Source organism: Pseudomonas sp. PDNC002 (assembly GCF_016919445.1).
GTDB lineage: Bacteria > Pseudomonadota > Gammaproteobacteria > Pseudomonadales > Pseudomonadaceae > Pseudomonas.
This window is the reverse complement of sequence record NZ_CP070356.1, coordinates 5516328-5629645: the sequence shown is the minus strand read 5'-3', so window position 1 is coordinate 5629645 and position 113318 is coordinate 5516328. Positions and strand designations below refer to the sequence as shown.

Genomic DNA, 113318 nt, shown 5'->3' with positions numbered 1-113318 from the left:
CCCTGCATCGCTCATGGGAGCGGGCTCCGTCTGCGAAATCCGGCCCGGTGCTATCGGCAGAAACGACAACGCGCGGCCGGGGCCGCGCGTTGTCAGGCAAGGGTGACGCTTACTTGCCGGTCTTGATGGTGTTCCAGGTGCGGGTGCGCACGCGGTCGATCTTCATCGGCATGGATTCGAGGGCGAACAGCTTGGCCATCTTGTCCTGCGGCGGGTAGATCGCCGGGTCAGCCTTGATCGCCTTGTCCACCAGCGGGTCGGCAGCCAGGTTGCCGTTGGCGTAGTGCACGTAGTTGGTGACGTTGGCCATGACTTCCGGACGCAGCAGGTAGTTCATGAAGGCGTAGGCGGCTTTCTCATCCGGCGCGTCGTTCGGCATGGCGATCATGTCGAACCACAGCGGCGAGCCTTCCTTCGGGGTGGAGTAGTGGATTTCCACGCCGTTCTTGGCTTCCTTGGCGCGGGTGGCGGCCTGCAGGATGTCGCCGGAGAAACCGACGGCCACGCAGATCTCACCGTTGGCCAGGTCGCTGACGTACTTGGAGGAGTGGAAGTAGCGGATGTACGGACGCACCTTGAGCAGCGCTTCCTCGGCCTTCTTGTAGTCATCCAGCTTCTGGCTGTGATGCGGCAGGCCCAGGTAGTTCAGGGTGATCGGCAGCAGTTCCGGACCGTTGTCCAGCACCGCGACACCGCACTTGGCCAGCTTTTCCATGTACTCGGGCTTGAAGAAGATGTCCCAGGAATCGATCGGCGCGTTGTCGCCGAGGACTTCCTTGATCTTCGCCGGGTTGTAGCCGATGCCGGTGGTGCCCCACAGGTAGGGGAAGCCGTGCTCGTTGCCCGGGTCGTTCACTTCCAGCGCCTTCATCAGCACCGGGTTGAGGTTCTTCCAGTTCGGCAGCTGGCTCTTGTCCAGCTTCTTCAGCGCGCCGGCCTGGATCTGCTTGGCCATGAAGTGGTTCGACGGCACCACGATGTCGTAACCGGATTTGCCGGTCATCAGCTTGCCATCGAGGGTCTCGTTGCTGTCGTAGACGTCGTAGGTCGCCTGGATGCCGGTTTCCTTGGTGAAGGTCGGCACGGTGTCCGGGGCGATGTAGTCGGACCAGTTATAGATCTTCACGCTGTCGGCCTGGGCGGCGCCGGCGGCCATCGTGAGCGAGAGTGCGAGGGTGGAGAGCAACGGGGCGGAAATTTTCATTCTTGTGTTCCTGACAACGGTGCGGAAAACCCGGCCATCCCCTAGAGATGGGCGACGCTGTGTCGCGGGGCTGGGCAAGAATTAACCATTTTGCCGGAACATGGCGAGGGGCCACGGCTGCCTGCGGGTCCGCAGACAGCGCACATGACCTGGGCCGCACTCGATCGGAACGGCCGGTAGGAAACCGCCCCGGAGCGGGGCGGATGAAGCCTTACTGGACCAGTTCCTGGTCCTCGAACAGGCCGTCGAACAGCATGCTGGAGAGGTAGCGTTCGCCCGAATCCGGCAGCACGACCACGATGGTCTTGCCCTGCATGTTGGGCTCTTCGGCGAGCTTCACCGCGGCGGCCATGGCGGCGCCGCTGGAGATGCCGCAGAGGATGCCTTCTTCCTGCATCAGGCGCAGGGCCATGCTCTTGGCGTCCTCGTCGGCGATGGTGGCGACGCGGTCGACCAGGGACAGGTCGAGGTTCTTCGGCACGAAGCCGGCGCCGATGCCCTGGATCTTGTGCGGGCTGGGTTTGACTTCCTCGCCGGCCAGGGTCTGGCTGATCACCGGTGAGCTGACCGGCTCCACGGCGACCGAGAGGATCGGCTTGCCCTTGGTGTTCTTGATGTAGCGCGAAACGCCGGTGATGGTGCCGCCGGTGCCGACGCCGGCCACCAGCACGTCCACCGCGCCATCGGTGTCGTTCCAGATTTCCGGGCCGGTGGTCTTCTCGTGGATCGCCGGGTTGGCCGGATTGTCGAACTGCGCCGGCATGAAGTATTTCGCCGGGTCGCTGGCGAGGATTTCCTCAGCCTTGGCGATGGCGCCCTTCATGCCCTTGGCCGGCTCGGTCAGCACCAGCTCGGCACCCAGGGCCTTGAGCACCTTGCGGCGTTCCAGGCTCATCGAGGCGGGCATGGTCAGGATCATCTTGTAGCCGCGCGCGGCGGCGACGAAGGCCAGGCCGATGCCGGTGTTGCCGGAGGTCGGCTCGACGATGGTCATGCCCGACTTCAGGCGGCCGCTGGATTCGGCGTCCCAGATCATGTTGGCGCCGATCCGGCACTTGACCGAGTAACCCGGATTGCGGCCTTCAATCTTGGCCAGGATGGTGACGCCGCGCGGGGCGATGCGGTTGATCTGGACCAGCGGCGTATTGCCGATGGACTGCGCGTTGTCGGCGTAGATGCGGCTCATGATGCGTTCCTTAGGTTGGAGCTGTGCAGACCCAGCAGCCTATGCCCGGCGGGCGTTCGCGTCCAGTCGGGGCGCCCGGCTCAGTCGGGCTGCGCGTCGCTGAAGATGGCCTCGATGGGCAGGCCGAAGGCGCGGGCTATACGAAAGGCCAGCGGCAGGCTGGGGTCGAACTTGCCACTCTCGATGGCGATCACGCTCTGCCGCGAAACCCCCAGTCGCGTGGCGAGGTCCTGCTGGCTCCAGCCGTGCTCGGCGCGCAGTTCCTTGAGGCGATTGTGCATGACCTGTCCTCAGGCGAAGCGGCGTCGCAGTAGCCCCACGGCCACGCCGTAGGCCGCCCAGAACAGCGGGAAGGCAAGGATCACCGGGAAGCGCGGCCAGGCGGCGTATTGCTCCAGAAAGCCCCAGGCGCTGAACAGCCCGACCACCACGCCGCCGGCCAGCATCGCCGCGCGGGACAGGAGGAAACGCAGGAATTCGTCCGGCTCGCTGCGCAGGTAGCGGTCGAACACATAGAGCATCGCCAGCAGCGGCAATGCCGGAGAGGCGGCGGCCAGGACGCGCAGGGCATACGGCAGCTTCTGCAGGTCCAGACCCCAGCTGATCAGCGCCACCAGCGCGGAGTAAATGAACATGAGGGCGGCGCAGGACAGGGTGTAGCGGCGCAGGGCGGGATTCATCGCGGTCTCCTTTTGATGTAAAGCGAACTTAACATCGGGAATTCTGCGATGTAAAGTAAACTTGTCATCGGCAGGCCATTTGCGATCAGTCACCCCCTGACCCGCCATTCAATGACTGAATGCCGCGTCTGCGTTCACACTCGCCTTGGGTGCGCGGTATAGTCGCAGTTTGTCCGACCATTCGCCTGGCCCGGCAGAACGCCCGGCCCGCTATCGTTCGAGGATTCACCGATGAAGTTCGAAGGCACCCAGTCCTACGTCGCCACCGACGACCTCAAGCTGGCGGTCAATGCCGCCATCACCCTGCAGCGCCCGCTGCTGGTGAAAGGCGAGCCGGGCACCGGCAAGACCATGCTCGCCGAGCAGCTGGCGGAGTCCTTCGGCGCCAAGCTGATCACCTGGCACATCAAGTCCACCACCAAGGCCCACCAGGGCCTCTACGAGTACGACGCGGTCAGCCGCCTGCGCGACTCGCAGCTGGGCGTGGACAAGGTCCACGACGTGCGCAACTACATCAAGAAGGGCAAGCTCTGGGAGGCCTTCGAGGCCGAAGAGCGGGTGATCCTGCTGATCGACGAGATCGACAAGGCCGACATCGAGTTCCCCAACGACCTGTTGCAGGAACTCGACAAGATGGAGTTCTACGTTTACGAGACCAACGAGACCATCAAGGCCAAGCAGCGCCCGATCATCATCATCACCTCCAACAACGAGAAGGAGTTGCCGGACGCCTTCCTGCGCCGTTGCTTCTTCCACTACATCGCCTTCCCTGATCGCGAGACCCTGCAGAAGATCGTCGATGTGCACTACCCGAAGATCAGCGGCACGCTGGTCAGCGAGGCGCTGGACATCTTCTTCGACGTGCGCAAGGTTCCGGGCCTGAAGAAGAAGCCCTCCACCTCCGAACTGGTGGACTGGCTGAAACTGCTGATGGCCGACAACATCGGCGAAGCCGTGCTGCGCGAACGCGACCCCACCAAGGCCATCCCGCCGCTGGCTGGTGCCCTGGTGAAGAACGAGCAGGACGTACAGCTTCTCGAACGCCTCGCGTTCATGAGCCGCCGCGCCAGCCGCTGACGCTCTGGCTTTTCCCCCTCTCCCTCCGGGAGAGGGCAGGGGTGAGGGCATGGCTGCCGTGTCGTGCTTCCCCCTCACCCTAACCCTCTCCCAGGGGGGAGAGGGGACTGTCCGATTTTCTGTGAGGGCATTTCCATGCTGCTCAACCTGTTCAACGAAATGCGCGCGGCCAAGGTGCCGGTGTCGGTGCGCGAGCTGCTCGACCTGATCGATGCGCTCAAGCACCGCGTCGTGTTCGCCGACATGGACGAGTTCTACTACCTCGCCCGCACCATCATGGTGAAGGACGAGCGCCATTTCGATAAGTTCGACCGGGCCTTCGGCGCCTACTTCAAGGGCCTGGAAAAGCTCGACGACCACCTCAAGGCCCTGATCCCCGAGGAATGGCTGCGCAAGGAGTTCGAGCGCCTGCTGACCGACGAGGAGCGCGCGCAGATCCAGTCCCTCGGTGGCCTGGACAAGCTCATCGAGGAGTTCAAGAAGCGCCTCGAAGAGCAGAAGGAACGCCACGCTGGCGGCAACAAGTGGATCGGTACCGGCGGCACCAGCCCGTTCGGCTCCGGTGGCTTCAACCCCGAGGGCATCCGCGTCGGCGACGCCGGCAAGCGCCAGGGCAAGGCCGCCAAGGTCTGGGACCAGCGCGAGTACAAGAACCTCGACGACCAGGTCGAACTGGGCACGCGCAACATCAAGATCGCCCTGCGCCGCCTGCGCAAGTTCGCCCGCGAGGGCGCGGCGGAAGAGCTGGATATCGACGGCACCATCGACCACACCGCGAAGGACGCCGGCCTGCTCAATATCCAGATGCGTCCCGAGCGCCGCAACACCGTGAAGCTCCTGCTGCTGCTGGATATCGGCGGGTCGATGGACGCTCACGTGAAGGTCTGCGAGGAACTGTTCTCGGCCTGCAAGACCGAGTTCAAGCACCTCGAATACTTCTACTTCCACAACTTCATCTACGAGTCGGTGTGGAAGAACAACCTGCGTCGCTCCAGCGAACGCACCGCCACCTTCGACCTGCTGCACAAGTACGGGCCGGACTACAAGGTGGTATTCGTCGGCGACGCCGCCATGGCGCCCTACGAGATCACCCAGGCCGGCGGCAGCGTCGAGCACTGGAACGAGGAGGCCGGCTACGTGTGGATGCAGCGCTTCATGGAGAAGTACAAGAAGCTCATCTGGATCAACCCGTACCCGAAGGATACCTGGAACTACACCGCCTCCACCGGCCTCGTGCGCGAGCTGGTGAAGGAGCAGATGTTCCCGCTGACCCTGAGCGGCCTGGAAGAGGGCATGCGCTTCCTCTCTCGTGGTTGAGCTCTGCCGCGGTTGAGCACCGGGACGGTGCGCACGCACCGTTCCGATGTCCGCAAAGGTAACCCCGTGGCGGAGGCTCGAAACCTCCGCTTTGTGTCTGAGGCCCCGTAAGATGGGGATCGATCCGGCCATGCTGGGTGGCCGGCACGCAACTTGCCTGCTTCTGACCTGCGCCTGTCGCGGTAACACCTGGCGGCGCGCCGTAGCGTCTACGATGGGCATCGAATGAATCCTCTGACCTTCTCCCGCTCCACCTGGCTCAACTCCCTGCACATGACCTCGCTGACCGTCGCGTTGATGGAGTCGGAGGGGCATAGCCGCGAATCCATCCTCGAGGGCAGCGGGATCACCGGCGACGATCTGCTCGACCTGCGCCGGCTGGTCAGCCCCTGGCAGGAGCAGCAGGTCTTCACCAACGTCCAGACACTCGCCGGCGAGCCCGCGCTGGGCCTGCGCCTGGGCGTGCGCACGCGGATCACCGCCTATGGCCTGCTCGGTTACGCACTGATTTCCGCGCCGACCCTGGGCGAAGCGTTGCGCATCGGCCTGAGTTACCCGGTGCTGCTGGGCACCTACTTCCATCTCGCGCTGGAAGTGGAGGGTGACATGGCCTGGCTGGTCGCCACCGGCTACGGCGAGGAAGAGGACATGCGCCCGTTCAACACCGAGCTGTGCCTGGGCTCGCTGAAGGTGGCCTGCGCCGACCTGCTCGGCCAGCCGCTGCCGCTGGTGCGCGCGGAGTTCGACTACGAGGGCCCGGCTGATCGCTGCGCCGCCTACGCCACCCTGTTCGGTTGCCAGCTGGAGTTCGACCGCACGCGCAGCGCCATCGGCTTCCCCGCGAGCTGGCTCGATATGCGGTTGCCACTCGCCGACGCCGTGACCCATCGCGAGATGCTCGAACAGTGCCGCCGCCAGAATATCGACCTGGCTGCCCGCCGCGCCTGGCTGGACAAGGTCCGCGCGATCCTCGGCGAACGCCTGCAGGAGCCGCCGGGCCTGGAAGAACTGGCGCGGCGCCTGAACTGCTCCTCGCGCAGTCTGCGCCGCCACCTGCAACAACAGCAGACCAGCTACCAGCAACTGCTGGACGAACTGCGCTTCGCCCGCGCCAAGGAACTGCTGCAGGACGGCGACATGCCGATCTACCGCATCGCCGAGGAGCTCGGCTTCAGCGAAACCGCCAGCCTGCGCCACGCCTTCCAGCGCTGGAGCGGCCAGCCGCCGAGCCACTTCCGTGCATAAACGCCGCGCCTGAAATCCGTGCAAAGCTGCCGTAGATCAAGGAGCAGGCCAGTCCGACAGGCATAGCCTTCAGGAATCCCACAAGGAAATTCCCGAGGGCCTGACCATGGCCAAGAAATTCCCGCTCAATCCACCGCACCCCGAACGCATCTGCTGGGGCTGCGACCGCTATTGCCCGGCCACGAACTTGGCCTGCGGCAACGGCGCGGACCGCACCATGCACCCGGCCGAGATGCTCGGCGATGACTGGTATCAGTTCGGTGACTGGGGTATCGAGGCGCCGGAGAAAATCGCCGCGCAGCTGGAGCCTTCCAGCTAACACGTACCCGCGCCCTTGCGGCGCCGGCCATGAAAAAGCGCGCATTCCCTCCCCGGAATGCGCGCTTTTTCGTCATCAGCCCTTGGCGGGCGTGATGCCGTAGATCTTCTGGAAGCGGGCGATCAGGCCGACCGGCTTCTTCTCTTCCTTCTGCATCAGGTAGACCACGCGCTCGCCGTTGGGGCCGCTGGCGATTTCGGTGTGGCGGAAGATCGGTTCGCCCAGGCCGTTCATGTCGACCATGTCGCCGTAGCGCTGGGCCACGTAGATCACGCCTTCCTGGCGGATTTCGCCGTAGAAGCCGGCGGCCGGCGGCATGCTCTGCTTGTAGAACTGGTAGGAGGCGATCTTCTTCGCGTCCTTGTCCTTGTCCTCGGCGCGGACGGCCAGGACCACGTTCTGGCCGAACTTGTCCTTCTCACCCACTTCCTTGGTGTAGGTGGTCTTGCCGGTCACGATGTAGTCGCGGTAGACGGCGGCGTCATCGAACAGGTACAGGGTCTCGTCAGTACGCACCAGGTACCAGTCGTCGTTGTTGGGGGTGGCTTCCTTGCTGGCTACCGGAGCCTGGGCGGCGCAGCCGGCGAGGGCGGCGACGAGCAGGGCGAGAGATGCAGCTTTGTTGGCAGTCTTTTTATTGAACATCTTGGGGGCTTCCCTGGGTTGAAAGCCTGCGAGTTTCAACGGGGCACATAACGGATTGATGACGGGCAAATGACGAATTGTTTCCAAGCCGAAGCGCCCGGATCACGGGCGCTGCGGGCAATCTACCGGTGAATCAGGGGCGCGCTTCGAGTATCAGGTTGAAGGGCGTTTCGGCTGCGCGGCGGAAGCGGCTGAAACCGGCCTCCTCGAACACCTTGCGCAGGCGCGCCTCGCCGGCTTGGGCGCCGAGCCCAAGGCCCACCTCCTGCGACAGCGAGTTGGGTGTGCAGATGAAGGTGGAGGCGGCATAGAACAGCCGGCCGACCGGGTTCTGGTTGTCGTCCAGGAGGTCATTGGCGAAGGGTTCCACCAGCAGCACCGTGCCGTCCGCCTTGAGCGCCTGGCGCGCATGCTGCGCGGCTCCGACTGGGTCGCCCATGTCGTGCAGGCAGTCGAAGAAGCAGATCAAGTCATAGTCATTGCCGGGGTAGTCCTTGGCGCTGGCGCGCTGGAAGTAGGCGCGTCCAGCGACCTCGGCCTGGCTGGCGCGCTGGTTGGCTACTTCGATGGACGGCTGGTGGTAATCGAAGCCGACGAAGTTCGACGCGGGGAAGGATTGCGCCATGACGATGGTCGAGGCGCCGTGACCGCAACCAACGTCGGCGACCTGCGCGCCACGCTGGAGCTTGTCGACCACGTCGTCCAGGGCCGGCAGCCACTCGGCCACCAGGTGCGCGCGATAGCCGGGGCGGAAGAATTTCTCGGTGCCGGAGAACATGCAGGGGTGGTGATCACCCCAGGCCAGGGCGCCGTCTCCGCGCATGGCGGCGACCAGCTTGTCCTTGTCGTGGTACAGCGCCGCGACCACGGAGGCGCCGCCGGCGACATAGACCGGCGAGTCCTCGATGGCCAGCGCCATGGCCTGTTCCTCCGGCAGGCGGAAGTTGCCGTCCTGGTGTTCCATGTAGCCGGATGCCGCGTGGGCGCTGAGCCATTCGCGCAGCAGGCGGGCGTTGCAGCCGGTGCGCTCGGCCAGTTGCGCCGGACTGAGCCATTGGCCGTCGGCCATGGCTTTGTAGAGGCCGAGCTCTTCACCCAGGATGATGTTGGCGAGCATCGCCGCGCCACCCATGTCGGTGACCAGCTTGCCCATGAATTCGTTGAGTCTGGCTTCGTCCATTGCGCGATCTCCCGTGCGGGGCCGCCGGAGAGCGTCCCCGGTGGAGGCTGATGGAGGAAAGCGGCACGGGGAGAGGCCGGGTGCCGCAACGGGCGCGGGCCAACGGCAGGCACGGGGCGCTGCGGGCGCAACGCTGGCTCCCGGGCGGGACTGTCGCGCGCAGGACCGCGAGGAAGGACAGCGTCAGCTGCGTATCCCCGCGGGGGTGATCCTTGAGTCTACGACTGCGCGGTGGGGCCGGTGTCGGGACCGACTGGCGGTGCAGCGGGTTCCGGCGCCTGGGTATCCGGCTCGCTGCGCGGCGCCTGCGGCCGCTGGAGGATCAGGTTCTGCGGCACGGTGAGGTTGATGCCGGCTTCGCGCAGACCGCTGAAGATAGTGAACAGCAGGTCGCTCTTGGTCGAGTAGACCGCCCGCGGGCTGCTGACATTGCCGGAAGCGGCCAGGGTCAGGCCGGTGGCGCTGAGGTCCTTGAAGGTCACCGAAGGGGCGGGCGTCTCGACGATGTTCTCGTGCTCGGAGTAGGCCTTGAGCATCAGTTCGCGGACCTTCTGCACGTCGGTGTCCAGCGGCAGGGTCAGGTTGATGCCGACCACGCCCAGAGCGCTGCCCATGGTCACGTTGCGCACGTTCTGCGAGATGAACTGGGAGTTCGGCACGATGACCGTGGACTGGTCGGCCATCTGGATTTCCGTGGCGCGCACGTTGATCCGGCGGATGTCGCCTTCGACACCGCCGGTCAGGCTGACCCAGTCGCCCACCTTCACCGGGCGTTCGGTCAGCAGGATCAGGCCGGAAATGAAGTTCTGCACGATGGCCTGCAGGCCGAAACCGATACCCACCGACAGGGCGCTGACCACCCAGGTCAGGCTGGTGAGGTTGATGCGCAGCGCCGAGAGCACCAGCAGCACCAGGATGACCATGCCGATGTAGCCCACCAGTGTTACCAGCGAGGCACGCATGCCGGCATCCATGCTGGTTTCCGGCAGTAACTCCTCGGCCAGCCAGCGTTTGAGCAGACGCAGGGCGAAGAGTCCGGCGGCCAGGGTGCCCAAGGCCAGCAGGATATCTTGTGGGACGATGTTCAGCCGGCCGAGGGACTGCCCGCTTTCCACCAGGCGCACCAGCCCCTGAAGGAGTTCGCCGGGGCTGGTACCGGTCGTGGAGAAGGCGATCAACACCGTGGACAGCACCAGCAGCGTACGCCCGGCGCCGGTCAGCAGAGTGGCGAACTGCGCCTGGTGGCGCGGATCGATGCCCAGGTTCTCGGCCAGGCGAGCGCCGATCTTCTGCCTGGGTGACAACAGCGCTTCGCAGAGGTCGACGAACAGGGTGGTCAGCAGGTAGCCGGTGGCACCGACCACGCTGACCCAGAGCAGTTTGCCGGCGAGGAAATAGGCCAGCGAGAGGTAGCCGGTGACCAGTGCCAGGACGATCAGCAGCACCGTGAACATCATCGCCAGCACGATGATGCCGGCCAGCGCCGAGGTTTCGTGCTCCTCGGCCTCGCGGCGGGCGCTGCGGTAACGATAAAGCGCAATGGAGAAGAGCACGGCGGTGGCCAGCGCGGTGATGCCGTTCACCGCGACGGTCAGCGCCAGGCTGGCACCGCTCGCGCTGTTCAGACGCTCCTGGGTGCCCAGCACCAGCAGCAGCCAGGCCATCAGCCAGGGGAAGGGGGAGAGGGCGTCGGCCACCGGATCGGGGAGGTCCGGTAGGCGCCACGAAGGCCGTTGCACGGCGAGCAGCGCCCGACCCAGGCCGGCGGTGAAGGTGCAGAAGATCACCAGGATCAGTAGCTGGTCGCCCAGGTTGGACATGTTGCCATTCAGCTGTCCATGCCAGTCCAGCCCTTCGCGGATCAGCGCGGCGCCGCCGCCCAGGGTCAGGATGGTGGCGAGGCTGACCGCCACGGCCAGCGCGCTGCGGCGCAGGCGGCCCACCGGAATCCAGCGGATCATCGCCTTGGTCAGCAACTGTTCCAGCAGGCGCCGGCCGGGAATCCAGAACAATGCTGCGGCAATCAGACAGACGATGAAGGGCCAGCGGTGCTCGGGTTGCCAGGTCAGCGCGAAGGCGTCGCCCATCTGCCCGCGGATGGCCTGCAGACGCGCCAGGTCGTCGTCGGTGGGGCGGATCAGGCTCGACCAGAAGCGTGGACTCAGCGGCGGAGGGTAACGGGTGGCGATCTGCGAATTGAACTGGCTACGGCGCAGGTTGACGATCTGTGCGGCAAGATCCTGGGCGTTCTTGTCCAACTGATTGGCGCGGTCCTGCTGCTTCTGTTGCTGCTTCTGCTCGGCCAGCAGGTCGTTACGCTGGTTGGCCAGGCTTTCCGCCTCGTTGGGAGTGGCGGGGCCGAGGACCTTGAGCTGGTCGTTGGTGCGGGCCAACTGTGCGCTGATGTCGGTAGCGCTCTGTTCGGCGCGGGCCTGCACGGCCAGCGCGGCCTGGCGCAGGTTGGACAGCAGGCCGTCGTCGCTGTCGGCGGAGACTCGCTGGCGGATCAGTTCCAGCCGTGCACTCAGTTGATCGAGGCCGGCATCCTCGGGGAGGTCGGGCAGTTCGATGGTGTCGCCGGCCTGGACGTCGGTCGGCTCCTCTGCCAGCACGATGCCCGCTCCGGCGAGCGACAAGGTCAGCATCAGCAGCACGCGGCTGCAGGCGCGTACGAAGGTTTCCCGCATGTTCCCCCATCCTGTGGTCAAGACGCTTACCGGGGTTCGACCGGAGTGCGGCGTGGCAATTCCCTAGAGCATAGCGCCGCAGTGGCTGGTCTTTACCGGGTGAATCCGGATAATCAACACAAGCAGATGGTTAAGGGTCATAAATTCTGGCCATATCGATCCCCTTTTGGCCGCTCCCGCTGTTTTGCGAAGCGCAGGCGCTGGGCAGAATTCCGCCACTGGACAACAAGAATCCTTCAGAGGGTACTCCCATGCTTACCGTGTACAGCGATGATCACCGCCTGCATTTCGGCCAGTCCGAACTGGTCGACGGCAAACTCCAGCCCTGCTTCGAGATGCCCAGCCGCGCGGATACCGTGCTGGCCCGCGTGAAGTCGCAGAACCTGGGCGAAATCATCGAGCCCAAGGACTTCGGCATGGAGCCGATCCTGCGCGCGCACAACACCCGCTACGTCGAATTCCTCAAGGGCGCCTGGGCGCGCTGGGCGGCCGAAGGCCACACCGGCGACCTGGTCTCCACCACCTTCCCGGGGCGCCGCCTGCTCCGTGACGGTCCGATCCCGACTGCGCTGATGGGCGAAGTGGGGCACTACAGCTTCGACACCGAGGCGCCGATCACTGCCGGCACCTGGCAGGCCGTGTACAGCTCGGCCCAGGTCGCGCTGACCGCCCAGGACCACATGCGCCAGGGCGCCAGCACCGCTTTCGCGCTGTGCCGTCCGCCGGGTCACCACGCCGGTAGCGACTTCATGGGCGGCTACTGCTTCCTGAACAACGCCGCCATCGTCAGCCAGGCTTTCCTCGACCAGGGCGCCAAGCGCGTCGCCATCCTCGACGTGGACTACCACCACGGCAACGGCACCCAGGACATCTTCTACCGCCGCAACGACGTGCTGTTCGCCTCGATCCACGGCGACCCGCTGGTGGAGTACCCGTACTTCCTCGGTCACGCCAACGAGCACGGCGAGGGCGCCGGCGAAGGCTACAACCACAACTACCCGCTGCCCCACGGCACCGGCTGGGATGGCTGGTTCGCCGCGCTGGACGATGCGTGCCGCAAGATCGCCGACTACGCGCCGGACGCGGTGGTTGTCTCGCTGGGCGTGGATACGTATAAGGACGACCCGATTTCCGAGTTCAAGCTGGACAGCCCGGACTACCTGAAGATGGGCGAGCGCATCGCCGCACTGGGTATCCCGACCCTGTTCATCATGGAAGGGGGCTACGCGGTCGAGGCCATCGGCGTCAACGCGGTGAACGTGCTGCAGGGCTACGAAGGCGCTGCACGCTGATCGACGAAGTGGGGCGGACATTGATCCGCCCCACTGCATTTATTGGCTCGCGACCGGTTGTTTGTATGGTCAGAGTGCGAGCGCATCAACTGGGGAAGGACATGAACAAGAATACCGCGCTGCGCGGCCTGCTCGCCGCCGCCGCCCTCGTCACCGCCGGTGCTGCCAGCGCCGCGCCGGAAGTGCGCATCTACAACTGGTTCGACTACATCGGTCCGGACACCCTCAAGGGCTTCCAGAGCGAGACCGGCATCAAGCCGCAATACGACGTCTACGACAGCAACGAAGTGCTGGAAGCCAAGCTGCTTTCCGGCCACTCGGGCTATGACGTGGTCGTGCCCAGCGACAGCTTCCTGCCCAACTACCTCAAGGCCGGCGTGTTCCAGCCGCTGGACAAGAGCAAGCTGCCGAACTGGAAGAATCTCAATCCCGCACTGCTCAAGGTGCTGGAGAGCAAGGACCCGGGCAACCAATACGTGATGCCCTACATGTGGGGCACCAACGGCATTGCCTACAACGTCGACAAGGTCAAGGCCGTGCTCGGCGACAACGCGCCGGTGGACTCCTGGGACCTGGTGTTCAAGCCAGAGAACCTGGCCAAGCTGAAGTCCTGCGGCGTGGCCTTCCTCGACTCGCCCACCGAAGTCATTCCGCAGGTCCTGCATTACCTGGGCCTGTCGCCGAACAGCCACAACCCGGACGACTACAAGAAGGCCGAGGCGCTGCTGGCGCAACTGCGCCCGCACATCACCTACTTCAGCTCTTCGAAGTTCGTCACCGACCTCGCCAACGGCGATGTCTGCGTGGCTCTCGCCTGGTCCGGCGGCGCGATGCAGGCAGCCAACCGCGCGAAGGAAGCCAATAACGGCATCCACATCGAGTACCGCATTCCCAAGGAGGGCGCCGCAGCGTGGTTCGACGTGCTGGCGATTCCGAAGGACTCGAAGAACGTCGAGCAGGCCCACGCCTTCCTCAACTACCTGCTGCGCCCGGAAGTGGTCGCGCCGATCTCCGACTACGTCGCCTACGCCAACCCTAACCAGGCGGCGGACGGGCTGATCTCCAAGGAGCTGCACGACAACCCCAACGTCTACCCGCCGGCGGAGGTGCAGGCCAAGCTGTTCTCGGTGGAGATGCTGCCGCCCAAGCTGGAGCGCATCCGTACCCGCACCTGGACCCAGGTGAAATCCGGGAAATAATGTCGCCCACGGCGCTCTGAACAGCGGATTTCCGTTGGCGGCCGGGCGCCGCGAACTGGCATGATCGGCGGACTTCCTTGAGGAAGTCCGCCGATTTTCATTGGGCTTCCCGACTTTCTTTGACTGCCGAGCCTTGCCATGACCTGCCGGACCGCTGCCCACGCCTTCGCAAGGAGGCGCTCATGAATACCCAAGCCAACATCGTCGAGCGCAAGGGCGCCGACGCCTTCGCCATCCAGGTCATGACCGGCCTGTGCATCATCTGGGGCATCCAGGCGGTGATGGTGAAACTGGCCGCTCACGACATCGCACCGATCATGCAGGCCTTCGGCCGCAACCTGGTGGCTGCCGTGGTGGTGGGGCTGCTGATGTGCTGGCGCGGTGGCTGGGAAGGCTTCCTGCGCCACGGCACCGTCAAGGGCGGGCTGCTGGCCGGCGTGCTGTTCGCCGCCGAGTTCTTCTTCATCGCCCAGGGGCTGGTCTATACGTCGGCCTCGCACATGGCGGTGTTCATCTATACGGCGCCGATCTTCTCGGCGCTGGCGCTGCACTTCCTGCTGCCCAGCGAGCGGTTGCGTCCGTTGCAGTGGCTGGGGATCGGTGTGTGCTTCGCGGGTATCGCGATGTGCTTCGGTGGCGGGTTCGATCTGGCGAGCATGGACAGCCGCATGCTGCTGGGCGACGCCTTCGGCGTGCTGGCCGGCTTCGCCTGGGGCATGACCACGGTGGCGGTGCGCACTACGCGGCTGTCCGAGGCGAAGCCGATCCTGACGCTGTTCTACCAGTTGCTGATCGCTGCGCTGCTCCTGCCCTTCGCCGCGCTGGCGCTGGGCAAGACCCAGGATGTGAGCTTCACCGCCATCGGCGTGGGCAGCGTGCTGTTCCAGGGGCTGGTGGTGTCGTTCTTCAGCTACTTCACCTGGTTCTGGCTGCTGCGCCGCTACCTGGCGTCGAACCTGGCGGTGTTTTCCTTCATGACGCCGATGTTCGGCATCGCCTTCGGCGTGCTGATCCTCGGCGAGCCGCTGACGCTGAATTTCGTCGCGGGCGCAGCGCTGGTGCTGGCCGGTATCACGCTGGTGAGCAGCGAGCAGTGGATTCGCCGAATGCTTTCGCGCTGATGTGGGAAATGTCGCGCTCTTGATTCAGGTCAGGCGCTGCGGGGAGGGAAGACGATAGTCTTTGTTGCAAGGAGTGAGTGGCACGGGCGGAGAGTGGGACGCCGGGCTATTCTTCCTAGGGCGGCCCATGGTGGTAACGGGCCGCCCGACCTGAATTCGCACGAGGAGGTATCCATGAAAGTCTGGCTGCAAAGCATTGCGTGGAAACTCGGTGTCATGCTCGGCCTGATCGAGCCTCCACGTCTGCAACCCATCCCCATCCGCAGCGACGAACAGCGTCGCCTGATGGAGCAGCGCCGGCGCTACTGATCGCGCTCCCGCTCAGCTAAAAGAGAAACCCGCCAATTGGCGGGTTTTTTCTTGCCCGTCATTCGTGGGCCTTGAACCAGTCGTCGATCATTCCTTTCAGCCTTTCCCCGGAGAAGCTCGGGAAGTGCCCGCCATGCACGGTGCGCACTGGCAGCTCGCGCAGGCGTGAAAGGCTGGCCGCGTAGTCGTCCAGGTTGGAGTGGTAGGCGTCCTCGATCAGCGGGCCGTCGTAGATGATGTCGCCGGAGAACAGCGTCTGCGTTTTCTCTTCCCACAGGCTGATGCCGCCCGGCGAATGACCAGGAGTGTGCAGGACCTGCAGGGTGCGGTCGCCCAGGTCGAGCACGTCGCCTTCGTCGATGGTGCGAGTGGCCGGCGCGGCTTTCACCCGGTATTCGGCGTAGCACAGCGGGTAGTCCGGGTGGGCGTCGAACATCTCGTCGTCGACGAAGGCGGTGGCCAGGGTGCGCTCGCCGTCGGGGCTGGCGAGGATGTCGGCTTCGGCCGGGTGCACCAGGCGTTCGTCGAACTCGTGGTGTCCGGCGATGTGGTCGAAATGGGTATGGCTGGCGACGGCCAGCAGCGGGCGGTCGGTAAGCCAGGGCAGTTGTTCGCGCAGGCTGACCAGGCCGGAGCCGCTGTCTACCAGTACGTCGCGGTCGCGTCCCTGGATGTGCCACATGTTGCAGCGGTAGAAGGGGCGGACGTAGGGCTCGTGGATCAGGCTGACGCCGTCGTAGCAGTGACGGACCTCGAACCAGCGGTCGCGGGTGACGATCTTCATGGTTGCGCGCCTTGTGGTTGTGCGTAAGGGCGAGGGCAGCCGCGCAAGCCCCGATGCGGCGGTGATCGATCGCGGACGGAGTCCGCTCCTACGCGCATGGGATGCCGGGTGGCCCCACCCTAACCTCTCCCAGGGGGAGAGGGAACCGTTCGGAGCCTTGGGGGATTGGAGCGGCGTCACCGGTAGCTGCGCCGCCGCTCGGCTCTGGCGGATTCCCGCTCCCCCTGGGAGAGGGCAGGGTGGAGATGGGGTTGTCGTTGTGCTGCGTGGGCGTCCTTTCCCTCTCCCTAACCCTCTCCCTTAAGGGAGAGGGGACTGGGGCGGTGCATGTTGAAACCATCGCGTCAGTGACGTAGGGCGAATAACCGCTTGCGGTTATCCGCCAATTGCCGTGGTGCGATAGCTGGCGGCGGATAACGCTGGCGCGTTATGCGCCCTACGTGGGACTGTCGGTTTTGACAGGCTGGGCTCAAGGCGCGAAAGGCGCCGCCTCCATCACTTCCACGATCAGCGGGCGATCGCTCGGGGCGTTGCGCAGCAGTTCCTGCAGGTGCGCGTGGTCGCGGGCGCGCTCGGCGGCGCAGCCGAAGCCCTTGGCGATGGCGAGGAAGTCCGGGGTGTAGATGTCCACGCCCAGCGGGGTGATGTCGCGGCGTTCCATGTAGCGCTTGATCTCGCCGTAGCCGTGGTTGTTCCACAGCAGGACGATGATGCCCACCTTGGCTTCCACGGCGCTGGCCAGTTCGGTCATGGTGAACTGCAGGCCGCCGTCGCCCATCAGGCTGATCACCGGGCGGCCCGGTTCGCCGAGCTTGGCGCCGATGGCGGCCGGCAGGCCGTAGCCCAGGGTGCCGTAGCCGGTGGAGGCGTTGAACCAGCGGCGGCCGCCGTCCAGTTCCACCAGGTGGTTGCCGCTGTAGACGGTCTGCGTCGAGTCGCCGACGAAGCGCGCATCGGGCAGTACTTCGAGGATCTTGCCGAACAGCTCGCGGTAGTGCGCCCAGCCGCTGAAGTCCTCGGCCAGTTGTGCGCGTACCTTGGCCGCGCGCTGGGCGCCGGGGCTGTTGGCATCGGCCTGGCGGGCCGGCAGCAGGTCGAGCAGGGCGCGCATGGCGGTGCGGGCATCGCTGTGGATGGCGATGCTCGGCGCATAGTTGCGCATCAGCTGCTGCGGGTCGATGTCGACGCGGATCAGCTCGCCGCCGATCTTGAAGTTGCCGTCGAACACCACGTCGTAGTCGGTCTCGCCCAGCTCGGTGCCGATGGCCAGCACCACGTCGGCCTGCTCGGCCAGTTCACGCACCGGCACCAGCGACTGGTTGCTGCCGATCAGCAGCGGGTGGTCGGGCTGCAGCAGGCCCTTGGCGTTGATGGTCTGTGCGGTCGGAGCGTCGAGGGCGATAGCGAGTGCGCGGGCTTCGGCCTGGGCTTCGACGCAGCCGCCGCCGAGCAGCAGCAGCGGGTTCTTTGCCTTGGCCAGCTTGGCGGCGGCCTCGTGCAGCGGCGAGCGGGCCGGGGCAGGGCGGGCCAGCTGCACGCGCGGGCGTACCTGCATGTGGTCGGCCGGGGCGGTGATGATGTCCAGCGGCAGTTCGATGTGCACCGGGCGCGGGCGCTCGCTGTCGAACACGGCGAAGGCGCGGGCCAGAACGGCGGGGAGTTCCTCGACGCTCATCAGCGTATGGCTGAAGGCGCTGACGCCGGCGACCATGGCGCGCTGGTTCGGTAGTTCGTGCAGGTAGCCGTTGCCGTGGGCCAGGCGCGAGCGCTCGTTGACGCTGGAGATCACCAGCATGGGGATCGAATCGGCGTAGGCCTGGCCCATGGCGGTGAGGATGTTGGTCATGCCCGGGCCGGTGATGATGAAGCACACGCCCGGCTTGCCGGTGACGCGCGCGTAGCCGTCGGACATGAAGCCGGCGCCCTGTTCATGGCGCGGGGTGATGTGGCGGATGCCGCTATGGGGCAGGCCGCGGTACAGCTCGACGGTGTGCACGCCGGGGATGCCGAAGACGGTATCGACGCCCCAGGCTTCGAGTTGCTTGACGAGGAATTCGCCGCAGGTGGTCATGGCAGTTCCTTAATGTTCGTGGGTGAGGTCGTATCTAGTGTGAAGTCGTGGCCATCAAGCAAAGAGGGCGCGGAGATCATCTCGCCGCGCCCTCTTGCCTTGCGCAAGCGTTAAATCAGGCCGCGTCGGCGACCGCCGCCGGGCGGGGCGACAGCAGGCTGACGACGATGAAGCTGACCAGGCCGATGGACAGGCTGTAGTAGATCGGGGTGTTGGCGTCGAAGCCATCCTTGAGCATGAACACCAGCGCGGTGACGAAGCCCAGGGCCATGCTGGTGATCGCGCCGGCGGTGGTGGCGCGCTTCCAGTAGATGGCACCGATCAGCGGGATCAGCATGCCGCCCACCAGCAGGTTGTACGCCAGGGTCAGGGCGCTGAGCACATCGTTCACCACCAGGGCGATGGCCAGGACCACGACACCGGTGATCAGGGTGCAGATGCGGTTCAGGCTCAGGCGGGTCGAACGCTGGCCGGTAACGATCGGCAGCAGGTCTTCGGTGATGGTGGTGGAGGCGGCGAGCAGGCCGGCGCTGGCGGTGGACATCATGGCGGCCAGGGCGGCGGCGATCACCAGGCCACGGATGCCGTCCGGCAGGGCGGCGCTGACGATGGCGGCGAAGGCGTTGTTGACGTTGTCCAGGTCAGGCAGGAGCACCTTGGCGCACATGCCGATCAGCGCGCCGACCAGGCCGTAGATCACGCAGTAGACACCGGCGGCGGTGCCGGCGTACTTGGTGACCTTGTCGTCGCGGGCGGTGAACACGCGCTGCCAGATGTCCTGGCCGATCAGGATGCCGAAGAAGTAGATCAGGAAGTAGGTGATGATGGTGTCGTAGCCGATGGTGTGGAAGCTGAAGGCGGTTGCCGGCAGTTTCGCGACCAGCTCGTCCCAGCCGCCCACGCGGTACAGGCAGATCGGCAGCAGGATGAACATCAGGCCAACGGTCTTGATGATGAACTGCACGATATCGGTCAGGGTCAGGGACCACATGCCGCCGATGGTGGAGTAGATCACCACGACGCCGCCGCCCAGCAGCACGGACACCCAGAACGGCAGGCCGAACAGGACCTGCATCACGGTGCCGATGGCCAGGGTGGAGACCACGCCGATCATCAGCGCGTAGGCGAACATGATCACCGCGGAGGCCTGGCGAGCCATCGGGTTATAGCGACGCTCCAGGACCTGGGTAACGGTGAAGATGCGCAGCTTGAGCAGCGGCTTGGCCAGGAACAGGTTCAGCGCAATGATGCCGGCGCCGAGGGCGGCGCACAGCCAGAAGCCGGAAATGCCATGGACGTAGCCCAGGCGCACGGTGCCGACGGTGGAGGCGCCGCCCAGGACGGTCGCAGCCATGGTGCCCATGTAGAACGCCGGACCGAGGTTGCGGCCAGCCACGAGGTAATCTTCATGGGTCTTGGCGCGGCGCATGCCATACCAGCCCAACCACAACATGCCTGCGGCATATATCAGAACGACGATCAGATCCAGTGCCATGGTGTCGGCTCCTCACACTTGCATTGTCATTGTTGCCGCGCGCTTGTGGCGTACGGTGGTTCACCGGACCGGCGGCTGCCGGCCTGGTGGAGTCTCACGGGTCTTGCGGGTGCTCCTGGAGGAGCGATGAATCAGGCGGCGGGCTCGCTGATGCCGCGCACCGGGCGGTCATGGCTGCCGACCCAGCGCGGGCCTTTGGGGCCGTACACGCCGGCGGGTTCCGGGAAGGTCCGCAGCAGGGTGATGTAGAGCAGGGCGGCGACGCCGAGGGTGACCGGCAGGCTGATGTCGATACCACCAGCCAGGTTGCCCAGGGGACCTACGAACTGCCCCGGCAGGTTGACGAAGCACAGGCCGAGGGCCGCGCTCGGGATCCAGGCACCCATGCCGCGCCAGTTCCAGCCGTTGTTGAACCAGTAGGCGCCGCCTTCCTGGCCACGGGTGAACACCTGCAGGTCGTCGGCGTGGTAGAAGCCACGGCGGATCACCAGGCCGAGGATCATAATGACCATCCAGGGGCTGGTGCAGGTGATGATCAGCACTGCGAAGGTGGACACGCTCTGCACCAGGTTCGCGGCGAAGCGACCGATGAAGATGAAGGCGATGGACAGCAGGCCGATCAGCAGGGTGGCCTGCACGCGGTTGAGCAGGCGCGGGAACACGCTGGACATGTCCAGGCCGGTGCCGTACAGCGAAGTGGTGCCGGTGGACATGCCGCCGATCACCGCGATCAGGCATACCGGCAGGAAGAACCAGCTCGGCGAAACGGCCAGCAGGCCGCCGACGTAGTTGTTCTGCGCGATGTAGTCCGGAGCGTTGACGGCCACGATGGTGGCGGTGGCCAGGCCGAACAGGAACGGAATCAGGGTCGCCAGCTGGGCGCAGATCACGGCCAGCATGATGCGCTTCTGCGAAGTCTGGCGCGGGATGTAGCGCGCCCAGTCACCGAGGAAGGCGCCGAAGGACACCGGGTTGCTCATGGCCAGCAGGGCGGCGCCGATGAAGGCGGCCCAGAAACCTTCGCTGCCCATCTGCACGGTGCCGGCGTAGCTGGCGTCGAACGGGCCGGAGAAGGCGAACAGGCCGAGCAGGAACAGCAGGCTCGCGGCCCACACGGCGATCTTGTTGACCATCAGCATGAAGCGGAAGCCGTAGATGCAGACGATCAGCACCAGCACGGCGAACAGGCCGTAGGCCAGGCCCAGGGTCAGGTCGGTTTCCGGCAGGTCGAACAGGCGCTTGGCGCCGCCGATCAGCGCATCGCCCGAGCTCCACACGGAGAGGGAGAAGAACGCGACCGCGGTGAGCAGCGACAGGAACGAACCGACGATCCGCCCGTGCACGCCGAAGTGGGCGCCCGAGGAAACCGCGTTGTTGGTGCCATTGAGCGGGCCGAACAGGCCCATCGGTGCGAGGATGACCGAACCGACCAGCACGCCGAGGACGATGGCCCAGACGCCGGCCTGGAACGACAGGCCGAACAGTACCGGGAAGCTGCCCAGCACGGCGGTGGCGAAGGTATTGGCGCCACCGAAGATCATGCGGAACAGGTCGGTGGGCGTGGCGTTGCGTTCGTGATCCGGGATCTGTTCGACCCCGAATGTCTCAATCGTTGTGATTGCGTGTGCGTTGTTCTTGTTATCCATGACTTCCTCCCGGGTGAGCCCTGTCTTTATGGCGTCGGAGACGGTGACAGGTGCTCGTGTGTGGCCAGCCAGCGGCCCAGTTTCGGATCACGGCGGAAGACGATGGTCTCCCGTTCGTGGTTCAGGCTTTCCTCTCCCTGGATGCGCAGCCGCGTGGCGACGTCGTGGCAGAACACGGCCACGTCTTCGCCTTGCAGGCTCACAAAGGTGTTGCTCGAAAGGCAGTCAAGGACCTCGAAACCATCGTCACGCAGCCAGCCTTCCCACACGTCGCGATAGGCCGCGCGCGACAGCAGCGGCTGCGGCCAGGTGTGGAAAATGAAGGAGGCGTCCTCGCTGAAGGCGGCGAAGTAGGCTTCGGTGTCGGTGCGCGCGAAGGCTGCCACGAGATCTCGGGCAGCCTCCAGCACCTGTGCTACGCAGGCGTCGTTATTCATGTAGGTGCTCGTGCGCTCAGCGGCGCTCTACGCCCGGGAGGATGCAGAGCATTTCGTACAGCAGGTTGGCGCCGAGCAACGAGGTGTTGCCGGTGGTGTCGTAAGGCGGGGAGACCTCGACCAGGTCGCAGCCGATGATGTCCAGGCCGTGGCAGCCACGGACGATTTCCATCGCCTGGATGGTGGTCAGGCCGCCGATTTCCGGGGTGCCGGTACCTGGCGCCCAGGCCGGGTCGATACCGTCGATGTCGAAGGACAGGTAGACCGGGCCGCCGCCGACTTTCTCGCGAACTTCGGCCATCAGCGGTTCCAGCGACTTGTGCCAGCACTCTTCGGCCTGCACCACGCGGAAGCCCTGCTTGCGGCTCCAGTTGAAGTCTTCAGCGGTGTAGCCCTGCGCACGCAGGCCGATCTGCACCACGCGGTCGCAGTCCAGCAGGCCTTCTTCCACCGCGCGGCGGAAGGTGGTGCCGTGGGCGATCTTCTCGCCGAACATATGGTCGTTCACATCGGCATGGGCGTCGATGTGGACCAGGCCGACCTTGCCGTGCTTCTTATGGATGGCACGCAGGATCGGCAGGGTGATGGTGTGATCGCCGCCCAGGGTCAGCGGGAGGATGCCGTGGTCGAGGATCTTGTCGTACGCCTCTTCGATGATGCGTACGGCTTCCATCAGATTGAAGGTGTTGATCGCCACGTCACCGATGTCGGCGATGTTCAGCGAGTCGAACGGCGCGGCGCCGGTGGCCATGTTGTACGGACGGATCATCACCGACTCGGCGCGGATTTCGCGCGGCCCGAAACGAGTGCCGGAGCGCAGGGAGGTGCCGATGTCCAGGGGCACGCCGACGAAGGCGGCATCGAGCTGGTTGAGCTCTTCGGGGGACTGGATATGCGGCAGGCGCATCATGGTGGCGATGCCGCCGAAACGCGGCATTTCGTTACCGCCCAGGGGCTGGTGAAGTTTCTTGTCCATGGGTAGGGCCTCAGGCTGATCGCTGTCTTCGTGGAAACAGGCTTGTTGATACTGAGGCCGGATTCTCTCCACGCGGGGTAGTGGAAAAAATCGCTGGCTACAAATAATCACTTCAGAGTTTTCTAAACTTTCCCTGATCGCTAGACTGCGCCACCTTGCCGCAGCAGACGGCCCGCCAGGCTCATGGCCTGCGGCTCCCGAATAGATAGGTGGCTTGCTATCATCCGTTTCGCTGCTACATAAAGTCCTGAACTAGAGCGGTCTTGCCGCTGTTTTACGGAGTCGCCATGAGCGCCAGTGCATTGCCCGACGTCAAACTGCTGCGGATTTTCGCCTGCGTGGTTCGCAGTCAGGGGTTCGCCGCGGCGCAGCAGGAGCTGAACCTGTCCACCTCAGCCATCAGCACCTACATGAGCCAGCTGGAGAACCAGTTGGGCATCGTGCTCTGCCATCGTGGGCGGGGTGGTTTCGGGCTGACCAGCAAGGGCGAACTGTTCCACCAGGAAACCCTGCGCATCCTTGGCGAACTGGAAGGCTTCGAGCGCTATGCGGCAACGCTCAAGGGCGAGCTGCGCGGCACCCTGAACCTCGGCGTGCTGGATTCCACCGTGACCGACCCGGCGCTACCGCTGGCCGAAGTGATCGGCGCCTTCAGCGGCCTGCACCCCGCAGTGCACCTGCACCTGCAGGTGCAGAGCCCCTACGAATTGCAGCTGGCGGTGCTGGACAACCGCCTGGACCTGGCCATCGGTTCGTTCTTCAGCCGGATGAACGGGCTGGTCTATCAGCCGCTTTATAGAGAGCAGCACTGGCTGTACTGCAGCGACCGCCACCCGCTGTTCGACGGACGGCGCATCCCTGCCGAGCTGATCACCCAGCAGCGCATGGTCGGCCGCGGTTACTGGAGCCAGGCGGAACTGGCTCGGCATGGCTTCAAGCACAGCGCCGGCACGGTGGAGAGTATGGAGGCGCAGTTGATCCTGATTCTTTCCGGCGGCTATATCGGCTACCTGCCCGAGCACTACGCCCATCCGTGGGTGGAGCAGGGCCGCTTGCGTGCGCTGCTGCCGGCGACCTTTGGCTACCAGGCGCCGTTCTCCCTGATCCTGCGCCGAGGCCGTTCCCGCGAGCCGCTGATCCAGAACTTCCGCGACCTGCTGCGCACCCAGCCGAGCCAGTCATGAGTCGCGCCCGCTGCCCGCGTTGCGAGCGACCGCTGAAGCATTGCCTGTGTGGTTTGATTCCACATGTGGATAACCGGACCCGTGTGTTGATCCTGCAGCATCCGAGCGAAGTCGGTCATGCGCTGAATACCGCGCGGCTGGCTGTGCTCGGCCTGGCCAATGCTGAGCTGAAGGTGGGGGAGGATTTCAGCGGTCTCGAGCTGGCCGCCTGGGATGCCTGGCTGTTGTTCCCGGGAGAATCCGCCCTGGGATTGGTCGAGGTGGCCGCGCGGCCTGTGGATAAACCACGGCTGCTGGTGGTCCCCGATGGCACCTGGCGCAAGGCGCGCAAGCTGCTCCACCTCAACCCGAGTCTCGCCGCGTTGCCGCGCGTCGTGCTGCCGGAGGGGCTCACCTCGCGCTATCGCCTGCGCAAGGCGCCTGCCGAGGGAGCGTTGTCCACCATCGAAGCGGTGGTGCATGCGCTGGATGTGCTGGATGCGCCGCAGTCACACGCGGACCTGCTGCGTCCGTTCGATGCGTTGATCGAGGGGCAGATCGCGGCGATGGGGGAGGAGACTTTCCAGCGTAACCATGGGGCGCGTTCCTCATAACGGACGGCGTCATTGCGCGTTGGATTCGCCCTGGCAATCTGTGTGCCTGCGCCTTCCCCTAACCCTCTCCCAGAGGGAGAGGGGACCGTTCGGTGCAGGAAGTAAACATGGTGTCAGCCGGCACAGACTGCTCGCTCTCCCAGAGGGAGAGGGGCCGTTGGGTGTAGGAGAAAAGCATGGCGTCAGCCGGCACAGACTGCTCGCTCTCCCAGAGGGAGAGGGGCCGTTGGGTGCAGGAGGAAAGCATGGCGTCAGCCGGCACAGACTTTTCGCTCTCCCATAGGGAGAGGGGCCGTTGGGTGCAGGAGTAAAGCAAGGCGTCAGCCGGCACAGGCTGCTCGCTCTCCCAGAGGGAGAGGGGATCGTTGGGTGCAGGAGGAAAGCAAGGCGTCACTCGGCACAGACTGCCCCCTCTCCCTGAGGGAGAGGGCTGGGGTGAGGGGGGAGAGCAGGCACGGGCTCCCAGGTTAAGACAGTCGTCCCTACGGAGCCCGCCACCCGCCCAATGGCTGCGGTCGCCGTGCCCGCTCCGTTATACTGCGCTCCTCATTCCCCTTCGCGAGGTGTTCGTCCGATGCGCAATTGATGCCGCCGTGGTTTCACGGCCCGTTTCCGTCCCAGGCTGCGTTCCTGGGGGTTACCCGGCATCCGATGGATTTGCGTATGACGAACCCTGTCTCCCTGGCGCTGCAAGGCGTCTCGTTTCAATTGCCCACGGGCGATCCACTGTTTCTCGACCTCAACGAAACCTTCGACGAGCGCCGCACCGCGCTGGTCGGGCGTAATGGCGCGGGCAAGTCCGTGCTGGCGCGGATCATGGCCGGAGCCCTGGCACCCAGCGCTGGGCGATGCTTGGCATCCGGGCCTGTGCACTACCTGCCACAACGCATTGAACCGCAGGCGTTTCGCAGCGTGGCGGACCTGGCTGGCGTGCAGCCGCTGCTCGATGCGCTGGCGCGGGTCGAGGCGGGCGCGGTCGATCCTGCCGACTTCGAACTGCTGGACGGCCGCTGGGACATCCGCGCGCGGCTGGAGGCGGAGCTGTCCGCCTGCGGGTTGGAGTACCTCGCAGCCGACACACCCGCCGCGCGCCTGAGTGGCGGCGAGTCCACTCGGGTGGCGGCGTTGGGCGCGTGGCTCAGTGAGGCGGAATGGCTGATCCTCGACGAACCGAGCAACCACCTTGATCGGGCCGGCCGCGAAGCTCTGCGCGAGCAGATTCAGCGCTGGCGGGGCGGGATGATCCTGATCAGCCACGACCGCCTGCTGCTGGACGACATGCAGCGCATCGTCGAGCTGTCGTGCGCCGGGCTGCGCGGCTACTCCGGGGGCTATGCGCTCTACCGGGAAGCCCGCCAGCAGGAGCAGGACAACGCACTGCGCGAGCTGCAGCGGCGCAAGCAGGAACGTGATCGCCAGCAACGCGCCATGCAGGAGCAACGCGAGCGCCAGGAACATCGGCAGGCAAAGGGACGCAAGGACGCGCGGGAGGCCAACCAGGCGAAGATCCTCGTGGACCGGCAGAAGGAGCGCAGCCAGAGCAGCATCGCGCGCCTTGCCACCCAGCATGGCGAGCGTCGAGAACAGCTGGCGCAGGAGGTGCAGGCAGCCTTCGGGCAACTGCGCGAGGACCCAAGGGTGGTACTGAGCGCTCCGCCGTGCGAATTGCCGGAGGCCCGCAGCGTGGTGTTGCTGGAGGGACTGCGACTGCCCCATGGCACTGCGGCACCCCTCGACCTGCAGCTGAGCGGCCCACGCCGCCTGGCGATCACCGGGAAAAATGGCAGCGGCAAGTCGACTCTGCTCAAGGTGCTGGCCGGAGAGTGGCGACCTGCCGCCGGGACGTGCACGGTCAAGGTGCGCAGTGCCTACCTCGACCAGCATCTTGCCGGGCTGAGACCGGAGCGCTCCGCGCTGGAGCTGCTGCGCGAGCGCAATCCTGTCGAGGAGCAGTCCGTACTGCGCACGCGCCTGGCGCAGTTGGGTTTGCCAGCGGCGCGGGTCGAGCAGCCCAGTGGATCGCTCAGTGGTGGTGAGCGCCTGAAGGCAGCGCTGGCCTGCGAGATCTATGCACGGCAGCCGGCCCAACTCCTGCTGCTGGATGAACCGGACAATCACCTCGACCTGCCTTCCCGCGAAGCCTTGGTGATCTTGCTGCGGCAGTACCGGGGCGCACTGCTCGTGGTTTCCCACGACGATGCGTTTCTCGAACAGCTCGAGCTGGAGGCGCGCCTGGAGTGCACCGGGGACGGCTGGCGCTGGCACCGGGCGTGAGACTTTACCGGCCAGCGGGCGCTGGTTAGGATTGGCGCCCCTCTCTTTCCGGCTGCCTCTGCCGTGCTCCGCCCAGGCGTTGATTCGCGAAGCGGGCATTCATGCTGCCGACGCTACAACGGCCGCCACTCCGTGGCGTGCTATCCCTATCTGATCAGCTGAATCAGGATGATCTCATGCTCATTCGCCAACGTATCGCTGCGGACAACCCGCGGCTGCTCGACATCTGGCTGGGTGCCGTGCGCGCCACCCATCATTTCCTGGAAGCCTCCGACATCGACGGACTGCTGCCCCAGGTCCGCGATCTCTACCTGCCCGCCGTCGAGGTGTGGGTGGCGACGGATGCCGACGACCGCCCACTGGGCTTCATCGGCCTCAACGAAACCCATGTGGAAATGCTCTTCATTGAACCGGATCTCCGTGGTCGGGGCATCGGTCGCGCGCTGCTCGACTTCATGCGCGAGTCGCGCGACCCGCTGAGCGTCGACGTCAACGAGCAGAACCCGCAGGCGGTGGGGTTCTACCTGCACTATGGCTTCGTCCAGACCGGTCGCTCGCCCATCGATGGTGAAGGGCGGCCGTTCCCGCTGTTGCATATGAGCCTGCCGAAGCCGCAGGGCGTGTAACGCTCCGCGTTCTACGCCGATTGGCCTTTGTCCCAGAGCGCTCCGGATTCGGCCGAGGAGCTGGCGAAAGGGGCGGTGTATCGGCGTACAACCTCGAGCGGTTGTACGCCCTACGCCTGAACGCGCTCGGTCTCGCCGCTGCCGAAGCGGATGCTCCGTGCGCCGAGCTTGAGCAGGCTGTCGGCGAACAGGTCGCTGGCGGTGCTGCGGCAATCCCAGGCGGCTTCCCAGTCTTCCCGACGGCGCCAGTGCAGGCGGCCGACGAGACGTTGCGGCTCACCGTCGGCGTGCAGTTCGCTGGCGAGGTAGCCGGGGCGCAGGTAGAACAGCTCCTGCAGGTGCGCCAGGTAATCGCAGAGGCGGGCGGCGATGTGCGGGCGCTGCTGGGGTGTCACGTCGATCTCGATCTGCAGCACGAAGTGCGGATTGTCCACGCAGGCATGGGCGGTGATCGGGCTGGGTTGAGTCATGTTTCTGGGCTCCCTGTCTTGAACCGAATGCCAGGCGAGGGTAAAACCTCAACTTAAGTTGAGGTCAATAGCCCATGAAGAAAACATCTCCCTGCTCCATGCACCGCGACCTGAGTGTCGGTGAACTGGCCAAGCGCGCCGGCGTGGCCGTTTCCGCCCTGCATTTCTACGAAGCCAAGGGCCTGATCGCCAGTACGCGCAATGCCGGCAACCAGCGCCGTTACTCGCGCGACACGCTGCGCCGGGTAGCGGTGATCAAGGTCGCGCAAAGAGTTGGCATTCCCCTGGGCGAGATCGCCGAGGCGCTGGGGTCGTTGCCCACTGGCCACAATCCGACGGCGGCGGACTGGGCGCGGTTGTCGGCGCGCTGGCGGGAGGATCTGAACGAGCGGATCGAGAAGTTGCTGCTGCTGCGGGATCAGCTGGACGGCTGCATCGGCTGTGGGTGTTTGTCGATGGAGGCGTGCCCATTGCGAAATCCGGGGGACAAGTTGGCGGAGGAAGGGCCGGGGGCGCATTGGCGAGGGGACGCGGAAGGTGGCTGAAGAGCCCCTCACCCTAACCCTCTCCCGGATGGAGAGGGGACGGTACGGCATCAAGTGTGGACCATGGCATCAGCCGGCACGCGCGGCTCCCTCTCCCTCTGGGAGAGGGGTGGGGTGAGGGAGTGGCATTGCAGAGGAATACCTCGTTTCGTAGCGCGATCGCGTACCGGCGGCTCGTTGCAAGAACGGAGCGGCGTAAAGACATCGCGGACGGAGTCCGCTCCTACGCAAGTGCGGATACCAGCAGAGCGATCACTCCGCCTTCAAGCCGCCACGAACCGCCCCCTCTCCCTCTGGGAGAGGGCTTGGGTGAGGGCAAGCCCGAGCGAAGAACTCCCATCAGGAACTCACCGCTCCCGCAACGCCTCCCACCGAGCCTTCAACACCGGCTTCAAGATGTAATCCAGCACGCTCTTCTCACCGGTGATGATGTCCACCGTCGCCACCATGCCGGGGATGATCAGCAGGGGCTTGGCGTCGGTGCCCAGGTGGTTCTTGTCGGTGCGCACCTGGATCAGATAGAAGCTGTTGCCCTTGTCGTCGGTGATGGTGTCGGCGCTGATCAGTTCCAGCTTGGCCTTGAGCCCGCCGTAGATGGTGTAGTCGTAGGCGGTGAACTTCACCGTGGCCGGCTGGCCCGGGTGGAGGAAGGCAATGTCCTGCGGGCGCACGCGTGCCTCCACCAGCAGGTTGTCTTCCAGCGGGACGATTTCCACCATGTCGCTGCCCGGCTGCACCACACCGCCGATGGTATTGACCTTGAGCTGTTTGACGATGCCGCGCAGGGGCGCCACGACCAGGGTGCGGTTGACCTTGTCGTCGATGGCGCGGCTGGTGGCGGTGAGCTTGTTGAGGTCGGTGCGGACGTCGTTGAGCTCCTTCAGCGCGTCGCTGCGAAAGCCCAGTTTCGACTCCTCGACCTTGCGTTGGATCTCGTTCACCGCGGCCTCGGCGCGGGGAATGGCGAGATTGGTGGCGTTGAGGTCGCCGGCGATTTCCACGGCGCTGCGGCGCAGGCGCAGCAGTTCGACGGGCGAGACCGCGCCGGCCTTCACCAGCGGCTCGGACATGTTGATCTCCTGCTGGACCAGGCCGAGGCTGGAACGATACTGCTGGGTCTTGGCGCGGAACTCCTGCAGCTCTTGGGTCTTCTGCCGCAGTTGCTCCTGGAGAATGTTCAGCTCGCTGCTCTGCCGTTGCATGCGCGTCTGGTAGAGCGCCATCTGGTCTTCCACGACTTGCGGTGCAGCTTTCTTCAGGTCGTCGGTGAAGTCCGGGGTGCGCCCGTCCGCTTCCGCTCGCAGGCGTTCCACGCGCGCCTCCAGCGAGTTGCGGTCGGCCTCGGTCTCGCCCTTGTTGGAGGAGAAGCGGGTGTCATCCAGGCGCAGCAGAGGCTGGTTCTTCTCCACCACCTGGCCTTCGCGGACGAAGATTTCCGAAACGATGCCGCCCTCCAGGTTCTGGATGGTCTGCACCTTGGAGGAGGGGATGGCCTTGCCTTCGCCCTTGGTCACTTCCTCGATGTCGGCGAAGTAGGCCCAGGTGATGGCCACTACCAGCAGCGCCAGCGCGGCCCACAAGGTGATGCGCGTGGCATTGGGCGAGTCCTCCAGCAGGGTGCCCTGCACCTCGGGCATGAACTCGGTGTCGCGGGCGCCATTGCCGCCCATATAGCTGCGGATCGACTGGGAAAACTGCATGGCGATTACCCCGCTGCCGGGCCGACGTGGCCCTTGCGCAATGCTTCGATGACCGCGTCTTTCGGCCCGTCGGCGACGATCCGACCGCTGTCGAGCACCAGCAAGCGATCGACCAGGCTGAGCATCGAGGTGCGGTGGGTGACCAGCAGCAACGTCTTGTCGCGACAGGCTTCGTGCAGGCGCTTGCGGAGGATTTCCTCGCTGCTGTTGTCCATCGCGCTGGTGGGTTCGTCCAGCAGCAGGATCGGCGGGTCGAGCAGCAGTGCGCGGGCCATCAGCACGGCCTGGCGCTGGCCGCCGGAGAGCAGTTGGCCGCGCTCGCCCACCGGACGGTCGAAGCCGGCCGGATGCTGCCGGGCCAGCTCGCTGACGCCGGTCAGCTCGGCCACTTCGAGCATCCGCGCATCGCTGACGTAGCGCGCGCCGAGGGTCAGGTTGTCGCGCAGGCTACCGGCAAGCAGCGGCAGGTCATGGGCCACGTAGCCGATCTGCTGGCGCAGGTCGGCGACATCGAGCTGGCGCAGGTCCAGGCCGTCGAGCAGGATCTGGCCTTCGTCGGGATGGTAGAAGCCCATCAGCAGGCGGCCGAAGGTGCTCTTGCCGGAGCCGCTCTTGCCGATCACGCCGATCTTCTCGCCGGGCGCCAGGCGCAGGCTGATGTGGTTCAGTGCAGGCGTCGTCTGTTCCGGGTAGCTGAAGCTCAACTGGCGCACCTCCAGCGCGCCGTGCAGCTGGGTGCGCTCCAGCGGGCGCTGGCGGGCCTGGCGCTCCTGCGGCAGCTCCATCAGCGCGTCGGTGCTCTTCATGGTCAGGCGCGCTTGCTGGTAACGGGTGATCAGCCCGGCGATCTGCCCCAGCGGGGCGAGCACGCGGCTGTTGAGCATGTAGCTGGCGACCAGCGCACCGACGCTGAGGTTGCCGGCGAGGATGCTGTAGACCCCGGCGCAGATCATCGCCATGCCGGCGAATTGCTGGAGGAACAGGGTGCCGTTGGTGGCCAGGGCGGAAAGGAATCGCGCGTGGTTGTCCAGCCGCGCCAGGGCACCATGGGTGGCTTCCCAGCGGTACTGGCGCTCGCTCTCGGCGCCGCAGGCCTTGAGGGTTTCCAGTCCGCCGAGGGTTTCGATCAGCAGCGCCTGGCGCTCGGCGCCCAGGGTCAGGCTCTTCTGCACGGTGTCGCGCAGGCGGCTCTGAATAATGAGTGCGAAGACGATGGTGAGGGGGAAGGCCAGCAGCGGAATGGCGATCAGCCAGCCGCCGAGCAGGCCGATGACCAGGATCATCAGGATCGAGAAGGGCAGGTCGATCAGGCTGGTCAGGGTCAGCGCGGTAAGGAATTCGCGCAGACCCTGGAAGTCATGGATGCTCTGGGCGAAGCCGCCAACGGTTTCCGGTTTGGCCTTGAGCGACATGCCGGTGATGCGCTCGAACAGGGTGGCGGAGAGCACCACGTCGGTCTTCTTGCCGGCCATGTCCAGCAGGTTGGAGCGCAGCACGCGCAGCAGCAGTTCGAACATCGTTCCCAGCAGCAGGCCGGCGGCGAGTACCCAGAGCGTCGAGAGGGCCTGGTTGGGCACCACGCGGTCGTAGGTCTGCATGACGAACAGCGGCACCAGCATGCCCAGCAGGTTGATCAGCAGGCTGGCGACCAGGGCGTCGGTGTAGAGCCAGCGCGACAGTTTGAGGGTGTCGCGGAACCAGGCTTCGACGCGCGGCACCAGGGGTTTGCGCGCGGCTTCCAGTTCGTGGCGCGGGCGGGCGAACAACGCCTGGCCGCTGTACTGGGCGGCCAGTTCGTCGGTGCTGACGGCCTGCTCGCCGCCTTCGGTTTCGCAGGGCAGGATCAGCGCCTTGCCGTCATCACGCCACTGGCGCAGGACCGCGCTGCGGCCGTCATTGAGCAAGAGCAGGACTGGCAGGTTCAGGCTGGAAATGCTCTTGAGTTCGCGGCGCAGCAGCCGTCCTTGCAAACCGGCGCGCGCGGCGGCACGGGGCAGCAGGCTGGCGGAAAGGCGCTGGTCGGGCAGCGGCAGCCCGGCGGACAGGCTGTTGCGGCTGACCGCGCAGCCGTGCAGGCGGCAGAGGATCAGCAGTCCATCGAGCAGGGGGTCGTCATGGCTCAGGCGCGGATCGCCCGGCGCGGGTGTGCCGCGCTCCTGGATGATCATGGTCACGCTACTTCCTCCCGGGCCGTCTGCCCTGGCGCCGATTTTCGCCGGCGAGTACCCGCAGGTACCCGCCGGCGTCCACTGCGCCGGGTGTTCCGTGCCCCGTCGTATCGCTTCACGATCGTCGCCCCGACGCCGGGCGGCGCGGGGCAGGCTGGCGGTCGCGAGCGACTTTCTTATTTCAGCTCAGGCAGGCGTGCCTCGTTCTTCACTTCCGAGAGCGCCACCGATTCATGGGGTGCCACCACATGCTGGGTTTTCAGCAGGTAGCCCATGCTGGCGAGCACGCGGTACATCGAGAATTCCTCGGTGTAACGCACCTCGGTATAGCGGCGGTTGGCGGTGAACAGTTCGTTCTCGCTGTCCAGCAGGTCGAGCAGGGTGCGCTGGCCGAGGGTGAACTGTTGCTGATACGCCTCGCGCACCTTGCGGGTGTAGTCGGCGTACTCGCGGGCCGGTTGAGTCTGCTTGCGCGAGTTCTCCATTGCGTCCCAGGCCAGCGAGAGGTTCTCGTTGAGCAGGCGCAGGGCGTTGTTGCGCACGTCCTTGGACTCGTTGATCTGGTGCGAGGTGGCGTTCAGGTGGGCCTTGTCGCGCATCCCGTTGAACAGGTTGTAGCGCATCACTACCTGGGCTTCCCAGTAGTTGTAGTGGCCCTCGTCGCCGTCGACGTTGTTGTTCGCGGCCTTGGCCAGTTCGGCGTCGAAGCGCGGGTAGAACGGCGCCTTGGCGGCCTCGTACTGGCTCTCCGCGGCGTTCACGTCGGCCTGGGCGGACTTGAGCAGCGGGTTGTCGTTGAGCATTGACTGGCGAGCCTGCAACAGGTCCGGCGGCACATCGGCCTTGACGGTCGACGGCGATTCCAGCTGATCGGGCATCTTGCCGGTGGCGCTATAGAAGTTGGCCTCGGCATCCGCCAGGTTCACTTCCTCGGTATAGAGGTTGTTCTGCGCCAGGGCCAGACGTGCGATGGCCTGGTCATTGTCGGCGGTGCTGCCGACGCCGCGCTCGCTGCGCAGACGGATCTGGTCGCCGATACGTTCGTGGGCCTGCAGGTTGTTGCGCGCCAGGGTCACCATCTCGCGGCGCTTGAGCACTTCGAGGTAGACCTCGACGGTGCGCAGGGCAGCGGTCTCCGAGGTACCGAGGATCCGGTAGGCCTTGGAGTTGACGTTGGCCTCGTTGCGTTTGACCTCGTTGGGCGTGCCGAAACCGTCGAACAGCATCTGCCGCAAGCGAATCTCGGCGTCGCCGCGGTTCATGGTTTCGTCGTTGTGATTGCCGATCGCTCGGGTCGACGGGCTGTCGGTGTTCTCCCGACCGTAGCCGAGCAGAAGATCGACGGTTGGCAGATATCCTCCCCTGGCAAACTTGAGTTCTTCATCCGCAGTCAGGCGACTGTTCACGCTCTGACTGATTTCCGGGTGGTACTGCAGCGTGCTTTGTATAGCTTCGGTCAGGGTCATGGCTTGCCCATGGACACCCGACACCGCCAAAAATACACCGCTCCATAGTGCCGCGTTACGACTGCGCATGGCTGTGCTCCTGGTGTTCTGGTACTTCGATGCTCTCGAATCGCCAATTTATTGGCTTTTTTCTCTTATCAAGCGTTTCACGCCTGTAACATCAGAGCTAAGAACAACTTTTCGAGAAGCTCAGAAGAATTTTTCACAAGTGTTATTCAGAAAAAATCTTATGAGACATGTGAAAAGCAGCACATTGTTTAAGCCTGCAAGCCCTCGTATTTCCTGGGTATGGGCGGGAAAGGCGCTTGCGACGAAGCCAGGTACGGTTTGTAGCAGTAAGGGCGGGGACCACCGCAGAAGGACAAGAAAACGCGTGGCCAGCATGACAAAAAATTGTCGCTGGCTTTTTGATACCGAAGCGCTACCAGTCCTTTCTGCACCCTTCGCAACTTTCTTCGCAGCATCCGGATACAAGCGTGCCATGGCCTGTTTCGGTTACTTGCGTGTCGGTGGAACCGACCGCGGGCAGTGGAGCGGAGGAAGGACTCATGGCTACTTTGATGGGTGTCGTCAGCAAGGTAATCGGCGAAGTGTTTGCAGTAGCCGCCGATGGATCGCGTCGTCCTTTGGAGCAGGGAGACAAGGTGTTCGTCGGCGAGAAGTTGGTCACCGGCGCCAATGGCGCGGTGGCGCTGAAGGTCGCCGGCGGTGGCGAGATCACGCTGGGACGTGACAGCTCGCTACCGATGACGGCGCAGATGCTGGCCGCCGCGCACCAGACGCAACAGGGTGACGAAGCGGTTGCACAGCAACCGGCGGCGCCCTCGCAGAAAGATCTCACCGACGCCAAGGCATTGCAGGCCGCCATCGCTGCCGGCGCCGACCCCACCAAGGAAGCAGAGGCCACTGCCGCCGGTCCCACTGCCGGGAACGCCGCCAACGGCAAGCCCGGTGGCGGCCACTCGTTCGTACTGCTGACCGAAGTAGGTGGCCACGTAACGCCGGATATCGGCTTCCCCACTGGACCGATTGGAGGCGGGCCACTGTTCCCCCACCATGAGGTCGCTCTACCCGCCGTGAACGCCCAGGCCGAACCGCCGGTCGTCACGCCGCCTGTCGAGCCGCCACCGCCGGTGGATGGGCTGCCGAGTGCCGGCCCGGGTGCCGCGAGCGTGTTCGAGGCCGGGCTGCCCGGCGGGATTCCCGATGCTGCCGGCGAGGGTGCGACCTTCACCGGCAATCTTGGCTACAGCTTTGGCACCGACGGCGTCGGCAGCTTCTCCTGGGGCACCGCCGGGTTGCCGAACCTGACCTCCGGTGGCGTCGCCATTACCTACAGCGTCAGCCCCGATGGTCATGTGCTCACCGGTAGCGCCAACGGCGCGCCGGTATTCACCCTGACCCTCACCGACATCAACACCGGCGCGTACGAGCTGAACCTGCTGCAGCCGGTGGACCATCCGGTCAAGGGCGCCGAAGACACCCTGACGTTCGAGGTCCCCTACACCGTTACCGACGGCAATGGCTCCACCGCGGGCAGCAGCCTCACCGTGGGGATCGTCGACGACGCGCCGCAGGCCGGCCTGTCCGCCAATCTTGGCGTCGACGTGCTGCTGCAGACCCATGACGCGAATACCGCCGGCGCCGCCTTCGATACCTCCACCGCCGACTACAGCGGGGCTTTCAAGGTCACCGCCAACTATGGCGCGGACGGCGCGGGCAGCACCGAACTGAGCTACAGCCTGAAGCTGGTGGGCGCCGACGGTACCGATTCGGGCCTGACCAGTGGCGGCGCGGCTATTTACCTGTACAGCGTGGGCGGCGCCATCGTCGCGTCCACCTCCGCCAGTGCGGCTGGCATCACCGGCGAGAACACCATCTTCTCGCTGTCGGTGAATGGCGGCACGGGGGTGGTGACGCTGACCCAGTTCAGTGCGATCGACCACGCGCTGCCGGGCAGTGACGGCGACTACGCCAGCCAGAACGCCGTGCTCGACTCCGGCCTGGTACAGCTGCAGGGCAACCTGACTGTCACCGACCGTGATGGCGACAGCGTTTCTTCCAGCAGCTCCATCGACCTCGGTGGCCGCGTCAGCTTCACCGACGATGGCCCGAGCATCGCGGTGGGCAATACCGAAGGCCTGCACCTGACGGTGGATGAGTCCGACCTGAGTCAGGACGCTACCAGCAGCGTGGCGGTGGGCGATCTGTTCAACGCCCAGTTCGGCGCCGACGGCGCCGGCTCGATCACCTACAAGATCGGTACCACCGACAACACCGACAGCGGCCTGAAAGACACCGCCAGCGGCGACAAGATCTTCCTGTTCAATACCGCCAATGGCGTCGAAGGTCGTGTCGGCGGGGAAGGGGGCGCAGTCGCGTTCCGCGTGACGCTGGGCCCGGACGGCAAGATCACCCTAGACCAGGTGCGTGCACTGGTGCACCCGGATGCCACCGATGCCAATGATCCGCTGAGCCTCGGTGCCGGCAAGATCACTCTCACCGCCACCGTGACGGATGCTGACGGCGACCACCAGAGCGCCGGGCTCGACCTCGGCAGCAAACTCACCTTCCTCGACGATGGCCCGCGCATTGCGCCAGTGGAAGGCTCGGACATCCAGCTGACCGTGGACGAGACGCAGCTCGGCCAGCCGGCCACCAGCAACTCGGTCGCCGATCTGTTCAGCAGCCAGTACGGTGCCGACGGCGCCGGCTCGATCACCTACCAGCTTAGCGCCGCGAATAACAGCGACAGCGGCCTGAAAGACACCGCCACTGGCAGCAAGATCTTCCTCTACAACACCGCCAATGGCGTGGAAGGCCGCCTGGAAGGCACCAGCACCGTGGCCTTCCGCGTGAGCATCGACGGCGATGGCAAGGTCACCCTGGAACAGCTGCGTGCCCTGGCGCACCCGGATGTGTCCAACCCCAATGACGCCCTGAGTCTGAGCGGCCAGATCACCCTGACCGCGACCATCACCGACAAGGATGGCGACAGCGCCACGGCCCACATCGACCTGGGCAGCAAGCTGACCTTCCTCGATGACGGCCCGAGCATCACCCCGTGCCAGGACGCCGACATCAAGCTGACCGTGGATGAAACCCACCTCGGCCAACCGGCCACCAGCGACTCCGTGGCCGACCTGTTCAACGCCCACTATGGCGCCGACGGTGCCGGCAGCATCGAGTACAAGCTCAGTGCCGCCGACAACACCGACAGCGGCCTGAAGGACACCGCCACCGGCAGCAAGATCTTCCTCTACAACACCGCCAATGGTGTGGAAGGTCGCCTGGAAGGCACCAGCACCGTGGCCTTCCGCGTGACCATCGATGGCGATGGCAAGGTCACCCTGGAACAGCTACGTGCCCTGGCGCATCCGGATACCACCAATGCCAATGACGCCCTGAGCCTGGACGGCAAGGTCACGCTCACCGCGACCATCACCGACAAGGACGGCGATAGCGCCAGCGCCCACCTCGATCTGGGCAGCAAGCTGACCTTCCTCGACGACGGTCCGTGCATCCAGCCGGCCACCCAGTACGACATCAGCCTGGAAGTGGACGAGACCAATTTCGACAACGATGCCCGCGTCGAATCCAGCCTGGTTTCCCTGCTGTTCGAGTCGCACTTCGGCGCCGATGGCGCGGGCACCATCACCTACAAGGTCAGCACGGTGGATGGCACCGACAGTGGCCTGCGCGAGTCGTCCAGCGGTGACCGCATCCTGCTGTTCAACGAGAGCGGCACCGTGGTGGGGCGTGTCGAAGGCAGCAATGCCATCGCCTTCGTGGTCAGCGAGGACCACGGCGCGCTGCAGCTCGACCAGCGCCTGGCGCTGCTGCATCCGGACGCCAGCGATCCGGATGATCCGCTGCGTCTGGACAGCGGCAAGATCACCCTCACCGCCACCATCACCGACAAGGATGGCGACAGCGCCTCGGCCCATGTCGACCTGGGCAGCAAGATGGTGTTCTACGACGATGGCCCGAGCATCGAGCCGTGCACCGATGCCGATATCAAGCTGACGGTCGACGAGACCAAGCTGGGTGCCGACGACAAGGCATCGGCCGGCGACGTCGCAGCGTTGTTCAATGCTCACTTCGGCAATGATGGCGCCGGTTCGATCAGCTACAAACTGACGACCACCGACGGTACCGACAGTGGGCTGAAGGACACCGCCACCGGCGGCAAGATCTTCCTCTTCAACACCGTCAACGGTGTCGAAGGACGCGTGGAGGGCACCAACCTGGTGGCCTTCAGCGTGACGCTCAACAATGGCGCGATCACCCTGGACCAGCAGCGCGCCCTGGTACACCCGGTGACCAGCGACTCGAACGATCCGCTGAGCATCGGCGCCGACAAGATCACCCTCACCGCCACCATTACCGACAAGGACGGCGACAGCGCCAATGCCCACATCGACCTGGGCGGCAAGCTGACCTTCCTCGACGATGGTCCGTGCATCCAGCCGTGCACCGAGGCCGACATCCGCCTGGAGGTGGACGAGTCCACGCTGGGCAGCGATGCGCGTGTCGAGGCCAGCCTGGTGTCGCAACTGTTCGACGCGCACTTCGGCGCCGATGGTCCGGGTTCGATCACCTACAAGGTCAGCGTGGCCCAGGACGGCACGGACAGTGGCCTGCGTGAAAGCGCCAGTGGCGCACGCATCCTGCTGTTCAACGATGGCAACGGCGTGGTGGGCAAGGTCGAAGGTACCGGCGCGGTCGCCTTCGTGGTTCGTCCCGATGGCGGTGCGCTCACGCTGGATCAGCGCGTGGCCTTCATTCACCCCGACACCCATAACGATGACGAAGGGCTGAGCATCGCTGCCGGCAAGATCACCCTCACCGCCACCATCACCGATGGCGACAGTGACACCGACAGCGCCCACATCGATCTGGGCAGCAAGCTGGTGTTCTACGACGATGGCCCGACCATCGTCGCCAATCAGGACCACGGTCCGGCCCTGGTGGTGGACGAGAGCAGCCTGGGCACCAATGCCAGTGCCAGCGTCACCAGCCTGTTCACCACCAACTACGGTGCCGATGGCGCCGGTTCGCTGGTGTATCAGGTGACGGCGACGCAGGATGGCAGCGATAGCGGCCTGCGCGTCACCAACGGCGACAAGATCTACCTGTACAACGAAGGTAATGGTGTGGTCGGCCGGGTTGGCGGGCAGGGCGGCGCTGTCGCCTTCACCGTCACGGTGAACAACGGCACCGTGACCCTCGACCAGCAGATGGCGCTCAAGCATTCGGACGCCAACGACCCCAACGATGCCCTGAGCATCGCCAGCGGCAAGATCAGCCTGACCGCTACCATCACCGATGGCGACGGTGACTCCCACAGCGCCAGTGTCGAACTGGGCAGCCAGCTGACCTTCCACGACGACGGCCCGAGCATCACCGCCAGCGCGCAGGGCGCTCCGGCCCTGGTGGTGGACGAGTCCACCCTGGGTTCCGATGCCAGCGCCAATGTCACCAGCCTGTTCACCAGCAGCTACGGCGCCGATGGCGCGGGCACCCTGGTGTACAAGGTGGTCGCGGCGCAGGACGGCAGCGACAGCGGTCTGCGCGTGACCAATGGCGACAAGATCTACCTGTACAACGAAGGCAACGGCGTGGTCGGCCGGGTCGGCGGGCAGGGCGGGGCGATCGCCTTCACCCTGACGCTGAGCAATGGCAGCGTGACCCTCGACCAGCAGATGGCGCTCAAGCATTCGGACGCCAACGACCCCAACGATGTCCTGGGCATCGCCAGCGGCAAGATCAGCCTGACCGCCACCATTACCGATGGCGACGGCGACTCGAAGTCCGCCAGCCTCGATCTGGGCAGCAAGCTGAGCTTCCACGACGACGGTCCGAGCATCACTGCGGACGCCAACGCCGCGCCGAGCCTCACCGTCGACGAGACGCACCTGGACGTCGATGCCACGGCCAACTTCAGCAGCGCCTTCACCGCCAATCCCGGTGCCGACGGTGGCAGCACGACATACAGCCTCACCGCCACCAACGGCACCCAGAGCGGCCTGCAGACCACCGACGGGCAGAACATCGTGCTGGTCAAGGTCAGCGACACCCAGGTCGAGGGCCGCGTCGGCGGCACTGGCGGGGCGACCGCCTTCACCGTGACGCTCAACAGCAGCACCGGTGTGGTCAAGCTCGATCAGCAGCTGGCGCTCAAGCACCCCAATGGCAGCGATCCGAACGACTCGCTGAGCCTGGTCACCGGCAAGATCGGCCTCGCCGCCACGGTGACCGATGGCGACGGCGACACGAAGTCCGCCAACATTGACCTGGGCAGCAAGCTCAGCTTCCTCGACGACGGCCCGACCGCGGTGGACGACTCGCCGCGCTGCCTGGTGCAGCAGGCGCCGCCGGCGGTAAACCTGACGCTGGTGGTGGACGTCTCCGGCAGCATGCAGGGCGACAAGCTGGCCAATGCCAAGGCGGCGCTGGTGAGCATGCTGCAGCAGTACGCCGCCATGGGCATTGCCATCCACGTGTCGCTACTGAGCTTCGCCAGCACCGCCAAGGACCTGGGCGACTTCAACTTCACCGGCACCTCGGATGCGCAGTACACCGCGCTGGTGAGCAAGATCAACGGCCTCAGCGCCAGCGGAGATACCAACTACCAGGCCGCCCTGGACCTGGCCAAGACCAATGTCACCTCCGACATCACCGCCAGCGGCCACGATCCGGCGGCGATCAACCGTGTGTACTTCATCTCCGATGGCGAGCCGACGGTGGGCGACACCAACACGGCGATCACCCAGTGGAAAGGCTTCCTGGCCAACCCGGACGGCGACAACAATGACGCCACCAACCACGTGGATGCCTACGCCGTGGGGCTGGGCGCCTCGATCACCGATGCGGACCTCAAGGGCGTCACCAACACCGGTGATCCGATCATCGTCACCAAGCCTGCCGACCTGACGGCCACCCTGCAGAACCTGGTGACCATCGACTCGGTGAGCGGCAACCTGTTGGCCAACGACCTGCCCGTGAGCGCCGACGGCACCGTGCGCATCACCCAGGTCGAATTCGGTGGTGAGAAGTTCGCGGTGGATGCTTCGGGCAACCTGACCAACGTGAACCCCAACGCCACCTCGGCCACCGGCAGCTACAACACCGGCAGCGGCCTGCTGACGATCCAGACCAGCAGCGGCACGCTGACCGTCTACCTCAAGGACGTGAGCGGCCACCATGCCGGCGACTACACCTATGCCTCCAAGGCCGGCGTGCAGTTCCCGGAAAGCGGGCAGATCAGCGAGGTGTTCAAATACACCATCATCGATGGCGATGGCGATACCGCGTCGGCCAACCTCAACATCTGCCTGAAGTACGGCCAGCCGATCCTGGTGGTGGGCAGCAACAGTGGCGATGTCGACGGCTCGTCCACTCTGCACACCATCCCCAGCCCGCTGGATGCGGACAAGGCGGGGCAGATCAACGGCAGCGGCGGCAATGACGTGCTGATCGGCGATGCCGGCGGGGTGTCGGTCTATACCCAGCCGGGCAAGAACTACAACATCTCGCTGATCGTCGACACCTCCGGCAGCATGGCCGACGGTTCCGGCAGCGGCATATCGCGGATGGCACTGGCGAAGAACGCGCTGATCAACCTGGTGAACTCCATCAAGGGCCATGACGGCGTGATCAACGTCAGCCTGGTGTCGTTCAGCGACAACTCCCACGTCAACACCTTCAACGGTCTCACCACCGCCAACGTGGCTGCCCTGATCGCCGCCATCAACACCCTCAGCGCCAACGGTGCGACCAACTACGACGACGCGATGAAAGCCGCTTCGCAGTGGTTCAACACCCAGGTGACGACCAACCATGCCGATGCGGCCCACGGCTACATCAACCTGGCGTTCTTCCTCACCGACGGCAACCCCACCGTGTACAACGGCAACAGCGGTTCGGGCGACACCACCAACTACAACGACATCAACGCCGCGCTCACCTCCGGCAATGACATGCTGCACCACGCCGGCGCGCTCACCGGGGACAATGCGGTGGACGTCAATGCCATCGGTATCGGCGACGGCATCAACAACAACTACCTGAAGTTCTTCGACAACACCGACACCACCGGCAACGGCTCCGTGACGCTGGACGGGCAGACCATCAACGCCGCCGTCGGCCAGCCGCAGATCATCAACACCGCCGAGCAGTTGCAGGCGGCGCTGCAGGAGGGCTTCAGCACCAGCACGCCGGTGACCGTGGGCAACGACCACCTGGTCGGTGGCGCGGGTAACGACATCATCTTCGGTGACGTGATCAACACCGATTCGCTGGCCTGGGCCGGGCATGCCGCCGGCACGCACAACGGCCAGGGCTACCAGGCGCTGGTGGACTACCTGACCGCCACCAACGGCAGCGCGCCGACGGTGGCCCAGGTGACCAACTACATTGTCCAGCATGCGGATCAGTTGAACGTCGCCGGCGACACCCGTGGCGGCAACGACATCCTCGAAGGTGGGGCCGGCAACGACCTGATGTTCGGCCAGGGTGGCAACGACAAGCTGATCGGCGGACCCGGCGACGACATCATGTATGGCGGCACCGGAGCCGACGAGTTCATCTGGAAGGCCGGCGACACCGGGCACGACGTGGTCAAGGATTTCAGCATCGCCGAAGGCGACTCGCTGAACCTGGCCGACCTGCTGCAGGGCGCGCTGCCCACCGCCGACTCGCTCGCCCACTACCTGACCTTCTCGGTCAATGCGGGCACCACCAGCATCGGCGTCAGCCCCACCAGTGGCGGTACAGCGACCCAGACCATCGACCTGGCCAACGTCGACCTCTCCGCCAAATACGCCGGCCACGTCGGCAACGGTGTGCTCTCCGCCGGGGATACCCACACCGTGCTCAACGGCCTGCTGGGTGACCACGCGATCAAGACCGATACCGTCTGACCTGCACGCGCTCCGCGAAACCGCCGCCTTCGGGCGGCGGTTTCGTTTGTCCCTGCCCAACGAGGGTGGGGGCACGGCTATACGGCTGGTGAATGATCGTCGCGGTGTGTCCTCAGCGCCGCTTATGCTCGGACCACACCTTCCCTCAGTCCAACAACAAGCAACGAGGTTTCCCATGCGCGAAGTGGTGATCGTCGACAGCGTCCGTACCGGCCTGGCCAAGTCCTTCCGTGGCAAATTCAACATGACCCGTCCGGACGACATGGTCGCCCATTGCATCGACGCGCTGCTGGCGCGCAACAACCTCGATCCGCTGCTGGTGGACGACTGCGTGGTCGGTGCCGGCTCCAACGAAGGCGCCCAGGGCCACAACATCGGCCGCAACGCGGCGGTGCTGTCGAAGCTCGGCATCCATGTCGCCGGCATGACCCTGAACCGCTACTGCTCCTCGGGCCTGCAGGCCATCGCCATCGCCGCCAACCAGGTGGCTTCGGGCTGCAGCGACATCCTGGTCGCCGGCGGTGTCGAGTCCATCACCCTGACCATGGGCAAGCAGAACCTCGACAACTTCGTTAACCCGCGCCTGAAGGACGAGTTCCCTGGCATCTACTACCCCATGGGCCAGACCGCCGAGATCGTCGCCCGCCGCTACAATGTCACCCGCGAGCAGCAGGACCTGTACTCACTGCAGAGCCAGCAGCGCACCGCTCGCGCCCAGGCCGAAGGCCTGTTCGACGACGAAATCGTGCCGATGAGCGTGAAGTACCTGGTGGAAGACAAGGCCACCGGCGAGAAGAAAGTCCTCGACGCCGTGGTCGACCGCGACGACTGCAACCGCCCGGAAACCACCCTCGAAGGCCTGAACTCCCTCAAGCCGGTGTTCGCCGAGGACGGCTCGGTTACTGCCGGCAACGCCTCCCAGCTGTCCGACGGCGCCTCGATGACCCTGGTGATGAGCCTGGATAAAGCCCTGGAGCTGGGCCTCAAGCCCAAGGCCTTCTTCCGTGGCTTCACCGTCGCCGGCTGCGAGCCGGACGAGATGGGCATCGGCCCGGTGTTCTCGGTACCCAAGCTGCTCAAGGCCAAGGGCCTGCAAGTCGCCGACATTGACCTCTGGGAGCTCAACGAAGCCTTCGCCTCCCAGTGCCTGTATGCCCGTGATCGCCTGGGGATCGACAACGAGAAGTACAACGTCAACGGTGGCTCCATCTCCATCGGCCACCCCTTCGGCATGACCGGCTCGCGCCAGGTCGGTCACCTGGTCCGCGAACTGCAGCGCCGCAACCTGCGCTACGGCATCGTCACCATGTGCGTGGGCGGCGGCATGGGCGCCTCCGGCCTGTTCGAAGCCGTTCGCTGAGCACGGCGGGCGAGGGCGCAACCCTCGCCCGAATGGCGCCGGCTGCTCCACGCAAGCGGCGGGTGCTTTGGAGAGCCCCTGGCGGAGACGTCGGGGGCTTTTTCATTACCAGGGTTTGATGGTTCCGCTCCTGCGGGCCATGAGGCGCAAAAAAGAAAACCCCGGCGCCAGCCGGGGTTTTCATGTTTCGTCCGCTCAGGATCAGTGCGCTACCCGCGCCATCAACCCCGCCGCCTGCTGCATCCGGGTGATGTATTGCATGACCTCGCGCTCGGCATCGAAGCGGGTGAAGTAGGGGCCTTCCAGAGTCCCCTCGCGAGTGGAGAAGAAGTACTGGCCATTGACCGAACTGATTCGGTCGCTGCGGTAATGGGTGGCCGCCTGATTATCGCCGACGCGTTGCCCCAACATGAACTGACCTCCCGAAGCTAAAGGATTAATTACATCGAGTGTATGTCGCAAAGCCCCGCCGTGCCTGGGCCGCAGGGGGATGGCGACGAACGGTCGGGTTTCGTTTCAGCGTTGAAACACTTGGCCATCCAGCCTTCACACTCCCTTGACTATGCTCAGTGTCCGGCGCGCCGCACAGCCGGAACACGGTCGGCAGGAATAGCTGGTTTTGGTTATAAGAAAATCAAAATATATTCTTTTTAATGCGATCCGACCTTGTGCATAGTGGCTACCAACACGAACAAGGAGAGACCCATGAGCTTGCGACTTGGCGACATCGCCCCCGACTTCGAACAGGAATCCAGCGAAGGCCGCATCCGTTTCCACGAATGGCTGGGCAACAGCTGGGGCATTCTGTTTTCCCACCCGGCCGACTTCACCCCGGTATGCACCACCGAGCTGGGCCTGACCGCCAAGCTCAAGGACCAGTTCGCCGCCAAGGGCGTCAAGGTGATCGCCCTGTCCGTCGACCCGGTGGACTCCCACGTGAAGTGGATCGAGGACATCAATGAGACCCAGAACACCGTGGTCAACTTCCCGATCATCGCCGACGCCGACCGCAAGGTGTCCGAGCTGTATGACCTGATCCACCCGAACGCCAACGACACCCTGACGGTGCGCTCGCTGTTCGTCATCGATCCGAACAAGAAGGTGCGCCTGACCATCACCTACCCGGCGAGCACCGGGCGCAACTTCAACGAAATCCTGCGCGTCATCGATTCGCTGCAGCTCACCGACAACCACAAGGTCGCCACGCCGGGCAACTGGCAGGACGGCGACGACGTGGTGATCGTGCCCTCGCTCAAGGACGAGGACGAGATCAAGCAGCGTTTCCCCAAAGGCTATCGTGCGATCAAACCCTACCTGCGCCTGACGCCGCAACCGAACAAGTGATCCGAAGCGGCTGCGCGTCGGCCAGCCCGCGTTGCCAGCGGCAGCGAGATGCTCATGTGCACTAGCACACTCCGCTCTCACTGCCGTTGGCGCCTTGCCGGGCTCTAGTTCGCGCGCTTCGGGCTACTGCTTCTCAACCTCGAGCGGTCAATCGGGCCGGTACGCCGGCCCCTTTTTTATTCTTCATGCGCGGACCACGCCGCGCTTTTTTATTCGCTCCACCTCCAACGATCTGACTTGCCCGCCAGACGGGAAGAAGACACCAGCCCACGCCAAGGAGAACGACCATGGGTCATTCCACCTGGCGCCGCAGCCTGGCCGTCGCTCTTCTCGCGAGCCTGCCGATCGGCGCCTACAACAGCCCCGCCCAAGCCGCCGACGCACCGAAGGAGGTGCGCCTGGACTACGCCTACTACGCGCCCACCAGCCTGGTGCTCAAACACTTCGGCTGGCTGGAGAAGTCCCTCAAGCCGCAGGGCACCGAAGTGCGCTGGGTGTTCAGCCAGGGCAGCAACCGTTCCCTGGAATACCTCAACGCCGGCAGTACCGACTTCGCCTCCACCGCAGGGCTCGCAGCCGTGCTCAGCCGCGCCAACGGCGCCCCGCTGAAGACCGTCTACATCGCCAGCCGTCCGGAGTGGACCGCACTGGTAGTACCCAAGGATTCGCCGCTGAAATCCGTAGCGGATCTCAAGGGCAAGAAGATCGCCGCCACCAAGGGCACCGATCCCTACCTGTTCCTCCTGCGCAGCCTGCAAAAGGCTGGGCTGGACAAGAACGACGTGGAGATCGTCCACCTGCAGCACCCGGACGGCCGCGCCGCGCTGGAGCGGGGCAGGGTGGATGCCTGGGCGGGGCTGGACCCGCACATGGCCGCCAGCGAACTGCAGGCCGGCTCGCGGCTGCTGTACCGCAATGTCGACTTCAACAGCTACGGCGTGCTCAGCGTCACCGAGAAGTTCGAGCAGGAACAGCCGGAGCTGATCAAGCAGGTCATCGCCGCCTATGAAGAGGCGCGCCAGTGGGCCGTTGCGCATCCGGAGGAGACGGCGAAGCTGCTGGCCGAGGAAGCCAAGCTGCCGCTGGAAGTGGCCAAGCTGCAACTCTCGCGCACCGACTTCAGCAAGCCGCTGCCGGGCGCCGAGCAGGTCGCCGCGCTGAAGGCTGCCGCGCCGATCCTGCTGGATGAGCAACTGGTACGTCCGGGCACTGACGTGACCGCCGTGGTCGATCAACTGATCGCTCCGCAACTGGCTGGTGAAGTGATCGGCAAACCCGCCGTCGCCAAGGCGGGGCAATAATCCATGTCGACCCAGAGCCTGCGCCTCGCTCGCCAGCGCCGCCTGCCAAAGCTGCGTTGGCCGCGACTGAGCTGGCGCGCCTGGCTGCTGCCGCTGCTGCTGTGCGCGGTGCTGGAGCTGGTCGTGCGCGTCGGCTGGTTGCCCGAGCACCAGATGCCGGCGCCCAGCAGTGTGGCGCTGACGCTCTGGCAACTGGCCCAGGGAGAACTCTGGAAACACATGGCGGCCAGCCTGGCGCGGGTGGCTGCCGGCTTTGCCATTGGCGCTGCGCTGGCCATCCTGATCGGCACCTGGGTCGGCCTCAGCCAGCGTGCCGAGGCTTATCTCGAGCCGACTTTCCAGGCGCTGCGGGCCATTCCCAGCCTCGCCTGGGTGCCGCTCCTGCTGCTCTGGCTGGGCATCGACGAAACCCCGAAGATCGTGCTGATCGCCCTCGGCGCGTTCTTCCCCGTGTATCTCTCGTTGGTAGCCGGCGTGCGTAACGTCGACCGCAAGTGGGTCGAACTGGGCCGCTTGTATCACCTGTCGCCGTTTGCCCTGGTGCGGCGGATTCTGCTGCCGGCGGCGCTGCCGAGCCTGTTCACCGGCCTGCGCGGCGCGCTGAGCCTGAGCTGGATGTTCCTCGTCGCCGCCGAGCTGATCGCTGCCACCCGTGGCCTGGGCTATCTGCTCAGCGACGGCCGGGAAACCTCGCGGCCGGACATCGTCATCGCCGCCATCCTGGTGCTGGCGGTACTCGGCAAGCTCAGCGACAGCCTGCTCAAGGCGCTGGAGCAGCGTGCGCTGGCCTGGCGCGATACTTTCCTTGGCAACGGAGAGAGCTGATGAGCGCCTTGCTGGAACTGCGTGATATCCGCAAGAGCTTCTCCGGCGTGCGGGTGCTGGACGACGTCAGCCTGAGCCTGGCGCCGGGCGAAGTGGTCAGCCTGCTCGGCCCGAGCGGCTGTGGAAAAAGTACCCTGCTGCGCATCGCCGCCGGACTGGACGACGAGTTCGCCGGCTCGCTGGAGCGCAACCCGCTGCTGGGCTTCGGCCCTGGCGGTGACACAGGCCGTGGCGTTGGTGGCATCGGTGTGGTGTTCCAGGAGCCGCGCCTGCTGCCCTGGCTCACCGTGGCGCAAAACATCGGCTTCGCCGACGGCTGGCTGGCCGACGACAACCGTATCGCGCACCTGCTGCGCGACGTGGGCCTGGAAGGCAAGGGCGACCTGCTGCCCAAGCAGCTCTCCGGCGGCATGGCTCAGCGCGCGGCCATCGCCCGTGGCCTCTACGGTCGTCCGCAGGTGTTGCTGCTGGACGAACCCTTCAGCGCGGTGGACGCCTTCACCCGCATCCGCCTGCAGGACCTGATCCAGCAACTGGCGCTGGAGTACGACATCAGCATCCTGCTGGTCACCCACGACCTCGACGAAGCCTTCTACCTCAGCGACCGCGTCCTCCTGCTGGGCGGCACGCCCAGCCGCCTGCGCCGCGAATTCCCTGTGCCGCTGCCGCGTCCGCGCGATCGTCGCGCCGTGGAACTCGCCTTCCTGCGCGGCGAAGCGCTGACCGAGCTGCACCAGTCTCACGTCATCTGACGTTCCGCCCCTACAGAATGCTGCTGTGCTCGGATCGGCCCTCACCCTAGCCCTCTCCCAGTGGGAGAGGGGACCGTTCGGTGCAGGATGAAACCACAGCATCAGCCGGCACGGCCTGCTCCCTCTCCCTTAGGGAGAGGGTTGGGGTGAGGGGGAAATGCAGGCGCAGAATTAGCCAGGAGGAGACAGTTGGACGTACTTTTAAAACGAAAATGCATAACCAAATGAAAAAATAACATTTATTGGAATATGAGGTTGCCTGTTAAGGTCTATGCACATTGGTTAGCAGGGCGGCATTTGTATCGTCCTGATCGTTATAAGGAAATGTGCAGATGTATGTAGTCACCCTTGCCGGCAGCCCCAGCCAGCGTTCCCGCTCCGGCGTCCTCCTGGACATCGCGCGGAACTGGCTGCACGCCCACGGCGCCGAGGTGCGCTCCTACTCCGTGCACGACTTTCCGGCGGAAGACCTGCTGCATGCACGCTTCGACAGCCCGCGGGTGGTCGAGCTGATCGAGCAGATCCTGCGCGCCGACGGCCTGGTGATTTCCACCCCGGTGTACAAGGCGTCCATCGCCGGTGCGCTGAAGGTCATCCTCGACCTGCTGCCGGAACGGGCGCTGGCGCACAAGGTGGTGCTCCCCCTGGCTACTGGCGGCAGCAACGCCCACATGCTGGCGGTGGACTACGCGCTCAAGCCGGTCCTCGCCGCGTTGAAGGCCCAGGAAACCCTGCACGGCGTGTTCGCCGAGGAGAGCCAGGTGCAATACCCCGAGGGCAATACCCCGGCGCGTCTGGAATCCACCCTCGAACATCGACTGCTGGAATCCCTGGAACAGTTCCACGGCGCCCTGGCGCGCCGACCGAAACCCATCGACCCGAACCTGCTCAACGAACGGCTGATCAACGCCCGCTGGAGCATCTGACAGACAACTCCACGCAGTGAACGCCAAGCCCCAACCCGGCAGGCTCCTACTGCGTCAAACAAGAAAAGGCCCTCACCGTCCCGTCAACGGGACCGCAGGTCCGGCAATCACACTCGACGAAGGATCACTCCCATGCGGACTCTCACTTTGCGTAGTGGACTGGCGGCCCTGCTGATTGCGGCCCTGTCCTACAACGTCCAGGCGGACGAACAACCCGGCACCCTGCGTATCGGTTATCAGAAATACGGCACCCTGGTGCTGCTCAAGGCCCGTGGCACGCTGGAGAAGCGCCTGGCAGAGCAGGGCGTGAAGGTGCAATGGACCGAATTCCCCGGCGGCCCGCAGCTGCTCGAAGGCCTGAACGTCGGCAGCATCGACTTCGGCGTCACCGGCGAAACCCCTCCGGTATTCGCCCAGGCCGCTGGCGCCGATCTGGTCTACGTCGCCCACGAACCGCCGGCGCCGACCAGCGAAGCGATCCTGCTGCCCAAGGACTCGCCGATCAAATCCGTCGCCGAGCTGAAGGGCAAGAAAGTCGCCCTGAACAAAGGCTCCAACGTGCACTACCTGCTGGTGCGCGCTCTGGAAAAAGCCGGCCTGAAATACACCGATATCCAGCCCGTCTACCTGCCGCCGGCCGACGCCCGCGCCGCCTTCGAGCGTGGCAGCGTCGATGCCTGGGTGATCTGGGACCCGTACCAGGCCGCCGCCGAGAAACAGCTCTCCGCCCGCACCCTGGTGGATGGCACCGGCCTTGTGGATAACCACCAGTTCTACCTTGCCACCCGTCCCTATGCGAACAACCACCCGCAGGTGATCACCACCCTGATCGACGAAGTGCGCTCGGTGGGCGAGTGGTCGCAGCAGAACCCGCAGCAGGTGACCGACCAGGTTGCGCCGCTGCTCGGCCTGCCGGCGGACATCACTTTCACCGCGGTGAAACGCCAGGGTTACGGCGCCCAGCCGATCACCCCGGACGTTACCGCCGCACAGCAGAAGATCGCCGACACCTTCACCGACCTGAAGCTGATCCCCAAGAAGCTGAGCATCAAGGACGTGGTGTGGACGGCGCCGGCCAAGGTGGCCGCTGCCAGCAACTGATTCACCTGATACGACCCTCTCCCTAACCCTGGCTACGCGCCCCGCTCCGAAGGGAGAGGGGACAGGATCGGCACCGGCTGAAACTGATATGTCAGCCGGCACGGACTGCTCCCTCTCCCTTCAGGGAGAGGGCCGGGGAGAGGGGCTCGACGGTGCGAAAGATCTACCTGAAGAGCCAAAAGCACGACGCACACCCAACCCATCATCGCGCGGCTACGCCACGCCGGCGCGCTTATCTGGAGTTACAGCGATGAGTCTCAACATCTTCTGGTTCCTGCCGACCCACGGCGACGGCCACTACCTGGGCACCGCCGAAGGCGCCCGTGCCGTGGACCACGGTTATCTGCAACAGGTCGCCCAGGCCGCCGACCGCCTCGGTTTCGGCGGCGTGCTGATCCCCACCGGCCGCTCCTGCGAGGACTCCTGGCTGGTCGCCGCCTCGCTGATCCCGGTGACCCAGCGTCTGAAGTTCCTGGTCGCCCTGCGTCCGGGCATCATTTCCCCGACCGTGGCCGCCCGCCAGGCCGCAACCCTCGACCGGCTCTCCGGTGGGCGCGCGCTGTTCAACCTGGTGACCGGCGGTGACCCGGACGAACTGGCCGGCGACGGCCTGCACCTGAGCCACGCCGAGCGCTACGAAGCCTCGGTCGAATTCACCCGCATCTGGCGCCGCGTGCTGGAAGGTGAGACCGTCGACTACGACGGCAAGCATCTGCAAGTGAAGGGCGCCAAGCTGCTCTACCCGCCGATCCAGCAACCGCGTCCGCCGCTGTATTTCGGTGGCTCTTCCGATGCAGCGCAGGACCTAGCCGCCGAGCAGGTCGAGCTGTACCTGACCTGGGGCGAGCCGCCGGCCGCCGTTGCCGAGAAGATCGCCCAGGTCCGCGAGAAGGCCGCCAAGCAGGGCCGCAGCGTGCGCTTCGGCATCCGCCTGCACGTGATCGTCCGCGAGACCAACGACGAAGCCTGGCAGGCCGCCGACCGCCTGATCTCCCACCTGGACCAGGACACCATCGACCGTGCCCAGGCCTCCCTGGCGCGCTTCGACTCCGTCGGCCAGCAGCGCATGGCCGCCCTGCACGGCGGCAACAAGGACAAGCTGGAAGTCAGCCCCAACCTCTGGGCCGGCGTCGGCTTGGTCCGCGGTGGCGCTGGCACCGCGCTGGTGGGCGATGGCCCGACCGTGGCGGCCCGCGTGAAGGAATATGCAGACCTGGGGATCGACACCTTCATCTTCTCCGGCTACCCGCACCTGGAAGAGTCGTACCGGGTCGCCGAATTGCTCTTCCCGCACCTGGACCTCGCCCGGCCGCAGCAACCGCAGGAGCGCGGCTACGTCAGCCCGTTCGGCGAGATGGTCGCCAACGACATCCTGCCCAAGGCGGCATCGGCGAGCTGACACCCGTAGGGCGAATGAAGCGGAACGCTTCATCCGCCGCGGCGGATAACGCTGGCGCGTTATGCGCCCTACGTAGCGACCGAAGAATCCGGAGAGAAGAGATGAGCGTTTCCAATAACCTTGCCCAGCGCCTCGCGCCCTGGGCCCTGCCGGTGGGCCTGGTGGTGATCTGGCAACTGGCAGTGGAATTAGGCTGGCTGTCCAGCCGCATCCTGCCGGCACCCAGCGCGGTGGCCGAAGCCGGCTACCATCTGGTGGTCAGCGGCGAGCTGTGGCAACACCTGGCGATCAGCACCTGGCGTGCCGCCGTCGGCTTCGTCATCGGCGGCAGCATCGGCCTGGTGCTGGGGCTGATCACCGGCCTGTCGAAGTGGGGCGAGCGTTTCCTCGACAGCTCGGTACAGATGATCCGCAACGTACCGCACCTGGCGCTGATCCCGCTGGTGATCCTGTGGTTCGGCATCGACGAGTCGGCGAAGATCTTCCTGGTCGCCCTCGGCACGCTGTTCCCGATCTACCTCAACACCTACCACGGTATCCGCAACATCGACCCGGGCCTGCTGGAAATGTCGCGCAGCTATGGGCTGTCCGGCTTCGCGCTGTTCCGCCAGGTGATCCTGCCCGGCGCGCTGCCCTCGATCCTGGTCGGCGTGCGCTTCGCCCTGGGCTTCATGTGGCTGACCCTGATCGTCGCCGAGACCATTTCCGCCAACTCCGGCATCGGCTACCTGGCGATGAACGCCCGCGAGTTCCTGCAGACCGACGTAGTGGTGCTGGCCATCCTGCTCTACGCCGTGCTCGGCAAGCTGGCGGACCTCGCTGCCCGTGGCCTGGAACGCGTCTGGCTGCGCTGGCACCCGGCATATCAGGTGAAAGGAGGTGCGGCATGAACGCAGTCAATCAACTGCCGCAACAACTCAAGAAAGGCATCCCGCTGGCGCTGGAAAACGTGCGCAAGCGCTTCGGCGAGCGAGAAGTGCTCAAGGGCATCGACCTGCGGATTCCCGCCGGCCAGTTCGTCGCCATCGTCGGCCGCAGCGGCTGCGGCAAGAGCACCTTGCTGCGCCTGCTGGCCGGGCTGGATGAAGCCAGCGACGGCCAACTGCTGGCCGGCTCCGCGCCGCTGGAAAGCGCCCGCGAAGAAACCCGCCTGATGTTCCAGGACTCGCGCCTGCTGCCCTGGAAGCGGGTGATCGACAACGTCGGCCTCGGCCTGAAAGGCGACTGGCGCGGCAAGGCGCTGGAAGCGCTGGAAGCCGTGGGCCTTTCCGACCGCGCCAACGAGTGGCCGGCCAGCCTGTCCGGTGGCCAGAAGCAGCGCGTGGCCCTGGCCCGCGCCCTGATCCACCAGCCGCGCCTGCTGCTGCTCGACGAGCCGCTGGGCGCGCTGGATGCGCTGACCCGCATCGAGATGCAGCAACTGATCGAGGGCCTCTGGCAGCAGCATGGCTTCACCGTGCTGCTGGTCACCCATGACGTCGCCGAGGCCGTGGCCATCGCCGACCGAGTGATCCTCATCGAGGACGGCGAGATCGGCCTGGACCTCAATGTCGAGCTGCACCGTCCGCGTGCCCGTGGTTCGGCACGCCTGGCCGCGCTGGAAGCCGAAGTGCTCGAACGCGTGCTGTCGCTGCCGGCGCAGCCGCCCGAGCCGGAACCCGTATCCCCACTGCCCACGCAACTGCGCTGGGCACTCTGATCCAACGTTCACACGTGTAACGCCATTCCCCAAGGAGAAACGCCATGACCATCAAAGCCATCAACGTCCGCAACCAGTTCAAAGGCACCATCAAGGAAATCGTCGAAGGCGATGTACTGTCGGAAATCGACGTGCAGACCGCCGCCGGCATAGTCACTTCGGTGATCACCACCCGTTCCGTGAAAGAACTGGAACTGGCCATCGGCAGCGAAGTGATCGCCTTCGTGAAATCCACCGAGGTGTCCATCGCCAAGCTCTGAATGCGGCGCTGGAATACAACGGGCAGCCCGGAAGCGGGCTGCCCGTTTTCTTTTTCGGTGGCGCGCGGTGCTTCTGCATGGAAAACCCTGTGCGGTGGTTTGCCCTCACCCCAGCCCTCTCCCGGAGGGAGAGGGGGCTGTTCGGTGTGTATGCGAATACCGGAATCAACCGGTAAGCGCCGAGTGAGCAGCGCTCTCGGGACAGTCCCCTCTCCCTTCAGGGAGAGGGTTAGGGAGAGGGAAATCCCAAGCACGAACTTTCAGAGGAAGACAGTTGCTTCTACCAATGCCCCACCTATGTGCAGACTAGAGCAATTGCTCTACTTCCCCTAGACTCCCGCTCAAACCAACAAGAGAAAGGAGTCCCGCATGTCCCTGAGTCCCTCTGCCTTCGCGTTGCTCGGCCTGGTTGCCTGGACCGAGCTGCTGGTTCTGCTGCTGGTCAACCAGCGTGGCCTGCTGGTAATGAGCGGCCGCATGAAGGTCAACGTCTTCGCCGCCGACGGCAGCAACACCCCCGGCACTTTCGGCCAGCGTCTGGTGCGTGCTCACGCCAACTGCGTGGAGAACGTGCCGCTGTTCTGCGCGGTGCTGCTCTACGCCATGGTCACCGACCAGGTGCTGATCACTGATCCGCTGGCGCCGACCTTGCTGGTGGCGCGCATCGTTCAGTCCGTCGTGCACCTGATCAGCACGTCGGCGCTGGCCGTATGGATTCGCTTCGCGGCATTTTTCGTCCAGTTGATCATCCTGATCTGGTGGCTGCTGCGCCTGTCCACCCTGATCTAGGGCGTTGCCGCGGAGATTGCCGGGCGACCGGAACAGTTGCGCAACGCAACTGTTCCTATGGGGCGATACCGCCATGACTTAGCATGGCGGACCGCACACGCGTCGAGGCTCCCATGCACGTTTCATCCGGCCGCTGGCAATTCGGCCTGTTCCTGGCCCTGGTCACCGCCGTCCTCTGGGGCATCCTGCCGATCAAGCTCAAGGAGGTCCTGAAGGTCATGGACCCGATCACCGTCACCTGGTTTCGCCTGGTGGTGTCCGGTGGTCTGCTGCTGATCTACCTGGCCTTCACCCGCCAACTGCCGCGCTTCTCTCCACTTGGCGCGCGTGGCAAGGGATTGGTGCTGCTGGCCATTCTCGGCCTGACCGGCAACTACGTGTGCTACCTGATCGGCCTGCGCATGCTCACGCCGGGCACCACTCAGCTGGTGATCCAGATCGCGCCGATCCTGCTCCTGCTGGGCAGCCTGTTCGTCTTCAAGGAGAGCTTCAGCATCGGCCAGGCTCTCGGCCTTGCGGTGCTGATCTTCGGCTTCGGTCTGTTCTTCAATCAGCGCCTGGCCGAACTGTTCAGCTCGCTGGGCGAGTACACCACCGGCGTGCTGATCGTGGTCTTCGCTGCCTTCATCTGGACTTTCTACGGCCTGGCACAGAAGCAACTGCTGACCCAGTGGACCTCGGTGCAGGTGATGATGGTGATCTACCTGGGCTGCGGCGCGCTGCTGACGCCCTGGGCGCATCCGCTGGAGGCGCTGGACCTCTCGCCGCTGCAAGGCTGGCTGCTGCTAGCCTGCTGCCTGAACACTCTGGTGGCCTACGGCGCCTTTGCCGAGGCACTGGCGCACTGGGAAGCCTCGCGGGTCAGCGCGACCCTGGCGATCACGCCGCTGGTGACCTTCGCCTCGGTGGCGTTGGCTGCCTCGATCTGGCCCGAGTTCGTCCTGCCCGAAGACCTCAATGGCCTGGCCTATATCGGCGCATTCCTGGTGGTCAGCGGCTCGGCACTTACCGCGCTGGCGCCGTCGTTGCTGCGCAGTTACCGGGCACGAAGGGCGCGCATCGCCAACGTCTGAATCCCCCGAAGGCCGCCGCGAGGCGGCCTTCTTCTATCCAGCGCTCGCGTTCGGCTTCATTTTCGCAAATGATATGTATTATCATTTGTGCAATTCGATAGTTGTCGAGGCCCAGCGCCTCGGTTCGGGGGCGGCGTGGTAGCGGGCAACAGCGGGGCAGGGCGGCGACGCCGGGAGGCGTGCGTCGATGGATGAGCGTTTCTCCCGTTCGGTGTCCCAGGCCTATCGCTCCTTCCATGGCGAGCTGCTGCGCTTCCTGCGCAAGCAGCTGGGCAGTTCGGCGGACGCCGCCGACCTCGCCCAGGACGCCTTCACCCAGTGGCTCAAGTCCTCCTCGCGGCATGAAGTGGAACAGCCGCGTGCGTTTCTCTTTCAGGTTGCGCGCAACCTGCTGCGCGACCACTGGCAGCGCTCCCGGCGCTTTTCCAGCGAGCCGGAAGAGGCCGTCGACAGTGACCAGCAACCGGCCGCCGAAGGGGGCGAACCCGTGGTGCAGTTCGAGCGACAACGTTATCTTCGCCAGCTTTCCCAGGCGCTGGACAGCCTGCCGCCAAGGCGCCGCGAGGCTTTCATCCTGCACAAGTTCGATGGCCTGTCGCAGCCGGAGGTGGCCAGGCGCATGGGGATTTCATTGAGCATGGTGGAGAAGCACGTCGCCAGCGCGCTGCTGCATTGCAAGCGTCAGGTTCAGGGAGAGGGCGAAGCATGACGCCGCAGGAGGAACGCCAGCAGGTGATCGACGAACTGGCCGCCAAGTGGTTCAGCCGTCAGCGCGCAGGCGCCTGGGATGCCCGCGAGCGCCAGGCCTTCTCCGACTGGTTGGCGGAAGATCCGGCCCATGAAGGCGCCTACCGCGAGATCGAGCAGTTGTGGAGCGATCTCGACCATATCCGCCGGCCGAGCATCGCACCGCGACGTCGGCCCTCGCTGCCCTGGCGTGGGCTCGCCGCCGCCAGCCTGTTCCTCGGTGCACTGCTTCTGGCCAACGATTTCAGCGGCGGTCGCCTGGCCGACCCGCAACAGGTGCAGTCCACCGCCTCGGGGGAGCAGCGCGAGGTGACGCTGGCAGACGGCACGCGGGTTTTCCTGGCCGGCGATTCGACGCTGCGAGTGGCGTTCTCGGACGCTTTCCGCGATGTGCAACTGGTGCGCGGCGAAGCCTATTTTGAAGTGACCCACGACAGCGCCCGGCCGTTCCGCGTGGCGGCAGGGGACAGCCGTGTGCGGGTGCTGGGCACGGGATTCGATGTACGCCGTGGAGACGGCGAACTCACTGTCGCCGTGCGCCACGGGAAGGTGGCTTTGCAGGCCAGGCTCAACGCCCCAGGCGAGCAGACGCTGACCGCCGGTGACCGCGCGCAATTGGCGGCCGGGGCAGGGGAGGCGCAGGTCGATCACGTGCCTGTCGCCTCCATTGCCGCGTGGCGTGACGGCATGCTCGCCTTCCGCAACCAGCCGCTGGGGGCGTTGGTGGACGAGCTGTCGCAATACCGCGCCGCGCCCATCCGCCTGGGCGATGAGCGCTTGGCGCAGAAACCGATCTCCGGCAACGTGCGCCTGTCCCGCCCGGACGATTTTCTCGCCGCCTTGCCGGTGCTGCTCGACGTGCGTGTGCAGCGCAAGGCCGATGGCAGCGCCGTCATCCTGCCGCGCTGATTTCCCCCTGTAGGAGAGGCGGGGAGCCTGGCCCATGCCCGCGATCGCGCGCATGGCGCGCTCCTACAAGATCAAGAGCCCCTCACCCTAACCCTCTCCCGGAGGGAGAGGGGACCGTTCGGCGCAGGTGGAAACCATGGTGTCAGCCGGCGTGGCTTGCCCCTCTCCCGGAGGGAGAGGGGGCCGTTCGGCGCAGGTGGAAACCATGGCGTCAGCCGGCACGGCTTGCCCCCCTCTCCCGGAGGGAGAGGGGACCGTTCGGCGCAGGTGGAAACCATGGCGTCAGCCGGCACGGCTTGCCCCCTCTTCCAGAGGGAGAGGGGACCGTTCGGCGCAGGTGGAAACCATGGCGTCAGCCGGCACGGCTTTCCCCCTCTCCCGGAGGGAGAGGGGGCCGTTCGGCGCAGGTGGAAACCATGGCGTCAGCCGGCACGGCCCACCCCTCTCCCGGAGGGAGAGGAGACCGTTCGGCGCAGGTGGAAACCATGGCGTCAGCCGGCACGGCCCGTCCCCTCTCCCGGAGGGAGAGGAGACCGTTCGGCGCAGGTGGAAACCAAGGCGTCAGCCCGCACTGCCCGTCCCCTCTCCCGGAGGGAGAGGGGACCGGTCGGTGCAGGTGGAAACCATGGTGTCAGCCGGCGTGGCCTGCCCCCTCTCCCTCCGGGAGAGGGCTGGGGTGAGGGGGATGCCTCGGCACGTTTTCCGAACTGGAGAACCACCTGTCTTCGAGTTCTTGAGAAATATTTTTATTCGCAGGTGTGGGTTTTTCTCGAATGAGGGTCTTCCCCGTCATTCGCTGCGAAACACGCAGCGCTTTTCGTCCCTGGGGAGGGCCTTGCATGCAGTCTCGTTTCAACTTCCCGTTCGCACGCCCGCTGGGCTGCGCCGTCCTGCTCGGCAGCCTGATGCTGGCCGAGTACAGCCGCGCCGCCGACTGGCAGGTCGACCTGCCAGCGCAGGGGTTGAGCGAATCCATCGGCAGCCTGTCGCAGCAGGCCGGCGTACAGGTGCTCTACGATGCCGGCCAACTAGACGGCCTGAAGGCGCCGGCGATCAACGGCCGCTACAGCATGCGTGAAGCGCTGGAGCTCCTGCTCAAGGGCTCGTCCCTGGAGCTGGTGGAGGCCGGTGACGGCTTCGTCGTGCGCCGCCAGGGCAAGGTCGACAAGTTCAGCGAAAATGCCATCGAGCTGGATTCGCAGACCATCGTCGGCAGCGGCCTCTCGGTGGACTCCAGCACCGTCGGCCGTTCGACCCTGACCCGCAAGGACATCGAGCGCATCCAGGCTGACAACATTCCCAGCCTGCTGGAAACCCTGCCCGGCGTGACCATGGGCGGCTCGCCCAAACCGGGCGGGCAGACCGTCAACATCTGGGGCCTGGGTGATGCCGAGGACGTGCCCTTCACCCTCGACGGCGCGCCCAAGAGCGGCTTCGAGCGTTACCAGCAGGGCACCGTGTTCATCGAGCCGGAGCTGATCAAGCGCATCGAGGTGGAGAAGGGCCCGCACTCGGTCTACAACGGCAACGGCGGCTTCGGCGGCACCGTGCACATGGAAACCAAGGACGCGCCGGACCTGCTGCGCGACGACCAGAACGTCGGCGCCATGCTCAAGTACGGCTACCACTCCAACGACCAGCAGAAGATCTACAGCGGCGCCGTCTACGGCCGCACCGAGGATCGCAAGGTCGACGCGCTGGCCTATCTGACCGCCCGCGATGGCCGTGACATCAAGCTCGCCGGGCACATTCCCGACCCGAACAACAACTACCCGATCAACCCCAGCCGTCTGCCCAACAGCGCCCAGGACCTGGACGCCGGGCTGTTCAAGCTGAACCTGCACCCCAACCTCGACAACGACATCAGCCTGGCCTACAGCCGCTCCCACAGCACGCGTTGGACGCCGTTTTCCTCGGCCTCCTACCCGACGCCACCGACCCAGTCGAGCATCGACCGCTACGGCTACGAGGCCGCGCTCAAGCGCCTGCTGGCGCACCGCGACACCACCGACACCACCTGGTCCGGCAAGTACGAATATCACCCGATCGATAACCCGCTGATCGACCTGATGGTCCAGTACTCCGAGTCGCACATCGACCAGATCGACGAGCGCAACCCGGACGCCTTCTTCCAGGTCTCCACGGGTGGCCGCAAGATGGACACCGACTACAAGGACAAGGTGCTGGAGCTGCGCAACACCAGCCTGTTCGCGACCGGTCCGGTGCAGCACGCGTTCACCGTGGGCACGCAGTTCCACCGCCACACGCGCACCACCGACATGTATATCCCCGGCTCCACCTACAACACGGCGCGCTACAACTACGGCCACTTCCAGCCGACTTTCATGCCCAGCGGCAAGCAGAACACCAACAGCGCCTACATCCAGGACGCGCTGACCCTCGGCAGCGTGACCATCACCCCGTCGCTGCGCTTTGACCATGTGCGCAACCAGGGCAAGGACAACGACGCGCCGATCTACAACAACGCCGCGCAAGGCCACGACTACAGCTCGCAGACCTACAGCGGCTGGTCGCCGCGGCTGTCGCTGTTCTGGACCGCCACCGAACGCCTGGGCTTCTTCGCTGACTACAGCCGCACCTGGCGCGCGCCGGTGATCGACGAGATGTACGAGGTGCAGAACAGCAGCACGGTGAGCGCCACCAGCCGCGACCTGGACCCCGAGCGCATTCATGCGCTGCGCTTCGGCTCGCTGGTCAACCTACCGGACCTGTTCATCAACGGCGACAACCTGCAGGTGCGCACCACGCTGTTCCAGAACAAGATCAAGGACGAGATCTTCCGCACCCGCAGCGTCGGCTGCGAGCAGCAGGCCATCGACAACGGCACCATTTCCGGCAGCTGCGGCGACTACCTGCCGCTCTCCAACTACCGCAACCTGCCCGGCGTGACCTACAAGGGCTTCGAGATCGAGAGCTTCTACGACAGCCCCTGGCTGTTCGGCGGGCTGTCCTATTCGTGGGTGACCGGCAAGCACGACGGCGCCTACAGCAACCCCTGGGGCCCGAACGTGTGGGCGCGTGACGTGCCGCCGGCCAAGTGGGTCGCCACCCTGGGCACCAAGATCCCGGCGTGGGATGCGCAGATCGGCTGGCAGGGCGAGTTCGTCCGCCAGACCGACCGCCTGCCCAGCGACAAGTACAAGGGCGGCATGGGCACCAGCGTCGGCGACATTTTCTGGGACCAGACGGTCAACGACAGCTACGACACCCAGCGCGTCTTCGCCAGCTGGAAGCCGCGCCGCCTGGGCCTGGAGAACACCGAGCTGAACTTCACCGTCGACAACCTGTTCAACCGTGACTACCACCCGGCGCTGGCCGGCGACAGCGTGTACAGCCAGGGTCGCAACGCCAAGTTCAGCCTCACCCAGTACTTCTGAAATCTCCCGCTCACGCTCGCGGTCGACGGTAGAAGCGAGCACCAACGAAAACGGGCGCCCCAGGGCGCCCGTTGTCGTGACGGCGTGCTTCAGATCTTGGCCGGGCGTATCAGGCGGTATGCCAGCGCACCGATCACACCGCCGGCCAGCGGGCCGACCCAGAATAGCCACAGCTGTTTCATGAACAGCGGGTCGGCGAAGATCGCCACGCCCAGGCTGCGCGCGGGGTTAACCGAGGTGTTGTCGATCGGGATGCTGATCAGGTGGATCAGCGTCAGGGTCAGGCCGATGGCCAGCGGGGCGAAGCCGCTCGGCACCCGGATATCGGTGGCGCCCATGATCACGAAGAGGAAGAAGGCGGTCAGCAGCACTTCGATGGCCATCGCGGAAATCATGCTGTAGCCACTGGGCGAGCCTTCGCCGAAACCGTTGGCGGCGAAGCCGTTCAGGGCGTCGAAGCCCGGCTTGCCGCTGGCGATGAAGTACAGGGCCGCGCCGGCCAGGACGGCGCCGAGAACCTGGGCGGCAATGTAGGGAAGCAGGTCCCGGCCATTGAGACGACCGCCGGCCCACAGGCCAAGGCTGACGGCGGGATTGAGGTGACAGCCGGAGATCGGCCCGATGGCATAGGCCATGGTCACGACGGTCAGGCCGAAGGCCAGGGCGACGCCCAACACGCCGATGGCGTGAGCGGCGAAAATCGCGCTGCCGCAGCCACCGAACACCAACCAGAAAGTGCCGATCATTTCGGCGGAGAGTTTGCGAAGCATGCTGCCTCCAGAGGCAAGACGGACAAGCCCGGAAGTGGGCGGGCGCATGCTAGGGAACGGCGGAGAGCGGCAGGAGTAGGGCGAATCCCAAGTTGAGCGAGGTAAAGGCTTATGCCGGCAGATGGCAGTGATCGGGAGGCGAAGAGCGCCGCGTGCGACGCTCCCCGTCGGGTCAGGCCTGCGCGCCCAACTGCTCCGCGCGGCGCAGCCAGCCCTGGCGTTGCTCCTCGCCGGAGCCGCGCACCGGGCTGAATTCCTCCAGGTGATGCAGGGCGATGCCGCAGGGGGCGAGGATGCAGCGGGTCATCTGGCGGTGCGCTGGAGCCCCCTGGCGCAGGCGGTAATGCCAGTGGGTCTGGTCGTGGCTGACCAGCAGGTCCGCCGTGCGCCCGCCAAGCAGCGGCTCGAACTCACGGGATTCGACCGAGCGGTAGCGGAAGGCGAAGCCCGGCTGCAGCACGCGGTCGAAGAAGCCTTGCAGCAATGCCGGCAGGCCGCCCCACCAGATCGGATAGACGAAAACCAGATGCTGTGCCCAGTGGATTTGCCGCTGGGCCTCGAGCACGTCCGGTTCCAGCGCCTGGCCCAGCTCGTAGCCACCGCGTAGCACCGGGTCGAAGTGCATCTCGCCGAGCTTGAGCGTGTGCACCACATGGCCCTTGACGCGGGCGCCCTGGGCGTAGGCCTCGGCGACCGCGTGGCAGAAGCCGCCGTGCTTGGGCGAGCCCAGCACCAGCAGCACGCGCTTGCCGTCGCCCTCCAGGGGCGTGGCGCCGGAACGGGTCGGCTCAACCATTCTGGCCCGCCTCCAGCATGGTTTCCGGGCGCACCCACTGGTCGAACTCGGCATCGGTCAGGTAGCCCAGTTCCAGTGCGGCCTCACGCAGGGTCTTGCCTTCGCCGTAGGCCTTCTTGGCGATCTCGGCGGCCTTGTCGTAGCCGATGTGCGGGTTCAACGCGGTCACCAGCATCAGGCCGCGGTCCAGGTGCTCGCGCATCTTCGCCGCGTCCGGCTCCATGCCGGCAATGCAATGGGTGTTGAAGTTGCGGCAGCCGTCGGCCAGCAGGCGCGCGGACTCCAGCAGGTTGTGGATGATTACCGGCTTGTAGACGTTGAGCTGTAGGTGGCCCTGGCTCGCGGCGAAGGTGATCGCGGCATCGTTGCCGAAGACCTGGCAGGCGAGCATCGACAGCGCCTCGCATTGGGTCGGGTTGACCTTGCCGGGCATGATCGAGGAGCCCGGCTCGTTGGCCGGCAGCTTCACCTCGGCGAAGCCCGCGCGGGGACCGGAACCGAGCAGGCGCAGGTCGTTGGCGATCTTCATCAGTGCCACCGCGAGGGTTTTCAACGCACCGGCCAGGGTCACCAGCGGCTCGTGGCCGGCGAGGGCGGCGAACTTGTTCGGCGCGGAGACGAAGGGCAGGCCGGAGAGATCGGCCAGTTCAGCGGCGATGGCGTCGGCGAACTCCTTCGGCGCGTTCAGCCCGGTGCCCACGGCGGTGCCGCCCTGGGCCAGCTCGTAGACCGCCGGCAGCGCCGCACGGAGGGCACGCTCGGCGTAGTCGAGCTGGGCGACGAAGGCGGAGAGTTCCTGGCCGAAGGTGACGGGCGTGGCGTCCATCAGGTGGGTGCGCCCGGTCTTCACCAGGTTGGCGTGGCGCGCCGCCTGCTGGGCGAGGCCGCCGCTGAGCTCGGCGATGGCCGGCAGCAGGTCGTGCTGCACGGCCTGGGCGGCGGCGATGTGCATGGCGGTGGGGAAGCTGTCGTTGGAACTCTGCGCGCGGTTGACGTGGTCATTGGGGTGCACCGGCTTCTTGCCGCCACGGCCATTACCGGCGATTTCGTTGGCGCGGCCGGCGATCACCTCGTTGACGTTCATGTTGCTCTGGGTGCCGCTGCCGGTCTGCCAGACCACCAGCGGGAACTGGTCGTCGTGTTCGCCGGCCAGCACTTCGTCGGCGGCTTCCTCGATCAGGCTGGTGATGTTCTCAGGCAGCTCGCCCAGTTGCGCGTTGACCCGCGCGGCGGCCTTCTTGATCAGGGCCAGGGCGTGGACCACGGCCAGGGGCATGCGCTGGCCACCGATGGCGAAGTTCTCCAGCGAGCGCTGGGTCTGCGCGCCCCAGTAGGCGTTCTCGGGGACTTCGATGGGGCCGAGGCTGTCGGTTTCGGTGCGGCTCATGGTGCTTTCTCCGGATTAGGTCTCGGCCAGTTTAGGCCGCTGTCCGCGTTCCGGGTTCCGCACTGCGTCAATTGGCGCGATAGAGCGGTTTCACCAGCGTGCGTGGGTGGCGCCGATCCAGCCGAGGGCGCCGTTCACCGGCACGAGGTCGCCGTCGGCCGCGCGCAAGGCGCCATCGAAACGGCCGAACCACTGGCTCGTCTCGGCGAACAGCGGGCCCAGGCGCGGACAGGCGCGGTGCAGTTTGCGCGGAGTGAAGGTGAGCTCGACTCGCTCGTCGGCGCTGCGCAGTTGCCAGGGAGACAGCGGATCATGGGGCGTCTGGCGGATTTCCATGGCGCCGGGCAGCGGTTGCAGTTCGCCGCCGAACCACAGGGCGTTCTCGCTCAGGTGGCTGTGTTCCGTCCAGCCGGCGCCGAAGTTGCCGGCGATGCCGCCTGGCGCTGCGAAGGCGGCGCGGGTCCAGTGGGTATTGAAGGGCCAGACGCCACGGCCGAAGTCCAGAGCGGCGAAGCTCTGCCCTTCGCTGCAGCGGTAGGTCTTGTTCCCCAGGGTGAGGCTGCCGCTGATCGGCAGCCCCATCTGCCGGCTGCAGGCGTGGAAGCCCTTGCCAGCCATCGGCACCACCAGGTTGACCGATTCCAGGTGCGCCGGGCGTTGGACTTCGAGGGTCAGGTTCAGCGGCTGGCCGCCCAGGTTCGGTGCGCAGGCGCTGATGCGCAGTTGGCCGGGTTGCTCGTCGAAGCCCAGGCAGAGCTGGCCGTGCTCGAAGCGGTGGCTCTGGTTCGGCATGTCGGGCAGGTGGCAGCCCAGGCCGAAGGGGCTGAACTGGGTGCGGTGCACCGATTGTCCGGTTTCCAGGTCGAGGAAGTACACGGCGCCGTAGCCCAGGTAGTCGAGGTCGGCGATGGTGATGGAGAGCATCCAGCCCGGCGCATTGATGCACCAGTGGTTCCAGCGTTTGCGCCGGCCGATATTGCCGGAGAGCTGGCAGAGCGTCTGCGGCCGCGACGACCAGCCCACTGCCGCGCTGTTCAGGCGGCCGCGCGCATCGCACAGGGGGGGCGTGGCGACGGGCGTCTGCGGCTGGGTGAGGGTGTTCATCGGTCACATCCATGTGGCAACGCGCCGCAGCATGCCGTTTCACGAACTGTCCTACAAGAGAAGTCGGTCACTTCCCCGCCAATTGGCATTCTCTTGAGCGTATTCCGAACTTAGGCGCAGAATGGCGGGTCCCACCCGGACACCCTTCAGACTCACAGGACCGCCCCATGACCGTTCTTCGTTCCCTCTGCACCGCTGCACTTCTGGTTGGCTTCAGTTCCGTGGCACTGGCTGATGCCAACGCCGAGGCGGAGAAGTTCCTCAAGCAGGTCCATGCCGACAAGCTGACCGTGCCGGTCTACGCGCAAGTCCAGCAGATGCTCGCCCAGCGCTTCGCCCAGGCGAAGGCGCCCGACAGCAAGAAGGCTGTGCTCGACCGCTACCAGGCCAAGGCCAATGCCGAACTGGACCGCGCCGTGGGCTGGGACAAGCTCAAGCCTGAGCTGGTCAAGCTCTACACCAGCAACTTCAGCGAGTCCGAGCTCAAGCAGCTGAACGACTTCTACGCATCCCCGCTGGGCCGCAAGGTGCTGGAGAAGATGCCGCGCCTGACCGCCGAATCCGCCCAGCTGACCCAGGCCAAGCTGCAGACCGCGGTAGACCCGGTGAACAAGCTGATGGCCGACATGGACAAGGAACTGGGCGTGAAGCCCCAGGCTCCGGCCAAGAAGCCCTGATTCATAGCACCTGAAAGAGATCCGACATGAGCATGCGTGACCGTATCCAGACCGCCCTGGGCGCCCTCGAACCGCAGCACCTCGATGTGCTCGACGAGAGCCACATGCACAGCCGCGGGCAGGAAACGCACTACAAGGCCGTGATCGTCAGCCCGGCATTCGCCGGGCTGAACGCGGTGAAGCGGCACCAGAAGGTCTACGCCACCCTGGGCGATCTGATGGGCCAGTTCCACGCCCTGGCCCTGCACACCTACACCCCCGAGGAGTGGGCGCAGCAGGGCGCGGCACCGGATTCGCCGACCTGCCGTGGCGGCAGCAAGCACGATCTTCCGCACTGATCGGCGGCTGGATGCGGGACGCGTCCCGCTCCGGTAGAATGCGATACCCAGCGCCGGCTTCTGCCGGCGCTGTCATTTTCAGCCTCTGATTCAGCTGTCGATCAGCTTTTGTTTTCAGACTTTCTGTTCCAAAGAAACCCGGTCCGCCCTTTACGCGGGCGACCACTGGAGTGATGCATGACCACCGATCGAATCGTCGTCGCGGCGTTGTACAAGTTCGTCTCCCTGCCCGACTACGTCGCCCTGCGCGAACCCCTGCTGCAGACCCTGCTCGACAATGGCGTGAAGGGCACCCTGCTGCTCGCCGAAGAGGGCATCAACGGCACCGTCTCCGGCACCCGCGCCGGCATCGACGGTCTGCTCGCCTGGCTCAAGCTCGACCCGCGCCTGGCCGATGTGGACCACAAGGAGTCCTACTGCGATGAGCAGCCCTTCTACCGCACCAAGGTCAAGCTGAAGAAGGAAATCGTCACCCTCGGCGTACCGGGCGTCGACCCCAATTCCAAGGTCGGGACCTACGTCGAGCCCGGGGACTGGAACGCGCTGATTTCCGACCCGGAAGTCCTGCTGATCGATACCCGCAACGACTATGAAGTGGCCATCGGCACCTTCGAAGGTGCCATCGACCCGAAGACCAAGTCGTTCCGCGAGTTCCCCGACTACATCCGCGAGCATTACGACCCGGCGAAACACAAGAAGGTCGCGATGTTCTGCACCGGCGGCATCCGCTGCGAGAAGGCGTCGAGCTACATGCTCAACGAAGGCTTCGAAGAGGTGTTCCACCTCAAGGGCGGCATCCTCAAGTACCTGGAGGAAGTGCCCGAGGCCGAGACCCTCTGGCGCGGCGACTGCTTCGTCTTCGACAACCGCGTGACCGTGCGTCATGACCTTTCCGAAGGCGACTACGATCAGTGCCATGCCTGCCGCAACCCGATCTCCGTCGAGGACCGTGCCTCGCAGCACTACGCGCCGGGCATCAGCTGCCCGCATTGCTGGGATTCGCTGTCGGAGAAGACCCGCGCCAGTGCCCGCGAACGGCAGAAGCAGATCGAGTTGGCGCGCCAGCGCAACCAGCCGCATCCCATTGGCCGTGATCCCCGCGCGGAGAACTGATACGTGACCAGCCGCCTGCTCTATGTGATGGACCCGATGTGCTCCTGGTGCTGGGGCTTCGCCCCGGTAGCCCAGGCGCTGGCAGAGCAGGCGCGTGGCGCCGGCGTGCCGCTGGCGCTGGTGATGGGCGGTTTGCGCACGGGGCAGGGCGCCGCGCTGGAACCGACCACCAAGCGCTATATCCTCGAACACTGGGAGGCGGTGCATCGCGCCACCGGCCAGCCGTTCCGCTTCGAAGACGCGCTGCCCGACGGTTTCGTCTACGACACCGAGCCGGCCTGCCGGGCGGTGGTCACTGCCCGCCGCCTGGATGAGGACTGCGCCTGGGCGTTGGTTGGTGAAATCCAGCAGGCTTTCTACGCCGAAGGCCGCGACGTCACCCAGGCCGGCGTGCTTACCGAGCTGGCCGAACGGGTCGGCCTGCCACGCATCGAGTTCGCCGAAGCCTTTGACAGCCAGGACAACCACCTGGCAACCCTTGCCGACTTCTCCTGGGCCCGCGACCTGGGCATTGCCGGTTTCCCCACGCTGCTCGCCGAGCGCGATGGCCAACTGGCCCTGCTGACCAACGGCTACCAGCCGCTGGGCGAGCTCGCTCCGCTGCTGGAGCGCTGGCTGGAGCGCGGGCGGCATGCCTGAGCCGTCCGTTGACCGCCTGAGCTGGGCGGAGATTCGCCGGCTCGCCTTCCGCCATCGCAAGGCCCTGATCCTCGCCAACCTGGTCGCCGTGCTGGCCACCGCCTGCAGCGTGCCGATCCCGCTGCTGCTGCCGCTGCTGGTTGACGAAGTGCTGCTGGGCAAGGGCGATGCCGCCCTGCAGGTGATGAACCAGTGGCTGCCCGCCGGCTGGCATAAGCCATTGGGCTACATCGGTCTGATGCTGCTGGTGACCCTGCTGTTGCGCAGCTGCGCGCTGGTGTTCAACGTGTTGCAGGCCAAGCTGTTCGCGCGGCTGTCCAAGGACGTGGTGTACCGCATCCGCCTGCGCTTGATCGAACGCCTGAAACGCATCGCCCTGGGGGAGTACGAAACCCTCGGCGGCGGCACCGTCAGCGCGCACCTGGTGACCGATCTCGACACCCTCGACAAGTTCGTCGGCGATACCCTGAGCCGCTTCCTGGTGGCGCTGCTGACGCTCTGCGGCACGGCGGCCATCCTCATCTGGATGCACTGGCAACTGGCGCTGCTGATCCTGCTGTTCAATCCGCTGGTGATCTTCGCCACGGTGCAGCTGGGCAAGCGCGTGAAGCACCTGAAGAAGCTGGAGAACGACAGCACGTCGCGTTTCACCCAGGCGCTCACCGAAACCCTCGATGCGATCCAGGAGGTGCGCGCCGGCAACCGCCAGGGCTTCTTCCTAGGCCGCCTCGGCACCCGTGCCCGCGAAGTGCGCGACTACGCCACCGCCTCGCAATGGAAGAGCGACGCCGCCGGGCGCGCCAGCGGTCTGCTGTTCCAGTTCGGCATCGATCTGTTCCGCGCCGCCGCCATGCTCACGGTGCTGTTCTCCGACCTGTCCATCGGCCAGATGCTCGCGGTGTTCAGTTATCTGTGGTTCATGATCGGCCCGGTGGAACAACTGCTCAGCCTGCAGTACGCCTTCTACGCCGCCGGCGGTGCGCTGACCCGTATCAACGAGCTGCTTTCCCGCGCCGACGAGCCGCAATACGTTCATCGCCGCGATCCTTTCGCCGGGCATGACACCGTTGGCATCCAGGTGCGCGATCTGAGCTTCGCCTACCGTGACGAACGGGTGCTGGACGGTCTCGACCTGGACATCGCCCCCGGCGAGAAGGTCGCCATCGTCGGCGCCAGCGGCGGCGGCAAGAGCACCCTGGTGCAACTGCTGCTGGGGCTCTACCAGCCACAGTCGGGCAGCATCCGCTATGGCGGCGTGGCGCTGGAGGAGATCGGCCTGGACTGCGTGCGCGAGCAGGTGGCCGTGGTGCTGCAGCATCCGGCGCTGTTCAACGACACGGTGCGCGCCAACCTGACCATGGGCCGCGAACGCGGCGACGAGGCCTGTTGGCGCGCATTGGAAGTAGCGCAGCTGGCGGACACCATCCGCGCCTTGCCGCAGGGCCTGGACAGCGTGGTCGGGCGTTCCGGCGTGCGGCTCTCCGGCGGCCAGCGGCAGCGCATGGCCATCGCCCGCATGGTGTTGGCCGAACCCAAGGTGGTAATCCTCGACGAGGCGACTTCGGCGCTGGACGCCGCCACCGAGTACGCCCTGCACCAGGCGCTGGAGCGCTTCCTCCAGGGCCGCACCACGCTGATCATCGCCCACCGCCTGTCAGCGGTGAAGCAGGCCGATCGCGTGCTGGTGTTCGACGGCGGGCGCATTGCCGAGGATGGCGATCACCAGCAACTGATCGCCGAGGGCGGGCTCTATGCGCGCCTGTACGGACATCTTCAGCAGAGCTGATCAGCCGTAGCGCGTGACTTCGAGGAAGGCCACGCAGTTGCCCAGGTCGTGGAAGACCCGCGCGCCGCCGATGTCGTTGTAGGGAATGCCCAGCAGCAGGTCGAGCAGCGCGGCGTCGCTACGGTAGTGCGGCTGCCAGTCCAGCAGGCCTTCGAGGTAGCTGATGTCCGGCACGCCGGGGAGGAAGTTGCCCATCAGCAGCCGGCCACCGGGTAGCAGGCGGGCGAACAGGTTGCGGGTCAGGTCGCGGGCATCGTGGTCGTCCAGCACCTCGTACAGGCCCGCCGAATAGATCAGGTCGAAGTGGCAGAGGTCGGAACGGCCGTAGAACAGGTCGTCCAGGCTGCACAGCAGCGTCTGCACGCCCAGCGAGGCGTAGCAGGATTCCACCGTCTGCAACGATTGCGACTGCGCATCCAGCGCGAAGAATTCCCGGTAATGGCCATGACGCAGCGAGCGCGCCAGCTCGGCTTCGCGCAGGTGCCCGCTGCCCACGCAGAGAATCCGTGCCTGGCCGCTGAGCAACTCGCAGGTGCGGTCGATCTCCCGCGCCAGCAGTTGTCGCCGCGAGCGCAGCGCGCGGGATGCCGGCGCCGTGCTGGCGTAGCGGAACAGCTGTTCGGTGGGGCCGTCCGGCAGCAGCGAGCGCAAGGTGCTGTCGATGCCGTACAGGTAGTCCATCAGCACGGCGTTGCCGGCACCTTCGCCCATCGGCCGTTCACGCCGTCGTGGGAACGGCACCACGCGCGGCGATTCCGTTGGCGCGCTGCCACCGGCTGCCAGTGCCAGCAGGTCGCCGTCACCGTCCTTGAGTCGTTGCAATTGTTGTTCGAGTTCTTCGATGGCTTCGTTGAGTGACTGCGGATGCTGCCGGGTGCGATCGTCCATTGCCGTTCACCTGAGATGCCGAATGCGCCGCCGACCTGCCGGTCGGAGGTCCGTCCACCACATTAGAGGCCGCTTGGCCTCGGGCCATCATCTGAATGAATGATGGTCGCGAAAATCTCAATGCTGCCCCAGGCGCACCAGCAGGCTCACCAGTTCTGCCTGGCGGCTGGTGCGTGTCTTGCGGAACAGGGCGCGCAGCTGGCTGCGCACGGTATTGATCGAGGTGCCCAGTTGCTCGGCGCAGTGCTCCGGCGTCAGGCCGCGCACCAGCAGGTCGCCCAGGCGCTGTTCGGCCGGGGTGAGACCGAACAGCTCGCCCAGCAGCCGGTTCTGGCGGTGCGCATCGAGCACGGCCAGCAGCACCAGCGGTCGCTGGAACGGCTGGTTGAAGCCGGCTTCGGCCGGCACCGGAGTCACCAGCAGTTCCTGTCCGCTTCCATCGCCCAGCGGCAGCCAGCCAGCGTGGCCCTTGCCCTGTCGCGGGCCGGCGTGGCGCACCAGGCCTTGCAGCTTCGCATCGTGCTGGCGGCAGTGCAGGCGGCCGAACACTTCGTGGAACAGCCCCGCGCGCTCCCCCAGCCGTTGTTGCGCCGCCTGGTTGGCGTAGAGCACGCGGGTGTCGCCATCGAGCAGCCAGAGCGGCGTGGGGTACTGGTCCAGCAGCAGATCGCGGTGGGCCAGCTCCTGGCGCATCGCGTCGATGCGGCCGAACATGCGCGCCGCGCGGGTGAGATGCTGGCTCAGGCGCGCCAGCAGCGCCTGCTCGGTGCCATCCGGGTAGCGCGCGCCCAGGCTGGTCAGCACCGACAGATAGATACCCGAGCTGGCCTGTTCGTTGAGCTTCACGCAGGACACGTTGTGCATGCCGTTGGGCCGCTGGAACTCCTGATAGTAGGGATCGCGGGCGATGCGCTGCGGCCCGTACTCTTCGCGATCGTGGTACCAGCGGCCGACCGGGCGGTGCAGCATGAAGCCCTTGGCCGGGTCGATGGTGCAGAACTCGCGGTTATAGATGTCGATGGCGCCGGGGTCGCACAGGTTGATCTCGCTGGCCAGCGCGCCGTTCTCGGTCTGGTCCCAGAACAGCAGGGCGCCCTGCTGGCGACCGCTGGCGTCGATCAGTTCGGTGAGCAGCGGCAGCCAGTTGCCCTCGTCGAGCACGCACTCGTAAGTCAGGCCCACCAGGCGGTCATACAGCGCGTCCATATCTCGCCGTGGCATGGCTTCTCCGTTCGCCGCTTCCTGATTGCAGATTGCACGACGACTTGAGGTATGGCACATGGCCGATGGTGTCGCAAGGCCAGTAGTCGTCGGACTTAAGTGGCCAATTGGGTGGACTCGACGAAAGGCCGGCGCCAGGCGCTCCGAGACCGATCGTCCGCGATTTTCCGGCGGACAGCCGGTAGTTAGCCGACCAAGTGTCATGCCTGGCGGTTTGAGGAATTCCACCGATCGGCTATGAGTAAATGAGGGGCGGCCTACAGGAGTCCCCGAGGAGGAGCATGCGGCTCCGCCGCAGCGGCCTGCCAGGGATAACAAGAAGGAAGCCGAAACGGGTTATGGATGCAATGGGACTGTTGCCGACCCGGCGCACGACGCGCCTGCTCAAACTGGTCTGGCCGTTCATGGTCGTGGTGTTGCTGCAGGCGCTGATCGGTGGCGGCAGCCTCTACATCCTGTCCGGCGTGCGCGCCTATGTGGGCGGGGAGAGCCTTTGGTCCAAGGGCCAGAAGGACGCCATCCACTATCTCCAGCTCTACGGCCAGAGCCACGATGCGGCGGATTACGAGCGCTATCGCACCGCCATCGCCATTCCCCAGGGCGACCGGACTTTCCGAGCCGCCCTCGACCTCAGCGAACCCGACCTGGCATTGGCCCACGCCGGCGCCTTGCAGGGCGGCAACCACCCCGACGACGTCGGCGCGCTGATCTGGCTCTACCGCTACTTCCACGAGTACAGCTATTTCGACCAGGCGGTGAAGATGTGGATCATCGGCGACGCCTACCTCGACCAGTTGGAGCAACTGGCCGACGAGATGCACGCGAAGATCCGCGCCAGCGATGTCCGTCCCGGCGACCTGAGCTACTGGAACAGCCGTATCCAGGTGATCAACGATGGTGTCACGCCAGCCACCATGGCGTTCTCCGCGGCGCTTGGGCAGGGCTCGCGGATGCTGATGTGGGTGTTGCTGGTGGCCAACGCCCTGATCGGCCTGTGCCTGATCCTCCTGGCGGTCTGGCGCACGCGCAAGCTGCTGCACCAGCAACGCGCCTTCCAGAGCGCCCTGGACACCGAGAAGGAGCGTGCCCAGACGACGCTGGCGGCTATCGGAGATGGCGTGGTGACCCTCGACGAATTCGAGTGCATCGCCTACTTCAACCCGGCCGCCGAACGGATGATCGGCTGGGATAACTCCATGGCCGTAGGGCTGCCGCTGCGCTCGCTGCTGCGGGTGCTCGACGAAAGCTCCGAAGAGGAAGGCCTGCCGCTGGTGGGGCAGATCCTGCGTGGCGAAGTGGAGGGCGGCAGCGAGACCAGCAAATTGATCCAGCGCCTGGACGGCACCAGCGTGGCGGTGACCCTGGTGGCCACGCCGATCCATGCCGAGTCCCACGTCGTCGGCGTGGTGCTGGTGTTGCACGACATGACCCGCGAGCGCCAGTACATGGCCAGCCTGTCCTGGCAGGCGACCCACGATGCCCTGACCGGCCTGACCAACCGCCGCGAGTTCGAGTTCCGCCTCAAGCAGGCGCTGGAAAGCTCCGCCGACACCCACGGCCAGCATTCGCTGATGTACCTGGACCTGGACCAGTTCAAGCTGGTCAACGACACCTGTGGCCACGCCGCCGGCGACGAACTGCTGCGCCAGGTCTGCTCGGTGCTGCAACAGTGCCTGCGCGATGGCGACACCCTGGCACGTCTGGGCGGCGACGAGTTCGGCATCCTGCTGGAGCACTGTCCGCCGGACATGGCGGTGCAGATCGCCGAACGTATACGCCTGACCGTTCAGGCCCTGCATTTCATGTGGGAAGGGCGCGGTTTCAATATCACCGTCAGTATCGGCGTGGTGCACATCTCCGCCATGCTGGTGTCGGTGGAAGAGGCCCTGCGCTGTGCCGACATGGCCTGCTACATGGCCAAGGAGAAGGGCCGCAACCGTGCCCAGGTGTTCCGCCCGGACGATACCGAGTTGTCCAACCGGGTTGGCGAGATGGCCTGGGTGCAGCGCATCCGCCTGGCGCTGGAGGAAGAGCGTTTCTGCCTGTTCGCCCAGCCGATCTTCCCGGTCGATCCGCGCGCGGAGGAGGGCGCCCATGTCGAACTGCTGCTGCGCCTGAACGACGAATGTGGCCGGGTGGTGGCGCCGATCAACTTCATTCCCGCCGCCGAACGCTACGGTCTGATGCCGGACATCGACCGCTGGGTGGTCGAGAACGCCTTCAAGATCCTGGCCGCGCGCGTGGCCGACGGTGGCTACGAGCCGATCCATACCTGCGCCATCAACCTCTCCGGCGCGACCATCGGTGATGACACCTTCCTCGACTTCCTGCGCGAGCTGCAGCCGCGCTACGGCATCGCGCCGTCGAACATCTGCTTCGAGATCACCGAGACCAGCGCCATCGCCAACCTGGTCAACGCCACGCGCTTCATCCAGGAACTCAAGGCGCTGGGCTATCGCTTCTCGCTGGACGACTTCTGCGCCGGCATGTCGTCCTTCGTCTATCTCAAACACTTGCCGGTGGACTACCTGAAGATCGACGGCAGCTTCATCAAGGACATGCTCGAGGACCCCATCGACCGCGCCATGGTCCAGGTGATCAACCAGATCGGCCACGTGATGGGCAAACGCACGGTGGCGGAGTTCGTCGAGACCCAGGAAATCCTCGACGTGCTGCGCGAAATCGGCATCGACTACGCCCAGGGCTACGGTCTGGCGCGGCCGCAGCCGTTCAATCGCAGCTTCCTGCGTGAGGCGGCGTTTGCGACCGTTGGATCGGACACAACCTCCGGACGGTGACGTGGCGTCCTCAGAGGGCTAATCTGAGGCCTGATTTACCGGTGCTTGCATGGATCGAACAGCACGGAGCCTTGGATGAACGACACCTTTGTTCGTAGTGGGCCGCTCAAGGATCTTTCCAGTTACCCGCAGTGGGCGCAGCGCCTGGTGCAGGAGTGCGAGACCAGCCGCCTGGCGGTGGTCGGGCATCCACTCTACGCGCGAATGCGCGACGGCCAACTGAGCCGGCAGACCATGCGCGCCTTTCTCATCGGCGGTTGGCAGGTGGTCGAGCAGTTCCCCCTGTACATGTCCCAGAACCTGCTCAAGACCCGCTTCGGTCGAAGCCCCGGCGAGGACATGGCGCGCCGCTGGCTGATGCGCAACATCCGCGTTGAACTCAACCATGCCGACTACTGGCTGCACTGGGCCGAGGCCTACGGCGTGACGCTGGCCGAGCTCAAGGCGCAACTGGTGCCCGCCGAGCTTCATGCGCTCGGCCACTGGTGCTGGCACAGCTGCGCCACCGACGATCTGGCGCTGGCGATGGCGGCGACCAACTACGCCATCGAGGGCGCGACCGGGGATTGGTCGGCGCTGGTCTGTTCCACCGATACCTATGAACGCACGCTGCCCGCCGGCGCCCGCAAGGACGCCATGCGCTGGCTGAAGATGCACGCCCGCTACGACGACGACCATCCCTGGGAAGCCCTGGAAATCATCTGCACCCTGTGCGGGCCGCAAGTGCCGGTACCGCGTGTGCTGGCGCTGCGCGAGGCGATCTGCAAGAGCTACGGCTACATGCGCATCTTCCTCGACCACTGCCTGGCGCTGGAAGAGGCGCAAGGCGGCTCGCGGCGAGCCTCTTCGATGAAGGCGGCGGGGTAGGGGCTGATTGTGCTCCTGCGCAGGGGAATGCCCTCACCCCAACCCTCTCCCGCAGGGAGAGGGGGCCGTTCGTAGCGGCCGGTGAAAGCCTCAGTCTCCTGAATCTTCTGCACTGACGTTCCGGTGAGCACCGGAGACGATCTTCCGCGCCGATCAGTCCCCTCTCCCTGCGGGAGAGGGCTAGGGTGAGGGGGTTTTCAGCGAACCGCCAATCGAATCCTCAAGGCACGAGAATAATCTTCTCGCTGCTGCCCTCGTTGATCTCGTGATAGCGCTGCACGCCCTCGCTCAGCGGCACCTCGCGCAGGCCGCTGGGCAGCGGCAGCTTGCCGTCGTCGAACCATTGGCCGAACTGGCGCAGCATCGCCGCGCAGGCGACCGTGTCGTACAGCAGCGAATTCACCCCCACTACCGAACCGCCACGGCGATACAGCGCCAGCGCCGGCAACTGCACGTGGCCGTCCACCGGTGCGGCGATGATGGCGATGCGGCCGAAGGTGGCCAGGGCGGAGACCGCCGCCGGCAGCCAGAAACCGGTGGTATCGAAGATCACCTCGGCGCCGCCGGGGAAGTGCTCCTCCACCTGGGCGGCCAGCGTCTCGGCGGCTCCCAGCAGGACACTCGGCACGCCCTGGGCCTGCAGCTCCACCTGGGATTCGGCACGGCGCACCGCCCCCAGAACCTGCGCACCACGGGCCTTGGCCAGGGAGATGGCCGCCGCACCGACGGCGCCGGAACCGATCACCAGCAAGCGGGTGCCGGCACCGACCTGGCTGCGCTCCAGGGCGTCCCAGGCGGTGGTGAAGGGTACGCCGCAGCTGGCGGCCTGGGCGAAGCTCATGCGCTCGGGCATCAGCGCCACGCCGCCGACCGGCACGCTCATCAGCTGGGCGTGGCTGCCGTTGCGGGTGAAGCCCAGGCCCTTGCCGGTGCCCCAGACAGATTTGCCCAGCAGCTCGGCCGGGCCCTTCACCACCGTGCCGGCGAAGTCGCGGCCCGGTACGCGGGGCAGGGTGGTGTAGGGGAAGCGGCCGAGGACGTTCTTCACGTCGCTGGGGTTGAGGCCGGCGGCGTGGACTTCCACCAGCACTTCATCAGCGGCGGGCACCGGGTCGGCGAGGTCGGTGAAGCTCAGGGCGGCGAGGTCGCCGGTGCGGTCGAATTGCAGGGCTTTCATGGCACGGGTCCTTGGCAATCAGTTGCGGAGAATGGGTCAGTGGAACCAACGGGTCAGCAGCGGCAGGGCGTTCTCGCCGATCTGCATGCCCAGCAGGCCGATCAGCGCCACCAGCGGCGGCGCGGGTGAGCGGAAATCGAGGAAGTGGTAGGCCAGGCCGACGGCGATGCCGATGGCGAGGGAGATCAGGTAGCTCATGTGTCCTCCGTGGATCGCTCCGGCGGCTGGGTGGGATGGGAGCAGTCTAGGGGCTGCTGGAGGGCGTCGCCGGTCAGGGACTTCGGAATATCGGACAGATGTCGGTGGGGAGTATCGGATGGGCATGCGCCCACGTAGGAGCGGACCTTGTCCGCGATGTGCCTGCCTCGCTCTGACGTTTCCCGCGCCGCTTCGGCGTGTGCGGATGTTTCTCTGAATGACGTCAAAGCCAGAGCCAAACCGGCAGACTGCCCATTTTCGTAGGAGCGGACTCCGTCCGCGATGATCATCAGCGGCCGGGAAACATCGCGGACGGAGTCCGCTCCTACGTAGCCGGAAAGTCTGGAGGCGACCTGAATACAGAGATCGCGGGCTCCTGCTCGGAGCTACCGCGCGCAATACTCCGACGGCGCCACGCCCAGCTCGCGCCGGAACATCTCACTGAAGCTCCCCGGCTGATACCCCAGCCCATGGGCAATCTGGCTCACCGCGACGCCCTCGTTGAGCTGCGCCACGGCGGTGGCCAGCTGCACCTGCCGCCGCCACTGGGCGAAGCCCATGCCCAGGCTGCGCTGGAACAGGCGGGCGAGGGTGCGCACGCTGGCGCCGGCGTCGGCGGCGTGCTGCTCGAAGGAGATCTCCTGGCTCGGTTCGGCCATCACCGCCAGGCACAGGTTCAACAGGCGGCGGTCGGAATCCTCCGGCAGCGGCACGCGCAGCAGCAGGCTGCGGGCGCGTTGCAGCTCCAGCACGGCCAGTTGCGACAGCGCCTGGTAATACTCGGAGTCCGGCTCGCTCTCGTGCTGCACCAGGGTGACGATCAGCTCGCGCAGCAGCCCGCCGACCTCGAAGGCCTGCACCTGCTCACCCAGCGAATCCGCCGTGCCCGGCCGCAGGTAGATATTGCGCATCTGCAGCTCGCTGACCACGCGGATGCCGTGGGGCACCTGCGGCGGCAGCCAGACGGCTCGGTTCGGCGGCACCAGAAGCGCTTCGGAAGGCGTTTCCAGCCACATCACCCCGGACATCGCATAGAGCACCTGCCCCCAGTCATGGGAGTGCGGTTCGATGTGCAGGCCACGCGGATAGCTGCGGGCGAGGGCGCGCAGGGAAGCCGGAGTGGCGTCGAAATCGGGAGGAGCGGCGCGGGCCATGGGGCGGTTCGAGCAGGGGAGATGAGCCGCATGGTAGCCGCCGCACGGCGCCCTGACGAGAGCGCGGCACTCGCACTGGCAGGCTGGTGCACCACCTTGTCACGAATTCTTTACGGTGCGGCGGCATGCCGCATAGGGCTTTGGGCAGCGTAAGGATTTCTTGCCGGGCTACCGCAGCAATCACGCGTTGAGGGGTAGGCAGCCGGCTTGTTCCAAAGCCCCGCGACGGTTGTGATGAAGGCATTCCAAACGCCTGGACGGCCCCTGCGCCGAACCAGCCGATAACGACAACGAGGAGGCCGGATGAACGCCGTGACCAAGATCGAGCAACACAATCCCATCGGCACCGACGGCTTCGAGTTCGTCGAATTCACCGCCCCCGACGCGAAGGGCATCGAGCAACTGCGCCAGCTGTTCACCGGCATGGGCTTCACCGAGACCGCCAAGCATCGTTCCAAGGAAGTCTTCCTGTTCCAGCAGAACGACATCAACATCGTGCTCAACGGCAGCCCCACCGGCCACGTCCACGAGTTCGCCAAGAAGCACGGCCCGAGCGCCTGCGCCATGGCCTTCCGGGTGAAGAATGCCGCCCAGGCCGCCGCCTACGTCGAATCCCAGGGCGCCACGCTGGTGGGCAGCCACGCCAACTTCGGCGAGCTGAACATCCCCTGCGTCGAAGGCATCGGCGGTTCGCTGCTGTACCTCGTCGACCGTTATGGCGACAAGAGCATCTATGACGTCGACTTCGAGTTCATCGAAGGCCGCAGCGCCAACGACAACGCCGTCGGCCTGCTGTGCATCGACCACCTGACCCACAACGTCAAGCGCGGCCAGATGGACGTCTGGTCCGGCTTCTACGAGCGTATCGCCAACTTCCGCGAGATCCGCTACTTCGACATCGAAGGCAAGCTCACCGGCCTGCTGTCCCGCGCCATGACCGCGCCCTGCGGCAAGATCCGCATCCCGATCAACGAGTCGGCGGACGACAAGTCGCAGATCGAGGAATTCATCCGCGAATACCACGGCGAAGGCATCCAGCACATCGCCCTGACCACCGAGAACATCTACGAAACCGTGCGCCAGCTGCGCGCCAACGGCGTGGATTTCATGAGCACCCCGGATACCTACTACGCGAAGGTCGACACCCGCGTCGCCGGCCACGGCGAGCCGCTGGAGCAACTGCGCGAGCTGAGCATCCTGATCGACGGCGCGCCGGGCGACGACGGCATCCTGCTGCAGATCTTCACCAACACGGTGATCGGCCCGATCTTCTTCGAGATCATCCAGCGCAAGGGCAACCAGGGCTTCGGCGAGGGCAACTTCAAGGCCCTGTTCGAATCCATCGAGGAAGACCAGATTCGCCGTGGCGTGATCTCCGATCAGTAACTCGCTAGCAGGGTGGCCGCGCGGATAGCGTGGGCCGCCTTCGGAGAACCGCCATGCTCACCCTGTATTCCTACTGGCGCTCCAGCGCCGCCTACCGCGTGCGCATTGCGCTTGGCCTCAAGGGTCTGGCCTACCGCCAGGTACCAGTGCACCTGATGAAGGACGGCGGCCAACAGCACGCCGCCGACTATAAAGCGCTCAACCCGCAGGAACTGGTGCCGCTGCTGGTGGACGGCGACGCGCGCATCGCCCAGTCCCTGGCCATCCTCGAATACCTCGACGAAACCCACCCGCAACCCGGCCTGCTGCCGCGCGATCCGCTGCAACGCGCCCAGGTGCGTGCGCTGTCCCTGCACATCGCCTGCGACATCCATCCGCTGAACAACCTGCGCGTGCTGCAGTACCTCAGTGGCCCGTTGGCTGTGGCGGACGAGGCGAAGAGTGTGTGGATCCGCCACTGGATCGAAACCGGCCTGCATGCGGTGGAAGAGGGCGTCTCCAGCTGGAGCGGTCCGCTGTCCCTCGGCGAGCGTCCCGGTTATTTCGAAGCCTGCCTGATCCCCCAGCTGTACAACGCCCACCGTTTCGAGTGCGACCTGTCCGGCTGTCCGCGCCTGCTCGCCATCGCCGCGCGCTGCGAGTCCCTCGAAGCCTTCCAGCAGGCCGCCCCGGAGGTGCAGCCCGACGCTCAGTAAGTCCCTCCCGTTCCACCGCTCTTTAGCCTTGCCTTGCCCGCACCGCCTGGCCACAAGCCGGGCGGCCGAATCCCGTCACAGATAAAAACAACAGGTGACGCATGACGCGTGAAACTCAACACGCAGGCCAGCTCCAGCGCGGCCTGAAGAATCGCCATATCCAGCTGATCGCCCTCGGCGGGGCCATCGGTACCGGGCTGTTCCTCGGCTCCGCCGGCGTGCTCAAGTCCGCCGGCCCGTCGATGATCCTCGGCTATGCCATCGCCGGCTTCATCGCCTTCCTGATCATGCGCCAGCTCGGCGAAATGATCGTCGAGGAGCCCGTGGCCGGCTCCTTCAGCCATTTCGCGCACAAGTACTGGGGCGGTTTCGCCGGCTTCCTCTCGGGCTGGAACTGCTGGGTGCTGTACATCCTGGTCGGCATGTCGGAGCTCACCGCGGTGGGCAAGTACATCCACTATTGGTGGCCGGACGTTCCGACCTGGGCCACCGCCGCGCTGTTCTTCGTGGTGGTCAACGCCATCAACCTGTTCAACGTGAAGGCCTTCGGCGAGGCGGAGTTCTGGTTCGCCATCATCAAGGTCGCGGCCATCGTCGGCATGATCGCCCTGGGCTGCTACCTGCTGGCCAGCGGCACCGGCGGCGAGCAGGCAACGGTGAGCAACCTGTGGGCCCACGGCGGCTTCTTCCCCCATGGCATCAGCGGGCTGGTGATGGCCATGGCGATCATCATGTTCTCCTTCGGCGGGCTGGAGATGCTCGGCTTCACCGCCGCCGAGGCCGACCGGCCGAAACAGGTGATCCCCAAGGCGATCAACCAGGTGATCTACCGCATCCTGATCTTCTACATCGGCGCGCTCACCGTGCTGCTTTCGCTGACGCCGTGGGACAGCCTGCTGCAGACCCTCAACGCCTCCGGCGACTCCTACAGCGGCAGCCCCTTCGTGCAGATCTTCTCGATGATCGGCAGCGGCACCGCGGCCCACGTCCTCAACTTCGTGGTGCTCACTGCCGCATTATCGGTCTACAACAGCGGCACCTACTGCAACGGCCGCATGCTGGTGGGCCTGGCGGAGCAGGGCGATGCCCCGCGCGCGCTGGCCAAGGTGGACAGCCGTGGCGTGCCGGTGCGCTCGCTGATGGTCTCGGCGGCGGTGACTTTCCTCGCCGTACTGGTGAATTACCTGGTGCCGGCCCGCGCGCTGGAGCTGCTGATGTCCCTGGTGGTCGCAGCGCTGGTGATCAACTGGGCGATGATCAGCCTGGCGCACCTGAAGTTCCGCGCGCACATGGATGCCGAGGGCAAGCGCACCGCCTTCCGGGCCGTCGCCTATCCGGCAGCCAACTGGCTGTGCCTGGGCTTCGTGGTGTTCATCCTCGGCGTCATGCTGCTCACGCCGGGCATCCAGGTGTCGGTCTATGCCATCCCGGTGTGGTTGCTGGTGATGTACGGCTGCTATCGCCTCAAACGCCAGCCGGCTGCGCGCAGCAGCGCCAGCGCGGCACTGGCTGACTGACGTGGCGGCCTGATCCTACGTTGGGTCGAGCCGCGCGCGATTGACCGCGCGGCCCGATCCTTCCTAGAGTGACCGGGCCATTTTTCGTCAGAGGGATACTCATGAAAAAAGCACTTTGGCTGCTCGCCGCGGCCGTGCCGGTCATCCTCGTTGCCTGTGGTGGCGAAGAGAAGAAAGCGCCGCAGGTCGACGCGCTGGTCCTGCCCGGCGATGCCAAGCTGGACTCGCGCAGCGTCTCGTACAAGTGCGAGGACGGCCGCAAGATCAGCGTGCAGTACCTGAACAAGGGCGACAACAGCCTGGCCGTGGTGCCGGTGACTGACGCCTCCAGCCTGGTCTTCGCCAACGTCATCTCCGCCTCCGGCGCCCGCTATGCGGCCGGACAGTACGTCTGGTGGACCAAGGGCGAAGACGCGACCCTGTACAAGGACTGGAAAGGCGGTGAGCCCGCCGACGGCGTGGTTTGCAAGGAAAACTGATTCTTCCTGCACTGCGTGAACGAAGAAGCCCGGCATTTGCCGGGCTTTTTCATGGGCGAATGTAGGAGCGGCATGGCTTGTAGGAGCGGACCTTGTCCGCGAAAAAGTCCGCGCTCGGGCCTTCGCGGATAAGATCCGCTCCTACTAAAGCAATCCCCAGGGGCGGTGCCTCAGAAGGTGAACTCGAGGTTCACCGTCGGCGTCGAGGTACGGGTTCCGCGCCCGCCATCCACGCCGAATTTGTTGTGCCAGTACTCGTAGCCCACGCCCAGCCACAGGTTCGGCTGGCGCTTGGTACCCGGCAGCGTGGCGAACATCAGCGAGGTGCGGATCAGCGTTTCCGGCGCGGTGTCGTTGTCGTTGTAGTCCTCGCCCTTCTCCCCGGTGTAGTTCAGGAAGCCCTGGAACTTCGCACCGTGGTCGCCCAGCTGGAATGGCCGCAGCCAGGTCAGGTTGAGCATGTAGGTGGTGTCGAAGGTGTGGTCCGGGTGTTTCGCGTTGGGGATGCCGGAGTGGTTCTTCTCGCGGTAGTAGAACAGCGAGAGGTCCAGCACGCCGGGGCCGTTGAACTTGATGGTCGGGCCGAACACCAGCGCGCGCTTCTTCGCCGAGCCGAGGTTGTTGTTGCGGCTGGCGTCGAAGCCGAAGGTGAAGGCGTGGTCCTTCACCAGGCCCTTGCCCTGCGGCAGGTCGAACACTCGCGAGGCGAACAGCTGGCTGCGGAATACCCCATAGACCTCGCTGCTGCCGTGGTCGGTGCCCTTGCGCGGGTCATCGCTGTCGGACTGCAGCACATCGAGGTGGAAGAAGTTGCTGCCGTAGCGGTAACCGTCGGCGTGGCTGAAGCTGAAGATGCGCTTGCTGATGTCGTGCGGGTTGTTCGGGTTAGTGAAGCCCTTGCCGTAGCGGAAGCCCAGCGTGTTGCTGGTCCACTCGAAGAAGCGATCGTCTTCGGCCTGCGCCAGGCCCAGCGGGGCGAGGACCAGTGCGGTACCGAGGGCGAACCGGCGGCCGTTGCTCAGGCGGCGGCTGGAACGCGGTTGGGGGCGGGCGGCGCCAATGGCCGTCGTCGCGGATGAAACCATGCTGCACCTCTGTCTTTTTCTTGTTTTTGTGGCTTGGGGGCCGGCGTCCCGCAGGAGGAACTGCGGTCGGTGACAGGCTGGGTTCTAATGGTGAATTGATGACATTGCAAGAAAAACTTGTACACAAGTTCGTATACAAAAATTGACGCGAAAGTCAGGAACGGGTGCTCTACGGCGGGCTAGATGGCTTCGGGACACCAGCGGCGCTGCGCGGTATCCTGACGTACTGTTCATTCCCGAATCATCCCCATGCTGCAGATTTCCAACACCGTGCAGATCCCCGACGCGGAGATCGAGCTGACCGCCATCCGCGCCCAGGGTGCCGGCGGGCAGAATGTCAACAAGGTGTCCAGCGCGGTGCACCTGCGCTTCGACGTGCGCGCCTCATCCCTGCCGGAGTTCTACAAGGAACGCCTGCTCGCGCTCAGCGACCAGCGCATCACCAGCGACGGCGTGGTGGTGATCAAGGCGCAGCAGTTCCGGACCCAGGAGCAGAATCGCGAGGACGCGCTCAACCGCCTGGCGGAGCTGATCCGCAGCGCCACGAAAGTGGAGAAGAAGCGCCGCCCGACCAAGCCGACGCTGGGCTCGAAGACGCGCCGGCTGGAGGGCAAGAGCAAGCGTGGGACGATCAAGGCGGGGCGGGGGAAGGTGGATTACTGAGCACGGTCCGGGCCGTTGGGAATATCGACGCTCGGGCCTTTCCCTCACCCCAGCCCTCTCCCAGGGGGAGAGGGGGCCGATTGTGCCGGCTGACAGCATGGTTTCACCCTGCACCGAACAGCCCCCTCTCCCGCTAGCGGGAGAGGGGCTGATTGTGCCGGCTGACAGCATGGTTTCATCCCGCACCGAACAGTCCCCTCTCCCGCTTGCGGGAGAGGGTTAGGGTGAGGGGCTCTTGGCCTTCGTAGGAGCGAGCTTGCTCGCGAACCAGCGCCCGCTGCGAAATCGGTTCGCGAGCAATAACGATGGCGTCCCCCTCGCTCCTACAAGTACCTGTGATGTCGGTGCTGACAATCCCGCGTCAGTGCACCAGCATCCCCGTGAACACATATGCCTGCGCCAGCGTGATCAAGCCGATGAACGCCGCGAAGATCAGGCTGTGCTTGACCGTGAAACGGAACAGGTCCGACTCCCGGCCAACCATCCCGGTAGCCGCGCAGGCCACAGCGATCGACTGCGGCGAGATCATCTTGCCGGTGACCCCGCCGGTGGTGTTGGCTGCCACCAGCAGCGTGTCGCTCACGCCGAGCTGGTGCGCTGTAGTTGCCTGCAGCGAGCCGAACAGGGCATTGGATGACGTGTCCGATCCGGTGAGGAACACCCCCAGCCAGCCGAGGAAGGGCGAGAAGAACGGGAAGGCCGCGCCGGTTCCGGCCAGCACCAGCGCCAGGGTCGTGGACATGCCCGAGTAGTTGGTGACGAAAGCGAAGGCCAGCACCATGCCGATGGTCAGCACCGGCCATTTCAGCTCCAGCAGCGTATCGCGGAAGGTCGCCGCGCCGCTCTTGAAGTCGATGCGCAGGATGGCCATCGAAATCAGCGCCGAAATGAAGATCGCGGTGCCGCTGGCCGACACCAGATCGAACTTGTAGACCGCCGGCATGGGCGTCGGGTTGGCGACGATGGGGGCGGCCTTGAGCACCAGCTGGTCGAGGTAGGGCACGGCGATCACCGCCACCCAGCTTTCCAACGCGCCGCCGGGCAGGAACAGCGCCTTGAACGGCTTCATCGTCCAGATCGTCACCAGCACCGTCAGGATCAGGAAGGGCGACCAGGCCTTGATGATCTGCCCCAGGCTGTACTGCGACTCCTGGCGCGGCCCGCCGCCGCCGAAGTTGCCCAGCGTCGCTGTGCCGTCGGCATTGATGCTGGAGAACTCAGTTTCGCGCAGGTTTACCGGCTGCCACACCCGCAGGAACAGCGTCAGGCACACCATGCTCAGCAGCGCGGAGGTGATGTCCGGCAGCTCCGGGCCGATGAAGTTGGAGGTGAGGAACTGGCTGATCGCGAAGGTACCGCCGGCCACCAGCAGCGCTGGCCAGGTTTCGCGGATACCGCGCCAGCCGTCCATCATCGCCACCAGCCAGAACGGCACGATCACCGACAGGATCGGCAACTGCCGCCCGGCCATGGCGCCGATCTTGAAGGCATCCACGCCCGACACCTGCCCGGCGACGATGATCGGGATACCCAGCGCGCCGAAGGCCACCGGTGCAGTGTTGGCGATCAGGCACAGCCCAGCCGCATACAGCGGGTTGAAGCCCAGGCCGACCAGCAGCGCCGCGGTGATCGCCACCGGTGCGCCGAAGCCCGCCGCGCCTTCGAGAAACGCGCCGAAGGAGAAGCCGATCAGCACCACCTGCAAACGCTGGTCGGTGGTGATCGACAGCACCGAGCTGCGGATGATCTCGAACTGCCCGCTCTTCACCGTCAGCTTGTAGAGGAACACCGCCGCGACGATGATCCAGGCGATCGGCCAGAGTCCGTAGAAGAAGCCGTAGACCGCCGACGCCAGGGCCTTGTCCACTGGCATGTGGTAGACGAAGACCGCGACCAGCAATGACAGCACCAGGGTGATCGCGCCGGCGACATGCCCCTTCAGGCGGAACACCGCCAGGGCGAGGAAGAAGAAGATGATCGGCACGAGGGCCGCCAGTGCCGACAGCCCGAGGCTGCCGAGCGGGGTGTAGAGCTGTTGCCAGGTTTGCATGGGGATTGTCCCTTGTTGTTGTGGATGCACACGGCAAAGCGTCAGCGGTGGATAACTTTCGTCGGTGGTGCGTTGGACGGCGGCCGGCGATGCGCCGGCGCCCATGGAAAAAGCCCCGGCACGCTGCGCGTAACGGGGCTTTTGAACAACGATGCGGGCAAGCTTTCGCGGGCGTCGCCGCCGGCTCGCTCGAAGCCGACGGCGACCGCAACCCGGCCGCTGGGCACCTGCTGCCGGAGCCGCGTCGGCGACTTCACAGCGCCGCCACGCCTGCGCTGGCGACTTGCGCGTCCTCCCCGGCTTTCACCCCGGAGACGCCGACCGCGCCGATCACCTGGCCTTCGACGACAACCGGCACGCCGCCTTCCAGCGAAGTGATCAGCGGCGCACTGACGAAGGCCACGCGGCCGTTGTTGACCATGTCCTCGTAGCCCTTGGTTTCGCGCCGGCCCAGCGCCGCGCTGCGGGCCTTTTCGGTGGCGATGTAGGCACTGGCCGGGGCGCAGCCGTCGAGGCGTTCCAGGGCCAGCGGGTGGCCGCCGTCGTCCACTACCACGATGGACACCGCCCAGTGATTGCGCTGCGCCTCATCGCGGGCGGCGGCGAGAATGCGGCCGACCTCCTGCTGGGTCAGAACGGCTTTGTTGAGCATGCTTGCACCTCGTGAGAGTGGGGTTGCGGCGCGTCGGCCAGCGCCTCCTCCACCAGTTCGATCCAGTGCCGAACCGGCGTGCGTCCCGCGCCACCCAGGTGTGTCTGACAGCCGATATTGGCGGTGACGATGACCTCGGGGTTGCCGCTTTCCAGTGCCTGCATCCGGTTGTCGCGCAGCCGCCTGGACAGCGTCGGCTGGGTCAGCGAATATGTGCCGGCGGAGCCGCAGCACAGGTGGCTGTCCGGCACGCCGGTAAGGCTGAAGCCCAGGCGCGTGAGCACGCTTTCCACCACACCACCAAGCTTCAGCGCGTGCTGCAGTGTGCAGGGGCAGTGGAAGGCCAGGCGGCGATCGCCCTGCAGGTGGAGTTCTTCCAGCGGCTCGTCGCGCAGCACTTCGGAGAGGTCGCGGGACAGGTCGCTGATCCGTCTTGCCTTTGCGGCGTAGGCGGTGTCGCGCTCCAGCAGATGGCCGTAATCGCGGACGAAAGCACCACAGCCGCTGGCGGTCTGTACGATGGCCTCGGCGCCGGCTTCGATGGACGGCCACCAGGCGTCGATGTTGCGCCGGGCGCGGTCCAGCCCGTCCTCCTGGGCGTTCAGGTGATAGTCAACGGCGCCGCAGCAACCGGCGTCCGCCGCCGGGATCACGCTGATGCCCAGGCGATCCAGCACCCGCGCTGCAGCGGCATTGGTATTGGGGGAAAGTGCCGGTTGCACGCAACCTTCGAGCATCAGCATGCGTCGGGAGTGGCGTGGTTTCGGGCGCTCCACGGGCGGATGCGGATGGCGCGGCAGCTTGCTTTGCAGGCTTTCCGGCAGCAGCGGGTAGAAGGTCCGCCCGGCCTTGGCCAGTGCGCCGAACAACGCGGCATTCGGCACCACAGCGCGCAGGCTGCGACGCATGGCGCGCTCGCCGAAGGTTCGCGGCACCTGCTCCTCGACCACCGCGCGGCCGATATCCAGCAGGTTGTGGTAGTCCACCCCGGAAGGGCAGGTGCTTTCGCAATTGCGGCAGCTCAGGCAGCGGTCCAGGTGCTCGCGGGTGCTGGCGCTGGGCTCGTGGCCTTCGAGCACCTGCTTGATCAGGTAGATGCGCCCGCGCGGGCCGTCCAGTTCGTCGCCCAGCAACTGGTAGGTCGGGCAGGTGGCGGTGCAGAAGCCGCAGTGCACGCAGGAGCGCAGGATGCGCTCGGCTTCCTCGGCGCGCGGCAGGTGCCTGGCCTGTTCGCTCAGGTTGGTTTGCATCAGAGCTCCCTGTACATCCGGCCGGGGTTGAAGATGCCTTGCGGGTCCAGCTGTTGCTTGAGGCTGCGGTGATAGCGCAGCAGGGCGGCGGGCAGCGGGTGGAACGCATCGTCGCCCGGCGCGTAGCGAGTGGCGTGGCCGCCGAACTCGGCGACGCTGTGGCGGATCAGCTCGGCGTCCGCATCGGACTTCAGCCAGCGTTGCGCGCCGCCCCAGTCGATCAGTTGTTCACCCGGCAGGGCAATCGCCGGGGTCGCATTGGGCAGTGACAGCCGCCAGAGCGTGCCGGGGCCGGTGAAGAAGCCGAGGCGCTGCTCGCGCAAGTCCTGCCAGTAGGTACTGCCGATCTCCTCGCCACCCAGGCGCAGGCGTGCGGAACACACGGAGCCTTCGCCGCCCTCCAGGCGTAAATACAGCGCCGTTCCGTCGTAGCAGGCGGCAGTGATCGGGATCGGTTGCGCGCCCCATTCCGCCAGCTCTCCCAGCGCCTGGTGAACGTCCATTTGCAGGCGCAGGCTGGCGCACATCCGGGGTTTGGGCAGCACCTTCATCGACACTTCGGTGATCAGCCCCAGGCAGCCGAAACTGCCGGCGAGCAAGCGGGAGAGGTCATAGCCGGCGACGTTCTTCATCACTTCGCCGCCAAAGCGCAGCAGCTTGCCGTGGCCGGTGATCACCCGTGTGCCCAGCACGTAGTCGCGCACCGAGCCGGACCAGGGCCGGCGCGGGCCGGAGAGCCCGGCCGCGACCATGCCGCCGAAGGTCGCTGTGGAATAGTCTGGTGGCTCGCAGGGCAGCATCTGCCCGGCGGTCTCCAGCGCCGCTTCGATCTCCGCCAGCGGCGTGCCGGCGTGGGCGGTGAGCACCAGCTCGGTCGGGTCGTAGCTGACGATGCCGCAATGGGCGCGGGTATCCAGTTCCACCCCATTCACCGGACGGCCGAGGAAGGCCTTGCTGTCGCCGCCGCGAATGCGCAGCGGCGTTCGAGCGTGGAGCGCTTGGTTCACCTGTTCGAGCAGGTCGGCGCTGGCATCGGCCATCAGAAACGCTCCAGGTCGGGGAAGGGCAGCTGGCCGTGGTGCACGTGCATGGCGCCGAATTCGGCGCAGCGGTGCAGGGTCGGGATGTTCTTGCCGGGGTTGAGCAGGCGGTTCGGGTCGAAGGCCGCTTTCACCGCATGGAACAGGGTCAGTTCGTCGCTGTTGAACTGCGCACACATCTGGTTGATCTTCTCGCGCCCCACGCCGTGCTCGCCGGTGATGCTGCCGCCCACCGCCACGCAGAGTTCGAGGATCTTGCCGCCGATGGCCTCGGCGCGCTCCAGCTCGCCGGGCACGTTGGCGTCGAAGAGGATCAGCGGGTGCATGTTGCCGTCGCCGGCATGGAATACGTTGGCCACTCGCAGGCCGAATTCCTTCGACAACTCGGCGATGCCATGCAGCACGCGCGGCAACTCGCGGCGCGGGATGGTGCCGTCCATGCAGTAGTAGTCCGGGGAGATGCGCCCCACCGCCGGAAAGGCGTTCTTGCGCCCGGCCCAGAAGCGCACGCGCTCGGCCTCGTCGCAGGCCAGCCGCACATCGGTGGCGCCGGCCGCGCGCAGCACGCCGTCGACGCGCTGGCAGTCGTCCTGCACATCGGCTTCCACGCCGTCCAGTTCGCACAGCAGGATGGCCGCGGCGTCCACCGGGTAGCCGGCGTGGATGAAGTCTTCGGCGGCGCGGATCGACAGGTTGTCCATCATCTCCAGTCCGCCGGGGATGATGCCGGCGGCGATGATATCGGCCACCGCGCGGCCGGCCTTTTCCACCGAATCGAAACTGGCCAGCAGCACCCGCGCGACCTGCGGCCGGGGCAGCAGCTTGACGGTGACTTCGGTGACAATGCCGAGCATGCCTTCGGAGCCGGTGAACAGCGCGAGCAGGTCGAAGCCGGGGCTGTCGAGGGCGTCGCTGCCCAGCGTCAGGTGCTCGCCCTCGACGGTGAGGATGTCGACCTTCAGCAGGTTGTGCACGGTCAGGCCGTATTTGAGGCAATGCACGCCGCCGGCGTTCTCGGCGACGTTGCCGCCGATAGAGCAGGCGATCTGCGACGACGGATCGGGCGCGTAGTAAAGCCCGTGCGGCGCGGCGGCCTGGGAGATCGCCAGGTTGCGCACACCGGGCTGCACGCGGGCGAAGCGGCCGGCGGTGTTCACTTCGAGGATGCGGTTGAAGCGCGCCATCACCAGCAGGATGCCTTTCTCCAGCGGCAGCGCGCCGCCGGACAGGCCTGTGCCCGCGCCGCGCGCCACCACCGGCACCTGGCGCGCATGGCAGAGCTTGAGCAGCGCCTGCACCTGCTCGATACGCTCGGGCAGCGCCACCAGCATCGGCACGGTCCGGTAGGCGGAGAGACCGTCGCACTCGTAGGGCTTCAAGTCTTCGGCGCGGTGCAGCAGTTCGAGGTCGGGCAGTGTCGCGCGCAGCTCGGCCAGCAGGGCGGACTTGTCGACGGCAGGCAGCGCGCCGTCGACGCGCTCGTCGTAGAGGATATTCATGGGCCACGGTGCTCTGATCTTGTTATTGGACGAGCCCGTCAGGCGGGCTTCATGAGCCACAGCGCCGTGAACATGCGGCCGCCGCTTCGCGGGCGTCCATCGGCTTTCGCACTGGTCCGACCAGTTGTTGCGTGCCGCTGCGCTGGAAAGGCCCGGCCGTGGCGGCTAGGGTTGTTGGGCACGAGGCAGGTGGATACCTGCTGGTCCTACCAGTTGTGGAGCCGTTCGATGACCAGCATCCAGCAGGGCAAGCAGCGCGTCGCCGACCAGGTGGCGGAAAAGATCGAGCGCCTGATCGTCGACGGCGTACTCAAGGTCGGCCAGGCGTTGCCGTCGGAACGGCGCCTGGTGGAGAAGCTCGGCTGCTCGCGCTCGGCGTTGCGTGAAGGGCTGCGCGCGTTGCGCGGACGCGGCATCGTCGATACCGAGCAGGGGCGGGGATCGTTCGTTGCCGACCTGACCGGCGCCGACGACGTCTCGCCGCTGATGCACCTGTTCCGCTCGCAGCCGCGCACGCTCTACGACCTGCTGGAAGTGCGCGCGCTGCTGGAGGGGGAGTCCGCCCGGCTGGCCGCCTTGCGCGCCACGGAGGTCGACCTGCTGCTGATCGGCCGGCGCTTCGAGGAGATGCATGCGGCTTTCGACGAGCCGCAACCGCTGGACCCACGCGAACACGCCCGGCGCGACCACGCCTTCCACCAGGCGATCAGCGAGGCCTCGCACAACCCGGTGCTGGTGCATACGCTGCAGTCGCTCAACGAGCTGATGCTCAGCACCGTGTTCGCCTCGGTGAACAACCTCTACAACCGCCCGCCGCAGAAGCGCCAGATCGATCGCCAGCATGCGCGTCTGTACCGCGCCATCGTCGAGCGCCAGCCGGAACAGGCCCAGCGCGCCGCCCGCGAGCATATCCACGGCGTGCGCGACAACCTGCGGGAGATCGAGCAGGAAGAGCAGCGGCTGGTGCGGGCGACCTTGCGACTCGAGGGTTGGAAATAGCGTAGGAGCGGACTCTGTCCGCGATATGTTGCCGTCAGGCTCGGAGCGGCCAGGAATCGATCGCGGACAAAGTCCGCTCCTACCTGATTGTCCAGCGTGCGGTATCGGCCCTCACCCTAACCCTCTCCCGAAGGGAGAGGGGACTCGTCGGTGCAGGGTGGAACCATGGCGTCAGTCGGCACGATCTGCCCCCTCTTTGGGAGAGGGCTGGGGGGAGGGAAATTCAGTGGCACAGAGTGACCGAAGAAGACAGTTGCTCCTACAGGTGAGTCGGGCGGGTAACCTGTTCCAGGCACCCTACGGTTCTCAGGATTGTGCTGGCTCCTGACGCTTCGCTGCCGAGGTGGGTTTTACTCGTGAGGTAGATTTGGACGATTCACTGCGCGCCTTGCGCTCGCGTATCTCCGCCAGCATGCGTTCGGCATTCGCCGCGCAACCCATGCCCTCGGGCTTGTTCTCGATACCCTCGATCACTTCCAGCAGGCGTAAACGGTTCTGCCGCAGTTGCCGCTCCATCGCTTCGATCTCGGCAACCTTGCGGCGCAGGCCGGCGACCAGTTCGCCGTGGCCGTTCTCGATGGGGTTGGAGTGCGGCAGCAGGCTGCGGATTTCCTCCAGGGTGAAACCGGTCTGCTGGGCGCTGCGGATGATTTCCAGCAGGTCGAGGGTTTCTGCCGGGTACTCGCGGTAGCCGTTGGCCAGGCGGCGGGCCGGGGCGATCAGCCCACTGGCTTCGTAGAAGCGGATGCGCGAGGGGGCGAGGCCGCTGAGGCTGGCCAGTTCACCGATTTTCATGCTGGGCTCCGAAAGGGGCTTGACCTTGAAGTGAACTTTAAACTTAGCCTTGCTCGCACCACAACCTCGGAGCCTTGCCATGTCGCCCTTCCAGCCCCTGCGCCTGCCCAACGGCGGCGAAGTCCCCAACCGTATCGCCAAGGCCGCCATGGAAGAGAACATGGCCGACGCCGACCAGGCGCCTTCGGCCGCGCTGCTGCGCCTTTACCAGGCCTGGGCGGACGGCGGCGTCGGCCTGATCCTCAGCGGTAACGTGATGATCGACGGCCGCGCCATGACCGGCCCCGGCGGCGTGGTGCTGGAAAACGACCGGCATCTTGAGCGCTTCCGCGAATGGGCGAGCATCGGCCGTTCCCGCGGTGCGCAGTTCTGGCTGCAGCTCAACCATCCCGGTCGCCAGGTGCAGACCAACCTCGGCCAGGGCGCCATCGCGCCGTCGGTGGTGCCGCTGGAGATGGGCAAGTTCTCCAAGCTGTTCGCCGTCGCCCGCGAGATGACCGAGGCCGATATCGCCGAGGTGATCCGGCGCTTCGTCCGCGCTGCGCAGTTGTCCGAACAGGCCGGCTTTAGCGGCGTGCAGATCCACGCGGCGCACGGTTATCTGCTCAGCCAGTTCCTCTCGCCGCTGGCGAACAAGCGCCAGGACCGCTGGGGCGGTTCGCTGGAAAACCGTGCGCGGTTGTTGCTGGAAGTCGTCCGTGCAGTGCGCGCCGAGGTGTCGCCGGAGTTCTGTGTCGGGGTGAAGATCAACTCCGCCGACTTCCAGCGCGGCGGCTTCGATGCCAGCGATGCGCGCCAGGTGATCGAGTGGCTGAACGACGAGAAGGTCGACCTGGTTGAGCTTTCCGGTGGCAGCTACGAGGCGCCGGCCATGCAGGGCGATGCCCGCGATGGGCGGACCCTGGCGCGGGAAGCCTACTTCCTCGAATTCGCCCGTGAGATGCGCGAGGCGGCGCGCATGCCGCTGATGGTCACTGGCGGAATCCGCCGTCTGCCGGTGGCGGAGCAGGTACTGGACAGCGGGCTGGACATGGTCGGCATCGGCACCGCCTTGGCGCTGGAGCCGCAGTTGGTGCTGCACTGGCAGCGTGGCAGCCAGACCCAGCCGCAGCTGCCGCCGATCCGCTGGCGCTCCAAGCCACTGGCGGCGCTGGCCTACATGGCGCTGGTCAAGCTGCAACTGCACCGCATCGGCGCCCGCCGCGCGCCTAACCCGCAGGCTTCGCCGTGGCGCACGCTGGTGATGGAGCAGTGGCGCACGCTGCGCCGGGCCAAGCAGTACCGCCGCTGGGCGGCTAGGCAGGCGGGGTGATGCAGGTGTGGTAGAAGCCGTCTTCCCAGGGAGTTATGTGCCTACGCTTCCCCCTCACCCCATCCCTCTCCCTCAGGGAGAGGGAGCCGTCAGTACCGGCTGATGCTGCGGTTTCATCCTGCGCCGAACAGCCCCCTCTCCCTCAGGGAGGGGGAGCCGTCAGTACCTGCCGACACTGCGGTTTCATCCTGCGCCGAACGGTCTCTTCCCCTCAGGGAGGGGGAGCCGTCAGTACCTGCCGACACTGCGGTTTCATCCTGCGCCGAACGGTCTCTTCCCCTTCCGGGAGAGGGGGCCGTCAGTACCGGCTGATGCTGTGGTTTCATCCTGCGCCGAACGGTCTCTTCCCCTTCCGGGAGAGGGGGCCGTCAGTATTGGCTGACGCTGTGGTTTCATCCTGCGCCGAACGGTCTCTTCTCTCTCCGGGAGAGGGAGCGGTCAGTACCGGCTGATGCTGCGGTTTCATCCTGCGCCGAACGGTCTCTTCCCCCTCCGGGAGGGGGGCCGTCAGTATTGGCTGACGCTGTGGTTTCATCCTGCGCCGAACGGTCCCCTCTCCCTCCGGGAGAGGGTTAGGGTGAGGGGCTCTTGATCGTGATGACGGGGATCAAGCCTGCTGCCGAGTCGCCGCCAGCACGATCTCGCGGATGCACACGCCCTGCGGCTGGTTGTAGGCGTAGCCGATGGCGTTGGCCACGTCCTCGGCGCTGAGCACCTTACCGCCCATCTCGCGTTTCCAGTCCTGATAGCCGCTCTTGATCGCCTCGTCGGTGGTGTGGCTGAGCAGTTCGGTTTCCACCGCGCCGGGGGCGATGGTCACCACGCGGACGTTGTGCGCCGCGACTTCCTCGCGCAGGTTCTCGGAGATCGCATGCACGGCGAACTTGGTGCCCACATAGGCGACATGGTTGGGAAAGGTCTTGCGCCCGGCCACCGAGCTGACATTGATCACGGTGCCCTGGTTGCGTTCGACCATGCCCTTGAGCACGGCGTGCACGCCATTGAGCAGGCCTTTCACGTTGACGTCGAGCATGCGTTCCCACTCGGCCGGGTCCTGCTCGACCATGTTGCCCAGCAGCATCACACCGGCGTTGTTCACCAGCGCGTCAGCCGGGCCGAAACGTTTCTCGGCTTCCTCGACGGCGGCCAGCAGGGCTTCGCGGTCAGTCACATCGACGGCACGGCACAGCGCGTTCGGCAGCTTGAGGGCCTCCAAGCGCTCGATGCGCCGGGCGAGCAGCAGTAGCGGGTGGCCCTGCTGGGAAAAGAGGCGGGCGGTGGCTTCGCCGATGCCGGAACTGGCGCCGGTGACGATGATCAGGGGCTTGCTCATGGTGGTTCTCCTGCAATCGAAAATCTGGATACCTGGACGATGCAGTGAAGTATATTTAGCGCTTACCTGCCTGAAAAATGGCTTATTCCTGTGCCTGGTATCGGGAATTCCTATGGATATTCGACAGCTCGCCGCCTTCGTCGCGGTCTTCGAAGAGCGCAACATCACCGCTGCCGCGCAGCGCCTGTTCGTCAGCCAACCCACGCTGTCCGCCACCGTGCGCCAGTTGGAGGAGAGCCTGGGCACCGAGCTGTTCGTGCGCCAACCGCGCGGCGTGGATGTCAGCGAAGCGGCGCGCACCCTGTACCCGCGAGCCCGTGCCCTGCTGGCCGAGGCGGAGGGTTTGCGCAAGCTGTTCCGCCAGTCGTCGGAGCGGCGGCCGCTGCATCTGGGCGTGGAAGGGGACATCAGTGCCGAGCAGATCGAGCGCTTCGTCGGCCTGGCCCGGCAGGCGATCCCGAATTTGCAGCTGCACCTGGAGGAAGGCTGTGTAGGGGAGGCGCGGCTGGCGGCGGAGGAGTTCTGTTGCGAGGACGAACTGTTCGTTCCGGTGTGGGACGATCCCTACGTATTGGCGCTGCCGCCCGGCGCCGAGAGTGCGCCAGTCGACGCGTGGATCACCTGTCCGTCGCACCCGTCGCACCAGCGTTTGATGACTGCCTACGGCAGCGCACCGGTGGTCGCGCAGGCCAGCACCCTGAATCTTGCCCTGCGGCTGGTCAGTGCCGGCCTGGGCGCGGCGATCCTTCCCGCCTCGTTGCTGGGCGGCGCCCCGGCCGTGCGCAGCGGAACCTTGAACCTGCCGCTACCCGTGCGCCGCATCGGCCTTTGCCACGCCGCCCAGGCGCTGGAGCAGCCGGCGGTGCGCGCGCTCTACGACTTCCTGCGCGCCCGCGAGGCGGCCTGATTCAGGCCGGCGCCTTCTGCGCGGCGGGCGCGCGCAAGGACAGCAGCAGGACCAGCGATGCCGCGAGAATCTGCAGGCTGGCGTAGCCATTGGTGGTGGCGACCAGGCCATAACGCTGGATTGCCAGCCCGGCGAGGATCGCCGGCACGCTGAAGGCCAGGTAGCTGAGCACGTAGAAACTCGCCATCAGCGCACCGCGCTCGTGGGCGTGGGCCAGTGGCACCACCGAGCGCAATGCGCCGAGGAAGGCGCCGCCAAAGCCAAGGCCTGCCACCGCAGTGCCGAGGAAGAACAGCCAGAGGTTGGAGGAGTCCACGCCGAGCAGGGTGATCAGCAGGCCGATGATCAGGGCCAGTCCGCCGCGGCGCAGGATGACCGCTGCCGGCCGGTTGCGCAGCGCGAAGATCGCCACGGCGCCGCAGAAGCACAACAGCGACACCAGCCCACCGCCGATCATCGGCACCTGCAGACCGGTCACCTGGCGCGCCAGGGTCGGGCCCAGCGACAGGTAGAAACCGCCCAGCGCCCAGAGGCTGGCGTTCAGCGGCGCCACGCTCCAGAACGCGCGGCGCGCCTGCGGGGGGATACGGATGCGCGGCTTCAGCGAGGCCAGCGCGCCGGGCTGCTTGCTGACGCTTTCCGGCAGCCAGCGCAACAGCACCAGGGCCAGCGCGAACACCGCCAGCAACCAGACATAGACGCGGTGCAGCGGGTCGCCGCCGAACTGCACCAGTGCGCTGCTGCCCAGTGCGCCCAGCGCCATGCCGAGCATGGGCGCGACGCTGTTGATCAACGGGCCGCGCTCGCGGTCGATGTCGAGCATGGCGGCGCCCAGTACAGCGGTCGCGATGCCGGTGGCGAAGCCTTGCAGCAGGCGAGCGGCGATCAGCAGTTCCACCGAGTTGGCGTAGAGGAACACGCTCATCGCCAGCAACTCGATGATCAGCGCCGTGCGGATCAGCGGGCGGCGGCCGAGATAGTCCGACAGCGAGCCGAACACCAGCAGCGCCAGCATCAGCCCGCCGGCGTAGATGCTGAACGCCAGCGTCAGCAGGGCGGGGGAGAACTGCCAGGACTCGCGGTACAGCGCATAGAGCGGCGTGGGCGCGGCAGCGGCGGCGAGGAAGGCCATGAGGGTCGCGGTCAGCAGCAGGGCCGGGGAAAAGCCGGGCGCGCTTTTGGGTAAGGTCTGTGCCATGATTCAGCTCGCAAAGGCTAAGATTTTGCTTTTGCGAGATGCTGGACCCGTTTTCGGATAAAAGCAAATTCTTTGCGTTAAGGTGCTTATGGCAATCAATCAGGGTGTTCGTCCGGGCGGCCGCAGCGCGCGGGTGCAGGCGTCGGTGCACAAGGCTGTCCAGGAATTGCTGGAAGAGCGCGACCGCGCGGAACTGACCGTGCCGCTGATCGCCGCGCGCGCCGGCGTCACGCCCTCGACCATCTACCGGCGCTGGGGCGACCTCAGCGAGCTGCTGGGCGACGTCGCCCTGGAGCGCATCCGCCCGGATGCCGAGCCGGCGGACACCGGCAGCCTGCGCGGCGACCTGCTGGCGTGGGGCGAGCAGTACATGGAGGAAACCGCCTCGGTGCCCGGCCGTGCGGTAGTGCTCGATCTGCTGGCGGCTGGCGGCGGCTGCTCCGGGCGCTGCATGGCGATTGCCTGCGGCCAGTTCGACATCATCCTGCTGCGTGCCAAGGGGCGCGGCGAGAAGTTGCCGGAGGTCGACCGCATCGTCGACCGGCTGATGGCGCCGCTGGTGTATCGCATCCTGTTTTCCGGCGAGGAGCTGGATACGGGTTATGTCGAGCGGTTGGTCGATCTGACGCTTGAGGGGTTGTAACGGGCTCGTTGTCGTAGGAGCAACCGTGTTTTCCCAGGAGTCCCTACCGCTGAATCTCTCTCATCCCAGCCCTTTTCCTCAGAGGGGCAGTCCGAGCCGACTGACGCGAAACTCTCATCCTGCACCGAACGATCCCCTCTCCCGCTTGCGGGAAAGAGTCAGGGTGAGGGGCTCTTGATCGCGTAGGAACGGACTCCGTCCGCGATCGACTTCCCGCCATGCCAAGGGCGAGCAATCCGTCCCTACAGAGCGTTGCTGCGCACCGCGTCGCTCCAGGCCTGCAGGGCCAAACAAGCGGAAGTCGCAATCTCGTCGTCACTGCGGCCGGCAAACAGCCGCTGCAACGCATCCGCCGCAATCAACCCCGCGACCGTCGGCGTGCCTACCGCGTCGGTGAGATCGAGCCACTCGCCGAAGCTGGCTGGCGTGTCGTACCAGCGCAGATAACCCGACGGCGACACCGGCCACCAGCGTTCCTCGAATTGCAGCACGACCTTCTCCAGCCGACCCATGCCCAGGTGCTCCAGCGCATCCTGCTGCGCTGGCGGCAAAGGCGGATTGAAGTGGATATCGCGCAGCACGCCGATGGGCACGGTACAGATGCAGAAGTCCCAGCTTTCGTCGCCTGCCCGCACTTTTGCGCCCGACCAGTCGATGTCTGCCACTGGCCGGTTCAGGCGGATATCCAGCCCTTGGGCGAGGTGCGCGACAAGCTGTGAATAGCCTTGCGGCAGGAAGCGGTCGCCGGCACCGACGCCTTCTTCGTCCAGCGCATCCACCGACAATGATTCCAGGGGCAGGCAGGCTTCCAGGACCAGGTTGGCGTCCAGGGCGAAGCGGGTGGCGCGACGGGTTTCTTCGTCGCGATCCTGCAGATAGCGCGCGACGCCTTCCGCCAGCGGCAGCTGGCGGTCGATCCCGGCGCGCAGGGCTTCCCAGGCGGCATCGATGTCCGGCACCGGGCCGTCGGCCGCAGCGGCCAGGGGGTGGCTGAAGTCGGTTGCCTGCAACGGCAGGCCCAGTTGCTGTGCGTGCGCGGCGAGTGCGTTGTCGTCGAACTGCTGCAACCAGGCGGCGCCTTCGTCTGCCTTTATCGAACCGAGCGAAATACTGTGCACGCGGCCGCCGAGACGATCACGGGCTTCCAGCACCACGCACTCGATAGCGGCCTCCCGCAGGCGGCGTGCTGCAGCCAGTCCGGCGAAGCCCGCGCCGATCACCAGTACCCGGCGGGCGCCGCTTTCGAAGGCCGCTTCGGCGGCGCGCAGGCCATCGTCCCAGGCGCCGTGGGTCATGGCGGGGGCAACGGGATTGCAGGCTTCGCCGGCCAGCACCAGCTTGCCGCCCAGGACCTCACCCAGCCGGCGCCGATGCTCCGGCGTGCCGCCGGGTAGCAGGGTGCTGTAGGCGCCGTGGCTGAACGGGTCGTCGCTCCAGTGGGTGACGTGAAAGCGGATGGGGCGGTGGCGAAGGCTATCCATGGCGGGCTCGCTCGGTGAAAGAGCGACGACCTTAGCGGGGGTGGGTTCGTCGGCACAAGGTCACGGGTGGGCGCATTGTGTAGGAGCGAGCAAGCTCGCTCCTACAAAATCAAGAGCCCCCTCACCCTAACCCTCTCCCAGGGGGAGAGGGGATCGTTCGGTGCAGGATGAAACTTCGGCGTCAGCCGGCACGGACGGCTCCCTCTCCCTCCGGGAGAGGGCTGGGGTGAGGGGAATTCAGTGGCACAAATTGACCGAAGAAGACAGTTGCTCCCACAGGCCCCAGCCCCAGCCCCAGGCTCAGGCGCGGCTCAGGCGAATCACCGTGCGGGCGACGGAAACGCCGGTGAACAGCACCACGAACAGCCGCAGCGTCTGCATCGCCAGGACCAGGCCGACGTCGGAATGGGTATCCACCGCGATGATCGCCATGGCATCCAGGCCGCCGGGGCTGGTGGCGAGATAGAGGGAGAGAAAATCCATCCCGGTGATCGCCGCCAGCGCCCAGGCGAACAGCGCGCAGCTGGCGATCAGCGCCAGCGCGCTGACCAGCATGGCCGGCAGGTGGCGGCCGACGTAGGCGAGGCTTTCGCGGTCGAAGCGCAGGCCGATGTAGCAGCCGATCACGCCGTAGGCGCTGGCCAGCAACCAGTGCGGCAGGGTGATGTGCAGCATGCCGGTGAGCTGAAGAACCGCTCCGACCACCAGCGGCACCAGCAGCGGACCGGCCGGCAGCTTCGCGCCGGCGGTGGCGCAGACGAAGATCAGCAGCAGGCAGTTGATCAGGTCGGGCAGGGTGGCGGTGTCGATGATCGGCGTGCTGTGCGCCACTGAACCGCCGCCCTCTATGCCGAGGAAGCGCCCGACCAGTGCACCGGCCATGACTACGCAGACCACCCGCACGTACTGCATGGTGGCGACCACGCGCGGGTCGGCGCCGTTGGCTTCGGCCATCGACACCATGGCCGCCGCGCCGCCCGGCGCGGTGCCCCAGGCGGCGGTGCTGCCGGGGATGCCGCCGAAGCGCACCATGGCATAGCTGACGGCGCCGGAGAGCAGCACGGTGAGCACGGTTGCGCTGAGCATCAATGGCCAAGAGGCGACCATCGCCTGCAGCACCGACCAGCTCATGGCGTGGGCAACCAGCAGACCGATGCAGCCCTGGCTGAGGCGGAAGGCGCTGCGCGGGAGGCGGATTTCCACGCCACCGACACCGAAGGCGATGGCCACCAGCATGGGCCCGAGGAACAGCGCGGCGGGGATGCCGAGCCAGGTGAGCAGTTGCCCGGCGCCTGCGGCCCCGAGCGCCAGGGTCAGCCATTGCAGACTGACGGGGATACGGGCGACGAAGAGGGCGGGGCGACTGGACACGGACGGCTCCGGACGGGGAAGACGGAGGAATTATCGGTAGCCGGATCGATCAAGTCTATTTTCTAATAGTCATGAATCCATTCCTGAAATTTATCGGTTGGCCGCCATGGACCTGCGTGATCTCGCCTACTTCGAAACCATCGCCGAACTCGGCCACCTGGGGCGCGCCGCCGAGCGTCTGGGGCGCAGCCAGCCGGCGCTGACCAAGAGCATCCAGCGCCTGGAGGAATCCCTCGACGCACGCCTGTTCCAACGTGATGGCCGGCGGATTCGCCTGACGCCGGCCGGTGAACTGATGCTGCAACGCGCCCGGCAATTGCGTCAGGACATCGAGGAAACCCGCCGCGAGGTGCGCGACTTCGCCAGTGGTGTCGTAGGCAACATCCGCCTTGGCTGCGCGGCGACCATGGCGGAGTACCTGTTGCCGCGCCTCACCGAGGACCTTCTGGCCCGTGCGCCGGACGTGACCATGAGCCTGGTTCTGGGGCAGGACGACGTGCTGCGCGAAGCATTGCGCAGCGGGCGGCTGGACATGGCGATCTGCTCGCGCATCGTCGATGACCCGCAGCTGAGCAGTGAGCCGCTGCTGCAGGATCAGGTGGTAGTGGTCGCCAGCCGCGATCATCCGATCTTCGATGGTTCGGTGGTCATGGCCGACCTGTGCCGCTATCGCTGGGTGCTGCCGGCGACCGGGGTGTCGTCGCGGCGCTGGATGGACGCCACCTTCCAGGCCCACCAACTGCCTATGCCGCAGGTGCAGATCGAGACCAACGCGATTCCCATGCTGCCCAACCTGATCGCCCGCACCCGCCTGCTCAGCTTCATCGCCCGCGAGGCGCTGGCCGGCGGGCACGGCATGGACCAGTTGCGCGAGGTGCAGTTGGCCGAGACCACGCTGACGCGGACCATCGGGCTGGCCGTGCGCGAGGGCGCCTACCTGTCGCCGGCTGCGCAGTTGCTGCGGGGGATGTTGCGCGAGCATGCGGGGCGGTTCGCAGCGGAGCTCTGACGGCGCGCGGGCATGGAGCCCGCAGCGCGAGTAACGGCCTGGCGTTATCCGCCGCGAGTTTTCGGCGGATAACCTGTTCCAGGTTATGCGCCCTACGCTGCAGGGGGAGCATCCGGGGCGGTTCGCAGCGGAGTTGTAGCGGCGCGCGGGCATGGAGCCCGCAGTGCGAATAACGCCCTGGCGTTATCCGCCGCGAGTTTTCGGCGGATAACCTGTTCCAGGTTATGCGCCCTACGCTGCAGGGGGAGCATCCGGGGCGGTTCGCAGCGGAGTTGTAGCGGCGCGCGGGCATGGAGCCCGCAGCGCGAATAACGCCCCGGCGTTATCCGCCGCGAGTTTTCGGCGGATAACCTGTTCCAGGTTATGCGCCCTACGCTGCAGGGGGAGCATCCGGGGCGGTTCGCAGCGGAGTTGTAGCGGCGCGCGGGCATGGAACCCGTAGGGCGAATAACGCCCTGGCGTTATCCGCCGCGAGTTATTGGCGGATAACCGGTTCCAGGTGATGTGCCTTACGTCGCAGGGAGAAGCGCGGAGCGCAGTTGCAAGAGGCCGGGCCCGTCCTCTCCGTCATTGCTCGAAGCTGCAGCCGACGCGTCCCAGCCCCTCGATTTCCAGCTCGAACGTATCCCCGGGCGCAACCTGCGACATCGGCGCCAGGGCTCCGCACAGCAGGACGTCGCCGGCCTTCAGCGGCGCGTCCAGACGTGCCATGCGCCGCGCCAGCCAGAGGCCGATGTCGAGCATCGCCCCGAGGGTCGTCCGGGTCGGCGGGAAGGCAGGCGCGCCGTTGCGCAGCAGTTGCACTGCCAGCGCGGCGTCTTCCAGTCTTTCCAGCGCCGCCGGCTGATCGCCGGTCAGGTAGAGGCCCGCGCAGAGGTTGTCGGCCACCGAGTCGAGCAGGCCGATCTGCCAGTTGGCCACGGCGGTGTCGTTGATCTCGATGGCCGAGACCGCACCCTCGATGCAGGCGCGAAAAGTGGCCATATCGAGCTCTCCAGCAGGCAGGTCGCGGCCGATAAGCAGGGCGAGTTCCGCCTCGATTCGTGGTTGCAACAGGCGTTCGCGGGCGATAGGTGCACCGGATCGGCAGCGCAGGCCGGCGAGCAAGCGGCCATAAACCGGTTCGCCGACCTTGAGCGCCGCCTGCATCGCCGGCGAGATCAGCCCGGCCTTGGCGCCCGCCAGCCGTTCGCCGCCGGCCAGCGCGAGGTCGATGCCCAGCGCCTGTACGCGATAGGCGTCGTCCAGCCCGGTGAGGCCAAAGTGTGCCGCTGGCGCGGCGATGGGCGTTCGGCTGGCCCGCGCCTCGGCCAGGGCGTGGGCGGCGGCGTGGAGCTTGTCGGTGGTCATCGTCGGGCTCCTCAGCGGCTCGGCACTTCGCCCACCACGGTGGTGCGGTACATCTCCCGGCGCATGCCGTGGTAGTCCGACACCGGGTAGTGCCAGGTGCTGCGGTTGTCCCAGATCGCCAGGGTGCCGGCGGTCCAGCGCATGCGGCAGGTGAAGGCCGGCTGGGTGGCGATGCTGAACAGGTAGTCCAGCAGCGGCTGCGACTCGGCCGGGCGCATGCCCTTGATGCCACTGGTGTAGGCCGGGTTGACGTAGAGGACTTTCTTGCCGGTCTCCGGGTGTTTGGTCACCAGCGGGTGCGAGCGCACTTCGCCATCGTGGCTGCCGTAGCGCACCGCCATGTTTTCCATGAGGTCGTTGTGCTTGGCCTCGGCGCCGTAGGCGCGCTCCGGGCTGTGGATGGCGTCGAGGGTTTCCAGTTGGGCGCGCAGCTTCGGCGACAGCCATTCGTAGGCCAGCGCCAGGTTGGCGTAGAGGGTGTCGCCGCCGAACGGCGGGATGTCGTGGCCGTAGAGCAGGGTGAAAGCCGGCGGGCGCTCCTGGAACGACCAGTCGCTGTGCCAGGCGCCGCCGAACACCACCGGGGTTTTCTCGTTGGCTTCCTTCACCACCCGCACCACATGCGGATGGTCGTCCATGCCGACCACGTAAGGCTCGCGGCCGAATTCGCCGAAGCGCAGGGTGACGGCTTCGAGGTTCTCCACGCTCAGGTCCTGCCCGCGGATGAACAGCACCTTATGCGCCAGCAGCGCCTGGCGCAGCTCGGCGTAGCCGTCGTCGCCCAGGGCGGTCAGGTCCAGGTCGCTGACGTCCGCGCCGATGGCACCGGTGGCCGGGACGATGCGGAAGTGCTTGTACTCGGCAGCACGATTCTGGCTGGGCAGCGCGTAGAAGAACTCGAACATGGGGAAGCCTCTTGTGAGTGTTATTGGCACCTCAAGCATGGTCAGCGCCGTCACTTTCTTCCATGATCAAGTCCGCCAAAAATTGATCTTCTCCGCCAGGTGCGCCTTTGATCCCGGAGAATCCGCCACAGTGAAACCGGCAACAGGAGCCCGCGATGGACTGGCGCCAGACCCGCGAGATCACCGGAGTGCGTTACCTGCTCGACAGCGCCCGCGACGAAGGCCTGAGCGCGGACGATTGCCTGGTGGGCAGCGCCATCACCGCGGCCGACCTGCAGGCGCGCGCCGGGCGCATCCAGGCCTGGCAGGAGTTGGCGGTGATCCGCAACCTGCTGCAGCGCGTTTCGCGGCCCGGCCTGGGGCTCGCGACCGGGCGCCGCTACCACCTCACTTCGCTGGGCCTGCTCGGCTTCACCATGCTCGCCAGCCATACCCTGGAGGAAGCCTTCGAGACCTTCGGGCGTTTCCAGAGCCTGGCGCTGACGCTCTGCCCCGTGAGCAGCGAAACGGAAGTACGCGGACTGTGGTTGATCTTCGATGACCGCGTGCTGCCCGACGATGCGCGCGCCTTCGTGGTGGAGCGCGGCATCGCCGGGTGCTGGCAACTATCCGGCGAATTGCTGCAGCGTCCGCTGCAGCCGCTGGCCATCGAATTGCGTTGCCCGGCGCCGGGAGATTCCGCCGCGTTCCGCGAGACCTTCGGCGTGGAGCCGACTTTCGAAGCACCGCGCAACGCCATGCTCTTCGCCCTGGCGGATCTCCAGACGCCGCTGCCCCAGGCGCAGATCAGCGCCCGCGACAGCGGCGAGCAATTGTGCGAGCGCCTGTGTGGTGAGCTGGCATTGACGCTGGCCGCCACGCCCACTGCGCGACAGGTCCAGCAGCTGCTGCTGCGCGACTCCGCAACCCTGCTCGGCGCCGCCCTGGTGGCCGAGCGGATGGGCCTTTCCGAGCGCACGCTGCAACGGCGTCTGGCGGAGGAAGGGCAGAGCCTGCAGGCGCTCAACGATGGCATCAAGCAGCGCCTCGCCGAGCGTCTTCTGCGTGAATCGCGGATGGACCTGCACGGTATCGCCCAGTGCCTGGGCTATGCCGAAGCGGCGAGTTTTACCCGTGCGTTCCAGCGTTGGACCGGGCAGTCGCCGGGACGCTGGAAACGTCACTCCGGAACCCTGCCCACGCGCTGAAGTCGAACCGCCCTTGATGCCTCTGGAACGGGCGAAAGCCGCGAGATAGAGCTGTGCGAGCTGGCAGATAGCCATCCCGCATGGGCTAATTTCGCGCGCTTCCCATCCGTTGCCCTGAAGAGGTGCGTTGCCTTTTCCAGCTGCGCACCCACGACAAAAAGGAGAGTTCCATGTCCTCAGCAACCTGCCTGCGCGTTTGCCCTGGAAGGCATACCGCGACGTTCTTCACCGCACCGCATTGGCCGGCGTGAGCCGCCATCCATCCTCGCACCGGTTACCGCCTGAGTGGCGCGACCGTGTGCCCCTGGCCGGACTCGCGGCCGTCATCCGAGCATTGAGGGAATCAATGAGCAAGACCTTCCGACTGGCCGCCGTGGCCGGCAGCCTGCTGGCTTCCGGACTACCCGCGCTGGCCTATGGCGCCGAGCTGCAGGCGCAGATCCGCTGGACCCGTTACGGCATCCCGCACATCCAGGCCAAGGACGAGCTGGGCCTGGGCTACGGCATCGGCTATGCCTACGCCCGCGACAACGCCTGCCTGCTGGCGGAGGAAGTCCTCACCGCGCGGGGCGAGCGCTCGCGCTACTTCGGCGTGGACGGCAAGTCTTCCGCCGGCATCGGCAACCTGCCCTCGGACTTCTTCTACACCTGGCTCAACGACAACGAATCCCTGCGCCGCATGCGCAGCGCCCAGCCGCAGCCGATCCGCGACCTGCTCGATGGCTATGCCGCCGGCTACAACCGCTGGCTGTGGGACACCCACGCCGCCGGCACCCGGTGTGCGGGCAAGGCCTGGCTGCGGCCGCTGGAGGCCGACGACCTGCTGCGCCTGACTCGCCGCCTGCTGGTGCAATCCGGCGCCGGGCAGTTCGCCGAGGCGATGATGGCGGCCACGCCGCCGGGCCAGGCAACGTCGTCCATCGTCAGCGACGGTGACGTGATCGCCGCCATGGAGCGCCGCGAGAACTTCCACCAGGACCACGGTAGTAACGCCGTTGCGGTGGGCAGCGAGCGTTCTGTGGACGGCAACGGCCTGCTGCTGGCCAACCCGCATTTCCCCTGGTTCGGTGCGCTGCGTTTCTACCAGATGCACCTGACCATTCCCGGCCAGCTCGACGTGATGGGCGCCTCGCTGCCGGGCATGCCGCTGGTGAACATCGGCTTCAGCAAGGACCTGGCCTGGAGCCACACGGTGGACACCTCCAGCCATTTCACCCTGTATCGACTGGACCTCGACCCGCAGGACTCTCATAGCTATCGCGTCGATGGCCAGTCGCGGCCGCTGAAGGAAGTCACCCTGCGCGTGCGGGTGCGTGAGGACAATGGGCGCGTGAGTGTGCGCAGCCATACCCTCTACGAATCCGAATACGGCCCGCTGCTCAGCGTGCCCGGAAAATTCCCCTGGAGCGCCAGCGAAGCCTTCGCCGTGCGCGACGCCAACCTCGGCAACGACCGCGTGCTGCAGCAGTGGTACGCCATCGATCACGCGCGCAGCCTGGACGAGCTGCGGGGCAGCATCGAGCGGGTGCAGGGCATTCCGTGGGTCAACACCCTGGCCACTGACGCAGAAGGCAAGGTGCTCTACCTCAATCAATCGGTGGTGCCTTACCTCAGCCAGCAGCAATTGGCAGACTGCGCGATTCCTGAGTTCCAGAAGCAGGGCCTGCCGGTATTGCAGGGCGGACGCCGCGTGTGCAACTGGTCCAGTGCGCCGGGCACCCGTCACGCCGGCCTGACGCCGCCGGAGCAGATGCCGTCGCTTGTGCGCGAAGACTTCGTGCAGAACTCCAACGACAGCGCCTGGCTGAGCAACCCGGCACAGCCGCTGACCGGGTTCTCGCCGCTGGTGAGCCGCGATTCGATTCCGGTCAGCGCCCGTGCACGCTTCGCCCTGGAGCGGCTGAAGGGCGACGGCAAGATCGGCCCGGACGACCTGCAGAAGATGGTCACCGACAACCGCGTCTATGTGGCCGACATGCTTCTCGACGACTTGCTGCAGCTGTGCAAGCCGGCACCAGAAGGTGCAGCGGCAGCCTGCGCCGCGCTGGGCTCGTGGGATCGCCACGTCAATCTCGACAGCAACCCCGGATTTGCCTACTTCCAGGCCTTCGTCGCGCGCTTCCTGAAGATCGACGGCGGCTGGCGCCTGCCCTTCGATCCCAAGCTGCCACTGGCCACGCCCTCGGGCATCGCCCTGGACAAACCGCAGGTGCGCGAACAGGCGCAGCAGGCACTGGTGGCGGCGGCGCGGGAGATCGACAGCCGTAACATTCGCACGGACGAGAAGTGGGGCGAGTTGCAGCAGACCGGCGAAGCCAACGCGCGCCTGGGCATCCCCGGCGGCACCGGCAACGAAGGGGTGTACAACGCCATCCACTCGGAATGGCAGGGCGACCACTACCGTGTGCTCAGCGGTAGCAGCTACATCCAGCTGGTGAGCTTCACCGAAGACGGTCCGGTTGCGCGCGGGCTGCTGGCGTTCTCGCAATCCAGTGAGCCGAGTTCGCCGCACCACCGTGACCAGACGGAATTGTTCGCCAGGCAGCAGTGGCCGGAGCTGCCGTTCACCGACGAGCAGATCAAGGCCGATCCGGAGTTGAAGGTGATGGAGCTGCGCGAGCGGTAAACCTGCTCTTGCAGGCGCGCGGCCGTGAGGCTCGTGTAGGAGCGGAGCTTCTCCGCGAAATCCCGGCGAAGCCGGGACAAAAAGCGTCGCGGATAAGATCCGCTCCTACAAAAAGCAGTTCGCCGCACGCCCCGCTGCACAGTTGAAAACGCGCCAAAAGAGACCGGCTCACAGGTCAGTCGAGGGGCATTCGTTGCAGGCGCGGGCCAGGAGGCTCGTGTAGGAGCGGAGCTTCTCCGCGAAATCCCGGCGGAGCCGGGACAAAAAGCGTCGCGGATAAGATCCGCTCCTACGAAGAGCAGTTCGCCGTATGCCCCGCTGCACAGTTAAAAACACGCCAAAAGAGACCGGTCCACAGGTCAGTCGAGGGGCATTCGTTGCAGGCGCGGGCCATAAGGCTCGTGTAGGAGCGGAGCTTCTCCGCGAAATCCCGGCGACGCCGGGACAAAAAGCATCGCGGATAAGATCCGCTCCTACAAAAAGCGGTTCGCCGCATGCCCCGCTGCGCAGTTGAAAACGCGCCGATAGAGACCGGATCGGAGGCCGAGGGGCATTCGTTGCAGGCGCGGGCCGTGAGGCTCTTGTAGGAGCGGAGCTTCTCCGCGAAATCCCGGCGAAGCCGGGACAAAAAGCGTCGCGGATAAGATCCGCTCCTACGAAAAGCAGTTCGCCGCATGCCTCTGAACTGTTGAAACGCGCAAAAAAAGACCGGCTCACAGGCCGGTCGAGGGGGAAGAAAACGGGCTCAGCGGCAGACGCGGGCGATGGCTGCCGCCAGGTGGTCCAGGCGCTCGCCGTCGAGGCCGGCGATGTTGGCGCGGCCGCTGCTGACCAGGTAGATGCTGTGTTCCTCGCGCAGGATGCGCACCTGGTCCGCCTGCAGGCCGGTGTAGGAGAACATGCCGCGCTGGATGGCGATGTGCGCGAAACGCTCCGCCAGCCCGTGAGGCCGCAGGGCTTCCACGAGGCCGACGCGCAGCTCGGCGATGCGCCCGCGCATGGCGTCCAGTTCGTCCAGCCACAGGTTCTTCAGCTCCGGATCGCCGAGGATGGTGGCGACCACTTCCGCGCCGTGGGCCGGTGGGGTGGACCAGAGGTTGCGGGCGAACAGCGCCAGTTGGCTGCGGATGTCGGTCAGCTTGTCGGCGTTCTCGGCGCACACAATGAGTGCGCCAACGCGGTCGCGGTAGAGGCCGAAGTTCTTCGAGCAGGAACTGGTGATCAGCACTTCCGGCAGGCTCTGGGCGAACAGGCGCACGGAATACGCGTCCTCCTCCAGCCCATCGCCCAGGCCCTGGTAGGCGAAGTCCAGCAGCGGCAGCAGTTCGCGGCGGCGGACGATCTCCAGCACGCGCTGCCACTGTTCATGATCCAGGTCGAAGCCGGTGGGGTTGTGGCAGCAGGCGTGCAGCAGCACCACGTCGCCCTGCGGAATTTTCTCCAGCATGGCGAACATGGCCTCCGCGTCGAGGCGGTTGTCCGCGCCGACGTAGGGGTAGTGCTTGATCGGCACGCCGGCGGCGGCGAACAGGGTCTCGTGGATCGGCCAGGTCGGGTCGCTCAGCCAGATATTTTTCCCCGGCAGGCAATGGGCGATGAACTCCGCCGCCAGGCGCAGGGCGCCGGTGCCGCCGGGCGTCTGGGTAGCATCGGCACGAGCGTCCGCCAGCAGCGGCGAGGTAACGCCCAGCACCTGCTCACACAGGCGTGCGGCAAACAGCGCGTCACCGTGGCTGCCGACGTAGCTCTTGGTGGTCTCGCTATCCACCAGGCGCTGTTCGGCGAGCTTCACTGCGCGGGGGATCGGCGTGAGGCCCTGGGCGTCCTTGTAGACGCCCACGCCAAGGTCGAGTCGCGCGGGGTTGGGGTCGGCCCGATAGGCTTCGAGCAGGCCCAGGATCGGGTCCCCCGGCACGCGGGTGACCTTGGCGAAATGACTCATTTGCGTCCCTCTGCTTTCGCGGCCAGCTCGTCGGTGCGCGCGGCCATGATGAAGTCGTTGCGGTGCAGGCCCTTCAGCTCGTGGCTCCACCAGGTGACGGTGACCTTGCCCCACTGGGTCAGCAGGTCGGGGTGGTGGCCTTCTTCCTCGGCGATGGCGCCCACCGCGTTGGTGAAGGCCAGGGCATGGCGGAAGTTCTTGAACAGGAAGACCCGTTCCAGCTCCATGTGATCGTCGCGGACCTCGATGTTCCAGTCCGGGATCTGCTTGATCAGCACCGCCAGTTCTTCGTCGGACACCTTCGGGGCGTCGGCGCGGCAGGCTTCGCAATGGGCTTGGGTAAGTGCGGTCATGAAAGGTTCTCCTTGTCGTGGGGTGGCATAGGAGTGCGCTCGCGAACCATCTTAGGCTCGCGAGCACGTCTCATCCTAGGCACAGATGGGATCGATTGCAGCGGATCAGGCGGCCTGTTTCGGCGGAAACTTCGGCGCGTGCAGGCCCAGGTGCATGGCTTCGCGCACCAGCGCCATGATGTCCTCATGGGCCAGGTCGAACAGGCGCTTGAGCTCGGGGAGCACGAAATACAGGGGCTGCAGGATGTCGATGCGGTACGGCGTGCGCATGCATTCCCGCGGATCGAAGGCCTGGCGCTCGGGAGCGTCGGAGAGGCAGTAGACGGTCTCCCTGGGCGACGAAAGGATGCCGCCGCCATAGATGCGCAGGCCTTGCGGGGTGTCGAGCAGGCCGAACTCGATGGTCATCCAGTAGAGGCGGGCGAGGAACACGCGCTCTTCCTTGCTGGCGGCGAGGCCAAGCTTGCCGTAGGTGTGGGTGAACTCGGCGAACCAGGGGTTGGTGAGCAGCGGGCAGTGGCCGAAGATCTCGTGGAAGATGTCCGGCTCCTGCAGGTAGTCCAGCTCTTCCGGGGTGCGGATGAAGGTGGCGACGGGGAATTGCTGGCTGGCCAGCAGCTCGAAGAAGGTCTGGAAGGGAATCAGCGCCGGCACCCGCGCTACGCGCCAGCCGGTGGCGGCCTGGAGTACCTGGTTGATTTCGCCCAGTTGCGGGATGCGGTCGTGTGGCAGGCCGAGCTGCTCGATGCCGTCCAGGTACTCCTGACACGCGCGGCCCTCGATCACTTTCAACTGGCGGGTGATCAGGGTATTCCAGACCTGATGCTCGGCTTCCGGGTAGTGGATAAAGCCATCTTCATCAGGTTGGCGGGCCACGTACTGCGTTGTCTTCATGGGGGCTCCGGCTGCGAGCTTGTTGTTGTGATGACCAACAGATAGCGCGAGTCGTGCCCTTGATCAGCCCCTTGGCAGCCGTGTTTGCAGGTATCTGACGCGGCAATCCGTAAAGAAAAGATTACGCAAAGCGGCACAAGCATCCGGCCATGGCTTGAAGGTGCGGTCATCTGTCACATATTATTGACGGTAATTTCCGGCCGCCTTGCGAAAATCCGCGCCGGAGCGCCCACCACAACGACAACCACGGGCCCGCCATGCGCATCAAAGTGCACTGCCAGAACCGCGTCGGCATCCTGCGCGACATCCTCAACCTGCTGGTCGACTACGGCATCAACGTCAATCGCGGCGAAGTCGGCGGCGAGCAGGGCAACGCCATCTACCTGCTCTGCCCGAATCTCATCAATCTCCAGTTCCAGTCGCTCAAGCCCAAGCTCGAAGCGGTGCCCGGCGTGTTCGGCGTCAAGCGTGTCGGACTGATGCCCAGCGAGCGGCGTCACTTGGAGCTGAACGCGCTGCTGGCGGCGCTGGAGTTCCCGGTGTTGTCCATCGACATGGCCGGGCAGATCGTCGCCGCCAACCGGGCCGCCGCGCAGCTGTTGGGCTCGCGGGTCGACGAAGTGCCGGGCATTCCGCTGTCGCGCTACGTCGAGGACCTGGACTTGCCAGAGCTGGTGCGGGCCAACAAGGCGCGCATCAACGGCCTGCGGGTGAAGGTGAAGGGCGACGTGTTCCTCGCCGACATCGCGCCGCTGCAGACCGAGCACGACGAGAGCGAGGCGCTGGCCGGCGCCGTGCTCACCCTGCACCGTGCCGACCGTGTCGGCGAACGTATCTATAACGTCAGGCGCCTGGAGCTGCGTGGCTTCGACAGTATCTTCCAGAGCTCGCGAGTGATGGCCGCCGTGGTGCGCGAAGCGCGCCGCATGGCGCCGCTGGATGCGCCGCTGCTGATCGAGGGCGAGACCGGCACCGGCAAGGAATTGCTGGCCCGCGCCTGTCACCTTGCCAGCCCGCGCGGGCAGTCGCCGTTCATGGCGCTGAACTGCGCCGGCCTGCCCGAATCCATGGCCGAGACCGAGCTGTTCGGCTACGGCCCCGGCGCCTTCGAAGGCGCCCGCCCGGAAGGCAAGCTCGGCCTGCTGGAACTGACGGCGGGCGGTACGCTGTTCCTCGATGGCGTCGGCGAGATGAGTCCGCGCCTGCAGGCCAAGTTGCTGCGCTTCCTGCAGGACGGCTGCTTCCGCCGTGTGGGCAGTGACGAAGAGGTGTACCTGGACGTGCGGGTGATCTGCGCGACCCAGGTCGATCTCTCCGAACTCTGCACCAAGGGGGAATTCCGCCAGGACCTCTATCACCGGCTCAATGTGCTGTCGCTGCATATTCCGCCGCTGCGCGAATGCCTCGACGGCCTGGAACCGCTGGTGCAGCACTTCCTCGACCAGGCCAGCCGGCAGATCGGCTGCGCGCTGCCCAAGCTCTCGCCGCAGGCGCTGGATCGCCTGGGCCGCTACCACTGGCCGGGCAACGTGCGGCAGCTGGAGAACGCGCTGTTCCAGGCGGTTTCGCTGTGCGAGGGCGGCACCATACGCCCGGAGCACATCCGCCTGCCGGACTACGGCGCGGCCCATCCGCTGGGTGATTTCTCCCTGGAAGGTGGGCTGGATGTCATCGTCGGACGCTTCGAGAAAGCAGTGCTGGAGCGGCTCTACCGCGAGCACCCGAGCAGCCGGCAACTGGGCAAGCGCCTCGGGGTTTCCCACACCACCATCGCCAACAAGTTGCGCCTGCACGGGCTCGGGCAGAACGACGAGTCGTAGGGCAGGGCGCCACTGCGACGCGATAGCGATGTGCTCGGAGCGGCCCTCACCCCAGCCCTCTCCCAAAGGGAGAGGGGGGCCGTTGGGTCTTCGGCGTCAGCCGGCTCGGTCTGCCTCCTCTTCCTGAGCGCGCGCGGGCCAAGGCGAGGGACGTGCAGCGCACGGACTCAACGACAGAAGAGCATTGCGCCTGCCTACCACCGGCGGGTGCGGGGGCTTTGGGGGGCGTGACGCTCCGCCGTGCCAATCTTCCGTCGGCCCACCATGCCTGCTCAAAATTTGCACAGTTTTCTGACGCTGGTCTATGTTGACAGCTGGAGGTTCCAGCGACCGAACAGGGCTGCAGTCCCCAGCGGACATGCGTAGGCGGTCACGCACAGCCCGGTGCATCCGGTCGGTCGGCCATTGGCGAGTCATTCGCTCGCGCCGTGGCCGGCAAGCAAGGAAGTAACCTCCAGCCTGCGCGGAAGTACGTTGGCGCCCACAGGAAAGGACCCGGCCCCGGCATGCGCAGCGACGCTCCCTGCCCGAGCCTTGAGGCATTGTTAACGGTCGACCCGACGCCTCGGGAGGGACCATGGATAACAAGGACTCAGGGAGCAATCTCTCCCTCTGGATACCCGGCTCGGCAGTCGTCCTGAGCCTTGTGGTGTCGGCGCTGGCGCTGACCCGTCCGGCTTTTCTCGAACCTCGCCCGCTGGGTGGCCAGTTCCAGGTGGAGCGCCCCATCGAGGCGCGACTGTGGCAGGACCCGTTCGATGCGCTGGAGCGCTATCGCAAGAAACTCAAGGATCTGCATCCGGCCAGCGCCAGCAAGGCGGCCGACGATCTTTGCCTTGCTGATCTGCCGGAGAACGCCTCCGGCGAAATCCCCGAGATCATGGTGGCAGTCGTCGAGGGCGGCGCCTACGCCGACGAGGTGGAGTTGCGCCGGCGTATTCGCTACGCCGTGCTGGCGGGGTTCAAGAACACCCACATGGTGCCCGCCGACGAGCAGCACGTCCGTTGCCTGAGCATCGAGGAATCGGTTGGCGACGACCACCCCCTGGAGATTCCTTTCGAAACGCTGATTGCCGATCGCCTCGACCCGCCGCGATCGATGGATCAGGTGCCGCAACTGACGAAGCAGACCCTGCTGTTCTGGGTGAAAGAGGAATACCTGCGACCCAATCCCCTGGAAAAGCTCGACGCATTGCGCACTCACCTGGACATGGCTGTCCGACAGGCACAGGCCAATGCCCGCCATGGCCGAGTCCCTGGC

General features: G+C 65.9%; 94 protein-coding genes (1 of these 94 only partly in view). 51 read left to right on the top strand and 43 right to left on the bottom strand.

What is annotated here, in order from left to right; genetic code table 11:
* Nucleotides 1-109: 109 nt before the first annotated feature.
* The 4 genes from JVX91_RS25315 to JVX91_RS25300 form a co-directional block, all read right to left on the bottom strand.
* Nucleotides 110-1156, bottom strand: a complete 1047-nt coding sequence (locus tag JVX91_RS25315; protein ID WP_240201795.1) for a polyamine ABC transporter substrate-binding protein — start codon at nucleotides 1154-1156, stop codon at nucleotides 110-112.
* Between the two features lie 259 nt (nucleotides 1157-1415).
* Nucleotides 1416-2390, bottom strand: a complete 975-nt coding sequence (gene cysK, locus JVX91_RS25310; RefSeq protein WP_205336805.1) for a cysteine synthase A — start codon at nucleotides 2388-2390, stop codon at nucleotides 1416-1418.
* Between the two features lie 80 nt (nucleotides 2391-2470).
* Complete coding sequence (locus JVX91_RS25305; RefSeq protein ID WP_169940841.1) at nucleotides 2471-2671, bottom strand: helix-turn-helix transcriptional regulator; 201 nt, start codon at nucleotides 2669-2671, stop codon at nucleotides 2471-2473.
* 9 nt (nucleotides 2672-2680) lie between these two features.
* Entirely contained in the window at nucleotides 2681-3070 is a 390-nt protein-coding gene (locus JVX91_RS25300) for a hypothetical protein (protein ID WP_205336804.1), read from the bottom strand.
* 231 nt (nucleotides 3071-3301) lie between these two features.
* Here JVX91_RS25300 and JVX91_RS25295 point away from each other — a divergent pair, with 231 nt between their 5' ends.
* The 4 genes from JVX91_RS25295 (at nucleotide 3302) to JVX91_RS25280 (ending at nucleotide 7028) form a co-directional block, all read left to right on the top strand.
* A complete protein-coding gene (locus JVX91_RS25295) occupies nucleotides 3302-4147 on the top strand; it encodes a MoxR family ATPase (protein ID WP_151187902.1) in 846 nt (281 codons plus the stop codon).
* A 135-nt stretch (nucleotides 4148-4282) separates the two neighbouring features.
* Nucleotides 4283-5464, top strand: coding sequence for a VWA domain-containing protein (locus JVX91_RS25290; protein ID WP_015476361.1), 1182 nt, complete (start codon nucleotides 4283-4285; stop codon nucleotides 5462-5464).
* A gap of 225 nt (nucleotides 5465-5689) precedes the next feature.
* Nucleotides 5690-6709 (top strand): AraC family transcriptional regulator, encoded by a 1020-nt coding sequence (locus JVX91_RS25285; RefSeq protein WP_205336803.1) that lies wholly within the window; start codon nucleotides 5690-5692, stop codon nucleotides 6707-6709.
* Nucleotides 6710-6815: 106 nt separating this feature from the next.
* The gene (locus JVX91_RS25280; protein WP_205336802.1) at nucleotides 6816-7028 is read left to right on the top strand and encodes a DUF3079 domain-containing protein; all 213 of its coding nucleotides are present in this window, start codon (nucleotides 6816-6818) and stop codon (nucleotides 7026-7028) included.
* A 75-nt stretch (nucleotides 7029-7103) separates the two neighbouring features.
* Here the strand turns inward: JVX91_RS25280 and JVX91_RS25275 are convergent, their stop codons facing one another.
* The 3 genes from JVX91_RS25275 to JVX91_RS25265 all read right to left on the bottom strand — a co-directional run bounded on the left by JVX91_RS25275 (nucleotide 7104) and on the right by JVX91_RS25265 (nucleotide 11540).
* Entirely contained in the window at nucleotides 7104-7673 is a 570-nt protein-coding gene (locus tag JVX91_RS25275; RefSeq protein ID WP_205336801.1) for a hypothetical protein, read from the bottom strand.
* Nucleotides 7674-7806: 133 nt separating this feature from the next.
* Nucleotides 7807-8853: a class I SAM-dependent methyltransferase gene (locus JVX91_RS25270; protein WP_205336800.1), complete on the bottom strand. Its 1047-nt coding sequence runs from the start codon at nucleotides 8851-8853 to the stop codon at nucleotides 7807-7809.
* A 218-nt stretch (nucleotides 8854-9071) separates the two neighbouring features.
* Complete coding sequence (locus JVX91_RS25265) at nucleotides 9072-11540, bottom strand: DUF3772 domain-containing protein (RefSeq protein WP_205336799.1); 2469 nt, start codon at nucleotides 11538-11540, stop codon at nucleotides 9072-9074.
* Between the two features lie 251 nt (nucleotides 11541-11791).
* On the opposite strand from JVX91_RS25265, the gene JVX91_RS25260 reads away from it, so the two are divergent.
* The 4 genes from JVX91_RS25260 (at nucleotide 11792) to JVX91_RS29155 (ending at nucleotide 15461) form a co-directional block, all read left to right on the top strand.
* The gene (locus tag JVX91_RS25260; RefSeq protein ID WP_205336798.1) at nucleotides 11792-12832 is read left to right on the top strand and encodes a histone deacetylase family protein; all 1041 of its coding nucleotides are present in this window, start codon (nucleotides 11792-11794) and stop codon (nucleotides 12830-12832) included.
* Between the two features lie 101 nt (nucleotides 12833-12933).
* Nucleotides 12934-14031 carry an extracellular solute-binding protein gene (locus tag JVX91_RS25255; RefSeq protein WP_205336797.1) on the top strand — a complete coding sequence of 366 codons (1098 nt, stop codon included), beginning with the start codon at nucleotides 12934-12936 and terminating at the stop codon, nucleotides 14029-14031.
* A gap of 182 nt (nucleotides 14032-14213) precedes the next feature.
* Nucleotides 14214-15152, top strand: coding sequence for a DMT family transporter (locus JVX91_RS25250; protein ID WP_205336796.1), 939 nt, complete (start codon nucleotides 14214-14216; stop codon nucleotides 15150-15152).
* A gap of 174 nt (nucleotides 15153-15326) precedes the next feature.
* Complete coding sequence (locus tag JVX91_RS29155) at nucleotides 15327-15461, top strand: PA1414 family protein (RefSeq protein ID WP_275892378.1); 135 nt, start codon at nucleotides 15327-15329, stop codon at nucleotides 15459-15461.
* A gap of 58 nt (nucleotides 15462-15519) precedes the next feature.
* Here the strand turns inward: JVX91_RS29155 and JVX91_RS25245 are convergent, their stop codons facing one another.
* The 6 genes from JVX91_RS25245 to speB form a co-directional block, all read right to left on the bottom strand.
* Nucleotides 15520-16245, bottom strand: a complete 726-nt coding sequence (locus JVX91_RS25245) for an MBL fold metallo-hydrolase (protein WP_205336795.1) — start codon at nucleotides 16243-16245, stop codon at nucleotides 15520-15522.
* A 469-nt stretch (nucleotides 16246-16714) separates the two neighbouring features.
* Nucleotides 16715-18316 (bottom strand): 5-guanidino-2-oxopentanoate decarboxylase, encoded by a 1602-nt coding sequence (locus tag JVX91_RS25240; protein WP_205336794.1) that lies wholly within the window; start codon nucleotides 18314-18316, stop codon nucleotides 16715-16717.
* A gap of 115 nt (nucleotides 18317-18431) precedes the next feature.
* Nucleotides 18432-19811 carry a sodium:solute symporter gene (locus JVX91_RS25235; protein WP_205336793.1) on the bottom strand — a complete coding sequence of 460 codons (1380 nt, stop codon included), beginning with the start codon at nucleotides 19809-19811 and terminating at the stop codon, nucleotides 18432-18434.
* 131 nt (nucleotides 19812-19942) lie between these two features.
* Nucleotides 19943-21457, bottom strand: a complete 1515-nt coding sequence (locus JVX91_RS25230; protein WP_205336792.1) for a cytosine permease — start codon at nucleotides 21455-21457, stop codon at nucleotides 19943-19945.
* 26 nt (nucleotides 21458-21483) lie between these two features.
* Complete coding sequence (locus JVX91_RS25225) at nucleotides 21484-21894, bottom strand: nuclear transport factor 2 family protein (RefSeq protein ID WP_205336791.1); 411 nt, start codon at nucleotides 21892-21894, stop codon at nucleotides 21484-21486.
* 16 nt (nucleotides 21895-21910) lie between these two features.
* Nucleotides 21911-22870 (bottom strand): agmatinase, encoded by a 960-nt coding sequence (speB, locus tag JVX91_RS25220; protein WP_024765260.1) that lies wholly within the window; start codon nucleotides 22868-22870, stop codon nucleotides 21911-21913.
* 287 nt (nucleotides 22871-23157) lie between these two features.
* Here speB and JVX91_RS25215 point away from each other — a divergent pair, with 287 nt between their 5' ends.
* The 4 genes from JVX91_RS25215 to JVX91_RS25200 all read left to right on the top strand — a co-directional run bounded on the left by JVX91_RS25215 (nucleotide 23158) and on the right by JVX91_RS25200 (nucleotide 27547).
* A complete protein-coding gene (locus tag JVX91_RS25215) occupies nucleotides 23158-24054 on the top strand; it encodes a LysR family transcriptional regulator (protein WP_169940813.1) in 897 nt (298 codons plus the stop codon).
* A complete protein-coding gene (locus JVX91_RS25210; protein WP_205336790.1) occupies nucleotides 24051-24647 on the top strand; it encodes a DTW domain-containing protein in 597 nt (198 codons plus the stop codon). Before JVX91_RS25215 ends, JVX91_RS25210 begins: the two co-directional genes overlap by 4 nt.
* Before the next feature lie 663 nt (nucleotides 24648-25310).
* Nucleotides 25311-26921, top strand: a complete 1611-nt coding sequence (locus JVX91_RS25205) for an ABC-F family ATP-binding cassette domain-containing protein (RefSeq protein ID WP_205336789.1) — start codon at nucleotides 25311-25313, stop codon at nucleotides 26919-26921.
* Between the two features lie 176 nt (nucleotides 26922-27097).
* Nucleotides 27098-27547 carry an acetyltransferase gene (locus JVX91_RS25200; RefSeq protein ID WP_205336788.1) on the top strand — a complete coding sequence of 150 codons (450 nt, stop codon included), beginning with the start codon at nucleotides 27098-27100 and terminating at the stop codon, nucleotides 27545-27547.
* A 110-nt stretch (nucleotides 27548-27657) separates the two neighbouring features.
* Here the strand turns inward: JVX91_RS25200 and JVX91_RS25195 are convergent, their stop codons facing one another.
* The gene (locus JVX91_RS25195) at nucleotides 27658-28017 is read right to left on the bottom strand and encodes an antibiotic biosynthesis monooxygenase (RefSeq protein ID WP_205336787.1); all 360 of its coding nucleotides are present in this window, start codon (nucleotides 28015-28017) and stop codon (nucleotides 27658-27660) included.
* 74 nt (nucleotides 28018-28091) lie between these two features.
* Here JVX91_RS25195 and soxR point away from each other — a divergent pair, with 74 nt between their 5' ends.
* Nucleotides 28092-28562 carry a redox-sensitive transcriptional activator SoxR gene (gene soxR, locus JVX91_RS25190; RefSeq protein ID WP_205336786.1) on the top strand — a complete coding sequence of 157 codons (471 nt, stop codon included), beginning with the start codon at nucleotides 28092-28094 and terminating at the stop codon, nucleotides 28560-28562.
* A 347-nt stretch (nucleotides 28563-28909) separates the two neighbouring features.
* On the opposite strand, the gene JVX91_RS25185 is transcribed toward soxR, so the two are convergent.
* From JVX91_RS25185 to JVX91_RS25175, 3 genes are all read right to left on the bottom strand, one after another.
* Complete coding sequence (locus JVX91_RS25185) at nucleotides 28910-30262, bottom strand: HlyD family type I secretion periplasmic adaptor subunit (protein ID WP_205336785.1); 1353 nt, start codon at nucleotides 30260-30262, stop codon at nucleotides 28910-28912.
* Nucleotides 30263-30267: 5 nt separating this feature from the next.
* A complete protein-coding gene (locus JVX91_RS25180) occupies nucleotides 30268-32430 on the bottom strand; it encodes a type I secretion system permease/ATPase (RefSeq protein ID WP_205340101.1) in 2163 nt (720 codons plus the stop codon).
* Between the two features lie 176 nt (nucleotides 32431-32606).
* Nucleotides 32607-33965: a TolC family outer membrane protein gene (locus JVX91_RS25175; RefSeq protein WP_205336784.1), complete on the bottom strand. Its 1359-nt coding sequence runs from the start codon at nucleotides 33963-33965 to the stop codon at nucleotides 32607-32609.
* A gap of 479 nt (nucleotides 33966-34444) precedes the next feature.
* On the opposite strand from JVX91_RS25175, the gene JVX91_RS25170 reads away from it, so the two are divergent.
* On the top strand, nucleotides 34445-42820 hold the full coding sequence (locus tag JVX91_RS25170) for a retention module-containing protein (RefSeq protein WP_205336783.1): 8376 nt from the start codon (nucleotides 34445-34447) through the stop codon (nucleotides 42818-42820).
* A gap of 175 nt (nucleotides 42821-42995) precedes the next feature.
* Nucleotides 42996-44180, top strand: a complete 1185-nt coding sequence (locus tag JVX91_RS25165) for a thiolase family protein (protein ID WP_205336782.1) — start codon at nucleotides 42996-42998, stop codon at nucleotides 44178-44180.
* Between the two features lie 201 nt (nucleotides 44181-44381).
* On the opposite strand, the gene JVX91_RS25160 is transcribed toward JVX91_RS25165, so the two are convergent.
* Nucleotides 44382-44591: a DUF6316 family protein gene (locus tag JVX91_RS25160; protein WP_205336781.1), complete on the bottom strand. Its 210-nt coding sequence runs from the start codon at nucleotides 44589-44591 to the stop codon at nucleotides 44382-44384.
* A 294-nt stretch (nucleotides 44592-44885) separates the two neighbouring features.
* On the opposite strand from JVX91_RS25160, the gene JVX91_RS25155 reads away from it, so the two are divergent.
* The 15 genes from JVX91_RS25155 to JVX91_RS25085 all read left to right on the top strand — a co-directional run bounded on the left by JVX91_RS25155 (nucleotide 44886) and on the right by JVX91_RS25085 (nucleotide 60703).
* A complete protein-coding gene (locus JVX91_RS25155) occupies nucleotides 44886-45524 on the top strand; it encodes a peroxiredoxin (RefSeq protein WP_205336780.1) in 639 nt (212 codons plus the stop codon).
* Nucleotides 45525-45811: 287 nt separating this feature from the next.
* Nucleotides 45812-46825, top strand: coding sequence for an aliphatic sulfonate ABC transporter substrate-binding protein (locus JVX91_RS25150; RefSeq protein WP_205336779.1), 1014 nt, complete (start codon nucleotides 45812-45814; stop codon nucleotides 46823-46825).
* A gap of 3 nt (nucleotides 46826-46828) precedes the next feature.
* Complete coding sequence (locus tag JVX91_RS25145) at nucleotides 46829-47650, top strand: ABC transporter permease (RefSeq protein WP_205336778.1); 822 nt, start codon at nucleotides 46829-46831, stop codon at nucleotides 47648-47650.
* A complete protein-coding gene (locus JVX91_RS25140; RefSeq protein ID WP_205336777.1) occupies nucleotides 47650-48402 on the top strand; it encodes an ABC transporter ATP-binding protein in 753 nt (250 codons plus the stop codon). Before JVX91_RS25145 ends, JVX91_RS25140 begins: the two co-directional genes overlap by 1 nt.
* 332 nt (nucleotides 48403-48734) lie before the next feature.
* Nucleotides 48735-49328, top strand: coding sequence for an NADPH-dependent FMN reductase (gene ssuE, locus JVX91_RS25135; RefSeq protein WP_205336776.1), 594 nt, complete (start codon nucleotides 48735-48737; stop codon nucleotides 49326-49328).
* Between the two features lie 132 nt (nucleotides 49329-49460).
* On the top strand, nucleotides 49461-50429 hold the full coding sequence (locus tag JVX91_RS25130; RefSeq protein WP_205336775.1) for a sulfonate ABC transporter substrate-binding protein: 969 nt from the start codon (nucleotides 49461-49463) through the stop codon (nucleotides 50427-50429).
* 250 nt (nucleotides 50430-50679) lie between these two features.
* Nucleotides 50680-51828, top strand: a complete 1149-nt coding sequence (gene ssuD / locus JVX91_RS25125) for an FMNH2-dependent alkanesulfonate monooxygenase (protein ID WP_054908220.1) — start codon at nucleotides 50680-50682, stop codon at nucleotides 51826-51828.
* Nucleotides 51829-51929: 101 nt separating this feature from the next.
* A complete protein-coding gene (gene ssuC / locus JVX91_RS25120) occupies nucleotides 51930-52718 on the top strand; it encodes an aliphatic sulfonate ABC transporter permease SsuC (protein ID WP_205336774.1) in 789 nt (262 codons plus the stop codon).
* Entirely contained in the window at nucleotides 52715-53527 is an 813-nt protein-coding gene (gene ssuB / locus JVX91_RS25115; protein WP_054908222.1) for an aliphatic sulfonates ABC transporter ATP-binding protein, read from the top strand. The genes ssuC and ssuB overlap by 4 nt, the downstream gene beginning before the upstream one ends.
* A gap of 44 nt (nucleotides 53528-53571) precedes the next feature.
* A complete protein-coding gene (locus JVX91_RS25110; protein ID WP_017517652.1) occupies nucleotides 53572-53787 on the top strand; it encodes a TOBE domain-containing protein in 216 nt (71 codons plus the stop codon).
* Nucleotides 53788-54156: 369 nt separating this feature from the next.
* The gene (locus tag JVX91_RS25105; protein ID WP_205336773.1) at nucleotides 54157-54576 is read left to right on the top strand and encodes an MAPEG family protein; all 420 of its coding nucleotides are present in this window, start codon (nucleotides 54157-54159) and stop codon (nucleotides 54574-54576) included.
* A gap of 113 nt (nucleotides 54577-54689) precedes the next feature.
* Nucleotides 54690-55649 (top strand): DMT family transporter, encoded by a 960-nt coding sequence (locus tag JVX91_RS25100; protein ID WP_205336772.1) that lies wholly within the window; start codon nucleotides 54690-54692, stop codon nucleotides 55647-55649.
* 187 nt (nucleotides 55650-55836) lie between these two features.
* Entirely contained in the window at nucleotides 55837-56358 is a 522-nt protein-coding gene (locus JVX91_RS25095; RefSeq protein ID WP_205336771.1) for a sigma-70 family RNA polymerase sigma factor, read from the top strand.
* On the top strand, nucleotides 56355-57305 hold the full coding sequence (locus JVX91_RS25090; protein ID WP_205336770.1) for a FecR family protein: 951 nt from the start codon (nucleotides 56355-56357) through the stop codon (nucleotides 57303-57305). Before JVX91_RS25095 ends, JVX91_RS25090 begins: the two co-directional genes overlap by 4 nt.
* A 905-nt stretch (nucleotides 57306-58210) precedes the next feature.
* Nucleotides 58211-60703, top strand: a complete 2493-nt coding sequence (locus JVX91_RS25085) for a TonB-dependent receptor (protein ID WP_275892392.1) — start codon at nucleotides 58211-58213, stop codon at nucleotides 60701-60703.
* Between the two features lie 89 nt (nucleotides 60704-60792).
* Here JVX91_RS25085 and aqpZ read toward each other — a convergent pair whose 3' ends face one another.
* From aqpZ to JVX91_RS25065, 4 genes are all read right to left on the bottom strand, one after another.
* Complete coding sequence (aqpZ, locus tag JVX91_RS25080) at nucleotides 60793-61473, bottom strand: aquaporin Z (protein ID WP_205336768.1); 681 nt, start codon at nucleotides 61471-61473, stop codon at nucleotides 60793-60795.
* Between the two features lie 172 nt (nucleotides 61474-61645).
* Nucleotides 61646-62269, bottom strand: a complete 624-nt coding sequence (locus JVX91_RS25075; protein ID WP_205336767.1) for an NAD(P)H-dependent oxidoreductase — start codon at nucleotides 62267-62269, stop codon at nucleotides 61646-61648.
* Complete coding sequence (locus JVX91_RS25070; protein WP_205336766.1) at nucleotides 62262-63656, bottom strand: class II fumarate hydratase; 1395 nt, start codon at nucleotides 63654-63656, stop codon at nucleotides 62262-62264. Before JVX91_RS25070 ends, JVX91_RS25075 begins: the two co-directional genes overlap by 8 nt.
* A 90-nt stretch (nucleotides 63657-63746) precedes the next feature.
* The gene (locus JVX91_RS25065) at nucleotides 63747-64760 is read right to left on the bottom strand and encodes a DUF2804 domain-containing protein (protein WP_205336765.1); all 1014 of its coding nucleotides are present in this window, start codon (nucleotides 64758-64760) and stop codon (nucleotides 63747-63749) included.
* A gap of 167 nt (nucleotides 64761-64927) precedes the next feature.
* Here JVX91_RS25065 and JVX91_RS25060 point away from each other — a divergent pair, with 167 nt between their 5' ends.
* The 5 genes from JVX91_RS25060 (at nucleotide 64928) to JVX91_RS25040 (ending at nucleotide 69313) form a co-directional block, all read left to right on the top strand.
* The gene (locus JVX91_RS25060; RefSeq protein ID WP_205336764.1) at nucleotides 64928-65437 is read left to right on the top strand and encodes a DUF2059 domain-containing protein; all 510 of its coding nucleotides are present in this window, start codon (nucleotides 64928-64930) and stop codon (nucleotides 65435-65437) included.
* A gap of 26 nt (nucleotides 65438-65463) precedes the next feature.
* A complete protein-coding gene (locus JVX91_RS25055; RefSeq protein ID WP_205336763.1) occupies nucleotides 65464-65775 on the top strand; it encodes a BolA family protein in 312 nt (103 codons plus the stop codon).
* A gap of 177 nt (nucleotides 65776-65952) precedes the next feature.
* Nucleotides 65953-66888: a rhodanese-related sulfurtransferase gene (locus JVX91_RS25050; RefSeq protein ID WP_205336762.1), complete on the top strand. Its 936-nt coding sequence runs from the start codon at nucleotides 65953-65955 to the stop codon at nucleotides 66886-66888.
* A 3-nt stretch (nucleotides 66889-66891) separates the two neighbouring features.
* On the top strand, nucleotides 66892-67527 hold the full coding sequence (locus JVX91_RS25045) for a DsbA family protein (RefSeq protein ID WP_205336761.1): 636 nt from the start codon (nucleotides 66892-66894) through the stop codon (nucleotides 67525-67527).
* On the top strand, nucleotides 67520-69313 hold the full coding sequence (locus JVX91_RS25040; RefSeq protein WP_205336760.1) for an ABC transporter ATP-binding protein: 1794 nt from the start codon (nucleotides 67520-67522) through the stop codon (nucleotides 69311-69313). Before JVX91_RS25045 ends, JVX91_RS25040 begins: the two co-directional genes overlap by 8 nt.
* On the opposite strand, the gene JVX91_RS25035 is transcribed toward JVX91_RS25040, so the two are convergent.
* A complete protein-coding gene (locus JVX91_RS25035) occupies nucleotides 69314-70201 on the bottom strand; it encodes a class I SAM-dependent methyltransferase (RefSeq protein WP_205336759.1) in 888 nt (295 codons plus the stop codon).
* A gap of 117 nt (nucleotides 70202-70318) precedes the next feature.
* Nucleotides 70319-71422, bottom strand: coding sequence for a helix-turn-helix transcriptional regulator (locus JVX91_RS25030; protein WP_240201664.1), 1104 nt, complete (start codon nucleotides 71420-71422; stop codon nucleotides 70319-70321).
* Nucleotides 71423-71769: 347 nt separating this feature from the next.
* Between JVX91_RS25030 and JVX91_RS25025 the strand changes: the two genes are divergently transcribed.
* Together JVX91_RS25025 and JVX91_RS25020 are read left to right on the top strand one after the other, a co-directional pair.
* On the top strand, nucleotides 71770-74220 hold the full coding sequence (locus JVX91_RS25025; protein WP_205340099.1) for an EAL domain-containing protein: 2451 nt from the start codon (nucleotides 71770-71772) through the stop codon (nucleotides 74218-74220).
* 75 nt (nucleotides 74221-74295) lie between these two features.
* Nucleotides 74296-75087: an iron-containing redox enzyme family protein gene (locus tag JVX91_RS25020; protein ID WP_205336758.1), complete on the top strand. Its 792-nt coding sequence runs from the start codon at nucleotides 74296-74298 to the stop codon at nucleotides 75085-75087.
* A 220-nt stretch (nucleotides 75088-75307) separates the two neighbouring features.
* Here the strand turns inward: JVX91_RS25020 and JVX91_RS25015 are convergent, their stop codons facing one another.
* The 3 genes from JVX91_RS25015 to JVX91_RS25005 form a co-directional block, all read right to left on the bottom strand.
* On the bottom strand, nucleotides 75308-76264 hold the full coding sequence (locus JVX91_RS25015) for a zinc-binding alcohol dehydrogenase family protein (RefSeq protein ID WP_205336757.1): 957 nt from the start codon (nucleotides 76262-76264) through the stop codon (nucleotides 75308-75310).
* Nucleotides 76265-76300: 36 nt separating this feature from the next.
* Nucleotides 76301-76462, bottom strand: coding sequence for a DUF1427 family protein (locus JVX91_RS25010; RefSeq protein WP_205336756.1), 162 nt, complete (start codon nucleotides 76460-76462; stop codon nucleotides 76301-76303).
* 386 nt (nucleotides 76463-76848) lie between these two features.
* Nucleotides 76849-77616 (bottom strand): helix-turn-helix transcriptional regulator, encoded by a 768-nt coding sequence (locus JVX91_RS25005; RefSeq protein ID WP_205336755.1) that lies wholly within the window; start codon nucleotides 77614-77616, stop codon nucleotides 76849-76851.
* Nucleotides 77617-77919: 303 nt separating this feature from the next.
* On the opposite strand from JVX91_RS25005, the gene hppD reads away from it, so the two are divergent.
* From hppD to JVX91_RS24985, 4 genes are all read left to right on the top strand, one after another.
* A complete protein-coding gene (hppD, locus tag JVX91_RS25000; RefSeq protein ID WP_205336754.1) occupies nucleotides 77920-79002 on the top strand; it encodes a 4-hydroxyphenylpyruvate dioxygenase in 1083 nt (360 codons plus the stop codon).
* A 53-nt stretch (nucleotides 79003-79055) separates the two neighbouring features.
* The gene (maiA, locus tag JVX91_RS24995; RefSeq protein WP_205336753.1) at nucleotides 79056-79697 is read left to right on the top strand and encodes a maleylacetoacetate isomerase; all 642 of its coding nucleotides are present in this window, start codon (nucleotides 79056-79058) and stop codon (nucleotides 79695-79697) included.
* A 101-nt stretch (nucleotides 79698-79798) separates the two neighbouring features.
* Nucleotides 79799-81214, top strand: a complete 1416-nt coding sequence (locus tag JVX91_RS24990) for an amino acid permease (protein ID WP_205336752.1) — start codon at nucleotides 79799-79801, stop codon at nucleotides 81212-81214.
* Nucleotides 81215-81315: 101 nt separating this feature from the next.
* On the top strand, nucleotides 81316-81693 hold the full coding sequence (locus JVX91_RS24985) for an MliC family protein (protein ID WP_205336751.1): 378 nt from the start codon (nucleotides 81316-81318) through the stop codon (nucleotides 81691-81693).
* 170 nt (nucleotides 81694-81863) lie between these two features.
* Here JVX91_RS24985 and JVX91_RS24980 read toward each other — a convergent pair whose 3' ends face one another.
* Complete coding sequence (locus JVX91_RS24980) at nucleotides 81864-82778, bottom strand: nucleoside-binding protein (RefSeq protein ID WP_205336750.1); 915 nt, start codon at nucleotides 82776-82778, stop codon at nucleotides 81864-81866.
* A gap of 249 nt (nucleotides 82779-83027) precedes the next feature.
* On the opposite strand from JVX91_RS24980, the gene arfB reads away from it, so the two are divergent.
* The gene (gene arfB, locus JVX91_RS24975) at nucleotides 83028-83441 is read left to right on the top strand and encodes an alternative ribosome rescue aminoacyl-tRNA hydrolase ArfB (RefSeq protein ID WP_205336749.1); all 414 of its coding nucleotides are present in this window, start codon (nucleotides 83028-83030) and stop codon (nucleotides 83439-83441) included.
* Between the two features lie 361 nt (nucleotides 83442-83802).
* Here the strand turns inward: arfB and JVX91_RS24970 are convergent, their stop codons facing one another.
* The 5 genes from JVX91_RS24970 to glcD all read right to left on the bottom strand — a co-directional run bounded on the left by JVX91_RS24970 (nucleotide 83803) and on the right by glcD (nucleotide 89932).
* Nucleotides 83803-85491 (bottom strand): lactate permease LctP family transporter, encoded by a 1689-nt coding sequence (locus JVX91_RS24970; RefSeq protein WP_205336748.1) that lies wholly within the window; start codon nucleotides 85489-85491, stop codon nucleotides 83803-83805.
* A 253-nt stretch (nucleotides 85492-85744) separates the two neighbouring features.
* A complete protein-coding gene (locus JVX91_RS24965; protein WP_024764357.1) occupies nucleotides 85745-86143 on the bottom strand; it encodes a heme-binding protein in 399 nt (132 codons plus the stop codon).
* Nucleotides 86122-87393: a glycolate oxidase subunit GlcF gene (gene glcF, locus JVX91_RS24960; protein WP_205336747.1), complete on the bottom strand. Its 1272-nt coding sequence runs from the start codon at nucleotides 87391-87393 to the stop codon at nucleotides 86122-86124. Before glcF ends, JVX91_RS24965 begins: the two co-directional genes overlap by 22 nt.
* The gene (gene glcE, locus JVX91_RS24955; RefSeq protein ID WP_205336746.1) at nucleotides 87393-88433 is read right to left on the bottom strand and encodes a glycolate oxidase subunit GlcE; all 1041 of its coding nucleotides are present in this window, start codon (nucleotides 88431-88433) and stop codon (nucleotides 87393-87395) included. Before glcE ends, glcF begins: the two co-directional genes overlap by 1 nt.
* Complete coding sequence (glcD, locus tag JVX91_RS24950) at nucleotides 88433-89932, bottom strand: glycolate oxidase subunit GlcD (RefSeq protein ID WP_205336745.1); 1500 nt, start codon at nucleotides 89930-89932, stop codon at nucleotides 88433-88435. Before glcD ends, glcE begins: the two co-directional genes overlap by 1 nt.
* 228 nt (nucleotides 89933-90160) lie before the next feature.
* Between glcD and glcC the strand changes: the two genes are divergently transcribed.
* The gene (gene glcC / locus JVX91_RS24945) at nucleotides 90161-90931 is read left to right on the top strand and encodes a transcriptional regulator GlcC (RefSeq protein WP_169940719.1); all 771 of its coding nucleotides are present in this window, start codon (nucleotides 90161-90163) and stop codon (nucleotides 90929-90931) included.
* 306 nt (nucleotides 90932-91237) lie between these two features.
* Here the strand turns inward: glcC and JVX91_RS24940 are convergent, their stop codons facing one another.
* Nucleotides 91238-91726, bottom strand: a complete 489-nt coding sequence (locus JVX91_RS24940) for a MerR family transcriptional regulator (protein WP_240201663.1) — start codon at nucleotides 91724-91726, stop codon at nucleotides 91238-91240.
* A gap of 79 nt (nucleotides 91727-91805) precedes the next feature.
* Here JVX91_RS24940 and JVX91_RS24935 point away from each other — a divergent pair, with 79 nt between their 5' ends.
* On the top strand, nucleotides 91806-93038 hold the full coding sequence (locus tag JVX91_RS24935; RefSeq protein WP_205336744.1) for an NADH:flavin oxidoreductase/NADH oxidase family protein: 1233 nt from the start codon (nucleotides 91806-91808) through the stop codon (nucleotides 93036-93038).
* Between the two features lie 607 nt (nucleotides 93039-93645).
* Here the strand turns inward: JVX91_RS24935 and JVX91_RS24930 are convergent.
* Nucleotides 93646-94371: an SDR family oxidoreductase gene (locus tag JVX91_RS24930; protein WP_205336743.1), complete on the bottom strand. Its 726-nt coding sequence runs from the start codon at nucleotides 94369-94371 to the stop codon at nucleotides 93646-93648.
* A 112-nt stretch (nucleotides 94372-94483) separates the two neighbouring features.
* On the opposite strand from JVX91_RS24930, the gene JVX91_RS24925 reads away from it, so the two are divergent.
* Nucleotides 94484-95278 carry a LysR family transcriptional regulator gene (locus tag JVX91_RS24925; RefSeq protein WP_205336742.1) on the top strand — a complete coding sequence of 265 codons (795 nt, stop codon included), beginning with the start codon at nucleotides 94484-94486 and terminating at the stop codon, nucleotides 95276-95278.
* Nucleotide 95279: 1 nt separating this feature from the next.
* Here JVX91_RS24925 and JVX91_RS24920 read toward each other — a convergent pair whose 3' ends face one another.
* Nucleotides 95280-96410, bottom strand: a complete 1131-nt coding sequence (locus tag JVX91_RS24920) for an MFS transporter (protein ID WP_205340098.1) — start codon at nucleotides 96408-96410, stop codon at nucleotides 95280-95282.
* A gap of 154 nt (nucleotides 96411-96564) precedes the next feature.
* Here JVX91_RS24920 and JVX91_RS24915 point away from each other — a divergent pair, with 154 nt between their 5' ends.
* Nucleotides 96565-97119, top strand: a complete 555-nt coding sequence (locus tag JVX91_RS24915; protein WP_169940707.1) for a TetR/AcrR family transcriptional regulator — start codon at nucleotides 96565-96567, stop codon at nucleotides 97117-97119.
* Between the two features lie 242 nt (nucleotides 97120-97361).
* Here JVX91_RS24915 and JVX91_RS24910 read toward each other — a convergent pair whose 3' ends face one another.
* Nucleotides 97362-98600 carry an NAD(P)/FAD-dependent oxidoreductase gene (locus JVX91_RS24910; RefSeq protein ID WP_205336741.1) on the bottom strand — a complete coding sequence of 413 codons (1239 nt, stop codon included), beginning with the start codon at nucleotides 98598-98600 and terminating at the stop codon, nucleotides 97362-97364.
* 300 nt (nucleotides 98601-98900) lie between these two features.
* Nucleotides 98901-99971, bottom strand: a complete 1071-nt coding sequence (locus JVX91_RS24905; RefSeq protein ID WP_205336740.1) for an AbrB family transcriptional regulator — start codon at nucleotides 99969-99971, stop codon at nucleotides 98901-98903.
* A 106-nt stretch (nucleotides 99972-100077) separates the two neighbouring features.
* Between JVX91_RS24905 and JVX91_RS24900 the strand changes: the two genes are divergently transcribed.
* Complete coding sequence (locus JVX91_RS24900; RefSeq protein ID WP_205336739.1) at nucleotides 100078-100980, top strand: LysR family transcriptional regulator; 903 nt, start codon at nucleotides 100078-100080, stop codon at nucleotides 100978-100980.
* 567 nt (nucleotides 100981-101547) lie between these two features.
* Here JVX91_RS24900 and JVX91_RS24895 read toward each other — a convergent pair.
* Nucleotides 101548-102330 (bottom strand): fumarylacetoacetate hydrolase family protein, encoded by a 783-nt coding sequence (locus JVX91_RS24895; RefSeq protein WP_205336738.1) that lies wholly within the window; start codon nucleotides 102328-102330, stop codon nucleotides 101548-101550.
* 11 nt (nucleotides 102331-102341) lie between these two features.
* A complete protein-coding gene (locus JVX91_RS24890) occupies nucleotides 102342-103235 on the bottom strand; it encodes a TauD/TfdA family dioxygenase (protein WP_205336737.1) in 894 nt (297 codons plus the stop codon).
* 155 nt (nucleotides 103236-103390) lie between these two features.
* Here JVX91_RS24890 and JVX91_RS24885 point away from each other — a divergent pair, with 155 nt between their 5' ends.
* Nucleotides 103391-104422, top strand: a complete 1032-nt coding sequence (locus JVX91_RS24885) for an AraC family transcriptional regulator (protein WP_205336736.1) — start codon at nucleotides 103391-103393, stop codon at nucleotides 104420-104422.
* Between the two features lie 346 nt (nucleotides 104423-104768).
* Complete coding sequence (locus tag JVX91_RS24880; protein WP_205336735.1) at nucleotides 104769-107048, top strand: acylase; 2280 nt, start codon at nucleotides 104769-104771, stop codon at nucleotides 107046-107048.
* Between the two features lie 745 nt (nucleotides 107049-107793).
* On the opposite strand, the gene JVX91_RS24875 is transcribed toward JVX91_RS24880, so the two are convergent.
* The 3 genes from JVX91_RS24875 to phhA all read right to left on the bottom strand — a co-directional run bounded on the left by JVX91_RS24875 (nucleotide 107794) and on the right by phhA (nucleotide 110237).
* A complete protein-coding gene (locus JVX91_RS24875; protein ID WP_205336734.1) occupies nucleotides 107794-108990 on the bottom strand; it encodes an amino acid aminotransferase in 1197 nt (398 codons plus the stop codon).
* Nucleotides 108987-109343, bottom strand: a complete 357-nt coding sequence (locus tag JVX91_RS24870) for a 4a-hydroxytetrahydrobiopterin dehydratase (protein ID WP_024764391.1) — start codon at nucleotides 109341-109343, stop codon at nucleotides 108987-108989. Before JVX91_RS24870 ends, JVX91_RS24875 begins: the two co-directional genes overlap by 4 nt.
* Nucleotides 109344-109448: 105 nt before the next feature.
* The gene (gene phhA / locus JVX91_RS24865) at nucleotides 109449-110237 is read right to left on the bottom strand and encodes a phenylalanine 4-monooxygenase (RefSeq protein ID WP_169940784.1); all 789 of its coding nucleotides are present in this window, start codon (nucleotides 110235-110237) and stop codon (nucleotides 109449-109451) included.
* A gap of 257 nt (nucleotides 110238-110494) precedes the next feature.
* Between phhA and JVX91_RS24860 the strand changes: the two genes are divergently transcribed.
* Both JVX91_RS24860 and JVX91_RS24855 read left to right on the top strand, forming a co-directional pair.
* The gene (locus JVX91_RS24860; RefSeq protein WP_205336733.1) at nucleotides 110495-112057 is read left to right on the top strand and encodes a sigma-54-dependent transcriptional regulator; all 1563 of its coding nucleotides are present in this window, start codon (nucleotides 110495-110497) and stop codon (nucleotides 112055-112057) included.
* A 577-nt stretch (nucleotides 112058-112634) separates the two neighbouring features.
* A protein-coding gene (locus JVX91_RS24855; protein WP_205336732.1) for a hypothetical protein crosses the window boundary here: on the top strand, nucleotides 112635-113318 show its start. Its footprint extends 2847 nt past the window's final position; only the first 684 of its 3531 coding nucleotides appear in the window; it begins with the start codon at nucleotides 112635-112637; its stop codon lies off the right edge, out of view.

Excerpts from the sequence above, each read along its gene's own strand:
- JVX91_RS25195 (WP_205336787.1), bottom strand. The coding sequence starts at position 28,017 with ATGACTCAACCCAGCCCGATCACCGCCCATGCCTGCGTGGACAATCCG.
- JVX91_RS25005 (WP_205336755.1), bottom strand. The coding sequence starts at position 77,616 with ATGGCCCGCGCCGCTCCTCCCGATTTCGACGCCACTCCGGCTTCCCTG.
- glcE (WP_205336746.1), bottom strand. The coding sequence starts at position 88,433 with ATGGCCGATGCCAGCGCCGACCTGCTCGAACAGGTGAACCAAGCGCTC.
- JVX91_RS25075 (WP_205336767.1), bottom strand. The coding sequence starts at position 62,269 with ATGGTTGAGCCGACCCGTTCCGGCGCCACGCCCCTGGAGGGCGACGGC.
- JVX91_RS25050 (WP_205336762.1), top strand. The coding sequence starts at position 65,953 with ATGACCACCGATCGAATCGTCGTCGCGGCGTTGTACAAGTTCGTCTCC.
- JVX91_RS25100 (WP_205336772.1), top strand. The coding sequence starts at position 54,690 with ATGCACGTTTCATCCGGCCGCTGGCAATTCGGCCTGTTCCTGGCCCTG.
- JVX91_RS25140 (WP_205336777.1), top strand. The coding sequence starts at position 47,650 with ATGAGCGCCTTGCTGGAACTGCGTGATATCCGCAAGAGCTTCTCCGGC.
- JVX91_RS24915 (WP_169940707.1), top strand. The coding sequence starts at position 96,565 with ATGGCAATCAATCAGGGTGTTCGTCCGGGCGGCCGCAGCGCGCGGGTG.
- JVX91_RS24895 (WP_205336738.1), bottom strand. The coding sequence starts at position 102,330 with ATGACCACCGACAAGCTCCACGCCGCCGCCCACGCCCTGGCCGAGGCG.
- glcC (WP_169940719.1), top strand. The coding sequence starts at position 90,161 with ATGACCAGCATCCAGCAGGGCAAGCAGCGCGTCGCCGACCAGGTGGCG.
- JVX91_RS25155 (WP_205336780.1), top strand. The coding sequence starts at position 44,886 with ATGAGCTTGCGACTTGGCGACATCGCCCCCGACTTCGAACAGGAATCC.
- JVX91_RS25085 (WP_275892392.1), top strand. The coding sequence starts at position 58,211 with ATGCTGGCCGAGTACAGCCGCGCCGCCGACTGGCAGGTCGACCTGCCA.
- JVX91_RS25015 (WP_205336757.1), bottom strand. The coding sequence starts at position 76,264 with ATGAAAGCCCTGCAATTCGACCGCACCGGCGACCTCGCCGCCCTGAGC.
- soxR (WP_205336786.1), top strand. The coding sequence starts at position 28,092 with ATGAAGAAAACATCTCCCTGCTCCATGCACCGCGACCTGAGTGTCGGT.
- JVX91_RS25275 (WP_205336801.1), bottom strand. The coding sequence starts at position 7,673 with ATGTTCAATAAAAAGACTGCCAACAAAGCTGCATCTCTCGCCCTGCTC.
- JVX91_RS25025 (WP_205340099.1), top strand. The coding sequence starts at position 71,770 with ATGGGACTGTTGCCGACCCGGCGCACGACGCGCCTGCTCAAACTGGTC.
- JVX91_RS25175 (WP_205336784.1), bottom strand. The coding sequence starts at position 33,965 with ATGCGCAGTCGTAACGCGGCACTATGGAGCGGTGTATTTTTGGCGGTG.
- glcD (WP_205336745.1), bottom strand. The coding sequence starts at position 89,932 with ATGAATATCCTCTACGACGAGCGCGTCGACGGCGCGCTGCCTGCCGTC.
- JVX91_RS25240 (WP_205336794.1), bottom strand. The coding sequence starts at position 18,316 with ATGACCACCTGCGGCGAATTCCTCGTCAAGCAACTCGAAGCCTGGGGC.
- JVX91_RS24900 (WP_205336739.1), top strand. The coding sequence starts at position 100,078 with ATGGACCTGCGTGATCTCGCCTACTTCGAAACCATCGCCGAACTCGGC.
- JVX91_RS25010 (WP_205336756.1), bottom strand. The coding sequence starts at position 76,462 with ATGAGCTACCTGATCTCCCTCGCCATCGGCATCGCCGTCGGCCTGGCC.
- JVX91_RS25105 (WP_205336773.1), top strand. The coding sequence starts at position 54,157 with ATGTCCCTGAGTCCCTCTGCCTTCGCGTTGCTCGGCCTGGTTGCCTGG.
- JVX91_RS25145 (WP_205336778.1), top strand. The coding sequence starts at position 46,829 with ATGTCGACCCAGAGCCTGCGCCTCGCTCGCCAGCGCCGCCTGCCAAAG.
- ssuD (WP_054908220.1), top strand. The coding sequence starts at position 50,680 with ATGAGTCTCAACATCTTCTGGTTCCTGCCGACCCACGGCGACGGCCAC.
- JVX91_RS25020 (WP_205336758.1), top strand. The coding sequence starts at position 74,296 with ATGAACGACACCTTTGTTCGTAGTGGGCCGCTCAAGGATCTTTCCAGT.
- ssuE (WP_205336776.1), top strand. The coding sequence starts at position 48,735 with ATGTATGTAGTCACCCTTGCCGGCAGCCCCAGCCAGCGTTCCCGCTCC.
- JVX91_RS24890 (WP_205336737.1), bottom strand. The coding sequence starts at position 103,235 with ATGTTCGAGTTCTTCTACGCGCTGCCCAGCCAGAATCGTGCTGCCGAG.
- JVX91_RS24930 (WP_205336743.1), bottom strand. The coding sequence starts at position 94,371 with ATGAGCAAGCCCCTGATCATCGTCACCGGCGCCAGTTCCGGCATCGGC.
- JVX91_RS25305 (WP_169940841.1), bottom strand. The coding sequence starts at position 2,671 with ATGCACAATCGCCTCAAGGAACTGCGCGCCGAGCACGGCTGGAGCCAG.
- JVX91_RS25250 (WP_205336796.1), top strand. The coding sequence starts at position 14,214 with ATGAATACCCAAGCCAACATCGTCGAGCGCAAGGGCGCCGACGCCTTC.
- JVX91_RS25265 (WP_205336799.1), bottom strand. The coding sequence starts at position 11,540 with ATGCGGGAAACCTTCGTACGCGCCTGCAGCCGCGTGCTGCTGATGCTG.
- JVX91_RS29155 (WP_275892378.1), top strand. The coding sequence starts at position 15,327 with ATGAAAGTCTGGCTGCAAAGCATTGCGTGGAAACTCGGTGTCATGCTC.
- JVX91_RS25300 (WP_205336804.1), bottom strand. The coding sequence starts at position 3,070 with ATGAATCCCGCCCTGCGCCGCTACACCCTGTCCTGCGCCGCCCTCATG.
- JVX91_RS25040 (WP_205336760.1), top strand. The coding sequence starts at position 67,520 with ATGCCTGAGCCGTCCGTTGACCGCCTGAGCTGGGCGGAGATTCGCCGG.
- JVX91_RS25060 (WP_205336764.1), top strand. The coding sequence starts at position 64,928 with ATGACCGTTCTTCGTTCCCTCTGCACCGCTGCACTTCTGGTTGGCTTC.
- JVX91_RS25290 (WP_015476361.1), top strand. The coding sequence starts at position 4,283 with ATGCTGCTCAACCTGTTCAACGAAATGCGCGCGGCCAAGGTGCCGGTG.
- JVX91_RS25165 (WP_205336782.1), top strand. The coding sequence starts at position 42,996 with ATGCGCGAAGTGGTGATCGTCGACAGCGTCCGTACCGGCCTGGCCAAG.
- JVX91_RS25230 (WP_205336792.1), bottom strand. The coding sequence starts at position 21,457 with ATGGATAACAAGAACAACGCACACGCAATCACAACGATTGAGACATTC.
- JVX91_RS25130 (WP_205336775.1), top strand. The coding sequence starts at position 49,461 with ATGCGGACTCTCACTTTGCGTAGTGGACTGGCGGCCCTGCTGATTGCG.
- JVX91_RS25065 (WP_205336765.1), bottom strand. The coding sequence starts at position 64,760 with ATGAACACCCTCACCCAGCCGCAGACGCCCGTCGCCACGCCCCCCCTG.
- JVX91_RS25070 (WP_205336766.1), bottom strand. The coding sequence starts at position 63,656 with ATGAGCCGCACCGAAACCGACAGCCTCGGCCCCATCGAAGTCCCCGAG.
- JVX91_RS25185 (WP_205336785.1), bottom strand. The coding sequence starts at position 30,262 with ATGCAGTTTTCCCAGTCGATCCGCAGCTATATGGGCGGCAATGGCGCC.
- JVX91_RS24925 (WP_205336742.1), top strand. The coding sequence starts at position 94,484 with ATGGATATTCGACAGCTCGCCGCCTTCGTCGCGGTCTTCGAAGAGCGC.
- JVX91_RS25280 (WP_205336802.1), top strand. The coding sequence starts at position 6,816 with ATGGCCAAGAAATTCCCGCTCAATCCACCGCACCCCGAACGCATCTGC.
- JVX91_RS25160 (WP_205336781.1), bottom strand. The coding sequence starts at position 44,591 with ATGTTGGGGCAACGCGTCGGCGATAATCAGGCGGCCACCCATTACCGC.
- JVX91_RS25095 (WP_205336771.1), top strand. The coding sequence starts at position 55,837 with ATGGATGAGCGTTTCTCCCGTTCGGTGTCCCAGGCCTATCGCTCCTTC.
- JVX91_RS25315 (WP_240201795.1), bottom strand. The coding sequence starts at position 1,156 with ATGGCCGCCGGCGCCGCCCAGGCCGACAGCGTGAAGATCTATAACTGG.
- JVX91_RS25225 (WP_205336791.1), bottom strand. The coding sequence starts at position 21,894 with ATGAATAACGACGCCTGCGTAGCACAGGTGCTGGAGGCTGCCCGAGAT.
- JVX91_RS25180 (WP_205340101.1), bottom strand. The coding sequence starts at position 32,430 with ATGATCATCCAGGAGCGCGGCACACCCGCGCCGGGCGATCCGCGCCTG.
- JVX91_RS25150 (WP_205336779.1), top strand. The coding sequence starts at position 45,812 with ATGGGTCATTCCACCTGGCGCCGCAGCCTGGCCGTCGCTCTTCTCGCG.
- ssuC (WP_205336774.1), top strand. The coding sequence starts at position 51,930 with ATGAGCGTTTCCAATAACCTTGCCCAGCGCCTCGCGCCCTGGGCCCTG.
- JVX91_RS24885 (WP_205336736.1), top strand. The coding sequence starts at position 103,391 with ATGGACTGGCGCCAGACCCGCGAGATCACCGGAGTGCGTTACCTGCTC.
- JVX91_RS24970 (WP_205336748.1), bottom strand. The coding sequence starts at position 85,491 with ATGCAAACCTGGCAACAGCTCTACACCCCGCTCGGCAGCCTCGGGCTG.
- cysK (WP_205336805.1), bottom strand. The coding sequence starts at position 2,390 with ATGAGCCGCATCTACGCCGACAACGCGCAGTCCATCGGCAATACGCCG.
- hppD (WP_205336754.1), top strand. The coding sequence starts at position 77,920 with ATGAACGCCGTGACCAAGATCGAGCAACACAATCCCATCGGCACCGAC.
- JVX91_RS25255 (WP_205336797.1), top strand. The coding sequence starts at position 12,934 with ATGAACAAGAATACCGCGCTGCGCGGCCTGCTCGCCGCCGCCGCCCTC.
- arfB (WP_205336749.1), top strand. The coding sequence starts at position 83,028 with ATGCTGCAGATTTCCAACACCGTGCAGATCCCCGACGCGGAGATCGAG.
- JVX91_RS24880 (WP_205336735.1), top strand. The coding sequence starts at position 104,769 with ATGAGCAAGACCTTCCGACTGGCCGCCGTGGCCGGCAGCCTGCTGGCT.
- JVX91_RS24875 (WP_205336734.1), bottom strand. The coding sequence starts at position 108,990 with ATGAGTCATTTCGCCAAGGTCACCCGCGTGCCGGGGGACCCGATCCTG.
- JVX91_RS25260 (WP_205336798.1), top strand. The coding sequence starts at position 11,792 with ATGCTTACCGTGTACAGCGATGATCACCGCCTGCATTTCGGCCAGTCC.
- aqpZ (WP_205336768.1), bottom strand. The coding sequence starts at position 61,473 with ATGCTTCGCAAACTCTCCGCCGAAATGATCGGCACTTTCTGGTTGGTG.
- JVX91_RS24940 (WP_240201663.1), bottom strand. The coding sequence starts at position 91,726 with ATGAAAATCGGTGAACTGGCCAGCCTCAGCGGCCTCGCCCCCTCGCGC.
- JVX91_RS24980 (WP_205336750.1), bottom strand. The coding sequence starts at position 82,778 with ATGGTTTCATCCGCGACGACGGCCATTGGCGCCGCCCGCCCCCAACCG.
- JVX91_RS25245 (WP_205336795.1), bottom strand. The coding sequence starts at position 16,245 with ATGAAGATCGTCACCCGCGACCGCTGGTTCGAGGTCCGTCACTGCTAC.
- JVX91_RS25035 (WP_205336759.1), bottom strand. The coding sequence starts at position 70,201 with ATGGACGATCGCACCCGGCAGCATCCGCAGTCACTCAACGAAGCCATC.
- glcF (WP_205336747.1), bottom strand. The coding sequence starts at position 87,393 with ATGCAAACCAACCTGAGCGAACAGGCCAGGCACCTGCCGCGCGCCGAG.
- speB (WP_024765260.1), bottom strand. The coding sequence starts at position 22,870 with ATGGACAAGAAACTTCACCAGCCCCTGGGCGGTAACGAAATGCCGCGT.
- JVX91_RS24910 (WP_205336741.1), bottom strand. The coding sequence starts at position 98,600 with ATGGATAGCCTTCGCCACCGCCCCATCCGCTTTCACGTCACCCACTGG.
- JVX91_RS25235 (WP_205336793.1), bottom strand. The coding sequence starts at position 19,811 with ATGGCACTGGATCTGATCGTCGTTCTGATATATGCCGCAGGCATGTTG.
- ssuB (WP_054908222.1), top strand. The coding sequence starts at position 52,715 with ATGAACGCAGTCAATCAACTGCCGCAACAACTCAAGAAAGGCATCCCG.
- JVX91_RS25055 (WP_205336763.1), top strand. The coding sequence starts at position 65,464 with ATGAGCATGCGTGACCGTATCCAGACCGCCCTGGGCGCCCTCGAACCG.
- phhA (WP_169940784.1), bottom strand. The coding sequence starts at position 110,237 with ATGAAGACAACGCAGTACGTGGCCCGCCAACCTGATGAAGATGGCTTT.
- JVX91_RS24990 (WP_205336752.1), top strand. The coding sequence starts at position 79,799 with ATGACGCGTGAAACTCAACACGCAGGCCAGCTCCAGCGCGGCCTGAAG.
- JVX91_RS25030 (WP_240201664.1), bottom strand. The coding sequence starts at position 71,422 with ATGCCACGGCGAGATATGGACGCGCTGTATGACCGCCTGGTGGGCCTG.
- JVX91_RS24860 (WP_205336733.1), top strand. The coding sequence starts at position 110,495 with ATGCGCATCAAAGTGCACTGCCAGAACCGCGTCGGCATCCTGCGCGAC.
- JVX91_RS25215 (WP_169940813.1), top strand. The coding sequence starts at position 23,158 with ATGAGCGCCAGTGCATTGCCCGACGTCAAACTGCTGCGGATTTTCGCC.
- JVX91_RS24935 (WP_205336744.1), top strand. The coding sequence starts at position 91,806 with ATGTCGCCCTTCCAGCCCCTGCGCCTGCCCAACGGCGGCGAAGTCCCC.
- JVX91_RS25200 (WP_205336788.1), top strand. The coding sequence starts at position 27,098 with ATGCTCATTCGCCAACGTATCGCTGCGGACAACCCGCGGCTGCTCGAC.
- JVX91_RS25090 (WP_205336770.1), top strand. The coding sequence starts at position 56,355 with ATGACGCCGCAGGAGGAACGCCAGCAGGTGATCGACGAACTGGCCGCC.
- JVX91_RS24985 (WP_205336751.1), top strand. The coding sequence starts at position 81,316 with ATGAAAAAAGCACTTTGGCTGCTCGCCGCGGCCGTGCCGGTCATCCTC.
- JVX91_RS25270 (WP_205336800.1), bottom strand. The coding sequence starts at position 8,853 with ATGGACGAAGCCAGACTCAACGAATTCATGGGCAAGCTGGTCACCGAC.
- JVX91_RS25205 (WP_205336789.1), top strand. The coding sequence starts at position 25,311 with ATGACGAACCCTGTCTCCCTGGCGCTGCAAGGCGTCTCGTTTCAATTG.
- JVX91_RS25210 (WP_205336790.1), top strand. The coding sequence starts at position 24,051 with ATGAGTCGCGCCCGCTGCCCGCGTTGCGAGCGACCGCTGAAGCATTGC.
- JVX91_RS24965 (WP_024764357.1), bottom strand. The coding sequence starts at position 86,143 with ATGCTCAACAAAGCCGTTCTGACCCAGCAGGAGGTCGGCCGCATTCTC.
- JVX91_RS25285 (WP_205336803.1), top strand. The coding sequence starts at position 5,690 with ATGAATCCTCTGACCTTCTCCCGCTCCACCTGGCTCAACTCCCTGCAC.
- JVX91_RS24920 (WP_205340098.1), bottom strand. The coding sequence starts at position 96,410 with ATGGCCTTCCTCGCCGCCGCTGCCGCGCCCACGCCGCTCTATGCGCTG.
- maiA (WP_205336753.1), top strand. The coding sequence starts at position 79,056 with ATGCTCACCCTGTATTCCTACTGGCGCTCCAGCGCCGCCTACCGCGTG.
- JVX91_RS25110 (WP_017517652.1), top strand. The coding sequence starts at position 53,572 with ATGACCATCAAAGCCATCAACGTCCGCAACCAGTTCAAAGGCACCATC.
- JVX91_RS25170 (WP_205336783.1), top strand. The coding sequence starts at position 34,445 with ATGGCTACTTTGATGGGTGTCGTCAGCAAGGTAATCGGCGAAGTGTTT.
- JVX91_RS25295 (WP_151187902.1), top strand. The coding sequence starts at position 3,302 with ATGAAGTTCGAAGGCACCCAGTCCTACGTCGCCACCGACGACCTCAAG.
- JVX91_RS24870 (WP_024764391.1), bottom strand. The coding sequence starts at position 109,343 with ATGACCGCACTTACCCAAGCCCATTGCGAAGCCTGCCGCGCCGACGCC.